Genomic DNA, 115,343 nt, shown 5'->3' on the forward strand with positions numbered 1-115,343 from the left:
GCGCCGGCTCACCCTCGTGCGGTCCGGCCGCAAGATCGGCGCCTGGACGGTGGCGGTGGGCGCCGCCAAGACGCCCACCCCGGCCGGACGCACGTTCCTGCTCGGCCTGCTCAAGCCGTCCGACCCCAAGCCCAGCCCGCTGATCATGCCGGTGGGAGCGCACTCGGAGACGCTCGACACCTTCGGCGGCGGGCCCGGCACGGTCGCCTTCCACGGCTGGGCCGACGAGTCCGTCTTCGGCAGGGCCGTCACCCACGGCTGCGTCCGGGTGCCCGACGACGCGCTGACCCGGCTGTCGAAGGTGCCGCTCGGCACCCCCGTCCTCATCACGGTCTAGCCCCCGTACCCCGAGCATTCTCGAAGGAGCGACATGCGTTCGATACATCTGACCAGATCCGCCGTGCTCGCCGGCGTCATTGCGGCGCCCCTGGCCGTCGCGGCGGCACCGGCCTCCCACGCCGCCGCCGGCCACGGCTCGGCCTACGCCGTGTCCGCCGCCGGACCGGTCGCCATCCCCGCCACCCCGGCGGTGACCTCCTCCGGCGCGCCGGCCCGCAGGAGCGTCGCCGAACTGTCCGGCAACCCGCTGGTGAGCGCCTCGGTGCTGACGGCGGCCGCGGCGGCCGGGCGGGGCCGGGCCTCCGTCGCCGACCTGAGGATCGCCAGGGCCGCGCTGACCGCCGAGGCGGTCACCGTCAGGTGCGAGAACGGCAGGGCCGTCGCCCACCTGGCCAACGCCGAGATCGCCGGCAGGCGGCTGCAGGCGAGCCCCGCGCCCAACAGCGGCGTCACGGTGTCGCTGGACCGGGTCGGCAAGGTCTCGCTGACCCTCAACAAGCAGGTCCGCAACGCCGACGGCGGCCTGACCGTCACCGCGATCGCGCTCGCCCTGCCCCCCGTGGCGGGCAGGTCCCAGACGATCAGCATCGCCTCCGTCACCTGCGGCCCGTCGGACGCGGCGCCGGCGCCCACCCACAGGCCCAGCACCCCGCCGGACGACGCCCCGCCGCACGACATCCCGCCGAGCACGATGCCCTCGCCCAACACACACCTCCCGCAGGCGCCCGCACCCACCCCCGTGGCCAAGGACCTGCCGGTGACCGGCTGACCCCCTTGTGACGAGGGCGAGGCCCCGTGCGCTCCGCGCACGGGGCCTCGCCCGTTTCTCCGCGAAAACGACCCCGGTACCAGGCACGAGCCGGAACGTGTCCGGCGGGGAGATCGCCGGTGCCGAGGTGTCACGGCCCGGACACAGCGCCTGGTCGGCCTCGGCGGACAACCGGTCCCGCGGTTCGGCGGGCCGTACGCGACGAGCCGCTGCGAGGTGAGATCCCGCCGCCTGGAGGGTTCGGCCAGGGTGGCACTCCCCGGTTTCCGTGTCTCGGCGCGACGACGGAATGAGGACCGGACCGAACCCTCCGGGCGGCGGAGCAAAGGTGGCGGGACAGGTGGATCGCAGCGGAGCGTCGGCGAAGCGGGGGCCGGATGACCCGCACTCCGGAGAGCTGGGAGTCGTCCTCCCGGAGGAGGGCTCAGGCGATCGCGGCGGAACGCCGGTGCAATGAGATCATCGGGATCTGCTTGGGGGCCGGGGGCCGCCCCAGACTCCACGGACGACCCGTGCTTCAGGGATCTGGGGCGCCCCCGGACCGGGGGATCAGGGTTCTACGGGTGACCAGCAGCCTTCGTCTGCGGCGCTGCGCTCGACCGCGTCGAGCACCCGCTGGACGCGGAGGCCGTCGGCGAACGAGGGCGTCGGGTCGGTGCCGGCGGCGATCGCCTCCAGGAAGTCCTTCACCTCGTGGGTGAACGTGTGCTCGTAGCCGAGACCGTGTCCCGGCGGCCACCAGGCCCCCGCGTACGGGTGGTCGGACTCGGTGACCAGGATGCGGCGGAAACCCGCCTCCTCGGCCGCGAGCGTGTGGTCGTGGAACCACAGTTCGTTCATCGCCTCGAAGTCGAACCAGAGGCTGCCCAGCGAGCCGTTCAGCTCGAAGCGCATGGCGTTCTTGCGCCCCGCGGCGAACCGGGTCGCCTCGAAGGAGGCCATCGCGCCGCCCTCCAGGCGGCCGATGAACAGGGCCGCGTCGTCGACCGTGACCTCGCCGACGCCGTCCTCCTCAGGCAGGGGACGTTCCTTGACGAAGGTCTCGGTCAGGCCGGACACGCCGGTCACCCGCTGCCCCGCGACGAACTGGACGATGTCGATGATGTGCGCACCGATGTCGCCGAGCGCACCCGACCCCGCCTTGTCCCGCTGCAGCCGCCAGACCAGCGGATGCTCGGGATCGACGATCCAGTCCTGCAGGTACTGGGCACGGGCGTGGCGGATCTCGCCGAGCCGTCCCGCCGCAACGAGGTCCCGGGCCAGAGCGACCGCGGGCACCCGCCGGTAGTTGAAGGCGACCATGCTGCGGACCCCGCGGGCCGCGGCGTCCCGGGCGGCCTCCGTCATGGCCTCCGCCTCGGCGACCGTGTTGGCCAGCGGCTTTTCGCACAGCACGTGCTTGCCGGCCTGGAGCGCCGCGATGGCGATCTCGGCGTGCGAGTCACCCGGCGTGCAGATGTCGATGATGTGCACGTCGTCGCGGCGCAGCAGCGCCTTCCAGTCCGTCTCGGCGTGCGCCCAGCCCATCTCGGCCGCGGCAGCGTCGACGCGCTGCCGCGACCGGCCGCAAAGGACCGTCATCTCAGGCCGCACCGGCAGGTCGAAGAACGCCCCCACGCTACGCCACGCCTGCGAGTGCACCCGGCCCATGAAGGCGTGGCCGACCATGCCGACCCCGAGTGTGGGCCTGTTGTCCTCCACAGATCTGCTCCCGTCAGGACTCAAAGCCGAGCGGCAGGTACTGGTCCACGTTGTCCTTGGTGATGGTCTCCGAGGCCAGGGTGATGGACTGCGGAACCTGCTTTTCCACCAGGTCGGCCATGCCCTTGCCCTGCGCGATCAACCGGGCCAGCTTGATGGCCGAGGAGGCCATGGACGGGCTGTAGGTGACGGTGGCCTCCAGCACCCCGCCGTTCTTGATCTCGCGCATGGCGTTGGCCGACCCGGCACCGCCGACCATGAAGAACTCGTTGCGGTTGGCCTGCTTGATCGCCGCCAGCACACCCACACCCTGGTCATCATCGTGGTTCCACAACGCGTCGATCTTCTTGTGCGCCTGCAGCAGGTTGCCCGCCACCTCGTTGCCCGACTCCACCGTGAACTGGGCGTCCTGCTGCGCGGTCACCTCGAAACCGTAGGTCTTCAGCGCGTCGGCGAAGCCCTTGCTGCGGTCCTGGGTCAACGGCAGCGTCGCGATCCCCTGGATCTCCAAGATCACCGGCTTGGCGACACCCTTGTCCTTGAGCTTCTTGCCGATGTAGTGCCCGGCGGCCACCCCCATGCCGTAGTTGTCGCCGCCCACCCACGTCCGGTACGACAGCTTGTCGGGGAACACCCGGTCCAGGTTGACCACCGGAATACCGGCATCCATCGCCTTACGCGCCACCTGGTTGAGCTGCTGACCATCATTGGGCAGGATCACCAACGCACCGACCTTCTGCGCGATCAGCGACTCCACCGCCGAGATCTGCTGGTTGATGTCATTGGTCGGCTCCACCGGCTTGAAATCCACATCCGAGTACTGCTTGGCCTGCGCCTCGGCATTCTTGGCGATCGCCGCGATCCAACCATGGTCGGCGGCCGGAGCCGAAAAACCAATGGTGACCTTCGTACCGGGCTTGTCATTGTCCCCACCGGTGGAGACGCTCTGCTGGTTGGTGTTGCCGGTCTCCTCGGAGTTGCTCGTGCAGGCCGTGGCGAGCACTCCCGCTCCCACGAGCGATCCGGTGAGCAGGAAGCGGCGGCGGCCGACGTTGCTGGTCATGATGTTCTCCCAGGGGGGTGGAATCAGGAGCTGCTTCGCAGGCTGCGGCGCTGCAGGAGCACCGCGGCCACGATGATGAGTCCCTTGGCGATGAGCTGGTCGCTGGTGTTGAGACCGTTGAGGATGAACAGGTTGGTGATCACGGTGAAGATCAGCAGACCGAGGATGGAGCCGATGATGGTGCCCCGCCCGCCGGTCAGCAGGGTGCCACCGATGATGACGGCGGCGATGGCGTCCAGTTCGTACAGGTTGCCGTGGGTGGAGGAACCTGTCGTGGTCCTGGCCATGATGAGGATCGCGGCGATGCCGCAGCACACTCCGGACAGCGTGTAGAGCAGCATCGTGTGCCGCCGTACGTCGATGCCGGCCAGCCGGGCGGCCTCGGGGTTGCCGCCGACCGCGAAGGTGCGGCGGCCGAACGTGGTGCGGTTGAGCAGCACCCAGCCGGCCGCCACGACCGCGGCGAAGATGTAGACGAGCAGGGGCAGGCCCAGCACCTTCGTGGTGGACAGCGCCATGATCGCGTCGTTCTCGGGGCGGACCAGCTGGGTGCGCCGGTCCGACATCCGCTGTGCCAGGCCGCCGGCCGCCACCATCATCGCCAGCGTGGCGATGAAGGGGACCATCCGGCCGTAGGAGATGAGGAAGCCGTTCAGCGCGCCCGCCCCGGCGCCGACCAGGATCGCGCACAGCGCCATCACCACCGGCCCATAGGACTGGGTGGCCACCGTGGTCGCCCACACCGAGGCCAGCGCCATGATCGCGCCCACCGACAGGTCGATGCCGCCACCGATGATCACAAAGGTCATGCCGACCGTGATCACCCCGATGGTGGCCGCCAGCGCCAGCACGCTGACCAGGTTGGACGAGGTGGCGAAGTTGTCGGGCTGGGTGACCAGCCCGACGATGGCCAGCAGCACCAGGGCCGCGACCAGCCCCAGGTGCCGCGCCCCGCCGAGGCCGCGGACCGACCGGGACGATGCCGGCGCCGGCGCCTTGCCCGCCGGCTCCGCCGACAACGTGCGCGTGTCGTTCACAGCGCGCTCCCCTCCATGATCATGTCAAGAACCCGGTGTTCGTCGAGGTCACGGGCATCGGACTGGTGGACGGCCCGGCCTTCGCGGATCACCAGCACCCGGTCGGCCAGGCCGAGCACCTCCGGCAGCTCGCTGGAGACCAGCAGCACGCCGATGCCCTCGTCGGCCAGCCGCCGGATCACCGCGTACAGGTCGGCCCGCGCCCCCACGTCCACACCGCGGGTCGGCTCGTCCAGCAGCAGCAACTTGCGCCGGTTGACCAGCCAGCGGGCCAGCACGGCCTTCTGCTGGTTGCCGCCGGACAGCGTCCTGATCGGCCGGCTCGGGTCGGCCGGCCGCAGGTCCAGCTCGTCGATCTGCGCCTTGGCGTCGGCCAGTTCGCGCTTGCGGTCCAGCCAGCCGAGCCTGGAGTAGAGGCCGAGGCCGCTCAGGGTGATGTTGCCGGCCACGCTCTGGTCCATCAGCAGCGCCTGGGCCTTGCGCTCCTCGGGCGCCAGCCCGATTCCCAGCCGTACGGCCGAGGAGATGCCCCGTACCGGGGCGCCGTTGAGCTCGATCCGGCCGGAGCAGCCGCGCGCCCCGTACACCGCCTCCAGGATCTCCGAGCGACCGGAGCCGACCAGCCCGGCCAGCCCGACGATCTCACCCTCGCGGACGCTGAAGGAGACGTCGGTGACCACGCCGGGGACGGTCAGGCCCTCGACGCGCAGTACCTCGGGCCGGCCGTCGTGGCTGCCGGGGGCCGGGCGCTCGGGGAAGACGTTCTCCATGTCGCGGCCCGTCATCAGCGAGATGATCTCGCGGGTCGGGGTCTCGCGGGCCGGCAGGCCGACGGCGACCGTCCGGCCGTCCTTGAGCACGGTGATCCGGTCGCCGATCTCGCGGATCTCCTCCAGCCGGTGCGAGATGTAGACGACCGCGACCCCGGCGGCGGTCAGCTCCCGCACGATCCGGAACAGGTTGTCCACCTCGTCGTGGGCCAGCGCCGCCGACGGCTCGTCCATCACGATCAGCCGGGTGTCGTGGGACAGCGCCCGGGCCATGCTGACCACCTGCTTGCCCGCGGGCGGCAGCGTGCCCACCTCGGTGGTCGGCGCGATCTCGCCGTGGCCGAGCCGGCCCAGCAGTTCGGCCGCCGCCCGGTTGGTGTCCCCGGTGCGGGTGAAGCCGAAGGCCGCCTTCTCGTGGCCGAGGAAGATGTTGTCGGCCACGCTCAGCCCGTCCACCAGGTCCAGCTCCTGGTAGATGGTGGAGATGCCGAGCTTGATGGCGGCGATCGGCCCGGTCAGCCGCACCTCCTGGCCGGCGAAGGTGATGGTGCCCTCGTCCGGCTGGTGCGCTCCGGCCAGCGTCTTGATGAGCGTGGACTTGCCCGCGCCGTTCTGGCCGAGCAGGCAGTGCACCTCACCCGCCCGTACCTCCAGGTCCACGCCGTCCAGCGCGCGGACGCCGGGGAACTGCTTGACGATGCCCCGCATGACAAGCAACGGATCCCTCATGTCCTGCATGTTTCGGGACGATAGGCGCGACTTATGATTCCTGTCAACGGAAGTCCGTCGATGATCAGAGTAAAGTGAGCTGCATGCCAAGTGAAGCCAACGGTCAGAGCATCGGCGCGGGAGCGCTGCTCGCGATCCTCCGAGACGGTCAGGCCCGCACCCGGGCGGAGCTGGCACAACTCACCGGACTGGCCCGATCCACGGTGTCGCAGCGGCTCGACGCCCTGATGAGCCACCGCTGGGTGGTGACCACCGAGGACGCGATCTCCTCCGGCGGCCGGCCCGCCGCCGCGTTCGCCTTCAACGAGAACGTACGGGTCGTGCTCGCGGCCGACCTGGGCGCCACGCACGCCCGGCTGGCCGTCATCGACCTCGGCATGAGCGTGCTCGCCGAGCGGGCCGAGGAACTGCCCATCGACCGGGGGCCCGAGGCCACGCTGGACTGGCTGGTCGCCGCCTTCCAGGAGATGCTGGCCGAGACCGGCCGCGACCAGACGCAGGTGTGCGGGGTCGGGGTCGGCCTGCCGGGGCCGGTCGAGCACGCCTCCGGCCGGCCGGTGAACCCGCCGATCATGCCCGGCTGGGACGACTTCCCGGTGCCCGAGTGGCTCGGGGAGCGCCTGGGCGCCCCCGTCCTGGTCGACAACGACGTCAACATCATGGCCCTCGGCGAGCACTGGGCCGCCGGGCCGGAGGTCGACCACCTGATCTTCATCAAGATCGGCACGGGCATCGGCTGCGGGATCATCTCCGACCGCAGGCTGCACCGCGGCGCGCAGGGCGCCGCCGGCGACGTCGGCCACATCCGGGTCCCCTCGTCGGACGCGCTGTGCCGGTGCGGCAACATCGGCTGCCTGGAGGCGGTCGCCAGCGGGGCGTCGATGGCGGCGGCGCTGCGCGCCGCGGGGGTCGAAGCCCAGGGCAGCCGCGACGTGGTGGCGCTGATGCGCGCCGGGGACACCCGGGCCGCACGGCTCATCCGGCAGGCGGGCCGCGAGGTCGGCGGCGTGATGGCCTCGATCGTGAACTTCTTCAACCCGTCGGTCATCGTGCTCGGCGGCGACATCGCCGAGGCCGGCGAGCAGGTGCTGGCGGGGGTGCGGGAGACCATCTACAGCCGGTCACTGCCGCTGGCCACCCAGCACCTGACCATCCGGGCCAGCGAGTTGGGCGACCGGGCGGGCGTCATCGGCGCCGCCGTCATGATCGTCGAGTACGTGCTCGCGCCGGAGACCATCGACCAGACGGTCACCGGTTGACCCCATTGACCCCATCACGCCCACGCAGTAACAATGTGGGCGTCTCAGGCTCAACGGCGGTGGCACGCCCGACGGGACTGGACCTCGAATCATTGTGACGCGGTCGGCGCACGCGTCCCACCAGAAGGGATACGTGCGTGAAGTTCCGTCATGCACAAGAAGAGCCGAACCCGCAGGACGAGGCACTGCGTCGTGGGCTGGGCCTGAGCCGTCGTCAGCTGCTGGCGGCCACCACCGGTATCGCCGCCGCCGCGGTGGCGGTCCCCGCGCTGCCCGGCCGGGCAGCAGCCACCGAGACCCCGCTGATCCGCGACAGCAAGCGCGGCATCATCCTCTACACGGTCCGGGACGCGATCTCGCGTGACCCGCGGACCACCAACCTGCCGTCGGGCTTCCGCCAGGTGTTCGAGGCGCTCAGCAAGATCGGCTTCGAGCGGGTCGAGTTCGCCGGCTACACCCAGCACGCCGCCTCCGAGGGCGGGGCCAACCTGGAGACCGTCGAGGGCGCCCGGCTGCTGCGCAGCTGGCTCGACGACAACGGGCTGCGGGCCGAGGGCAACCACGGCTTCATCCCCAGCTCCTGGCCGCTGTCGCAGAGCGACCTGGACCGTTTCAAGCGGACCCTGGAGATCGCCAACATCCTGGGCCTGGACCACATGGGCACCGGCAGCGACCCCACCAACAGCGCCTACAAGGCCGACTGGGACGTGGCGGCCGAGAAGTGGAACAAGCTCGGCGAGATCGCCCGGGCGGCCGGCTACACCAAGCTGTACACCCACAACCACGACGCGGCCTACAACTTCCTGCTCGACAGCGGACCGCTGGACGCGCAGGGCCGGCCGACCCGCTCCTCGGGCATCCGCCGGCTGGAGTACTTCCTCCAGATCACCGACCCCAAGTACGTCTACCTGGAGCTGGACATCTACTGGGCGCACGTGGCCCAGTACAAGTTCAAGACCTACACCGCGCCCGACGGCTCGGTGCAGACGAAGATCTTCGACCCGCTGGCGGTCGTCAAGCCGAACGAGCGGCGGTTCCCGCTGTTCCACGCCAAGGACGGCAAGCTGAACCCGGCCAACGGCAACGGCTACGACATGGTGCCGTTCGGCACCGGCGACATCGACTACGCCCGCTTCTTCGGGTCGCTGGAGAGCCAGCACCACTACCCGATGTACGAGCAGGACAACGCGCCGGGCGGCACCGCCAACCCGGCCCAGTCCCTGCAGTTCGCGGAGCTGAGCTACAAGAACCTGTCGGATCTGCGCGCTTAGGACACAAAACCGGGCCGTTACGCGGTCCTGCCGTGGCAGCGGCAGACGTAGCGGCCCGGGTTCCTGACACCCCCCTTATTAGGAGCATCATCCAATGCAGCGTACCCGAACGGTGCTGGGCGCTCTGGTGGGCGCCGCGGCGCTGACGCTGTCGGCGTTCAGCACGCCGGCACTCGCCCACCCCGGGCACGATCCGGCCACCGAGTGGTCGAGCTACGACAAGGTCACCCTCACCAAGAACGTCGGCGAGCCGATCGACATGGCGGTGCTGCCGGACCGGCGCGTCCTGCACACCGCCCGCAACGGCGACATCCGGCTGACCGACCCCTCCGCCGGCGTCACCAAGGTCATCAACACCATCCCGGTGTACGCCAACTCCGAGGACGGCCTGCAGACCATCGCCATCGACCCCAACTTCGAGCAGAACAAGTGGGTCTACGTCTTCTACGCCCCGCGGACCATGACGGGGCCCTACCCGGAGACGACCCCGACCGGCTCGGCGCCCAACTCGCTGCCCGCCGGCCAGGACGAGTCGTACTGGGACCGCTGGAAGGGCTACAACCAGCTCTCCCGCTTCAAGTGGGACGGCGGCAAGCTGGACCTGTCCACCGAGCAGGTCATCATCAAGGTCGAGGTCCAGCGCGGCCAGTGCTGTCACGTCGCCGGTGACCTGGACTGGGACGCCGACGGCAACCTCTACCTGGCCACCGGTGACAACACGCCCGCCGGCGCGCCGGGCGCCAGCGGCTACGCGCCCAACAACGACGCGCCCGGCATGAACCCCGGCTTCGACGCCCGGCGGGGCGCCGGCAACAGCAACGACCTGCGCGGCAAGATCCTGCGGATCAAGGTGCAGGAGGACGGCTCGTACACGATCCCCGAGGGCAACCTGTTCGCGCCGGGGACGCCGAAGACCCGTCCGGAGATCTTCGTGACCGGGGTGCGCAACCCGTTCCGGATCGACGTGGACGCCAAGACCAACACGCTGTCGTGGGGCGACTACGGGCCCGACGCCGGCACCAACAACGCCCAGCGGGGCCCCCTGGGCTACGTCGAGTGGAACATCACCCCCCTCAACAAGCCGATGAACAGCGGCTGGCCGTACTGCACCGGCAACAACTTCAACTACAACGACTGGAACTTCGCGACCTCACAGCCGCGTGAGTGGTTCGACTGCGCGGCCGGTCCGAAGAACACCTCGCGCTGGAACACCGGCATCGCGCAGCTCCCGCCGGCCACGCCCGCCGACCTGTACTACGGCGACAACCCCAGCCACCAGCCCGCGGAGTGGGCCGGTCTGGTCGACTTCGACCCGCAGGGCGGCCAGGGCCCGATGGGCGGTCCCGTCTACCACTACGACGAGAACAACCCCTCGCCCACCAAGTTCCCCAAGTACTGGGACGGCAAGGCGTTCTTCGCCGAGTTCTCCCAGGACTACCTGGCGGCGTTCACCTTCGAGGGCGCGGACGGTCCGGTCACCAAGCTGGAGCACTTCCTGCCCAACAGCGCGCTGAACACCGCGGCCATGCCGATCACCGACAGCCCGATGGACATCGAGTTCGGCCCGGACGGCTCGCTGTACGTGCTGGACTACGGCGACGGCTTCTTCCGCGCCAACCCCGACGCCGGTCTCTACCGGATCGACTACTCGCCGAACAACAAGCTGCCCCAGCCGCGGATCACCGTGGACAAGAACTCCAGCAGCGAGGCGCCGCTGACGGTGAAGTTCGACGCCTCCAAGTCCACCGACACCGAGGAGGGCCCGCTCACCTACGACTGGGACTTCGACGGTGACGGCACGTTCGACGCCTCCGGCGTGACGGCCACCCACACCTACACCGAGCTGGGGCTGTACTACGCACGGCTGCGGGTCACCGACTCCGGTGGCCGGGCGGCGCTGATCTCGACCGAGATCAGCGTGGGCAACACCGCCCCCGTGGTGACCATTGAGAAGGCTGTCCACGGCGGCTTCTTCGACTGGGGCCAGCCGCTGCCGTTCAAGGTCAACGTCACCGACGCCGAGGACGGCAACAACCCGGTGTGCAGCCGGGTGCAGTGGGGCTTCGGCCTCGGCCACGACGTGCACGCCCACCCGGAGACCTCGGGCACCGGCTGCAGCGGCGCCTGGCCGACCCCGGTGAACGCGCCCGAGCACGGTGAGACCGAGAACATCTACGGCGTGATCGTCGTCAGCTACCGCGACAACGGGGCCAACGGCGTTCCCCCGGCGCTCGGCGAGGCGACCCTGATCGTCAACCCCAAGCTGATGCAGGCCGAGCACGGTGACGTCAACAGCGGGCTGACCCGGGTCGCCGACGACACCGCCTCCGGCAAGTTCAAGATCACCGGCTTCGACCCCGGTGACTACATCGCCTACGACCCGGTCAACTTCACCGGCATCGAGTCGGTCGAGATGCGGGCCGCGGGCAAGGGCACGGTGTCGCTGCGCTGGAACTCCCCGACCGCCGAGCCGTTCGCCGACCTCACCATCTCCAGCGGCTCCGGCTGGCGGACGAAGAACGTCAAGCTGGACAACGCGCCCAGCGGCACCGGCCGGCTGTACGTCACCTCGACCGGTGGCCTGGACGTGGACTCCTTCATCTTCCAGGGCAAGGGCATAGCCGACTCGACCGCCCCGACCGCGGACCTGACGTTCAACCCGGCCCAGCCCAACGGCGCGCACGACTGGTACACCACCAACGTCACGGTCAACGTCACCGCGGCCGACGACGGTGTGGTCTCCAGCCGGCAGTACTCGCTGAACGGCGGCGCCACCTGGGTCAACATGCCCAACAACGGGCTGACCATCAGCACCGAGGGCGAGACCGAGATCCGCTACCGGGCCACCGACAGCGGCGGCAACCTGTCGGAGGTCGGCCGGGCCAAGGTCCGCATCGACAAGACCGCCCCGGCGGTCTCGCTGAGCGGGGTCGAGGCCAAGCAGTACGGCATCAACGAGTCCATCACCCCCGTCTTCTCCGCGACCGACGCCATCTCGGGCATCGACACCCTGAAGGCCGACCTCGACGGCAAGAAGATCACCTCTGGCGAGGCGATCCCGCTGCGGAGCCTGGGGGCCGGTGAGCACGAGCTCGTCGTGACCGCGGTCGACAGGGCCGGCCACGTCACCAAGAAGACCGTGAAGTTCGAGGTCACCCCCTGACCTCCTGACCCCATGTAGCACCAGTCCGTGTCCCCGGCGAGGCGGCCTCCGCCCCGTCGGGGACACGGCGTCATCGTCTCGCCCCGCGCGAGGCACCGTAGACCGGGGAGGGCTCCAGGCCCTCCCCCCTGCCGAAGGAGGCGGCCGAATGTCCCGTCCGATCACCCTCTTCACCGGTCAGTGGGCCGATCTGCCGTTCGAGGAGGTGTGCCGTCTGGCTGCCGAGTGGGGCTACGACGGTCTGGAGATCGCCTGCTGGGGTGACCACTTCGAGGTGGACCGGGCGCTGGCCGAGGACGACTACGTGCGGGGCCGCCTGGACATCCTCGACAAGTACGGGCTGAAGGTGTGGACGATCTCCAACCACCTGGTCGGTCAGGCGGTGTGCGACCACCCGATCGACGAGCGGCACCAGGACATCGTGCCCGCCCGCGTGTGGGGCGACGGGGAGCCCGAGGGGGTGCGGCAGCGGGCCGCCGAGGAGATCAAGAACACCGCCCGGGCCGCCGCCCGGCTCGGGGTGGACACCGTGGTGGGCTTCACCGGCTCGTCGATCTGGCACACCGTGGCGATGTTCCCGCCCGTCACGGAGGCGGCCATCGAGCGCGGGTACGCCGACTTCGCCGAGCGGTGGAACCCGATCCTGGACGTCTTCGACCAGGAGGGGGTGCGGTTCGCGCACGAGGTGCACCCCAGCGAGATCGCCTACGACCACTGGACCACCGTGCGCGCCCTGGAGGCCATCGGGCACCGGCCGGCCTTCGGGCTGAACTGGGACCCCAGCCACATGGTCTGGCAGGACATCGACCCGGTCGGGTTCATCCTGGACTTCGCCGACCGGATCTACCACGTCGACTGCAAGGACGCCCGCCGCCGCACCGGCAACGGCCGCAACGGCCGGATGGGCTCCCATCTGCCGTGGGGCAACCCGCGCCGCGGCTGGGACTTCGTGTCCACCGGTCACGGCGACGTGCCCTGGGAGGACTGCTTCCGCGCCCTGAACGCCATCGGCTACGACGGCCCCATCTCCATCGAGTGGGAGGACGCCGGGATGGACCGCCTCATCGGCGCCCCCGACGCCCTGAACTTCATCCGCGGCCTCACCCGGATCGAGCCCCCGGCCGCGTCGTTCGACTCCGCGTTCAGCCGCGGCTGACCGCACGCCCGGCACGCCCGGTGAAGGGCGGACGCGAGATCCTCGCGTCCGCCCTTCACCTTTTCCCGGGCGGCACCGTCCGGGAAGAACCAAGCGACGCGCCCCGCCCGGGTGATCCCGGTCCGCCGATGGCAACCGGAGCGTCCCGAAGTTCGAAAGAATGGGCGGAAGGCGGGCTTTGGGACGGATCGATGAACGAGGACGGCACACAGGAGGCGGGCTACGGCATCGGCGCCGTCGCCCGGAGACTCGGAGTGCCCGCCGCCACGCTGCGGACCTGGAACCTGCGCTACGGCATCGGCCCCAGCAGGCGCAGCCCCGGCGGGCACCGCCGCTACGGCACGGCCGACCTGCGCCGGCTGGAGACGATGAGCCGGCTGGTGCGGGAGGGCATGCCGCCGGCCGAGGCCGCCCGCAAGGCGCTCCGGCTGCCCGGCGGCCCGCCCGCCGCGCCGGACGGCGTTCCCTCGGCCCCGGCGCTGGTCGAGGCGGCGCTGGCCCTGGACAGCCGGGCCGTCGCGGACGGGCTGGCGGCGGCGCTGGCCGGGCACGGTGCCACCTGGACGTGGCAGCGGCTGGTGCGGCCGGTCTTCGCGGCGATCGTCGACAGGCAGGCCGAGACCGGCGGATGCGTCGACGTCGAGCATCTGTTCTCCGAGCGGCTGCTGGCCGCGCTGCTGCCACTGGGCGAGCCGCCCGGCAGCCCGGCCGGCCGGCTGCGTCCGGTCCTGCTGGCGTGCGCCGAGGACGAGCAGCACAGCCTGCCGGTGCACGTGCTGGCGGCCGTGCTGGCCGGCGAGCACGGGGTGGGGGTCCGGGTGCTGGGCGCCCGCACCCCCTATTCCGCGCTGGCCGCCTCGATGAGCGCGCTCGACCCGGCCGTCGTCTTCGTCTGGGCCCAGCGGTCCGTGACGGGTGATCCGGCTCCGCTGGCGGCGCTGCCCGGCCCACCGGAGCGGATCGTGGTCGGCGGCCCGGGGTGGACCGCCGCGCCGCCGGCCGGGATCGCCCAGGTGACCTCGCTGGACGAGGCCGTCTCCCGGGTGCTCGCCGCTTTCCGATGATCTCCTCCCGATTGGTTGTGCTCCTCCGGTCCGTCCCGTATGAATAAGTTTTGAATAAGTTTTCGGGGATGAGGGGAGAGTCCATGGAGCCGCTCGCCGACTGCTACCGGACCCATGCCCCGCTGGTGCGCGCCTACCTACGGCGCCTGGTGCCACCGCAGGACATCGACGACGTGGCGCAGGTGGTCTTCACCGAGGTCTGGCGCTTCCGGCACCGCTACGACCCGTCCCGGCGCCTGGAGCCCTGGCTGCTCGCCATCGCCCGCAGACGCGCCGTCGACCATCTGCGCGGGCGCACCCCGCCGACCGTTCCGCTGGAGGCGGCCGGCGATCCGCTCGGCCACGACGGCAGGGCCGACGGCGACGCGCTGGCCGACCGCGACCGGGTCCGCCGGGCGCTGGCCGCGCTGCCCGCACCACAGCGGCAGGCCATCGAGCTGGCCTACTACGGCGACCTCTCGCAGCGGGAGATCGCCGAGCGGCTGCACGTGCCGCTCGGCACCGTCAAGGCCCGCACCACGCGCGGGCTGCGGCACCTGTCCACCCTGCTGACCCCGGCATGACCGCATGGGGCGGGTGCGGGACGGCCCGGCGGGAACGGCCGAGGGCGTTCACCGTCGCGGGGGCTGGCTGCCTGGCCGCGATGGTGGCCGCGCAGGTGCTGTCGGGGTTGCAACCGCGGCCCGTCCGGCTGACCAGCGTGGTGGTCGTCCTGCTGGCGGCGAGCGCACTGGCGTTCGCGGCGGGCCGCCACGGCCCGCGCCGGGCGGTGGGGGCGCTGGCCGCGACGGTGGCCGCGGGCTACGCGGCCGAGTGGATCGGCGTCCGCACCGGCGTGCCGTTCGGGCGCTACTCCTACACCCCGGTGCTGCAGCCGCAGGTGGGCGGCGTGCCGCTGATCGTGGCGCTGGCATGGGGCGGCATGGGCCTGGCGGCGCACGCGGTCGCCACCGCGATCGTGCCCGGCGGCGGCCTCGCACGGATCGCCACGGGGGCCGCCGCGCTGACGGCGTGGGACCTCTTCCTCGACCCGCAGATGCTCCGCCTCGGCCTGTGGACCTGGGCGGACCCGGGCCCCTACCGGGGGGTGCCGATCAGCAACCTCCTCGGCTGGCTGCTGGTATCGGCGCTGGTCATGGCCTTGATCGATGCTCGGCTGGGACGGACGGACGCGGTGGCCGCCGGTTTGGCCGTCCTCTACGCCGTGATGGCGGCGATGGAGACGCTGGCCTTCGCCGCGGTGTTCGACCCGCCGGACCGGCTGGTGGCGGCGGCCGGCGGGATCGCCATGGGGACGTTCCTGGTGCTGGCCGGCAGGCGCCGATGGCCGAGGTGATCGTGTGGCCGAGGTGATCGTGGTCGGCGGCGGGGTCGGCGGGATGGTGACCGCGCTGCTGCTGGCGCGGGGCGGGCATCACGTCCGGCTGTACGAGCGGCTGGACCGGCTCGGCGGCAAGCTGGCCGAGCACCGGCGCGACGGCTTCACCTTCGCGCTGGGGCCCTCGCTGCTCACGCTGCCCGGTCTCTTCCGGAACCTGGGAGTCGGACGCGACCTGGTGGAACTGGACGAGCTGTGCCGGTACCGCTTCGCCGACGGGTCCACGCTGCGCGCGTTCCGCGACCCCGGCCGGATGGCCGCGCAGGTCGACCGGCTGGCCCCCGGCCAGGGTGCGGCCTGGCGGGCCTTCTACGGCTGGGCGCGGGACTGCCTGCGGGCGTCGCGCCGCACGTTCTTCGCCGGACCGCTGGGCCGTCCCGCCGAGCAGGCCCGGCTCGCCGACCTGCGCGCGGTCGCGCCGGGCCATACCCTCGACGGCCTGGCACGGCGCTTCTTCCGCGACCCCCGGCTGCGCCAGTACGTCGGCCGCTACGCCACCTACGCCGGGTCGAGCCCCTACCGGGCGCCGGCCGCGCTGGGCTGCGTCCCGGCGATCGAGCACGATGATGGCGGCTGGTACGTCCCGGGCGGGCTGGCCCGGCTCGCCGACGACCTCGCCGGGCTGCTCGCGGACGCCGGCGTGGAGGTCCGGACGGGCACCGAGGTGACCGAGGTGGTCGCCGGCCGCCGCGCGGTCTCGGGGGTGGCGCTGGCCTCCGGCGAGCGGGAGAAGGCCGACGCCGTGGTGGTCAACGCCGACGCCGCCGCGCTGTACAGCCGGCTGCTGCCCGACCGGCGGCGGCTACACGGGATCGCCGCCCTGGGCCCGTCGTCGTCGGCGTTCCTGCTGCTGGCCGGCGTGCGGGGCCGCACCGAGGGGCTGCCCCACCACTCCGTCGTCTTCTCGGCCGGCTACCGGCGGGAGTTCGCCGACATCTTCCGGCGGCGGCGGCCTCCGGAGGACCCGACCGTCTACATCGGCTGCTCGGCGGTGCACGACCCGTCCCAGGCTCCCGAGGGGATGGAGAACTGGGTCATGCTGGTCAACGTCCCCGCCGGGGATCCGGGGCAGTGGCCGGTGACCCCCGAGTCCTACCGGGACCTGGTGCTCGAACGGCTGGCGCACCGGGGCCACGACCTGTCGGGGCGGCTGTGCTTCGTGGACCTGTTCACCCCGGCCGACCTGCGCGACCGGTACGGCGCGTGGGACGGGGCGATCTACGGCACGGCCTACCGGGGCAGACTCGCGCCGTTCCGCAGGCCGGGCAACCGCGGTCCGCGGCGCGGGCTGTACCTGGTGGGCGGATCGGCGCACCCGGGCGGCGGCCTCCCGCTGGTCGCGATGGGCGGCCGCATCGTCGCCTCCCTGGTGGAGGAGGACTTCCCGGCCGCCGGAGGGGTGCGGTCGGGATGAGGCCGCTGACGCTCCCACAGGCGGCCGCCGCCGTGGTCGTGGCGGCACGGCTGGCGCGCGGCCGCGACCGGCTCGCGCCGCTGGCTCCGCCGCCCCCAGATGCCGTCCCGCAGCCGATCTCCGTGGTCATCCCGGCCCGCGACGAGGAGTCCCGCCTCGGCGCCTGCCTGGCGGCGGTGCTGACCGACCCGGCGGTGCGCGAAGTGATCGTCGTGGACGACGAGTCCCGCGACGGGACGGCCCGGCTCGCCGCCCGGCTCGGCGCCACCGTTGTCCCCGGCGCGCCGCTGCCGGACGGATGGGTCGGCAAGCAGTGGGCGCTGCGACAGGGCGTGTCGGCCGCCGCCGGACCCGTCATCGTCACCCTGGACGCCGACGCCCGTCCCCGGCCAGGTCTGTTCGGGGCGCTCGCCGCCCTGCTGGACGCCTACGACCTGGTCACGGTCGGGCCGCGGTTCGCCTGTGCCGGCGTGGCCGAGCAGGCGCTGCACGCCTCATTCCTGGCGACGCTGGTCTACCGCTTCGGCCCGGTCGGCCCGGCGCGCCCGCCCCCGCCGCACCGGCTGCTGGCCAACGGCCAGTGCACGGCCTTCCGGAAGGCGGCCATGGCCGAGGCCGACGGGTTCGGGCGGGTCCGCCGCCATCTGACCGACGACGTCGCGCTCGTGCGGGTGCTCGCCCGGGACGGCTGGCGGATCGGCTTCCTGGACGCCGGCTCCCTACTCGAAGTGGACATGCACGAGTCCGCCGCGCAGGTGTGGCGCGAGTGGGGACGCTCCCTCGCCCTGCGGGACGTGACCACCAGGAGCCGGCTGGCCGGGGACCTGGCCGTGATCTGGCTGACCGCCGCGCTGCCGCTGCTGCGGCTGGCGGCCGGGCGGCCGACCCGGCTCGACCTCGCCCTGCTGGGCCAGCGGCTGCTGCTGATGGCCGCCCTGCGCGGCGCCTACGTGCGGCCGGGACCGGGCCTGGCCCTGTCACCGCTGTTCGACGTGGCGGCGGCGGTGCGCCTCACGCAGGCCGCGCTGTGGCCGGCGCGCACCTGGCGCGGCCGCACGTACGGCCCCGAGGCGGTCAGTCACGCCGACCGGCCAGCGCCGCCTGACCGAAGCGCAGCCCGATGAGGCCCATCAGCGCGCCGGTCGCGGCCGCCTGCGCCGCCGGGGCGAACGCCAGTTGCAGCACCGGCAGAGAGAACACCCCGACCCGCGCGCCCAGGGAGAAGGAACGCCCCAGCAGGCCGGTCACGACCACCAGCCCGAGCCCGAGCCCGAACGCCGGCGGGCAGATCACGGCGAACCCGCCGGCGAAGGTGAGGATCGAGCGGCCGCCCCGCCCCCCGGCGAACACCGGCCAGGCGTGGCCTGCCATCGCCGCGGCCACCGCCGCGTACACCGGCACGACGCTCGCCCCCGCCACCACTCCCAGCGCGCCCGTCTCCGCCCCGCTCACCGCCAGGCCCAGCAGCCCGGCCGCGGTCCCCTTGAGCAGGTCGCCGAGGAAGACCGGGACGGCCGCCCGCCCGCCGAGCAGCTCACGGACGTTCCAGAAACCGGGATTGCGGTCGCCGGCCTCGCGGGGGTCGAGGCCGTGGCGACGGCAGACCAGCACCGCGACCGGAACCGAGCCGAGCAGGTAACCGCCGATGACCGCCGCGAGCACAGAACCCATCGCCTCGTTTCACCTCATCAGATACGCGGGAGTGGACGCCATGCGGCACATGGCCTTCGACCGGCCGGTGCTGCGCGGCACCGGCGGGCTGACCTTCTGGCGGCTGCTGGGCACGGGCCGGGGCCGTTCCATGAGCCTGGGCGCGGACCTGCGACGCTGGGCGCTGTTCGCGGTGTGGGACGGCGAGGCCGCGCTGGAGGACTTCCTGGGGTGCTCGCCGGTGGCGGCCCGGTGGCGCGCCCAAGCGGTGGAGTCCTGGCACGTGCGGCTGGCGCCGCGGGTCTGGCATGGCAGGTGGGGAGGGTCCGATCCGCTCGGCGGGACACGTTCCCGCTGGCGGGACGACGCGCCGGTGGCCGTGCTGACCAGAGCTTCGATCCGGCCGTCCCGGCTGATGGCGTTCTACCGTTCGGTACCGGAGGTGGACGGCGCGCTGGGCCGCCAGGACGGGTGCCTGGCGTCGGTCGGCATCGGCGAATGGCCGCTGGCCCGGCAGGCGACGTTCTCCCTGTGGCGTGATGATGCCGCCATCACCCGCTTCGCCTACCGCGGGGCGGCGCACCGCGGAGTCATCGCACGAGTGCACGCCGAGCGCTGGTACTCCGAGGAGCTCTTCGCCCGGTTCGTCCCCTACGGCAGCGAGGGCACCTGGGACGGGCGGGATCCGCTGCGGCCTCGCGGAGGAGCGTGAGCCGGTCACGGAACCGGCCCCACCGGCGGGCACGCGCCCGCAGGCCGTCCCGCGGCCAGGTCGCGCGCCACCACGCAGGCGCGTGCGATGGCCGTGGAACGGGACGAGCCGTGCGCGACGACGACCGTTCCGGCCAGCCCCAGCAAGGCGGCCCCTCCATGGGTCTCGGCGGCGTAGCGGCGGGCGACCTCGCGCAGCCGGTCGGGCGCCGCGACCCCCGCGTCCGCGACAAGGGCCAGCGTCGCGCGGACGCAGCCCTCGACGCTCTTCAGCACCACGTTGCCGGTGAAGCCGTCGGTCACGACCACGTCCACGGTGCCCGCCAGCACGTCGTGCCCCTCGATGTTGCCGTGGAAGCGGACGGGCAGGCGCGGCAGCAACCCGGCCGCCCGGCGGGCCAGTCGGTTGCCCTTGCCGGGCTCGGCGCCGACGGACAGCAGACCCACCAACGGGTCGGCCACCCCGAGGACGCGCCGAGCGTACCCGGCGCCCAGCAGCGCGAACCGCGCGACCATCTCCGGTGTCGGGTCGGTGGTGGCCCCGGCGTCGACCAGGACCGTGGCGCCGCCGGTCACCGACGGCACCGCAACCGCCAGCGCCGGGCGCAGGACGCCCAGCTCCCTGCCCAGGACGCGGACCGCGCACGTCACGACGGCGCCGGTGGACCCGGCCGACACGAACGCCGCCCCCGCTCCCCGCCGGACCAGCTCACAGCCGACCATCAGACTGGACTCCCGTCTGGCGGCGGCCCCGGAGCCCCGCTCGGCCATGCGGACCACGTCGGCGGCGTGCACCATCTCGATCTCACCGGCCGCGTCGTGCCGCAGCAGCTCACGGTGGACCTCGGGGGCCCGCCCGACGAGGAGCACCGGCACACCGTACTCACGCCGCGCCGTCACCGCGCCCCGCACCGTCTCGGCCGGCCCGTGGTCCCCGCCCATCGCGTCCAGCACGACCGGGCGCGCCCTCGCGTCCTCCTCGCGGCACTCCCCCAAGACCGCCCCGCCGCTCTCTTTATCGGAGAGCCCCGGCCATCTCGCGTTCTCCTCGCGGCGCTTTCCCGGGACCGTCCGGGCCTCGTCCGTCTTGGGGCGTCCCGGCTGTCCCGCCTCCTTCCGGCCCGTCAGCTCAGGGACCATGTCAGGGCACCTGGACCGTCACGCGCCGCTCGGCCCGGCCCGCGGCGGACGCCGCCAGCAGGTGCCGCGCGAAGATCGTGGCCCGCCGCCGGCGAGGTACCCGCGCCCGCCGGGACAGCACGTCGTACCCGGCGGCGGCGATCTCGGCGAGGATGCCGCCGTACAGCTCGTAGGCGGCGCGGACACAGGGCTGTGAGGACGGCGTCAGCAGCCGCACGCCGGCCAGGGCGCGGCGGTAGTGGGCGCGGGCGCGGCCGGACTCGAAGGCCACCAAGTCCCGCAGGGCCGCGGTGGCCGTGGGAAGGGCCAGGTCTTTCTCCGGCACGCCGAACTTCTGCAGATCGGCCTGCGGCAGGTAGACACGGCCGCGCGCCAGGTCCTCGGCCACGTCCCGCAGGAAGTTGGTCAGCTGGAACGCCAGGCCCAGCTCGCGGGCGGGCTCACGGGCGGCCCGCTCCGCCCCGGCCACGGTCTCCAGCACCGGCAGCATCATCGTGCCGATCACCGCGGCCGACCCCTCCATGTATCCCAGCAGGTCGACGTAGGTGTCGTACCGGGTGACCGTCAGATCGGCGCGCATCGACCGCAGGAACGCGTCGATGTCGGCGCGTTCGATGCCGAACGAGCGCACCGTGTGCGTGAACGCGGGCAGCACCGGGTCCTCGACCGGATCGCCCGCCAGACTCTTGCCCAGCCGGGCGGCCAGGTCGTCGAGGGCCTCGGCGCGGCCGTCCGGGGCGCCGAACGCGTCCACGATCTCGTCGGCGTACCGGGCGAACCCGTACAGCGCGTGCACGTGCCGCCGCTTCCACTCGGGCAGCAGCATGGTGGCCAGGTAGTAGGAGCGGCCGTGGCGGGCGTGCAGCCGGCGGCACCACTCGTAGCTGGCGGTCAGCGTCATCGGGCGCCCTCCAGGATCCGGGCGGCGGCCAGCCGTCCGGAGATCAGGACGGGGGGCACGCCCACGCCCGGCGCGGTGTACATCCCGGCGAAGTGCAGGCCGGGGACCCGGCGGGCCCGGCCCGAGGGCCGCAGCCACGCCGTCTGGCGGAGGCGGTGGTCCAGGGCGAACGGGGTGCCCGCCGAATGCCCCCGCCGTGCCCAGGCGGGCGGGTCGAGGACCATCCTGGGCGCCCCCGACAGGTCGCCGTATCCCAGGTCGGCCAGGCGGCTCAGCAGCCGCCTCTCCAGCCGTGGCGTGAGCGTCTCCCAGTCGGTCCCGCCCGTCAGGTTGGGGGCGGGCTCCAGCACGCTCAGCGTCGGGTGGCCGGGCGAGGCCGCCGTGCCGTCGGTCTGCGGGCAGGTGACCAGCAGGTTGGGGTCGGGCTGCGGGCGTCCGGCCGTCAGCGCGGAGAACGTGGCCCGCCACTCCCGGCCGAAGTGCAGAGTGTGGTGCGCCCGTTCCGCCGGGCGCCGGTCGAGGCCGAAGTGCACGAGCAGGCAGGACGGCGAGTAGCGGGGACGGCGCAGCCGCCAGTCGGCGGCGGCCTCGGGCAGCAGCCCGTCGTGGGCCCGTGGCAGGTCGCAGGCCACCACGACGTGGCCCGCGGCGAGCCGTTCGCCGGTGTCCAGCCGGACCGCCGCCACCCCGGAGGTGTTCGTCTCGACCTTCGTGGCGCGGACGCCGTACCGGACCGCGGCCCCAGCCTTCTCGGCGACGGCGGCCATGACCCGCGGGATGGCGTGCATGCCGCCGTCCCTGGGAAAGTAGACGCCCCCCACGGTGTCCATGTGGGCGATGACGGCGTAGATGCCGAGCGCCGCGTACGGGGGCAGCCCCACGTAAAGCGCCTGGAAGGTGTGCGCCCTGATGAGCCGCTCGTCGGTCAGGTGGGCGCCCACCAGCCGGTCCAGGCGCCGGAACCCGCCCGCCATGGCCAGTTTGAGCAGCGCGTACGGGCGGGCCACAGCGCGCAGCCGGGTCATGTCCGCGTCGATGAACGCCGGCCATTCCGCCGCGTACATCGCCCCGAGCCGTTCCCGGAACCGCAGGTACCGCGTGGCCTCGGCCGGGCCGCACAGCGCACGGACCTGCTCGGCCATCTCCTCGGCCCCGGCCACCACGTCCAGGTGCGTGCCGTCGTGGAAGGTCAGCCTGTAGAAGGGGTCCAGCCGCCGCAATGGCAGCACGTGGTGCAGTTCCTCGCCCGCCGCGCCGAAGACCTCGGCCAGCACGCCCGGCATGGTCAGCACCGAGGGCCCGGTGTCGAACCGGTAGGGGCCCAGGTGCGCGGTGCCGCAGCATCCTCCGGGCCCGTCACGGGCCTCGACGACCACCACCTCGCGCCCACGCGCCGCCAGGTGCACCGCCGCCGACAGGCCGCCCAGACCGGCACCGACCACCACGATCGGATCGCCGGCCCCCATCAGCGCCGTCCGCCCGGCGTCCGGTCCTTCCGGGAAGTCACCGTCTGCTCCACCGCGCCCCCTCGAATCCGCTACTGGGAACTTCGAGAGGCGGGGGCCGATCGGATGCATCACCGTGGCCTGGGGAGGGCGGCCGTTCCGTCAGGCCTCAGAGAAGAGTGCGCCGGTGCGCCGCCCAGGGAGGGTGCCCGGGCGGCGCACCGGCCGCGGGTCAGTCGTCAGTCGTCGTCGCCGTCGTTGTCACCGCCGTCATCGTCATCGTCGCCGTCGTCCTCCGCGGCACAGCCCGCCGTGACGGCGACGGTCGTGCCGACCGCCGCGACGACGGCGACGGCCGGAACGGAGGAGGGGGTCAGCGCCGCCACGAAGGCGAGCAGGCTCTTGACGAGGCCGAGTAGTGCTTTGGAAAGCACGGGCGTCTCCCGGATCGCTGGGCTGGAACGGTCGGGGCCGGGAACGGCGGGACATCCCCGGACATGAACTCCTTGATCGGTTTTGTACCAAACGTTCCGGCTCCCAAACCGCCTTGTCTCCCGGACGCGGCGCCCGGGGATCAGCCGGAGAGGGGCACCGCCGTCCCGGACACGCGGACCCGGGGATCGCCCTCGCGCAGCTCCACCGTCAGCACGGAGGGACGCCCCATGTCCTCGCCCTGGTGGAGGGTCAGCTCGGCCGCCGGGCCCACCTGGCCGAGCTCCCGCAGGTACGCGCCGAACGCCGCCGCGGCGGCCCCGGTCGCCGGGTCCTCGACCACACCGCCCACCGGGAAGGGGTCGCGCACATGGAAGGTGTCCGCCGACTCGCGCCACACCAGCTGAACGGTGACGAGGTCCCGAGCGGTCATGTACGCCGTCAGCCGCTCGAAGTCGTAGTCCAGGTCGGCCAGCCGCGCCCGGGTGGCGGCGGCCAGGACCAGGTGCCTGGCGCCGGCGTAGGCGATCCGCGGCGGCAGCGCGGGATCCAGCTCTTCCGCACGCCAGCCCAGCGCGGCGAGGGCCTCGGACACGTCCGCCTCCCCGGCCTCCTCGACGTACGGCTCGACGCTGGTCAGCGTTGCCCGCAGCGCTCCCTGCGGATCCTCGGCGACCTCGACGGGAACGGTCCCGGACCGGGTGGCGAACACCAGCGGCCCCGGTCCGATGCGTTCGGCGAGGGCCACGGCCGTGGCGATCGTCGCGTGCCCGCAGAACGGCACCTCGGCCTTGGGGCTGAAGTACCGCACCGTGAAGGCGCGGCCCTCCTCCCCCAGCCCGTCCGGCGGAGCGGTCAGGAAGGCCGTCTCCGAGTAACCCAGGTCGGCGGCGATGCCGAGCATCGCGGCGTCGTCGAGGCCGGCGGCGTCCAGCACCACCCCGGCCCGGTTGCCGCCGGCCGGATCGGTGGTGAACGCCGTGTAGCGGACGATCTGCACGCCGGAGGCGGAAGGAGGATTCGTCATGTTCCGTCGAACACCGCTCCGCGGTCCCCGCTTCCCGCCGTCGGTGCATCAGCGCATCAGCCAGGTGTCCTTGGAGCCGCCTCCCTGGGAGGAGTTGACGATCCTGCTGCTGGCGGGGGCCACCCGGGTCAGCGCCAGCGGGACAACGACCGGCTCGGGACCCTGCACCACGAACGCCCGCAGGTCGACCGCGCGGGGCTCCAGGCGGCCGTCCACGAACGTCGGGTGGGTGGACAGCTCCACGGTCTCCTGCGCGATCCACCGGGCCGGCTCGGCGAGGATCCGCTCGCGGGCCTCCGCCAGTTCGGCGGCGGAGGCCTCCGGGCCGATCAGCACATCGCTGCCGCCGTAGCCGTCGACCGGCTTGATCACGAGTTCCTTGAGCCGGTCCAGGGCCTCGGCGCGCTGGTCGGGGTCGCGGCACAGGTAGGTCGTCACGTTGTCCAGCAGCGGACGCTCGCCCAGGTAGTACTCGATGAGCCGGGGGACGTGGACGTACAGCGCCTTGTCGTCGCCGACGCCGTTGCCGGGCGCGTTGGCCAGCGTCACCGCGCCCCGCTCCATCGCCTCCAGCAGCCCCGGCCCGACCGCGTCGAACAGTTCGTCCTCGCCGACCCGCCGGTAGAGGACCTCCACGTGGGCGCCTTCGGGGCCGTCGATCCGCACGCCGTCGCCGGTGACCACGAGCCGGTCGGGGGTGACCAGCGGGACGCCCATTTCCCGGGCCAGCATCCGGTGCTCGTAGAAGGCCGAGTCCCGCTCCCCCGAGGTCACCACCGCGAGGGCGGGCGAGGCGCTGGTGAGGGCGGCGCGCAGGACGGCGACGGCGCGGGAGGGCGGCGGCATCCGGGAGGTGCGGACCAGCTCGGGCAGCACCCGGGTGGTCAGCCACCGGTTCGCCATGGCGTAGCCGATGCCCGAGGGCACGCGCAGGTTGTCCTCCAGCACCACCCAGCGGCCCGCGCCGTCCCGGACCAGGTCGAGCCCGGCGACCGCGCAGCGCACGGCCGAGCGGGGCACCCGCCGTCCCTCCGGCCGCAGCCCCGGCGAGTCGTCGATCGCCCAGGCGGGCAGCACGCCGTCCCGGACCGCGGCGCGCTCGCCGTAGGCGTCGTGCAGGAACGCCTCCAGAGCGCGTACCCGCTGCCGCAGCCCGGCCTGCAACGGCCGCCAGTCCTCGGCGGCGATCACCCGGGGCACCAGGTCGAACGGGAAGAGGCGTTCCTCCTCCTCGCCCGCCACCCGGAAGGTCATGCCCAGCCGCCGCTGCACCTCGTCGCGCTCACGCTCGCGCTCGCGCAGCCCGTCGGCGCCGAGCCGGTCCAGCACCGCCATGATCATCTCGTACGGCGCCCGCGCGCTGCCGTCGAAGACCACCGCCTCGTCGGACTCGGTCCGGTAGTCGGCGGTCATCCGGGTCACCGACCGGCGGGGCGGGCCCGGCGCCCATTCGGTGTTGGCGCGCGTCTCGGCCAGCAGCAGCTCCACCACGTCGTCCATGCCGCCGACGGCGAACGCCGCCCGCTGCCGGGCCGCCGAGTCGCCCCGGGTCAGCGCCCCCTCGGTCATCTCGGCGACCAGCTCCCAGTCGCCGGTCCGCTCCAGCATCGGGCGCAGGTCGTCCAGCAGCCCGCGCAGCAGCTCGCCGGCGGGCACCGGGACGCCGCTGCGCGGATCGACCAGCTCGCCGTCCAGCCCGGACCGGGCCGCCCGCCATGTCGCCGCCCGCACCAGCTCGGTGCGCACCGGCGCGGCCGGCTCACCCGCGGCGACCGCGTCCATCTCCCGGATCACCAGCGCGCGGAACAGCCCCGCCAGCAGCACCACGTCCTCCACCCGGGGGCAGGCGTCGCAGACCCGCAGCTCGACGGTGGGCAGGTGGGCGGAGGGCCGCACGTCGAAGTAGGCCATGCCCGGGTCGCTGATCACGCCCGAGCGCACCAGGTCGGCCAGCATCCGGTCGTACTCCTCGGCCGACGCGAAGGCGCCCAGCGGGCCGGTGGTCGGCCAGCGCTGCCACAGCAGCGTGCGGTAGCTGGCGTAGCCGGTGTCGGTGCCGAGCCAGTACGGCGAGCTGGCCGAGAGCGCCAGCAGCGGGGGCAGCCAGGGCCCGATCCGGTGCGCCACCGCCACCGCCATGTCGCGGTCGCCGGCGTCCACGTGCACCTGCGCCCCGCAGATGAGCTGCTCGCGGGTCAGCTGCTGGTACTCCTCCAGCATGTTCTCGTAGCGCTCGTCGGGTGTGACCTTGAGCGCGTCCAGGTCGACCAGCGGCACCGTCCCGGCGGCCACGATGCCCAGCCCGAGCGGCTCGGCGGCCTCCACCACCCGGCGGCGCAGGGCGGCGAGGTCCTCGGCCAGGTCGGCCAGCCGTACGAACGGGCGGCTGTTGGTCTCCACCACCGACCGCTGCAGCTCGGCCACGAACCGGTCGGGATGCAACTGCTCCAGCAGGCCGTCGGCTCTGGGGCGCAGGCGGTGGGTCTCCAGGTCGACGGTGTGGAACTCCTCCTCCACCCCCACGGCCACCAGTTCGGGACGCTCAACCGCCATGCGGCACCCCGCCCTCGCCGTCACGCGGATGTATGCGTTGTGTGTTCAGCGTCCCTCCCACCCGAGTCGGGTCATGGCGGGCTGTGGATTCCCCCTGATTGTCCGTCTATGCGCCCCGCCGCCCGCCCGTCCTGGCGGCCCCGCGTACCGCTTCCGCCACCTGGGGACGGGCGGGCCGTGGTTCGGCGACGAGGGCGCCGGCAGGATCGACGCCCGGGGCGGCGTCATCGCCCTCCGGGTCTCTTGGGCATTCGCGGTCGTGCCCGCCCTGACCTGCGCATACCGTCCTGCTCACCGATCAGGGCGTTGTTGTAGAAGAGGTTGGCCCGGCGCTTGCCCGGTTCGCCGGAGGCCATGCCGAAGAAGAGCCGGACCTCGCCTTCCACCGTCCGGTGGATCGCCATGCCCTCCGGTTCGCGGAAGGTCAGCGCGCTGCCCGCCGTGGTGAGCGTGGGGCCCTCGACCCGCCTGCCGGTTTCGAGGTCGATGGTGGACAGCCGGGCGTTGCCCGGAGGGGGGTTACCGGGGCCGTAGGGGTTTCCGGAGTAGGTGTACAGGTACTTGCCGTACAGCGCGTATCCCTGGAAGGTCTCACCGCCCAGGGACGGCTGGGCGATGTCGAAGACCGGGTCGTCGTAGTGGTGCGCCTTCAGGTCCGCCAGGTCGTACACCGCGATCCGCCAACCGTCCTCCTTGTAGCGCATGGCCAGCCGTCCGTTGACCGGGTCGATGGTGGCGGTGACGCCGCTGACGTCCGGGACGGGCTGGTACTTGGTCAGCTCGGGCGACTCGTTGGTCAGCGTGACGCCGTCGACGAACTTGAACCGGGCGAGCTGCGTGCCGCGTGCACTGAAGCCCGTGGGGTCCACCTCGACCCACAGGTACGACGCGTCGCCGGACGACTCGACCCCGATCGCGGTCCCGTGCCCGAACCCCTCCAGGTGCATGTGACCCAGGAGGTTTCCGGCCAGATCCAGGCGGCTGATCGTCAGGTCGCCGTTCTCGTCGGACCACGGGCCGCTCTTGAGCTGCGCCGTGAACAGCCGCCCGTTGGCGATGTCGAAACCGAAGCTCTGCATGACGGTCCCGTCCTTGAGCCTCCTGTCCTGGAACAGGGCGTGGGACGGCGCGGTCAAGGCGAACCGCCGAGAGTCGGACGGGTGCACGGCGCCGGTCGCCGCGGCGGCGACGCCCACCCCGCCGGCCGGGCCTGCGCCGACCACCAAGGCCATGGCGAACAGCGGCGCCGCCCCCACCATGGCCGCCCTCGTTCCGGCACGCTTTCGGCGACTGAACGCCGTTTTCCCCATGACCCCCGCCCTCGCCTCGACCGGCCGAAAAAATCCGGACGGCACGATACCGGCGCGGGTGCATTCCGTACGGCCGAATCACCGCGACCGGCGCGGTCGGCGGAAATCGCCGGGAGGAGAATCGGTGGCGATCCGGCGGAAAATCGGTGAAATCACTCGGGCGGCAAGGCCTCCGTCACGGGTCGCCCGCCGCCGGGAGCGCCGGGGCCGGTCACCCGAGGCCGCACCCCGGAGAGGGGGCGTCCTGCGCCAGCGGGCTGCCCGCCGGGTTCACATACAGAGCCTCCAGGACGACCGCGGTGGAGCCGAGGTTGCGCCCGATATGGACGTTGCCGGGTCCGCTCTGTTCGACGACCACGCTGCCGCGGGGGTGGGTCACCGTCGCACAGTCGGCCAGGGTCCTGGTGAGCGTGCCCTGCTTGACCAGCGCGTACAGCGTGCCGTCATGGTAGTGCCAGCCGGTGCTCCCGCCCGGCCAGATGGTGATCTCCCGCAGGACATAGTCGCGGCCGTCCACCGTCGTCTGGGCGATGGTCCGGCTCGTCACGCCCGAACCGGGGGTGGCGGCGGCGATCGCGGGGACCGCGGGGACCATGGTCAGCGGGACGGCCGTCACGGCCACCGCCAGCAGCAGGGGCATTCGGCGGATTCCGTCCATCAGAAGATATCCGGCACCGTGCACACGGAAAGGGTAGCGAGGACGACCGCTTCGGTCAGGGACTTCAACTCATCCGGTCACCAACATGACGGATCCGGTAGGGGAACCCTGATTCAGGACGCCCGGAACAAGGCCGACTTAATTTACTGAAATCCGTTTTCGGATCTCCGGGCCGGCCCGGTGGCCGATCGCCGTCCCGTCGTCACGAGGGGCGGGCGGCCAGCGCCCGGGCCAGCTCGCCGAGTTGTTCGTCGGCGACGGCCACCTTCGCCTGGTCGAGCGTGATGCCGATGACGAACCGGTCGCCGGAGGCGCGCAGATAGAACAGCGCCCCGGCCTCGACGTCGAGCACGGTCCTGCCCAGCACGCCGCCCAGCAGCGGGAGCAGCGTACGGTCGAGCCGGTTGGTGACGAGGTACAGCAGCTTGCCGATCCGCTGGTAGTGCCGGCGGCGGTCCCGGCTGTCGGTGCCGAAGGTCAGCGCCGCCAGCCCCGGGTGGGCCAGCAGGTCCACCGAGCAGATCGGCTCGGCGCCCTGGAAGCAGGCGACGTAGTGCACCGCCTCCGGGTCCAGCACCGCCCGGCACAGGTCCAGCATGTCGGACGGCGCCCCGCCGGGGTTGGCCGTGTCGACGTAGACGTCCTCGTCGTCGACGATGTCGCCCCGGCGGACGTTCACCTCGTAGCGGCTGTGCTCGCCTGCGTAGTTCGGGGTGCCGCCGAACCCCCGGGCCAGCCGGATCTCCTCGCTCAGCCAGACCATCGACGCGTCGGCCCCGGAGATCCGCTCGTCGTGCAGGGTGGCGCCCACCAGGTACTCCCCGGGAGACGGGGAGAAGTACAGCAGCGCCCCCGCCCCCACATCGAACACGCAGCGGATCAGCCGGCCTCGTTGGACCGGGGTGAAGGCCTGGTCCAGCCGCGCGACGACGAAGTGCAGTTGCTGGCCGCCGGTCAGGAGGCTGTCGCGCTCCCGCTTGATCTGCTCCGGCGACAGGTCGCTGAACGGGTCACGGGGGTCGAAGACGTCCAGCCACACCTGCCAGTTGCCGCGGATGTAGTAGGCGACGTACTGGAGCGCTCCCTGCTGGAGCGCCTGCCGGCACAGGTCCACGATGGTGTCGAACTCCGAGCCCACATGGTCGGCCCGGTGCTCGGAGATGTGCTCGGGAAGGGGGCCGAAGGAACCCTTCGTCGGTTCTGACGTCATCAGGCATCCTGTCGTCGGTCGGTCGTCAGGTCGACGGGATGTCGATGTCGACGTCCCGGCGCGCGCCGCGCTGCGCGCCGGCTCCGGTGCCCGCCATCGACTCCTCGGTGGCCTGCAGGTTCGTGTAGGCGATCTGGGTGTGGGGGTGACCGTCGCCGAGCCGCTCCCGGAACGACCCGTGGGCGTGGCGCTCCCGCTCGGCCGCCTCGTCGAACCGGTCCGCCGCGGCCAGCGCGTTGGCGAAGGCGAGCTCCGCGCTGAGCGTGAAGGGATGGTCGGGGCCGACGTCCGGGTCCTCGGCCAGCGTGCGCCAGGCCTGCTCGCCGTGCCGCAGGGCCTGGTCGGCCCGCCCGCCGAGCCGGGCGTAGATGGCCAGGTTGGCCTGGCAGGCGCGGGTGAAGGGATGGTCCTCGCCGAACAGCTCGCGGTAGAGGTCGAGGTTGAGCGTGGCGTCGTCCAGCGCCTCATCGTGCCTGCCGTGGGCGGCCAGGCTCGCCGCCAGACTCACCTGGCAGGCCAGCGTGGCCGGATGCCGCGGACCGTGGAACGCCCTGGTGTCCCGCAGCGCCTCCTGGATCCGATCGAGCGCCTCCGCACGCTCACCGGCGTGGCGCAGCGTCACCGCCAGCTCCTTGGCGGCACGCAGGGTCGCCGGCGCGGCCCCGCCGGCGACCGCGCGCAGCATCCCCAGCGCGCTCTCCAGTTGCTTACGCGAGTTGGCATGGTCGCCGAGCTCGCGGTAGTGGATGCCGAGCCTGGTCACCGAGTGCCAGGTGAAGACGTGCCGGTCGCCGAGCACCCGCATCCTGATCTGGTAGGTCTGGCGGTCCTGGCGCATGGCCTCGTCCACCGCACCGATCAGCAGCAGCGACAGCGCCAGGTTGTTGGCCGCGCTCAGGGTCTGCGGATGCTCCTCGCCGAGGCGCTCCTGGAACAGCTCCAGGGTCTGCTGGTCCATCTTCACGGCCTCCCGGAAGCGGCCGCGGGCCCGCAGGTCGGCTCCGAGACTGCGCCTGATCATCAGGTTGAGCAGCTGGTTGGCCGGCTGGGCGGCGCGTCGGCGCCGGTGCGCCTCCTGGTCCCACTTGTGGGCCTCGGCGTGGTGGCCGAGCTCCCGGAGCGCGTTGGCGAGCTGGACCAGCAGCCGCAGTCGCAGCCGGTCGTCGAGGCCGAACTCGGCGCTCCAGCGCACCCGCAGCTGGTGCGCGATCTCCACAGCGAGCCGCCAGTTGTTGGTGAGGTACAGGTAGCGGACCTGGTTGACCGCCCAGCGCCGTACGGAGTCGTCGGCGTTGGCGGTGCTCAGCAGCTCGCAGGGCTGCACGTGCCGCTGCAACTCCAGGTAGCGCAGGGTGTGCGAGGGGTCGTCGGCCTCCTGCTCGCTGGGCGCGTAGGCGCCCAGCGCGAGCTGCGCCGCCGACCTGGCCCGCACCCGCTCCTCCTCGGTCATCCGCTCCCGGATCACCTGCAGGCTCCGCTGGTGGACGTGCAGCCGGTCGAACTGCTGGTCCAGCCTGGCCAGCGAGTACCGCTTCAGCAGCTGGACGATCTCGTCGATGCTCACGTCCTTGTCACGGACCGCCGGATCGTGCACGGCGAGCCGCTCCAGCATCCCCGCGGACCTGACCAGGTGCATGGACACGCCCTCCCCGGACAGGAAGGCGCAGATCCGCAGCAGCCACAGCGCGCCCGGCCGCTCCTCCTCCAGCCGGGCCAGGGAGGCCGTGACCGTGCGCACCGCGGCCTCGCCCTGCTCGGCCCCGGTCTCCTCGACGGGCCGTCCCAGCTCGGCGAGCAGGTCGTCGACCAGCCGGTCCTCGACGTCCCCGGTGGCGAGCCGCCCCTGCGCGGGCCTGATCTTCAGCCAGTGGGCCTTCATCCAGCCCGCCGCCTGGTCGATGGCCAGCGGCTGGTCGGCCAGCCAGCCGGCGATCCGGTCGGCGGCCTGGTCCGACACCCCGCTCACGCCGCTGCGCCGCCGGAGCAGGTCGATGCTCTCCGGCCGCTGGAAGCGGCCGACCTCGATCATGGCGCCGGCGGACGGCCAGTCGTCGCGCTGGGAGGTCACCAGGACGTGACCGGTCCCGTCGGCGGGCATCAGGCCGGCCAGCGCCTCGGGGTCGGCCGCGTTGTCGTAGACCAGCAACCAGCGGCGCTGGAGCGCGCCCAGCGTCTCCAGCACCTGCGGGACGGCGTCGTAGGAGTCGGCGGAGGCCCGCGGGTCGGCGCCCGTCAGGGACCGCAGCCGCGGCAGCAGCTCGGCCAGGGTGACCCGGACCTCGTGCTGCGTACCTGCGGGGATCCACCAGACGATGTCGTAGTCGTAGCCGAACTGCAGGGCGTACTCCATGGCGATGTGGCTCTTGCCCATCGCCGCCGGCCCGTGCAGCACGGCCGGGCGGCCCGCGGCGCCGCCGTCGCGCAGCACCCGGCGCAGCCGCAGCAGCAGCTCGCCGCGGCCGACGAAGTCCTTGTCGGCCAGCGGGACGTTCCACAGCTCGGGCATGCGCCTGGGGAACCGCGGCATGGCGGACGGGTCGGCGTCCTCGCGGACCGTGACGCCGCCCGGGACGAACTGCGCCACCAGCCTGTCGCGGGCCTGTGCCTCATCCCCGCACGCCACCAGGTCCAGGCCGACAATGGAGGCCAGCACGTCCCCCAGCACGCCCTCCCGGACCCGGATGCCGACCAGGCGGCCGGTGTCGCGGCCGCGCGCCGAGCTCTCCTGGTCGATGATGAGCTCCTGCGCCTGCAGGTACTGGGGCGACTCCGGCGACTCGGCCAGCCGGGGGGACAGCAGGACGATGGTGGTCTCCGCCGGCTGCGCGGAGTCGGCGGGACGGACCCGGATGTCGTACCCGTCCAGCACCGCGCCGATCCACTCCGCCCAGGGCTGGTCCGCGGGGGCGTGCACGATCGCGACGTCGAAGGCGGCGCTGGGCGGGTCGAACAGCTTGCGCAACGCCCGGCGGCGGTCCTCGTCCATGGGGGCGAGCCTGAGGTCCCGGTCGCCGGTGATCGCGGCCGCCAGCGCCTCGTAGGACTTCAGGATGGTGCGCTGCCCGTGCGGGTTCTCGGCGAAGACCGCGAGCATGTTGCGAACGTTGTAGAAGGGCTTGTAGGGAACGGTGACGCTCCCCCAGTACCGCCTGCGCTCGGTGCCCTGCAGGTGCTGCGGGAACCCCGCGAAGCGCCGCTCGGCGAACTCCTTGGCGAACCCGAGCGCGTCGTGCTCGCCGCCGTCGTCGTCCATCATCGGCACCGGCAGCACCCGAATGCCGCCGGCCGACCTGGCCCGGGTGCGTTCGAGGAGGTCCCGGGTGGCCGCGGCGCTGTGCGTGATGTCCTCGACGTTGATGTTGAAACAGCTGACCAGCACGTCCGCGAGGTGGACGGTGGGCGCCCAGGCCAGGTCCGAGCGTCCGGGACGGCTGTCGAGCAGCACGTAGTCGTACTTGCTCTCGGCGAGTTCGGCGCGCATCCGCGCCATGAAGTACACCCCGTGCTCGGACCGCAGGAAGGCGCCCCAGTCCAGCCGGGTCGCGTGCGGGCTGCGGCCCCGGTCGGCGCGGCGGCCGGGGCCGAGGTAGCCGATCTCACCGCTCAGCTCGAAGTCCACGTGGCGGTCCCCCCAGCCGACGTGGATGACGTCGTCGGCCCAGCGGACGTGCCGCGGCCACAGCTCGGCCGGATCGGCGTCGGGCTCCTCGCGCCCGGCCCGGCGGTAGCCCTGGACGTAGTCCAGGATCCCGGCCTGTTCCAGGACCGTCTCGTCGCTGGGAAAGAGCCTGGTGAAATACCTGTCCAGCGGTCTGCCGTCGGTTTCCAGCGCCCAGTCGACCACCAGCACCTTCCGGCCGGCGCTGGCCATGATCCAGGCCGTGTTGGCCAGGGCCATCGAGCAGCCTATTCGGGGCTGCCCGCCGTAGAACGCGATGATCTTTTCTGGGAGCCCCGTCCCGCCCGTTCCGTGTTGTTGGACGCTCACCGCCACCCCCAGCCTGGAAAACCGGCGCCGCGCACAACGAAAGAATACTGGGGGCGGCCGCGATTTGTTCGATTCGCCAAGCTCCCCGCCGCCCGGCCGGACCCTCCCTGCCACGGTAACGAGTTTTGGACGACCCGAAATCAAGTGATTTCAATCCACAAATCCGACTTCGGGCTCCTGGCCCGATCCGGTCGATCAAGAATATCGCCTAGTGACGGGCGTCCGGCCGGAGGGGACATGCTGACCTGGGCGATGGCTTTTACTTCTCGTGACCCGGCGTACCCGACCTAACCTTTAGGATAGCCGCGACGCCAGGCCGCTCCCGGGGCCCGCCACCCCGGTCGGCGCTCGGGTGCCATGAGGACTCCGGGGGTCCCTATGCCGCCATGCGAGGTGACGTGAAGACCTACTTCTTCACCAGCTACGCCCCGGGCGAGGACCGGCCCTGGGTCCGCCGCTTTCACTCCGATCTCGAACGGGAACTGCGGATACGGCAGGGACCGTACGCCGGGGGCGCGATGGCCGCGCCGCCGGCCGATCCGGTCCGGGTCGCCGCGACGGCCCCCGCCATGGTCGCCCTGATCTCCGACCGCTATCTGCGCGATCTCGGCTGCGGCCGGCAATGGGCGATCTTCGCGGAGCGGTCGCGGCCGGACGCGGGGGCGCGCGACCACTGCCTCATTCCCATCCGCTGGCGCCCGCTGCGCGGCCCGCTGCCCGATGCGGTGCGTCCCATGCCCGACTTCTGGGCCTCCGTCACACCGGAGCCCTACCGGACGTCGGGCCTGTACGAGCTGATGCGCACCCACCAACTGCGCGACGAGGGCGGTTACTACGGGATGGTGCGCAGGATCGCCGAACAGGTCTTCGCGGCCGAGCGGGTCCGGCTACGGCAACTGGACCCGGCCGCCGCCGCGGCCGTGCGCCCGGCCTTCGGCTCCCAGGAGCCCGGCGACGACCGCCGCGCGGGAGCGGCGGCGCCGGCCGAACGGCCGCGCACCGTCGCGATCAGTTATGTCGGCGCCGACCAGCCCTGGGCGGAGTGGATCGGCAACCTGCTGCGCGACAACGACTACGAGGTGGAGCTGATCCGCTGGAACGCGGGCCGCTCCGAACGGCTCACCGAGGCGGTCGACCGGGCCCGGCGCACCGGGGACCGGGTCATCGCCGTGCTGTCGCACAACTACGTCGCCCCCCACCGGGCCCCGATCCGCGAGGAGGACCCGGACTGGCAGTCGGTGCTGGCCCCGGACGAGGACGAGCACGAGGAGCTGATTCGGGTCCAGATCGACCGCGAACCGCTGCCCGGCGGCCTCGGCGAACGCGTCATCAGGCTCTACGGGCTGGAGGCCGGCGTGATCAGGGAGTTGCTCAACGCGGTACGAAGACGTAGCGCCTAGCCCGCCCACCACGATGGCCCCGATCCCCCCGAGACCGCCGGGCCCGCCCCGGGGTCCCACGTCACCGCCCCCCGCCTGCAACCGAGGCCCGCGCAACCGGCACTTCGTCGGCCGCGACGACGAACTGCAGCAGGTCAGCGAGCTGCTCCGGCGACGGCCCGTGCTGCTGTGCGACGCCGAGGGGCTGCCCCGCTCCGGCAAGACCGCGTTCGCGCTGGAGTACTGTCACCGCTTCGGCCAGCGTTACAACCTGATCTGGTGGTTCGACTGCCGTCCGGGCCGGGACCTGGACGCCCAGTACGACGTGTTCGCCAGGACCGCGCGGGCCGGCGGCGGGCCGGTCCCGGCCCGCGACGGCCGCGGCGGGCTCGTCCTGGACCCGTGGTCGCTGCTGGTCTTCGACGGCGCCGAGGAACCCGGCTCCCTGCCGTCCTGGCTGCCCTCCGGTCCCGGGCACGTGCTGATCACCGGCCGCAACGGCGCCGCGGAGGCCGAGCCGGTCCGGCTGGCACGGCTGTCCCGCCGCGAGTCGATCATTCTGCTGACGGCGATGGCATCCCGGGGCGACGGGACCGGCGACCCGTCCCGGCCCGAGCGGATCGAGCAGATCGCGCGGATCGAGCAGATCGCGCGGCTGCTCGACGACCGGCCCGCCCTGCTCAGCGAGGTCGGCCGGCACCTCCACGACCGGCGGGAGCTGTCGATCGAGCTGTGCCTGCGCCTGCTCGGCCTCGCCGAGCAGGCGCATCCCCGGGCGGACGCGCCGGCGTCCCCGGTCGTTCCACCCGTTCGCCAGGACCCCGGACCGCCACGGGTCTCCGTGGTCCAGCGGGCCCCGGCATCGGAGGACGGTGTGACCGGACCCCCCGTCACCTTCTTCACCAGCTACGCCCGTGACGTCGACCGCGAACTCGTGGTGGGCTTCCACGAGGACGTCGAGGAGGGCGTCAAGGCCCTGGTGGGCCCCGGCCGGGAGGTGCGCGGCTTCATCGACCATCACGGGCTGCTCGTCGGGGACCTGTGGGAGGAGGTCCTCATCGACAAGGTCCGCACCACGCGCGTCATGCTCGCCCTGCTGTCCAACAAGTACCTGGGCAGCCGCTGGTGCGGGCGCGAGTGGGCCGTCTTCGACGAGCGGATCGGCCGCGCGGTCCGCGATGGCGGGCCGCGCCCGCGCTGCCTGCTGCCGCTGCGCTGGTCGAAGACCAACAGGTCGCTGCCGCCCGCCATCGCACGGCTGCAGAACACCCAGGGGGGATTCGGGGACGTCCCTCTGCTCGACCTCTACCGGGAGAGCGGCAAGGCCTATTTCGACCTCCGCGCGCAGGTGGCCAAGGCCGTCATCGCGGCCGCGGATCTCGACCTCCCCCCGCTGGACCACGGGATGGCGGTGGCGGTGCCGCCCGCCTTCCCCTCCCCCGCCGCGCCGTCCACGCCCCGCTCCTCCGTCTCCTCCGTCCCCGCCCTCGACGTGGAGACGCCCGAGCAGGACCGCGGCGGTGCGGCGGGCACCGTCCGCCAGCAGATGGTCCCGGTGCTGGCCCAGGTGGAGGCGATCCGGGAGGAGGCCACGTTCCGGGCGTGGATCCGGGGCATCGAGGACGTGCACGGGCCGCTCGGCCTGCCGTACTCGGACTTCCTGTCGACCAGGCTGTCCAATCTGGTCAGCCGGTGCCTGCGGCACCGCACCCCGGAACTGCTGCTGACCATGGTGGCCGAGCTGACCATCCTGGCCCCCAACGATCCGGTGCTGCCGGAGATCCTCCGGATTGCTCAGCGGGCCGCCGGCTCCTGGGGCGGCGGTCCGGCGGCCCAGGGGTAGCTCAGGGACGGCTCAAGGGTAATCGTCGTCGATGAGGGACTGGAAAGCGACCGCCGCCTCCGCCGACTTTGTGTCAAGTGACACAATTATCCGGGACAGCGCGTGCGCCAACGCCGATTCGCCCAGTTCATCGAGCGCACGCAACGGGATGCCGCCGACATCGGGCAACCGGTCAGGAGAATCCGATCCGGCTTCGCACATGAGCACCCCCTCAGGACCGCAGGCCCGCTTCGCCCGCCTGCCGGCGATTTTTGCAGAAAACCTTTCACCGCGCGACGGCGTGCTACAGCCGATCACATTCCGATAAGCGCTTTCTGCGGTCCCTGGGTTACCATGGGGCCGACGGTGACCGGCATTGATCCGGGCGGTCGAAATGATCTCGTATACCGGTTCGGACGGTTCGGACGGTTCCGGCGCAGCCGCGCCGTGGCCCGCCGGCCTCGACGTCGGGGCACTGCTCGCCGGCGGCTGGCGGCCCACCGCCTTCCGGGAGTTCGTGCTCAAGGTCCACGGCCGCTGCGATCTGGCCTGCGACCACTGCTACGTCTACGAGATGGCCGACCAGAGCTGGCGGGACCGGCCGACGCGGATGTCCCCCTCCGTCGTCGCGCAGACCGCTCGCCGCATCGCCGAGCACGTCCGCGACCACGATCTGCCCTCGGTGAAGCTCATCCTGCACGGCGGCGAGCCGCTGCTGGCGGGCGCCGAGACGCTGGGCCGCACGGTGCGCGACATACGCGCGGCGGTGCGCGCCACCGCGGGCCCGTCCCCGCACGGCGGGGAGCGGGTCGTGGCGCGTGTCCAGACCAACGCCCTGCGCCTCGGCGAGCGGGAGCTGCAGGTCTTCGACCGGCAGCTGATCCGGGTCGGGGTGAGCCTGGACGGCACCGCCGAGGGCCATGACCGCCACCGCCGGCACGCCGACGGCCGGGGCAGCCACGCGCAGGTGCGCACCGCCCTCCAGCGGCTGACCGCGGACCGGTACCGGCACCTCTTCACGGGGCTGCTGTGCACCGTCGACGTCCGCAACGACCCGGTCGCCACCTACGAGGCGCTGCTGGAGTTCGCGCCCCCGGCCGTCGACTTCCTGCTGCCGCACGGCAACTGGTCGGCTCCTCCGCCGGGGCGCACGGCGGGATCTCCCGCGACCCCGTACGGCGACTGGCTGGCCGCCGTTTTCGACCGCTGGTACGGGGCGCCGAGGCGGGAGACCAAGGTCAGGATCTTCCAGGACGTCATGCATCTGCTGCTGGGCGGGCCCTCCTCCAGCGAGGCGGTGGGGCTGTCCCCGGTGGGCGTCGTGGTCGTCGAGACCGACGGCTCCATCGAGCAGTCCGACATTCTCAAGTCCGCATATCCGGGAGCGCCGGCCACCGGTATGAACGTCGCCCGGGATCCGTTCGACTCGGTGCTGCGTTCACCGTTCGTCGCGGCCCGGCAGATCGGCGCCCGGGCGTTGTGCGCCACCTGCGCCCGGTGTCCCGAAAAAGAGATCTGTGGTGGCGGGCATTACGCGCACCGATACCACCTCCGGAACGGTTTCCGGAATCCTTCGGTCTACTGCCCGGACATGCTCCGGCTGATCAGGCACATCAGATCCAGGCTGGCCCGTGACATCTCCCGGCTGGCGGACCGAGGGGGCGGGTGTGCGCGTTCGTTATCACCGGGTTCCGGAGGAGACGCTGGCGGAACTCGCCGCCGGGCGCGGCGGCGGGGCTGGGCAGCGGCTACTGCGCGGCATCTGGTTGAGCCGGCACACGCTACTCGTCCGGGGGGTGCTGGAGGCCGCGCGGACCGCCGGCGATCCCGACACGGCGGCCTGGGTGCACGCCGGGTACGAGGCACTGGCCGGTCTCCAGGAACGTCATCCGGCCGCCGTCCGGGCGGTGATCTGCCACCCCTCGGTCGGGGCGTGGGCCGGGCTCGCGGTCAGGGCGCTGCTCCGGGGGATCCCTCCCCCGGCCGGGGCGGCCGGTCCTGAGCAGATGGGCGCGCTGGCCGCCGCGGCGGCCGTCCGGGCGGGCGCGGACTGCTCGGTACGGGTGCCGGTCAGCGGGGGCCGCCTGATGCTGCCCTCCCTGGGCTTGGCGCTGCCGGGCGGCGGGCGGTCGTCGGCCATGGTGCGCGTCACGGCGGAGGGCGCGCGGATCACGTCCGGCGGCGCCCGGATCACTGTCCCGGCCGACCCGCACCGGGACGCGCCGGGCTGGCGCGGGCTGCGCCGGGTGTCGGCGGTCTGCGACGGTCTGCGGCTGGATCTGCTGATCGACGACCTGGACCCGTACCGGATGCCCGCGCTCGGGGTCCGGGACCGGCTGACCGCGGCCGAGACCCAGGACTGGGAGAGCGACCTGCGGGCCGCCTGGCGGCTGCTGGTACGGCGGCATCCCGGCACCGCCGCGGAGATCCGCGGGCTGATCCGGGTGATCACCCCGCTGGCCGGGCCGGCCCGTGGCCGCAGCAGCGCCAGTTCCCGCGAGGTGCACGGCACCATCGCCCTGTCGGCGGCCGGTGAGCCCCGCGCGCTGGCGCTCACCCTGGCGCACGAGGTCCAGCACGTGAAGCTGGCGATGCTGCTCGACGCCGTCGCGCTGATCAGGCCCGGACACCAGCGGCGCTACTACGCACCCTGGCGTGACGACCCCCGTCCGATCTACGGGCTGTTGCAGGGCGCCTACGCGCATCTGGGAGTCGCGGACTTCTGGCGCCGCGAACGCCGCCACCAGCCGCACGACGTGGAACCGCACGCGGAGTTCGAGCGGTGGCGGTCGGCGACACTACTGGCCTGCACGGAGCTGCTGCGGGGGGACGGACTGACCGCGACCGGCACGGCATTCGTCAACGAGATGGCGCGTACCCTGCGCGACTGGGGGAACGAGCCGATCCCCCCGCACGCGGTCCGGCTGGCCCGGCTCAGGGCCGAGCGGCACCGCACGCTGTGGAGCAGGCACAACGGCGCCCCTGCCAGGTGACGCCCGCCGTACGCCGGAGGTCTCCCCGGCCGCCTGACCATGGCCGCCAAAAGACCACTCCCACCAGGAATTGCCGGAATTGCGGCTTATGACATTTTTGGTGAGCGCCCCGTGGCCCGTGGGATGCCGGGTGATGGGCCGCGAGCCTGCGGGCGGACGGTGCAGTTCGGCGGGAAACCCGCATTCGGGCGAGCATACGGCGATATTGCGGATGGCCTTAATAGAGTCATCGGTGGGCATGGATGCGCGCCCATGGTGCCCGGAAGCGCATCGGTGAAACCAGAGAACCCCGCCGGCGGCCGGGGAAACTGGTGAACGATCTTTCGCCGGATTACACTGAGATCGCCCTGCAGGAACGCTCGACATGGAGATGTCAGGGCCTGGCGGCGCCCTGTGTCCTCGACATGGAACGGGGAATGCCGCGTGAACGTGCAGAAATACCTGGGGAGCGGTTCGGCGGGGGGCAGGCTCGCCGTCGCGGCCGTGGTGACCTCCGTCGGCGTCGCCCTGGGCCGTGCCGCCGGTCCCGGCCCGGTCATGGACCTGGTGACCGGTGAGCCCTACTTCCTCCTCGTCACCGCGCTGCTGGCGATCGGCCTCTACAGCAGCACGCACGGGATCGAGCTGCGGCATCTGCGGGCCGACCTGCGCACGGTCGTGCTCGCGGTGACGGTGGGGGTGCTGGTCAAGGCCGTGCTCATCACCGCCGTCATGGTGGTGCTGTTCCCGGGCCCCGAGGCGCTGGTGCTCGGGGTGGCGGTGGCGCAGATCGACCCGCTGTCGGTGTCGGCCCTCCAGCACTCGTCCCGGATGTCCGAACGGGGCAAGGCGCTGCTGCTGTCGTGGGCGTCGTTCGACGACCCGGTGACCACACTGCTGACCATCTACGCCGCGACGCTGTCGGTGACCCTGCACCATCTGGACGGGTCGGCCGAGTTCACCGCCTTCACCGCCGGCGGCGCGGGGGGCGTGCTCCTCGGGCTGGCCGCCAACCTGGCCCTCGCGGCGGTCTTCACCGGGACGTGGTTCTTCGTCCGAGGGCGGATCCGGGCCCGGCGCGGATCCGGTGCCGACCTGTCCTTCGCCGTGGCCTGCGGGCTGCTGCTGGCCGCCGCGGCGGTGGCCGTCAGCCAGTTCTGGATGCTCGGCATCGCGCTGCTGGGGCTGTTCGTCCGTCCCGTCGTGCGCGGTGCGCCCGAGGCGTTCGCACGCGTGCTCGACGGACTCACCCAGACGGCCTTCCTGCTGGCCGTCCTGGGGGTGGGCGTCATCTTGTCGGTGCGGGTCGACCTCGCGGCCGGGCTGGTGCTGGGCGTCACCGCCTTCGCGGCCCAGGCGGTGGTGAGCGTGTTCCTGACCCGGGCGCAGGAGCCGGGCGACCGGATCCCGCTGGCCATCGCCCAGCAGAACGGGATCACCGCCATCATCCTGGCGCTGCTGCTGCAGCCGATGTTCCCCGCGGTCGTGGGGATCGTGGCCCCGGCGGTCCTGGTCGTCAACGTCCTGCACCTGGTGGCGAACGCGCTGTACGCGCGGTACGACAGGGGCGACATCGCGGTGCCGCTCCCGGGCGCGCGATGGTGGGCCGGGCGGTCGGCACGGCGGCGCCCCGATCCCGCCTCCGGCCGAGGACCCGGCGCGTCCGCCGCCCTGGCCCGCGGCATCGGAGCATCCGGCGACCGCACCGCGCCCGAGGACGATCACGGAGCCGAGGACGACCGCTTGCCCGAGGGCGGTCTACCGGCCGAGAGCGGCTCCACCGCGCACTCCCCCGCCCTGGTGCACGGCACCGGGACCGGGGGCGGCCCGGTCCGGCCCGGACACGTTTCCTTCGGCGACCGGCCGTCCGCCGGGACGGCGGACCCGCTCGCCCCGCCCTTCGGCCGATATCCCGCGCCGCCCCCGGCCGGAGGCAGGCTCGTCGCCCTGATCGGCAGGTTCGGCCGATGGCCCGCATGAACTCGGCGGTCGGCACGGGGACGGCACGATGACGGGAAGGTCCCCGGAGGATTCCGCGCCCTCCCCGCCGCGGCCCCGGCCGGACGATGACGGGATCGCGACGGCCGCCCGGGTGTGGCGGCGGCAGAGCCAGTGGTCGCAGGCCGCCGGCCGGCTGAAGGCCGGGATCGGGCGGGCGCGTCTGGCCGGTCTGCTGCTCGGGACCGCCGCCGCCGTCCTGGGCACCGCCGCCGCCCAGCTGATGGGCTGGAACGCCCCGCTGGGCAAGGGACTGGCCTTCGGATCCGCCGCCGCGGCGGCGCTGGTGCCGATCGTCGTGCGCGGTGCCAGGCCGGAGACGGTCCGGGACTGGACGAGGCTGCGCTCGATCTCCGAGGCGCTGAAGTCGGAGGTCTATGTCTTCCTGGCCGGAGCGGGCCCCTACCGCGGGCCGGACCGGGCGGTGCTGCTGCTGGAGCGCACGGACCGCGTCCAGGCCGACGGCTCGGATCTGACGCGCCACCTCACGGGACTCGAACCGGTCCGGCGCGAACTGCCGGACATCACCGGCATCGGCGGTTACGTCACCCGGCGGGTGGAGGCGCAGCTCGACGGGTACTACCGGCCCGGCGCGCGGAGGATGCGGCGCCGGGTCACGGCCGTCCGCCGGATCGAGATCGCCCTCGGCGCCCTGGGCGCCGTCCTCGGCGCCTTGGCCGGCGCGTTCGCCGTGGCGCAGGCCGCCGCCTGGGTCGCCGTGGCCACCACGGTGGCGGTCGCCGTGGCGACGCACTCGGCCGCGTCCAGGTACGAGTACCAGGAACTGGAGTTCTCCCGTACCGCCGACCAGTTGGAGAGGCTGCTGGCGCGCCGGACGGCCATGGGCGGCGGCGACCCTGAAGCCGACGACGAGTTCGTCGCCGAATGCGAACTGGTGATCTCCGCGCAGAACGAGGCGTGGATGGCCAAGGTCTCGGGCGACGAGTGACCCACCGGGTCCTGAGCACAGGTCGTCCGGCCCCACCGGAGATCGGACACTCCCCGGTGCGCGGCGCCTCGAACGGCCGAGGTGCGCGGACGGCGTCTCCCGGACCCGGCGGGGCCACCGCGGCGGGTCCTCGGCCGCCCGGTGCCGTCGGGTGCCGTCAGGTGCCTCAGGTGAGGCAGGTGGCGGCGGTGACGATCTCGGCGCGCATGTTGCGCTCCATCATCTGCAGGGCGGCCTCGCCCAGGTGCGGGTCGATGTGCGCGACGGCGTCCCGGGGCACCTTGATCTTCAGATGGCGGACGTAGGCGTCCAGGGCGCTGTAGAGGATGCACTGCTCGGTGACCTGGCCGACCAGGACGACATCCCCGATCTGCTCACGAAGCAGCAGGTACTCCAGCGAGGTGCCGTAGAACGCGCTGTGCCTGACCTTGGGCAGGAACGCGCAGTCGGGCGTGGGGGCGATGGGCTCCACCAGGTCGGGCCGCTGCCCCTTCAGGGCGCTCTCGACCAGATCGTCCCGGGTGGTCGAGAAGTCTCCGTAGTTGTCGTTGACGTACAGCAGGCGGACGTCGTCCCGCTCGCGGGCCCGCTCGATCAGACCTCGCAGCGGCTCGACGATCTTCTCGACGCTGTCCGCGAGGGCGTCGGCGTCCTCGTGCTCGTACGGGTTCAGCATGTCGATGACGATCAGCGCGGTGGTACTCACCCCCCGCATCTGCCCAGGAGGACCCGGCCTACTCGTCTCACGGCGGCCCGCCCCGCCGGTGGCGGGGCGGGCCGCCGGCGGGGCAGAACGGGGTTCTCAGGAGTCCAGGAACAGCGCGGACAGGCGGGGAAGGCGGCGGCGGCACTCGTCCTCGTCCTCGGGGTCCCAGCTCTCGCCCGCCGCGCGTGCCGGCCGGTCCATCCCGCGCAGGGCGGCCTCCATGGCCGCGTCGAACGACTCCCGCTCGCCCCGCAGGCGCTCGTAGGCGTTCACCGCCACGTAGTTCATGCCCTCGCAGCCGATCCAGCCGCCCTCGTCGCGGCCCATCCGGGCCACGACGGGCAGACCGGCCAGCGAGTCGGGATCGGCGACGGCCTGGGTGAAGACGGCGCGGCCCTGGAGCACCAGCCCGGCGCGGAAGTCCATGAAGCCGTCGTCGCCGCAGCCGCCCTCGATGAGGTAGGCGGCGTTCCAGAGCGGGTACCGGTAGGCGGTGTCCATGACCTCGACCAGGATCCGGTCGAAGTCGATGATCTGGGCGGCCCCCAGCTCGTACAACAGTCCGGTGAGGATGTCCGGCAGGGGGTCGTCGGGGAGGTCGCGGTCGTCGGCCCGGTCGCCGGCCGCCCGCCGCGCCCGTTCGACGAGGCCCCACCAGATGTCGATGTCCACGACGATCAACCTAGTGGAGCCCCGTCGGGCCGGGTCCGCTACGCGGTGGACGGCGCCGCGGCGGGGCGGTGCGGACGCAGGAACAGGTACATCACCGGGACCGCGTACAGGCACCACATGACCAGTTGCAGCCAGGTGATGGTGGGGGTGACGTTGAGGATGCCGTGCAGGAGGGTCTGCAGCCACTCGCCGACCCGGCCGAGCCCGGCGAAGAAGGAGGCCGGTTCCAGGGCCACCGCGTTGAGACCGGGCAGCACGTCCGCCTCCTGCAGATCGTGGAAGCCGTAGCCGAAGACCCCGGCGGCGACGAGGATCAGACCGGCGCCCGTCCAGGTGAAGAAGGTGCGCAGGTTCAGCTTGAGGCCGCCCCGGTACAGCAGGTAGCCGATGACGACGGCGGTGGCCAGGCCAAGCACCGCGCCGATGATGGGCTGGGCGCCGGACTGGGAGTTCTGCGTGTTGGTCCACAGGAACAGCGCGGTCTCCAGGCCCTCCCGGCCGACCGCCAGGAAGCCGACCGTGGCCAGGGCCAGCGGGCCGACGTCCAGGGCGCCCTCCAGCCGGCCCTCCAACTCGCCCTTGAGGGAACGGGCGGCGGTACGCATCCAGAAGATCATCCAGGTGACCAGCCCGACCGCCACCAGCGACAGGATGCCGCCGGCCAGCTCCTGGATCCGGAAGTGCTGTTCCCGGGAGATCAGCAGGTTGAGCACCAGCGCGAAGCAGACGCTCAGCGCGATGGCGGACCCGACCCCGGTCCACACGGGCAGCAGCGCCTCCCGGCGGTCCCGTCTGACGAGGTAGGCGACGAGGATGCTGACGACCAGCGCGGCCTCCAGGCCCTCTCGCAGGCCGATCAGGTAGTTGCCCAGCAGCACCGGTTGCTCCTTTCGATGGCGTGGGGCGCGGGTCAGCGGAACAGGGTGTCGCCCCAGTAACCGCCGCGCCGGACGCCGGGCGGGCAGGCCCACAGCCCCGACCCGACGTGCTGGAGGTATTCGTTGAGCGAGTCGCCGGCCAGGTTGCGCTGGATGCGGATGAATCCCGTCCGCGGGTCGCGCTGGTAGGCGAGGAAGAACAGGCCGGCGTCCAGGCGGCCGAGGCCGTCGCTGCCGTCGGTGAACGAGTAGCCGCGCCGCAGGATGCGGGCGCCGCCGTTGCTGTCGGGGTGGGCCAGCCGGACGTGCGCGTCCGCCGCCAGACGGCGCAGGTCGACCGGGTCGTGCTCGCGGCGGGCGCCGAGCGGGGCGCCCTCCTTCTTGTCGCGACCGATGATCTGCTCCTGCTCGGCCAGCGAGGCGCGGTCCCAGGTCTCGATGTGCATCCGGATGCGCCGGGCCACCAGGTAGGAGCCCCCGGCCATCCAGTCGGCCCCGTCCGCGGCCGCCGCCCAGACGTGTTTGGCGAGCAGGTCGTCGTCGGTGCCGGGGATGTTGGCGGTGCCGTCCTTGAAGCCCATCAGGTTGCGCGGGGTCTGCGCGTCCGGGGTGGTGGAGGAGGTCTTGCCGAAGCCGAGCTGGGACCAGCGCACCGACACCACGCCGAAGCCGATGCGGGCCAGGTTGCGCACGGCGTGCACCGCGACCTGCGGGTCGTCCGCGCACGCCTGGACGGCGATGTCGCCGTCGCTGCGCTGGGGGTCGAGCTTGTCGCCGGGAAAGTGCGGCAGGTCGACCAGGGCGGGCGGGCGGCGGTCCTGGAGGCCGAAGCGGTCCTTGGCGAACAGCGAGGCGCCGAACCCGATGGTCAGGGTGAGCCGGGAGGGCGGCAGCCCCAGGGCCTCCCCGGTGTCGTCGGGCGGGGCTTCGGCCACCCCGCCGACCGCGCCCCGTCCCACCGGGCGGCCCGCCGTCATGGCGGCGGCGGCCGCGGTCCACTCCTTCAGCAGCCGGACGAGCCGGTCGCGGTCCTCGGTGACGACGTCGAACGCGGCGAAGTGCAGCCGGTCCTGGACGGGGGTGGCGATGCCCGCCTGGTGGGCGCCGTGGAAGGGCACGGCCCCGCCGGGGGTCTCGTGGTGGTCGGCCAGTGCCCGGTCCACTCCGGCGCCGGCCGCCGCGCCCACCAGCAGCCCGGCCCCGGACAGGCCCAGCATCCGGCGGCGGGAGACCCGCCCGCCGCCCGCCGTGTCCGGCCCGGCGGTCATCGCGAGATCACTCCCGCGATCCTGGAGACCGGCTCGTGCAGCCCGTTGACCGCGTCCGACAGCTTCTTGCGCTCGTCCTGGCCGACGGTGTCGTAGGAGACGTAGCCGTCGCCCTTCTCGTACCGGGCCAGCAGCGAGTGCACCTTGCCGAACTCCTCGTCCAGCGTGACGGCCAGCGCCGGGTCCTTGGCCTGCACGACCGGCTTGAGCAGCTCGTGGACCTTCTGCGCGCCGTCCAGGTTGGCCTTGAAGTCGGCCAGGTCGGTGTGCGAGAACGCCTCCTCCTCACCGGTGATCTTGCCGGTGGAGATCTCGTCCAGCAGTTCCTTGGCGCCGTTGGCCATGTTGACCGGCTTGAACTCCAGGGCCGGGATCCGCGATCGCAGCTCCTCCAGGTCCTTGACGAGCCGGTCGGCGGTGGCCTCCTCGCCCTTGACCGAGCCGGTCTTCCACAGCGCCTTCTCCAGCTTGTGCCAGCCGGTCCACTCCTGGCCCTCCTCCAGGTCGGCCTCCCGGGCGTCGATGCGCGGGTCGAGGTCGCCGAACGACTCGGCGACCGGCTCGACGCTCTCCCAGCCGAGGCGGGACGGGGCGTACAGCCGCTTGGCCTGCGCGACGTCGCCGTCCTTGACCGCCTTGACGAACTCGCGGGTCCTGGCGAGGGTGTCGTCCACCTGGGCGGTGACGTAGACCTTGTAGTCGGCGGCGGCCTTGGCCAGCTGGGGGTCGCCTGCGGCGGCGCGCCCGGTGACGGTGATGTCCTTGCGGATGCCGTCGCCGACCATGCCGGGCTTGCAGGCGATCTGGTACTTGCCCGCGTCGAGCTGGACGGTGAAGTCCACCGAGGTGCCGGGACCGATGTTCTCCCGCTCGGTCATGATCTTGTCGCCGGGGCCGTAGACGTAGACCTCGGTGACCTTGCTGCCCTTGTTGGTGACCTTGAAGTCGATGGTCCCGGCCGGGAACTCGGTACGGCCGACCTCGCAGGCGGTGTCGGTGGCGTCGATCGCCGTGGCGGCCGCCGCCCCGCCGCCCGCGTCGTCGGTTCCGCCGCAGGCGGCCAGCAGAGGGATCATGAGCGCGGCAAGACCGGCGAGACGAACGGATGGCATGCGGACTCCCAGAGGGGACAGGTAAGGCTGGCCTAAGGTACTCCTCCTCGCCCGACGTTCCAACGGGCAGGCCCCCTTTTTCGGCCAGCCCCTAAGTCGCAATCTGCCCACTTCAGGGGCAGGTTCATGTCACCGGGCCGTACCCGGCGGCGTGAGGGCGCGTTTGAGGATCTTGCCGGTGGGTCCGGTGGGCAGTTCGTCGACGCACGAGACGTGGCGGGGGTACTTGTAGGCGGCGACCCGTTCCCGGACGAACTCGCGCAGTTCCTCCGGCTCGACCGGGGCGCGCAACGCCACCACCGCCGCGACCTCCTCGCCGAGCTCGGGATGCGGGACGCCGACGACGGCGGCCTGGCGCACGGCGGGGTGCTCGTGCAGCACCTCCTCGACCTCGCCGGGGTACACCGTGCGGCCACCGCGGATGATCACGTCGCGGCGGCGGCCGACCAGGAAGAAGAACCCGTCGCCGTCCGTACGGCCGAGGTCGCCGGTGTGGAACCAGCCGTCGCGGATCGCCTCGGCGGTCGCGGCCGGGTCCCGCCAGTAGCCCTTCATGACGTTGGGGCCGCGCACGACGATCTCGCCGATCTCGCCGGGCGACAGCTCTCGCCCATCGTCACCGACCACCCGCATCTCCACGCCCGGCACGGGACGGCCGACGGAGCCGGGCCTGCGCCGGTGGCCACCCCGGTTGGCGGCGGCCACCGCCGAGGTCTCGCTCAGCCCGTAGCCCTCGACGATCCGGCAGCCGAACCGGGTCTCGTAGGCCCGCAGCACGGCCGGCGGCAGGGCCGCGCCGCCACTGACGCACACGCGCAGCAGCGACATGTCCGAGGCGCCGGGCTGGTCCAGCAGCGCGATGTACATGGCGGGCACGCCCTGGAAGACGGTCACCCCGTCGCGCCGGATGAGCTCCAGGGCCCGGCCCGGGTCGAAGCGCGGCATCAGGGTCAGCCGCCCGCCCGCGTGGACGGTGGCGTTGAGCGCGCAGGTCTGCCCGAACGCGTGGTAGAGCGGCAGCGCCCCGAGCACCACGTCGTCCACGCCGAGGGCGTGCATGCGGGCGACGGTCGCGGCGTTGCCCGCGAGGTTGCCGTGGGTCAGCTCGATGCCCTTGGGCCGGCCGGTCGTCCCGGCGGTGTAGAGCAGGACGGCGATGTCGTCGGGCGAGGTCGCGGCGACCTCGCCGACGGGCACCGCCCCGCGCAGCAGTCGGCGGAACTCCTCGGGCACCACGAACAGGCAGTCGGCGCCGGTGCCGGCGGTCCCGGCCTCGGCCGCCTCGGCACAGGCGTGCCAGGCGACCAGCAGCCGGGCCCCGCAATCGCCGACGTAGGCGGCGATCTCCCGCCGCTTCAGCAGCGGGTCGAGCGGGACGACCACGGCGCCGGCCCGCAGCGCTCCGTAGTAGACGACGGCGAACTCCGGGACGTTCGGCAGCATGACCGCGACCCGGTCGCCGGGCCCGACGCCGCGCCCGCGCAGCAGCCCGGCGACCCGGGCGCTCAGCGCCTCCAGCGCGTGGTAGCTGAGCCCCGCGCCGTCGAGGGTGAGAACCGTCCTGCCGCCGAGCCGTCCGGCGGCGGCGGGCAGCCGGTCCGCGAGGTTCATGCCCCAGAAGGTACGTCCGCGCTCCGGCCGTCCTCATTGGTCGCGGAGACCAGTCTTTTCCGCCCCGGATTGGTGGCCCGCGGCCGGGAGTCCTGCAGCGCGATGGCCACCAACAACTCGACCAGGTCGGTGATGTGGCGCAGGTTGCGGCCGGTCCGCTCCTGGATGCGGCGCAGCCGGTACTGGGCGGTGTTGTGGTGGATCTGCAGCCGCTCGGCGGAGGCGCGCAGGTTGAGGTCGGCGGCGGCGAACGCGCGGATCGTGGCGGTCAGCACGCCGCCGCGCTCCCGGTCCTCGGCCAGCAGCGCGGCGATGCGCGGGTCGACCAGGTGCCGGGCCGTGTCGTCGGCCCGCATCGCCAGGTACTGGAACGGGGTGAGCCGGGGCAGCGCCGCCACGCCCCCGTCCTCGGGCAGGAACTCCAGCGCCGCGCGGGCCTCCCGGTAGGCCTGCGGGACCTGGCCGATGCCGCAGGCCACGGTGCTGATGCCCATCGCCAGCGCGATGCCCTCGCCGAGCAGTCCCTCGCGTACCGCCTGCAGCCGGTCGCACAGTCGCCCGGCGTCGCCGCCGGGGCCGAGCGCGGGAACGGCCACGATCTCCGAGCGGCGGACGACCGACAGCGTCCGCAGGCCGTTCACCCCCGTCCGGGCGATCGCCGCGCAGGCCGCGTGCCGGGCGTCGGCGCCCTGGTCGGGCCCCGTGGCCACCGCCGTCCGGTCGGCCGGACCGACCAGAACGGCGACGACCACCACCAGGGGCGTGCGGGTGCCGGGGGTCAGGCCGTGCGCGCCGGCGGCGGCCAGTTGCGGGCCCCGCGTGGGCGCCTCCCCGTCCAGCAGGGTCTCCAGCAGGTCCCGGCTCTCGCGGACCGCCTCGGCGGCGGCGTACTGCTGGAATTCCATGTACGCGTTGGCGGCCTGGGTGCTGGCGAAGTCGCAGTAGCGCATCAGCGGGGCGGCCAGCGTGAGGGCGGCCTCGTGACCGGCGAACGTGCGCCCGGCGCGCTCGACCACCGCCTCCCAGAAGACCTGCTGGCCGACCCGGAAGGCGTTGATGTAGTCGGCCAGGGCCAGCCCGGCCCGGGCCCGCCGCATCGCCGCGCGGCGGGTGAAGGCGATGTCGTCGAGGGTCACCGTGCGCTCCTCCAGCAGCACGGCGAGCTTGGTGCGGTAGTGCCGGGCGATCTGGTCGCGGGCGTCGGCGAGGAAGCCGGCATCCCTGTCCCGGTAGGCGGGGATCTCCGCGCGCATCGCCGCCAGCGCCGTCGCGGCCAGGTCGTCCACGTGGTGCAGGAGGTCGGACAGGATGCGCGAGCGTTCAGCGCGGACGGTGTCCGCACCGGTGAGCGTTTCCGTGCTGAAACCACCGGACATGCCCGGATGATCCTTGCCGGTCCGGGGCGCGTCAACGCCCCGTGACCCCTCCGAGACAGAGCCTGTGTGCGGTGGACAAGTCCCGCCCGCCATCTTGGGTGATCGTGCCCAATGCGGCCCTGACCGGCGGATCTTACGCTGACGCCCTACTCCGCAAGGCCGCCCGCCGCCCACCCCCAGGAGGCCGGATGCTGGAGGTACGCGATCTCACCGTCCGCTTCGGCGGCATCACGGCCCTGGACGGGGTCGGCTTCGAGGTGCGGCACGGCGAGACGGTCGGGCTGATCGGCCCGAACGGAGCCGGCAAGACGACCCTGTTCAACTGCCTGACCCGCCGGTACCGGGCCGACGCGGGCACGGTCCGCTACCAGGGCGCCGACCTGCTGGCGGTGCCGCCGCACGCGGTCGCGGCGCTGGGCATCGCCCGAACCTTCCAGAACCTGGGCCTGTTCCCGCGCCTGTCGGTGCGCGACAACGTGCTGGTCGGCGCGCACCACCACGGGCGGGCCGGCTTCCTGTCGGCCGGGATGCGGCTGCCCGGGGTGCGCCGCGAGGAGGAGCGGCTGCGCGCGGAGGCCGACGGGCTACTGCGGCGGCTGGACCTGGCCCACGTGGCCGGCCATCCGGCGGCCGGGCTGCCGTTCGGCACCCTCAAACGGGTCGAGTTGGCCCGCGCGCTGGCCGCCCGTCCCCGGCTGCTGCTGCTGGACGAGCCGGTGAACGGGCTGAACTCGGCGGAGGTCGCCGAGTTCGCCGGCACCCTGCGGGCCGTCCGCGACGACTTCGAGGTGACCGTGGTCGTGGTCGAGCACCACATGGGCTTCGTGATGGGCACCTGCGACCGGGTGGTGTGCCTGGACTTCGGCCGCAAGATCGCCGAGGGCTCGCCCGCGGAGGTCCAGCAGAACCCGGCCGTCGTCGAGGCCTACCTGGGGACCCCCGCATGAGCACGCCGGACGACGACTTCCTGGTGGTGGAGGACCTGCACGCCGGATACGGCGGCGCGCGGGTGCTGCACGGGGTGAGCCTGACGGTGGGCCGGGGCGAGGTCTGCGCGATCCTCGGCCCCAACGGCGCGGGCAAGACGACGCTGCTGCGGGCGCTGTGCGGCATGGTCAAGGGCCGCGGCGCCGTCCGGCTCGGCGGCACCGGCCTGCTGGGACGGCCGCCGGACGCGGTGGCCCGGCTGGGGGTCGCCCACGTGCCCGAGGGGCGCGGCACGTTCCTGCCGCTGACCGTCGAGGAGAACCTGCGGCTGGGCGCCTTCACCCGGCGGGACCGCGCCGCCGTGCAGGCCGACCTGGAACGGGTCCACGGCTACTTCCCGGTGCTGCGGAAACGGCTGAAGCAGCAGGCGGGCAGCCTCAGCGGCGGCGAGCAGCAGATGCTCGCGCTCGGGCGGGCGCTGATGCTGCGGCCCCGGCTGCTGCTGCTGGACGAGCCGTCCCTCGGCCTGGCCCCGATGGTCACCCGGGAGTTGTTCGGCATCGTGCGGTCCATCAACGAGGAGGAGCGGACCACCGTGGTCGTCGTCGAGCAGAACGCCCACCTGGCGCTGGGCATCGCCCGGCAGGCGCACGTCCTGGAGACCGGCCGGATCGTGCTGTCGGGACCGGCCGAGCGGATCCGGGCCGACGAGCAGGTCGCCCGGTCCTACCTGGGATACCGGGTCTGACATGGCCGGGTTCGCGCAGCAGGTCGTGGAGGGCATGGGCGCGGGGGCGATCTACGCCGGCCTGGCCCTGGCCCTGGTGCTGATCCACCGGTTCACCGGCATCGTGAATTTCGCGCAGGGCGAGCTGGCCATGTTCTCCACCTATGTGGCCTGGCAGTTCATGGACGCGGGGCTGCCGTTCTGGGCGGCCTTGGCGATCACGCTGACGGTGTCGTTCACCGGCGGAATGCTGATCGAGCGGGTGGTGATCCGTCCGGTGGAGGGCGCTCCCGAGCTGACCATGGTGATCGTCACTGTGGGGCTGTTCATCTTCGTCAACGCCGCCGCCGGCTGGATCTGGTCGTTCCTGATCAAGGACTTTCCCAACCCGTTCCCCGACGGCGCGCTGCGGGCCGGCGGGGTCGCCGTCGGCTACCCGACGCTGGGGATCCTGGCCGTGGTGGGGCTGGTGATGGGGCTGTTGTACCTGCTGTTCCGGCACACCGGGATCGGGCTGGGGATGCGCGCGGTGGCCGCCGACCCCGACTCGGCGCGGCTGGTGGGCATCCGGGTGGGCCGGACGCTGGCGCTCGGCTGGGGCCTGGCCGCCACCGTGGGGGCGGTGTCGGGGGTGCTGGTGGCCCCGCTGCTGTTCCTGGAGCCCAACATGATGGGCGGCGTCCTGATCTACGCGTTCGCGGCGGCGACCCTCGGCGGCTTCGACAGCCCGGCCGGCGCGGTGGTCGGCGGGCTGGTCGTCGGCGTCGCCGAGACCCTGGCCGGGGCGTACGTGGACGTCGTCGGCTCGGACCTGAAGATCGGGGTGCCGCTGGTCATCATCCTGGTCGTCCTGCTGCTGCGGCCCCAGGGCCTGTTCGGGCGGGCGACGGTGGAGCGGGCATGAGCGAGACGGCGAACACGGCAAACACGGCGAGCACGGCGAACGAGGCCGCGGCGGAGCCCGCCGAGGTCCAGGCCCCCGGGCGGGACGCGTCCGGGGAGCCCGGCTCGTGGGGCGCGCGGCTGCGGGACGCGGCGGTGGAGCGGTGGCGGCCGATCGCGCTGGCGGCACTGCTCCTGGCGGCCTGCTATGCGCCGTTCCAACTGGTGCCGTTCCGGGTCTTCCAGTTGACGATGGTGCTGGTCTACGCGGTGGCGCTGCTGGGGCTGAACCTGCTGGTCGGCCATGCCGGGCAGATCTCGCTGGGGCACGGGGCGTTCTTCGCGGTGGGGGCGTACGCGGCGGCCCTCATGCTCGACCGCTGGGACGTGCCCTACCTGCTGACCCTGCCCGTCGCCGCGGCGGTGGCGTTCGTGCTCGGCCTGGGGCTGGGGGTGCCGGCGGTCCGGCTGCACGGCCTGTACCTGGCGCTGGTGACGCTGTCCATCGCGGTTTTCCTGGTCCCACTGCTCAAGCGGTTCGAGTCGGTGACCGGCGGCTCCATGGGGCTGACGCTGACGAAGCCGGCGCCGCCCGCGTGGACCGGACTGGCCGAGGACCAGTGGCTGTACTTCCTGGCGCTCGCGGTCGCGGTCGCCGCCTTCCTGCTCGCCCGCAACCTGCTGCGCTCGCGGGTCGGCCGGGCCCTGCACGCCGTCCGCGACAACGAGGCGGCGGCCGAGGTCATGGGCGTGCGGCTGCCGTTCTACAAGACGCTCGCCTTCGCCTGGAGCGCGATGTTCGCCGGGGCGGCGGGCTGCGTCTACACGTGGGTGATCGGGTTCGTCTCCCCGGACTCGTTCCCGGTCACCCTCTCGATCACCCTGCTCGCGGGGATCGTCGTCGGCGGTCTGGGCTCGCTGTCCGGGCCGCTGCTCGGGGGGCTGTTCGTGATGTTCGTGCCGTCCTGGTCCCAGGACATCAACAAGGCCGCGCCCGGCGTGATCTTCGGCCTGCTGATCATCGCGGTGATGTACGTCGCCCCGACCGGGCTGGCCGGGCTGGCCGGACGGGCGGCGGGCCGGATTCGCAGGACCCTCCGGAGGGAGTGACAGATGGGTGCATCGACGATCCGCCGGACGGCGGCGGTGGCGGCCGTACTGCTGGCGGCGACCGCCTGCGGCGGGCGGGGGGACGACGGCGGGGGTACCGCGGCCTCGGGCGCGTGCAAGGGGCAGCAGACCACCGGCATCACCGACAAGAGCATCAAACTGGGCGGCATCTACCCGCTGTCGGGGCCCGCCTCCGCCTACGGCGACATACCCAAGGGCATCAAGGCGTACTTCGACTACGTCAACGCCGAGCAGAACGGGATCGGCGGGCGCAAGGTGGAGTTCCTGGTCCGCGACGACGGCTACCAGCCGCCCAAGGCGGTCGAGGAGGCCCGCCGGCTGGTCGAGCAGGAGCAGGTCTTCGCCCTGTTCCAGACACTGGGCACCCCGTCCACGGCGGCGACCTGGGACTACACCAACCAGCGCAAGGTGCCGCAGGTGTTCGTGGCCACCGGCGCCTCCCTGTGGGGCACCGACACCAGGCACCCGTGGACCATCGGCTGGCAGCCCAACTACGTCTCCGAGGCCCGCGTCTACGCCCGGTACCTCAAGACCGACCGGCCCGCCGCCAAGGTGGCGGTGCTCTACCAGAACGACGACTTCGGCAAGGACCTGCTCGGCGGGTTCAAGAAGGCCATCGCGGGCAGCGGCGTCAAGGTCGTCGCCGAGCAGAGCTACGAGGTCTCCGACCCCAGCATCGACCCGCAGATGCGCAACCTCGCCGGTTCCAAGGCCGACGTGTTCCTGAACGTCACCACGCCCAAGTTCGGCTCGCAGGCGCTGGCCGCCGACGCCAGGAACACCGACTGGAACCCGCTGCACATCGTCAACAACGTGGCCGCCTCGCGGACCGTCCTGCAGCCGGTCGGCTTCAAGAACGTGCAGGGCGTCGTCTCGGCCACCTACTACAAGGACCCCACCGACCCGCAGTGGAACGACGACGCGGAGATGCGGCTGTACCGGGCGAAGATGAAGCAGTACGCGCCCGGCGCCGACCCGAACATCCCCTACCACGCCTTCGGCTGGGCGGTGGCCAGCAGCTTCCACAAGGCGATGCAGGCCGCCAAGTGCCCGACCCGCGAGGGGCTGCGCGACTCCGTCCGCAACCTGAACAACGTCCAGGTCGACATGCTGCTGCCGGGCGTGACGCTGCAGACCGGACCCGACGACGGCTTCCCGATCGAGTCGATGCAGCTCATGCGCTTCAAGGGCGAGCGCTGGGAGCTGTTCGGCAATGTCATCGACACCCGCAAGGAGTTCGGCCCGCTGACCGACTAGCCCGGCCCCCGGCTCCCGGCCTCCGGCCCGGCGCGGACCTCTCCCGCGCCGGGCCGCTGGTCCGTGTCCGCCGCACGGCCGGGTGCCCTCACCACGGGCTTGGCGGCGGGATTTCGTTCCGGACGCTCCGGCCCGGTGGCCGCCGTCTCGGGGTGGCTACTCCCCCTCAGCGGTGGTGCGGATCCAGGAGACGGTGAGGGACTCGCGGGTGCCGAACCTCTCCAGGTGGCGGCCGACCACGTCCTCGACGCGGGCCAGGCCCTCGGCGTCGGGGGCGGTGGCGGTCATCACCAGGACGCCGTCCTCGGCCCGCAGGTCGCAGGCGCCCGCGCCTTCGGGGAGTGCGACGTGGCCGGTGTCGCCCTCGACGGTGGTGGTGACCCTGCGGCCGAGGTGGTCGCACAGTTGCTTGATGTAGCGGGCGGGCCGGTCGGTGGTCACCCGGGCGGTCGACTCGATCATTACGGCGCTCCTCAGGCGGCATACGCACATATCACGACGTACCTGAATACGGTTCGACAATAACCGCCACCAGAGCCATCCGAATCTGGTGGGCGGCCCGGAGTCCGGGCCGCCACGAGGATCAGCGGGCGCGCAGGAAGCGGGCGGCCAGGGGGGCGGCGACCTCGGGGCCCGAGCCGCCGCCGGCGACGAAGGCGGCGAAGGCCAGGTCGTCCCGGTAGCCGACGAACCAGGCGTGGGGTTCCCCGCCGCCGACCTCGGCGGTGCCGGTCTTGCCGGCGGTGCCGGACGGAAGGCCGGCACGTTCGGCGGTGCCGTCGGTGACGACCGCGCGCATCATGGTGCGCAGCGCGGCGGCGTTCGGGACGTCGTGGGACGGCTGGGGGCGGTCGCCGGTCCCGCGGATCAGCTTGGCGTCGACCAGCCGGGGCGAGCGCCAGGTTCCGTCGGCGACCGCCGCGGCGACCATGGCCATCACCAGGGGGCTGGCCTGGACGCGGCCCTGCCCGATCGCCGCCTCGGCCAGTTCCGCGCCGTTGCCCGGCTCGGGGAAGGAGCCCCGGACGGCCGCGATGCCGGGGGCTATGGGTCCGCCGAAGCCGAACGTTCCGGCGGCCTCGGCGAGCTTGGCGGCGCGCAGCCGTTCGACCGCCAGCCGAGCGAAGGTGGTGTTGCAGGAGTGGGCGAAGGCCTCTCGCAGCGAGGTGCCGCCGAGGGCCAGGCCCTCAGAGTTGCGGATGGTGCGCTGGGCGGTGACGACCGACCCGGGGCAGTCGACGCCGCCGGAGGAGGACATGCCGTCCGACAGCAGGGCGGCGGCGGTGACGACCTTGAAGGTGGAGCCGGGCGGGTAGTTCCCCAGGAAGGCGTTGCGTCCGCCGAGCCGGTCGGCGACGGCCAGGATCTCGCCGGTGGACGGGCGGACGGCCACGATCGCGGCGGTCTTACCGGAGACGGCCTTCTCGGCGGCGGACTGCAACGTGCGGTCCAGGGTGGTGCGAATCCTCTCGGGGGACTCGGCACCGAGCACGGCCAGCCGCCGGGGACCGGCGCCGGGCTGGATCAACTCGACGGCCCAGCCCCGGGTGTCGTCACCGGAGTCGCCGGAGTCGCCGGAGTCGCCGAAGCGTTCGGCCAGGGCGGCGATATAGGGCTGGAGGGTTCCGTCTCCTGGCAGCGGCCGCTTGTCCCGGGCCAGGAACGTGGCCGGGGCCGACTCGGTCTCGGCCAGCTTCCAGGTGGCGGGGCCGCGCAGGTCGGGGTGCAGGGTGGCGGGCGACCACAGGACCTTCCATCGCCGGTCCACCAGGCCCATGCGCAGGGTCGACCGGTAGGTCCAGGTGACGCGGCCGGCGAGGTTCCGCGTGACCTCGAACTCCTGGTACGCGCTCTCACCCCCGGGATCCCGGACGAGGGGCCCCGGTTCGAGCTCGACCGAGTAGACCTTCAGCCCGTTGGACAGGGCGCGGTGCTGAACGGCGAAGTCGCCGGGAGGGTCGGCGACCAGCCGCGACATCCGTTCCAGCCCGCCGTCCCGCCAGGCGGCGAAGTAGTCGCGGGAGGCCTGCTCGGGGCTGCCCCGCACTTTGCGCGACATCGAGAACGCGGTGACCGCGCCGGCGGCCAGGACGACCGCCAGCATCCCGGCCAGGACGAGCACCCCACGAGACCGCACGGCCGACTCCCTTCGACGTTCCCCGGCATTGTGTTCACCTGAAGGTGCCGGAGGCCGCGAACGGCCGGTTCCGGCCGGAATCCACCGCGAGACGGACTCCTCCGGAATCGTCCACTGGGACGAACGGCGCGGAACCGACGGGCGATCCGTGACACATGGACTCCGGCCGGAATCCACCGCCGCCGTCCGCAGCACCGGAAGACGCACGGAACCGACGGGCGATCCCGCGGCGCGCGGGCTCCGGCCGGATCCCGGCGGTCGGTCCGGTCGGATCCCGGCGGCGGCGCCGCGGCGGGTCAGGCTCCTGCGGGCGAGCGCCGGCGGTCTCGGAGCCCTTGTGGCGGCCCGGTCAGGCGCCCTCCCCCTCGGCGGCCTCCTTGGCGGCCGGGCGGTAGGTGGCGATGATGACCCCGTTGGTGAAGACCTTGGTCTCGGCCGCCTCGAAGGAGGCGCCGAAACCCTCCCGGGTGAGCAGTTCCTCGGGGTCGCCGGTGCCGACGATCACCGGGTGGATCCACAGCCGCAGCTCGTCCAGCAGGCCGTGCTCGATCAGCAGCCGGGTGACCGGGCCGTAGCCGTACTGCAGGATGTCCTGGCCCGGCCGCTCCTTGAGCTCGGCGATCTCCTTCACCACGTTGTCGGAGATGACGGCGGTGTTCTTCCACTCCGGGTCCTTCAGGGTGGTGGATACCACGTACTTGGACATGGTGTTCATCCGGACGCCGAAGTCCCCGGTCTCCTCCTCCATGTGGGGCCAGCTCGCGGCGAAGCCCTCGTAGCTCTTGCGGCCCATCAGCAGGGCGTCGCAGGAGAACAGCTGGTCGTAGGCGAACTTCTGGGCCTCCTCGTTGAAGTACTCGAAAGTCCACTCGTTCGGCCGGGCGATGACGCCGTCGAGGGAGACGTAGGTCGAGTTGATGATCTTGCGCATGGTTTTCTCCGGTCTCATGAGGGGTTGGTCAGGTCGTGTAGGGCCGCCGGACCCGGGCCTCCCGGAGGGCGAGCGCCCACCAGGTCAGCTGGTCCAGCGTGGTCTTGACGGCGGTGTTGCAGTCGGCGCCGGCCTTGGGCCAGGAGCCGTCGGCGGCGAACTGCTCCCAGTAGCAGGGCAGGCTGATCCCGTCCCTGATGGTGACCGCGTGCAGCTCTCCGAACACCTGGCGGAGCTGGGCGGCGGCGTTGCGGCCGCCGGACTCCCTGCCGTAGGTGATCAGCGCGACCGGCTTGGCCTTCCACTCGTCGTAGTACCAGTCGATCGCGGTCTTGAGCGGGGCCGGGTAGCCGTGGTTGTACTCGGGCGTCACCACCGCGAAGGCGTCGGCGGCGGCCAGCCGGGGCGCCAGCGCCCGCACCGGCTCCGGCAGGTCGCCGTCGTGGTCGGGCAGCGTCTGCGGCAACCGGGCCTCGGCCAGGTCGATCAGGTCGACCTCCAGGTCGGCGCGGCGGCGGGCGCGGGAGGCCAGCCAGCCGGCCACGGTCGGGCCGAAACGGCCGTCACGGGTGCTGCCGATGATGATCGCCAGTCGGAGCCGATCCGTTCCGCTCATCTGCCGCTCCCTTCGCCGCGGTGTTCCGTCCGACACGTCCCACTGTGCGGGGACCCCCTTACGGGATCTTTACGGCCGGTTTTCCGCCCCCGCGCCGGCGTCCGCGGCACCGCTCGTCCGTTTATGGCCCCGCCCGCCCGCCAGGGGCGGTTATCGTGCGGCTCATGCGTTTCGGGGTGCTGGGTCCGCTGTCTGTGTGGACCGACGACGGCCGGCTCGTCACAGTGCCCGGCCTCAAGGTGCGGGCGCTGCTGGCCGACCTGCTGGTGTACGAGGGGCGTCCGGTCCCGGCCGACCGGCTGATCGACGACCTGTGGGGCCAGGATCCGCCCAGTAACCCGCCCGCCGCGCTGTCGGTCAAGGTCTCCCAGTTGCGGCGGGTGCTGGAGGACGCCGAGCCCGGCGCACGGTCGCTGGTGGTGTCCCGCCCGGCGGGCTACCTGCTTCAGGCCGATGACGAGCGGGTGGACGCGCGGCGCTTTCGCGCCCTCACCGCCCGGGCGCGCGAGACCGCCGAGCCTGCGGCGCGGGCGGGGGCGCTCGCGGAGGCGCTGGCGCTGTGGCGGGGCCCGGCGTTCGCCGACTTCGCCGACGAGCCGTTCGTCCAGCCGGTGATCGCCCGGCTGGAGGAGCTGCGGCTGGCCGCGCTGGAGGACCACGCCGAGGTGCGGCTGGCGCTGGGCGAGCACGGGGTGCTGGCGGCCGAGCTGGGCGACCTGCTGGCGGCGCACCCGCTGCGGGAACGGCTGCGGGCCGCGCACATGCGGGCCCTGTATCGGGCGGGCCGGCAGAGCGAGGCACTGGACAGTTACGAGCGGCTGCGGGCCGAACTGGCCGACGAGCTGGGCCTGGATCCCGGCCCGGAGCTGGTCGCCCTGCACCGGGCGATCCTGACGCAGGACCCCGCGCTGGACGCGCCGCCCGCGCCGGCCGCACCGCTGGCGGCGGACGCTTCCCGGCCCCGCACCAACCTGCACGCCCCCGCCACCGGCCTGGTCGGCAGGGACGAGGCCGTCGCCGAGATCAGCGCTCGGCTGGAGAGCGACCGGCTGGTGACGCTGACCGGGCCCGGCGGGGTGGGCAAGACCCGGCTGGCGACCGAGACGGCCGGGCGGCTGCTCGGCGCGTTCCCCGACGGGGTGTGGATGGTCGAACTGGCCGCCTTCGAACACCCGTCCGCCGCCGAGTTGGCCGACGCGGTACTGCGGGTGCTGGACATCCGGGACTCCCCCGGTCAGAGCGCGGCGGCCCCGGTTGGCCGGCTGGCCGAGGCGCTGGCGGCCCGGCGGCTGCTGCTGGTGCTGGACAACTGCGAGCACGTCGTCGAGCAGGTCGCGGACCTGGCCGAGCCGCTGCTGCGGGCCGTGCCGCGATTGCGGGTGCTGGCCACCAGCCGCGAACCGCTGGGGCTGCCCGGCGAGGTGGTCTGGAACGTCCCGCCGCTGACGGTGCCCGGGCGCGACGCCGAGCCCGACCCGCAGACGCTGGCGGAGTCGGGCGCGGTGCGGCTGTTCGTGGAGCGGGCGTCGGCCGCCGCGCGCGGGTTCCGTCTCGACGCCGAGAACGCGGCGGCCGTCGCGGTGCTGTGCCGGCGGCTGGACGGGATCCCGCTGGCGCTGGAGCTGGCCGCCACCCGGGTGCGGGCGCTGGGCGTGCACGGGCTGGTGGCCCGGCTGGACGACCGGTTCCGGCTGCTGGCGACCGGACAGCGGGGCGCCCCGCACCGGCAGCGCACCCTGACGGCGATGATCGACTGGAGCTGGGACCTGCTGGCCGAGCCGGAGCGGGCGGTGCTGCGCCGGCTGGCCGTACACGCCGACGGGTGCTCACTGGAGGCCGCCGAGGCCGTCTGCGCCGGGGACGACCTGCCCGCACAGGAGGTACTCGACCTGCTGGTCCGGCTGGTGGACCGCTCCCTGGTGGTGATGGACGAGCGCAGCGACGAAGGGCCCCGCTACCGGCTGCTGGAGTCGGTGGCCGCCTACTGCGCCGACCGCATGGACGAGGCGGGCGAGCACGAGCGGGTACGACTGCGCCACCGCCGCTACTACATCGAGGTGGCCGAACGCGCCGAACCCGAGCTGTACGGGCATGGCCAGGGGCGATGGCTGCGGCTGCTGGACGGCGAGGCCGCCAACCTGCGCTCGGCGTTCGACGGCGCCGTCGCCTCCGGGGACGCCGAGGACGCGCTGCGGCTGGTGAACGCGCTGTCCTGGTATTGGTTCCTGCGCGGCAGGCTGGCCGAGGCCCGGCGGTCCTTGGCGGCGGCGCTGGCATTGCGGGCTGCGGAAAGCAGCCCGGTCGCGTCCCGGGCCAGGGCCATGGCGTGGCACGCGGGCTTCGCGGCGCTCCAGGGCGACACCGCCGACTGGGCCGGCCGGTGTGACGCGGCGCTGCGGCTGCTGGAGGAGGCCGGCGATCCGGTGGCGCTGGCCCGGGCCCAGTGGTTCCTGGCGTTCACCGGCAGCGAGAGCGCCGACTTCACCGACAACAAGCACCTGCTGGACCGTGCCATGGAGGGGTTCCGGGCGTCCGGCGACCGGTGGGGGGAGGCGGCCACCCTGATCCAGCGCGCCCTGCACGCGCACTCGCGGGGCAAGACGGCGGTGCTGCGGCGGGAGGCCGAACGGGCGGCGCGGCTGTTCGGCGAGGCCGGCGACCGGTGGGGGCAGCTCCAGGCGGCCGCGTGGCTGGGCGCCCACGCCGAGCTGACCGGCGACCATGTCCGGGCGGAACGGTTGCAGCATGAGGGCCTGCGGCGGGCCGAGGAACTGCGGCTGTGGCCGGACGTCGCCATGCTGCTGGGTTGGATAGGTTGGATCACGATGCTGCGCGGCGACCACACGGCGGCGCGCGGGCACTGCGAGCGGGCCCGACGGCTGGCCCTTGAGCACGGGCACCGCCACGCCTTCAACCTCGCCGAGATCGGACTGAGCATGGCCGCCATCCGGCAGGGCGAGTTGGACGTCGCCGAGGAGCACCTGCAGGGCCTGCTGAAGGACATCCCCCAGGACGGCGACGCCGATCCGCCGATGCATCTAACGCTGGTCCAGATCGGGCTGGGCCTGGTGGCCGAGCGCCGTGGCGACGCGGCCTCGGCCCTGGCGCTCCACCGCGACGCGCTGGCCGTCGCGATCCGCTACGGCGCGCCCCGCGACACGGCGGGCGCCCTGGAGGGCGCGGCCGGTGCGCTCAGCCTGGCGGGCCGCCACGCCGAGGCCGCCCGCATGCTGGGACAGGCGGCGGCGGTGCGCGACTCCTACGGGCTGACCGCGGGCCTGGTCGAGCGCGAGGACATCGCCCGCGTCACCGGGCGGATCCGCGCCGCCCTGCCGCAGGACGCCCTCGACGCCGAGTTCGAGCGCGGGGCCGCGCTCTCCCCGGCCGACTGCCTGCGGGAGGCCGAGGCCGTCCGGCTCACCGGACCCGGGTGAGGGGGATGCTGCCGCCGCGCTCCACGGGGATCATCCGGTCGCTCAGCCCGCGCCGCCGCAGTTCCGCCTCGAAGTCCGACAGCGGCGACTTCATCACCGAGTAGTCGTCGTAGTGGACCGGCATGACCCTGTCGGGCTGCACCGTCTCCACCCAGTCGGCGCCCTGCCGCCCGTCCATGGTCACCGTGACCAGGTTCAGCGGCCGGGTGCCGCCCAGATGGACGATGCCCAGGTCGATGTCGGGGTAGCGGTGCCGGACCTCGGCGATCTGGTCGTACATCACCGTGTCCCCGCTCTGGTACAGGCGCAGGTCGGTCGAGCCGCCGGTGCCGAACTCCAGCAGCGTGCCGATCACCGGCGGGAGCAGGAGGTGCACCGGGTCGGGGCCGTGCCGGCCGGGCAGCGCGGTGATGCGGACCCACCGGTCCCCCTTGGTCAGGGTGCGGTGCCGCCAGATCTCCAGCCCGTCCGCCTCGCCGAAGCCCCGCCTGCGCAGGGCGCGGGCGGCCGCCTGGGTGGTCACGATCGGCAGCGACCGGTCGAGGTGACGTTCGGCCACGCCGTCCCAGTGGTCGCCGTGCAGGTGGGACAGCACCACCGCGTCGAGTTCGGGCAGGTCCTCCACGGCCAGGGCCGGATCCTTCAGCCGGGTGGTCACGATGCCGTAGCCGAGGTGGACCCGGTGGCCGCGCGGCACGAAGTTGGGATCGGTCAGCAGCGTGAAGGCGCCATAGTGAATGATCACGGTGGCGTTCCCGACGAACGTCACCGCGTCGCGGGTGATGGCCGGGCCTGAGCCGCCCGGAACCGGGACATCGGCCATGACGCGTCCTTTCGTCCGAGCACCCGCCGCGGACGCGTGTCACGTACGCGGGCGCGTGCGCGTGCCGTGAGCGCAGCCCCCTTACCCAGGACCCGGACGACCCATGCGACCGCTCGTTCCCGGGGACTTTACGAACCGGCCCGGCGGACGGCCGCGGCCCGTCCACGGCGGCCGCGCCCGCCGGCGACCGCCCGTCCGGCCGCTTCGCGGGTCCACGGCCGGCGGCGCCCGTCCGAGGCTCCGCGCCGGTACCGCCGTCATCTCGGCGCGGGCCGGAGCCGCCATGGAACGTCGTGTATCGCACCTGGAATCGGTCAATTAAGGCCGCGGGCCTTTTACCTCGCACAGCCCTCCGCGCACCCGGCGCCGGCCGGAAATCACCCGGCGCCGAGAGCGGTGAAGAGTCCTCATCGATTTCCGCCGGACCGTCCGCGCAGCCCACGGCCACCCGACCCCCTTCACAACCCAGCGTGACCATCGACGTCAACACAGAGTGAACAACTCTCCCTTTCTTCACACAAGAGCCTCTGTTTCGTGATACGTCCGAGGGTCGCCAACCAAAAGGGATATGAGTAGCTTCGCCTGGTCGGGCTGAGAACCTGACGTTCCTTACCCCTGGACAGGAGGTGTGACAGTGCGGCGAGTCGTCCTCGCAGTAACCGGCGCCGTCACCGCGACGATGCTGGCGCTCCCCGCCTATGCGGGACCGACCAAACCGCAGGCCGAGGAACGGGCCACCGAGTACGTGGTCCTCTACAAGGAAGGGGTCTCCCTGGACAAGGCCCGCGCGGCCGTCAAGGCCGCCGGGGGCACGGTCCTCAAGGAGAACGCCTCCGTCGGGGTCGCCACGATCCGCACCTCCAACGCCCGGTTCGCCGCCGACGCCGGGCGGCAGGCGGCGATCGAGGGCGCGGCCGCCAACCGGACCATCGGGCACGCCCCCAAGGCGGCGCGCAGCCTGCACAAGCGCACGTCCGTCGAGAAGGAGGGCCGCGACGCCCACCGGCGGCAGGCCCCCAAGGGCGGCGCGAAGGGCTCCGAGCCCCTGGCGGACCTGCAGTGGGACATGAAGCAGATCGGCGCCACCGACTCCGGCTCCTACCGGGTGGAGCCGGGTGACCGGCGGGTGCTGGTCGGCATCATCGACACCGGCGTCGACGGGTCACACCCCGACATCGCGCCCAACTTCAACCGCAGGCTGAGCCGCAACTTCACCACCGACATCCCGGTGGACGCCAACGGCGACGAGGTCGACGGGCCGTGCGAGGTCGCCAGTTGTGTCGACCCGGCGGACGTGGACGACAACGACCACGGCACGCACGTGGCCTCCACCATCGGCTCGCCGCGCAACGGCCTGGGCATCGCCGGTGTCGCCCCGAAGGTGTCCCTGGTCAACCTGCGCGCCGGGCAGGACTCGGGGTACTTCTTCCTGCAGCCGTCCATCGACGCGCTGACCTACGCCGGCGACCACGGCATCGACGTGGTCAACATGTCGTATTACATCGACCCCTGGCTGTTCAACTGCACGGCCAACCCGGCGGACTCCCCCGCCGACCAGGCCGAGCAGCGGGTCATCATCAAGGCCACCCAGCGGGCGCTGGACTACGCCCGCAAGCGGGGCGTGACGCTGGTCGCCGCCGCCGGCAACGAGGCGGCCGACTACACCAAGCCCTTCCTCGACAGCAGCAGCCCGGACTACGCCTCCGAGCCCGGCGAGGCCCCCCGCGACCGGGAGATCCCGCCGAGCTGCATCTCGATGCCGTCGGAGGGCAAGGGCGTCATCCCGGTGTCCTCGACCGGCATCAGCAAGCGCAAGGCGTACTACTCCAGCTTCGGCAAGGGCTACGTCGCGGTGGCGGCGCCCGGCGGCGACAAGTACGACACCGCCGACGGCAAGATCGACCACAACCGGGGCATCTGGGCCGCCTACCCCGAGCGGCTGGCCCGCGAGCGGGGCGAACTGAACGCCGACGGCACGCCCAACGTCCCGTACGTGATCCGCAGTTGCAAGGGCGGCGAGTGCGCCTACTACCAGTCGCTGCAGGGCACCTCGATGGCCTCGCCGCACGCGGCGGGCGTGGCCGCGCTGATCGTCAGCAAGTACGGCAGGCGCGACCGCGGCGGCCTGACGCTCGACCCGCGCGTCACCGAGTCGATCCTGCGCTCCACCGCCACCGAGACGGCCTGCCCGGCGGGTGGCTCGTACACCTACACCCGGTACGTGCTGCAGGGGGACGGCGGCTACACCAAGGTGGTCACCACCCACACCTGTGAGGGCTCCAAGAGCAACAACGGGTTCTACGGGAGCGGCATCGTCAACGCCCTGACCGCGGTCAAGCGCTGACGTCCCCTCCTCTGGCGGCCCCGCACCGGCTCCGGTGCGGGGCCGCTTCATGTGCTCCTTTTCCGTCCTCCTGACCTGCACGAACGGGCGCCGTTCCGGACCGTGCCGCACCGTGCGCGGCCGCCCAAGCCCAAGAACTCCATACCCGAACGGGCGTTTTCGTGACTCCGCAGCGGAAAGTGAAAGTCACAGCTAGTGATCGCGGAGCGGGAGGACCGTTGGCCGTCCGGGAGCCCACGTGGAGCGTGCGGGAGCACCGCCGTACGCTCGACGAACTGGTCCGCCGGGAGAACTTTCCGGTCGCGACACGGCTGCTGCCGCCCCGGTACCGGGCCCGCCTGCTGGCGGTGTACGGATTCGCGCGGCTGGTCGACGACATCGGTGACGAAGCGCCGCCGGACGAGCGCGGCACACTGCTCGACCTGGTGGAACGCGACCTCGACGTGCTGTACGCGGGCGGGCGGCCACAGCTGCCGCAGCTGCGCGAGCTGGCCGGCACCGTGGCCGCCTGCCGGATCCCGGCCGAGCCGTTCCACCGGCTGATCCGGGCCAACCGGCAGGACCAGGTGGTCCACCGCTACGACACCTTCGAGCGGCTCCGGGAGTACTGCGTGCTGTCGGCCAATCCGGTCGGGCACATCGTGCTGCACGTCTTCGGCGCCGCCACTGCCCACCGCATGGCCTTCGCCGACCGGATCTGCACCGCGCTGCAGCTCGTCGAGCACTGCCAGGACGTCGGCGAGGACTACCGGCGCGGGCGCGTCTACCTGCCGGCCGAGGACCTGCGCAGGTTCGGCTGCACCGAGGCGGACCTGGGACGGCCGGTGACGCCCACCCGGCTGCGCGGCCTGCTGGCGTTCCAGGTGGACCGCGCCCGGCGGCTGCTGAACGAGGGGGCCCCGCTGATCGGGACGCTGTCCGGCTGGGCCCGGATCGCGGTGGCGGGCTATGTGGCCGGCGGGCGCGCCACCCTGGCCGCCTTCGAACGCGGTGGTTACGACGTGCTCGGCGGGCGGCTGCGGGCCGGCCGGGCGAGGCTGCCGGCCGAGTGGTCGCGCGCCCTCGGAAGGAGTCGACCTTGACGGTGCCGAGCGCCTACCAGCACTGCGAGCAGATCGTGCGCGGCCAGGCCCGCAACTTCTGCTACGGCATCATGCTGATGCCACCGCCCAAGCGGCGGGCGTTATCGGCGGTCTACGCCTTCGCCCGGCGGATCGACGACATCGGCGACGGCGACGAGCCCGCCGAGCGGCGGCTGGTGCTGCTGGCGCAGGCGCGCTGGCAGTTGGAGGCCGTGCGCAACGTCAGCCACGGCTGCGCGGGCACGGGCGACCTGGACGGTGATCCGGTGCTGGTGGCGCTGGCCGACGCGGCGACCCGCCACCCGATCCCGCTGAGCGCCTTCGCCGAGCTGATCGACGGCTGCGAGAGCGACGTGCGGGGCGCCGAGTACGCCACCTTCGAGGACCTGCTGCAGTACTGCCGCCGGGTGGCGGGCTCGGTGGGACGGCTGTCACTGGGCGTGTTCGGCGCCGCCCGGCCGCGGGAGGCCGCCCCGCTCGCCGACGCCCTCGGCGTCGCACTGCAGCTCACCAACATCCTGCGGGACCTGCGCGAGGACCGTGCCGGCGGCCGCGTCTACCTACCCGCCGAGGACCTGGCCAGGTTCGGCTGCACCCTGGACCTGGACGGGGCCGGCCGGTTCACCGACCCGCCGGACCGGCTGCGCGAGCTGGTGCGGTTCGAGGCGACCCGGGCACGGGCCTGGTACGAGACCGGGCTGCGGCTGCTGCCGATGCTCGACCGGCGCAGCGCCGCCTGCACCGGCGCCATGGCGGGCATCTACCGCCGGCTGCTGGAGCGGATCGCCGACCGTCCCGAGACCGCGCTGCACGCACGCATGTCCCTGCCCACCTGGCAGAAGGCGATGGTCGCGACCCGGGCGCTGACGGGGGTGAAGCGGTGAGCGTGGTCATCGTCGGCGGCGGCCTGGCCGGGATCAGCGCCGCGCTGGCCCTGCAGGAGGTGGGAGTGCCGGTCACCCTCGTCGAGGCGCGGCCCCGGCTGGGCGGCGCTACCCACTCGTTCCACCGGCGCGGCCTGGCCGTCGACAACGGCCAGCACGTCTTCCTGCGGTGCTGCACGGCGTACCGGGGGCTGCTGGAACGGCTCGGCACGCACCACCACGTGCACGTCCAGGACCGCTTCGACGTCACCGTCCTGCGGCCCGGCGGGGTCGCCGGCCGGCTGCGTCGGTCCCGGCTTCCCGGGCCGCTGCACATGCTCCCGGCGCTGGCCCGGTACTCGGCGCTGCCCGTGGCCGACCGGCTGCGGACCGTCCGCGCGGCGCTCGCCCTGCGGCGCCTGGACCCCGGCGCCCCAGAGCTGGACGAGATCAGCGCGGGGCGGTGGCTGGCCGCGCACGGGCAGCGGGAACGGGCACGGCGGGAACTGTGGGAGCCACTTCTCATGGCGGCGCTCAACGCCGGGCTCGACGAGGCGGCGATGGGAGCGGCGGGCATGGTGTGCCGCACAGCGCTGCTCGGCCGCCGCGACGCCGCCGACATCGGTGTCCCCGCCCTGCCGCTCGGCGACCTGCACGGCGCCGCCGCCCTGCGGCGGATCGAGGAGGGCGGCGGCAACGTCCTGCTGCGGGCCAGGGCGGAGGCGGTGACGGCCGACCCCAAGGTGGTCGTGAACGGTACGCCGCTCGGCGCGGACGCGGTGATCCTGGCCGTCCCGCACGAGGCGGCGGCCCGGCTGGCCGGCGAGGAGACCTGCCCCGACCGGGACCGCTGGCCCGCGCTGGGCGCCGCCCCCATCGTCAACGTGCACGTCATCTACGACCGGCCGGTGCTGGACCTGCCGTTCGCCGCCGCCGTCGGCTCACCGGTGCAGTGGGTCTTCGACCGGACGGCGCCCAGCGGCCTGGCCGAGGGCCAGTACCTGGCGGTGTCACTGTCGGCCGCCGACCGCTGGATCGAGCTGTCCACCGCCGAACTGCGGGCGGTGTTCGTGCCCGAGCTGGCCCGGCTGCTGCCCGCCGCACGGCACGCCCGGGTGCTGGACCTGTTCGTCACCCGGGAACGGCGGGCGACGTTCCGCCAGGCCCCGGGCAGCACGGCGGGGCGCCCCGGTGCGGCGACCCGTACGCCAGGGATCTTCCTCGCCGGCGCGTGGACCGCCACGGGCTGGCCCGACACCATGGAGGGCGCCGTGCGCAGTGGCCTCACCGCCGCCCGGCTGGTCCGCCGCCACCTGCGGGAGGTGCGGCAGCGATGACCACCGTGCCGATCTCGATGCTGGACGTGCGGGCGCAGATCGACGGCGCGATGCGCGCCGCGGTCGGCCGGCTCGATCCCCGCACCCACCGGGTGGCGGCCTACCACCTCGGCTGGGCCGACGCCGCAGGCCGCCCGGCCGACGCCGGCGGCAAGTCGCTGCGGCCCGCGCTGGCATTGCTGTCGGCCCGCGCCGCCGGGGCCGATCCCGAGGTCGGGGTGCCCGGCGCGGTCGCGGTCGAGCTGACACACGCGTTCTCGCTGCTGCACGACGACATCATGGACGGCGACCGGACGCGCCGGCACCGCCCCGCCGCCTGGACGGTGTTCGGCGAGCCGGCCGCCATCCTCACCGGGGACGCGCTGGCGGCGCTGGCCGGTGAGCTGCTGCTGGAGGTCCCCGGCCCGGGCGGCCCCCGGGCGGCGCGCTCACTGGCCGCCGCCACCCGCCGGCTCATCGCGGGTCAGGCGCTCGACCTCGGCTTCGAGGAGCGCGACCAGGTCGGCCTGCGCGAATGCCTGACCATGTCCGCCGACAAGACGGCGTCCCTGCTGGCGTGCTCGTGCTCGATCGGGGCGGTGCTGGCCGGGGCGCCCGAGCCGCTGGTCGCCGGGCTCGCCGCGTTCGGCGCCGAGCTGGGCCTGGCCTTCCAGCTGGTGGACGACCTGCTCGGGGTGTGGGGCGAGCCCGCCGTCACCGGCAAGCCCGCGCTGTCGGACCTGCGCTCCCGCAAGAAGACCCTTCCCGTGGTGGCCGCGCTCACCGCGGGGACGGCCGAGTCCGCCCGGCTGGCCGAACTGTACGCGCGGCCGTCACCGCTGTCGGACGCCGAACTGCGCGAGGCCGCCCGGCTGGTCGAGGCGGCCGGGGGACGCGGCTGGGCCGAGGCGGAGGCCGGGCGCCGCGTCGAGCGGGCCGCCGCCCACCTGGCCGACGCGGACCTGCCCGACCTGGTCCGTACCGAGTTCCTCGACATCGCCGCCTTCGTGACCCGCAGGGACCACTGATCGACCACGAGCCGCGCGCTTTCACCGCCGGGGTGAGTCCCGTCCGAAGGCGGAGGTCTCCACGTCCAAGGAGTTCCATGTCCACGACCGTTCCCAGTGTTCCGGCCACGACCGGGCCGGGCCCGACCACCACACCGACCACGGTCGCCGCCCCGGAGGTGGCGTCCGCCACCGCGTTGCGGGCCGCCACCGCACTGCGGGCCGCCCGCGACCACCTGCTCTCGCTGCAGTCTCCCGAGGGCTGGTGGAAGGGCGAGCTGCGGACCAACGTCACCATGGACGCCGAGGACCTGCTGCTGCGGGAGTTCCTCGGCGTCCGCTCCGAGGCCGACACCCGGGGGGCCGCCGACTGGATCCGCTCCCAGCAGGCTCCCGACGGGACCTGGGCCAACTTCCACGGCGGCCCGCCGGACCTGTCCACCACCGTGGAGGCGTACACGGCGCTGCGGCTGGCCGGGGATCCCGTCGACGCCGCGCACATGCGCCGGGCCGCCGAGTACGTCCGGCGGGAGGGCGGCATCGAGGGCACCCGGGTGTTCACCCGGATCTGGCTGGCCCTGTTCGGGCAGTGGTCCTGGGACGACCTGCCGGTGATGCCGCCGGAGCTGATGTTCCTGCCGCCCTGGTGCCCGCTGAACGTCTACGACTGGGCGTGCTGGGCCCGTCAGACGATCGTGCCGCTCACGGTCGTCGGATCGGTGCGTCCGGTGCGCCCGCTCCCGTTCGGCCTGACCGAGCTGCACGCCGGGCGACGGCCGTCCGGGCGGTCCGGGCGGCCGTCCCTGCCCGGCTGGCGGGAGGTCTTCGCCGGCCTGGACCGCGCCCTGCACGTGTACGAGCGGCGTCCGCTGCGCGGCCTGCGGACGGCCGCGCTGCGCCGGGCCGGCGAGTGGATCCTGGCCCGCCAGGAGGCGGACGGCTCGTGGGGCGGCATCCAGCCGCCCTGGGTGTACTCGCTGATCGCACTGAACCTGCTCGGGTACCAGGTGGACCATCCGGTGATGCGGCGCGGCCTGGCCGGCCTCGACCGGTTCACCATCCGGGACGGTCAGGGACGGCGGCTGGAGGCGTGCCAGTCGCCGGTGTGGGACACCGTGCTGGCCGTGAACGCGCTGGCCGACGCGGGCCTGCCCGCCGACCATCCGGCACTGCTGCGCGCCGCCGACTGGGTGCTCGGCGAGGAGGTGCGGGGGCCCGGCGACTGGGCGGTGCGGCGCCCGGAGGTGCCGCCGGGCGGGTGGGCGTTCGAGTTCGACAACGACTGCTACCCCGACACCGACGACACCGCCGAGGTGATCCTGGCGCTGAGCCGGGTGGCCCATCCGCAGTCGGACCCGGCGGTCGAGCGGGCCGTGCGCTGGCTGGTCGGGATGGCCTCGCGGGACGGCGGGTTCGCCGCCTTCGACGCCGACAACACCCGCACGCTGTGCACCAGGCTGCCGTTCTGCGACTTCGGCGCGGTGATCGACCCGCCGTCCGCGGACGTCACCGCGCACGTCATCGAGGCGCTGTGCCGGCAGGGCCTGGCGGACTCGCCGGTGGTGCGGCGGGCGGGCGTGTGGCTGCTGAAGGCGCAGGAGCCGGACGGGTCCTGGTTCGGCCGGTGGGGCGCCAACCACGTGTACGGCCTTGGGTGTGTCGTCCCGGCCCTGGTCGCCGCGGGTGTGCGGCCGGACGCGCCGCAGATCCGCCGCGCCGTCGCCTGGCTGGAGCGGCACCAGAACACCGACGGAGGCTGGGGCGAGGACATGCGCTCCTACCGCGACCCGGCATGGATCGGCCGGGGCGAGTCGACCCCCTCGCAGACCGCCTGGGCGCTGCTGGCGCTGCTGGCCGCCGGTGAACGCTCCACCGCCGTCCACCACGGCGTCACCTGGCTGGTCGAGCATCAGCGGGAGGACGGCGGCTGGGACGAAGACCACTACACCGGCACCGGCTTCCCCGGCGACTTCTACATCAACTACGAGATCTACCGGCTGGTGTTCCCCCTGAGCGCGCTCGGGCGCTACCTGAAGGGGACCTCATGACCGCCCGCCTGGCCGTCTGCGCCGCCCTCGGCATCGAGGCACGGGCCCTGGCGCGCGGCGGCCTGCACGTCACGCGGACCGGGATGGGCCCGCGCCGGACGCTGGCCGCCGCGGCCCGGCTGCCGACGTTCGACGCGCTGGCGATGGCGGGTTTCGCGGGCGCGCTGGACGACCGGCTGCGGCCGGGCGATCTGCTGGTCGCAACCGAGGTGCGGGTGGGCGACCGGACGCTGCGGTGCCGCTCGGCCGAGCTGCTGGCCAGCCGGCTGGCCCGGGGCGGGGGCAGGGTGCGGCTGGGCCCGCTGGTCAGCACCGACCACCTCGTCAGCGGCGCCGAACGCCGTGCCCTGGCCGCCACCGGGGCACTGGCGGTGGACATGGAGTCCGGTTTCCTCGCGGCGGTCTCCGGGACCCGGCCCTGGGCGGTGGTCCGCGCCATCGTCGACACCTCGGACCGCCCCCTGCTGCACCCTTCGACCATCGGGGGCGCCCTGGCCGCGCGGCGGCGGCTGCGGGAGGTCGGCCCCGCCCTGACCGACTGGGCCGCGGCGCTGGGTCCCCGCCGGGTGCTGCTGCCCTCGCCCCGGTCCTTCTGCGCCGGGGTCGAGCGGGCCATCGAGGTGGTGGAACGGGCGCTGGACCGGTACGGCGCGCCGGTGTACGTCCGCAAGCAGATCGTCCACAACACCCACGTGGTCGACGGCCTGCGGCGGCGCGGCGCGGTGTTCGTGGAGGAACTGGACGAGGTGCCGCCCGGCGCGGTCGTGGTGTTCTCCGCGCACGGGGTGGCGCCGGCGGTGCGGGAGCAGGCCGGCCGCGCCGGGCTGCGGGTGATCGACGCGACCTGTCCGCTGGTGGCCAAGGTGCACGCGGAGGCCCGGCGGCTGGCCGCCCGCGGGGACCTGGTGGCACTGATCGGGCACGCGGGTCATGAGGAGACCGAGGGCACGCTGGGCGAGGCCCCTGACTCGACGGTGCTGGTGGAGACCGTCGAGGACGTGGCGAACCTGCCCGCCGGGCGCCGGGTCTCCTACCTGATGCAGACCACGCTGGCCGCCGACGAGGCGGGGCGGGTCGCCGACGCGATCAGGCGCCGGTTCCCGGACGCGCAGGGGCCGCGCTCGGCCGACATCTGTTACGCCACCACCAACCGGCAGCGGGCCGTGTGCGAGGTCACCGGCGAGGCCGACCTGGTGCTGGTGGTCGGCTCGGCCAACTCCTCCAACTCCCGCCGGCTGGTCGAGGTCGCCGAGCGGGAGGGCACGCCCGCGCTGCTGGTCGACGGCCCGGCCGACATCCCGCTGGACCGGCTGGCCGGAGTCGGCACGGTCGGGCTGACCGCCGGGGCGTCCGCGCCGCCGGCGCTGGTGGACGCGGTCGTCGAGGCGCTGCGCGGCCTCGGCCCGGTCAGGGTGGAGGAACGGTCCGTCGTGACGGAAACGGTGGAGTTCGGCCTGCCCAAGGAGGTGCGTCCCTGATGGGGATGCCACTGCGTCAGGCGCTGCGCGTCGGCGGCCACATCCTGGCCAACAGGCTGCGTGGCCGCGAGAAGTTCCCGCTGCTGGTGGAGCTGGAGCCGCTGTTCGCCTGCAATCTGGCCTGTGCGGGCTGCGGCAAGATCCAGCACCCGGCCGCCGTGCTGAAGCAGCGGATGCCGGTGGAGCAGGCGGTCGCCGCGATCCGCGAGTGCGGGGCGCCCATGGTCTCCATCGCGGGCGGCGAGCCGCTCATGCACCCGCAGATCGGGGAGCTGGTCGCCGAGCTGGTCCGGATGCGGCGGTACGTGTTCCTGTGCACCAACGCGCTGTTGCTCCCCAGGAAGATCGACCTGTTCAAGCCGTCCCGCTACTTCGCCTGGACGGTGCACGTCGACGGGCTGCGCGACCGGCACGACGCGTCGGTCTGCCGGGAGGGGGTGTTCGACGAGGCGGTCGAGGCGATCCGGCTGTGCCGCGAGCGCGGGTTCCGGGTGACCACCAACACCACCTTCTTCAACACCGACACTCCGCGGACCGTCATCGACGTGCTGAACCACCTCAACGACGACCTGGGCGTGGACCAGATGATGATCTCCCCGGCCTACGCCTACGAGAAGGCGCCCGACCAGGAGCACTTCCCGGCCGTGGAGGAGACCCGGGCGCTGTTCCGCGCGGCGTTCGCGGGAGGCAACCGGCGGCGCTGGCGGCTCAACCACTCCCCGCTGTTCCTGGACTTCTTGGAGGGCAGGGTCGACTTCCCCTGCACCGCGTGGGCGATCCCGTCGTACTCGGTCTTCGGCTGGCAGCGGCCGTGCTACCTGATGAGCGACGGTTACGCGCAGACCTACCAGGAGCTCGTCGAGACCACCGACTGGGACTCCTACGGCCGGGGCCGCGACGAACGGTGCGCCAACTGCATGGCCCACTGCGGCTACGAGCCCACCGCCGTGTTCGCCACGCTGGGCTCGCTCCGCCAGTCGCTGCGGGCGCTGGGCGGCGGTTGATCAGCGGGGGTCCGCCGGGGTCACGCGTTCGCCGAACCGGCCGGCCAGCGTGCGGTAGACGGCGGGCGCCAGGCCGCGCACCGCGACCGGCAGCCGCAGCCATCCGGGCACGTAGATCTCGGGGGAGCCCGCCGCGATCCCGCGTACCAGCGCGCCGGCGACCCGGTCGGGCGGCAGCGGCCTGGGCCGCCCGCGGGTGTACGGCGCTCCCCGGCGGACGAAGAACGGGGTGTCGACCACGCCGGGGACCAACACCCCCACCGTCACACCGCTGCCTCGCAGTTCCTGCCGGAGGCTTTCGGCGAAGGCGTCCAGGCCCGCCTTGGTCGCCGCGTACACCGCCTCCCCCGCCACGCCGAGCCGCCCGGCGATGGAGGTGACGTACACCAGGCGGCCGCCGCCACGGCGGCGCATCTGCGGCAGCAGCAGGCGGGTGAGGCCGATGGGCGCGGCCAGGTTCACCGCCACGAGTCGGTCGCCGTCGGCGGCGGGCATCGCCTCGAACGGGCCCGCCCAGCCCGCCCCGGCGTTGCAGACCAGCACGTCGATCCGGGCGGCGACGTCCAGCGCCGCCGCGGCCACCCGTTCCACCTCGGCGGGGACGGCCAGGTCGCCCGGCACGGCCACGCCGCCCACCGCCCCGGCCACCTCCGCCAGCCGGGCGGCGTCCCGGCCGTGCACGATCACCTGGGCGCCGGCCTCGGCCAGCGCGGCGGCGGTGGCCCTGCCGAGCCCCGAGGACGCCCCGGTGACCAGCGCGACCCGGCCGCGCAGCCCGTCCCCCGTCATCTGCGCCGCTCCTCATGTACGGTCACGGCACCCCCGTTCGCATCGCCCCGGTGGCGGGGCGGCGGACAGACCGCCCGCTCGGACATCACTACCCACTGTGATCACGCCGATCACGTCACCGGCCTTCCGGCCGTGTGGCGGCCTCGCCATGACCGGGCCGCCTCCGGGCGTGAGGTGACGACACGGCGGACGGGTTGCTGTCAACGTCTGATCGTTCGCGCGAGGTGCGCAGGTCCCTAAGATGCGCGGCGAGTCGTCTTCCTTCAGGAGCCCCCCATGACGCAGCACCCACGCCCACGCCGCCTCGCGGCGGTCACGGCCATCGCCGCGCTGGCCGTGGCCGGGCCACTGGCCACCCCCGGATCGGCCGCGCCGGCCGCCGGGCACGGCGGGCCCGCGTTCACGCTGACGATCCTGCACAACAACGACGGCGAGTCCAAGCTGCTCAGCGCGCCGGGCCAGCCGGACTACGGCGGCGTCGCCCGCTTCGCCACCCTGGTCGGCAAGCTCCGCGCGCAGGCCACCACCGGCCGGCCGGGCCGCGGCCAGGCCGCCCGGCGCGGGGCGATCACGCTGTCGTCGGGCGACAACTTCCTGGCCGGCCCGGAGTTCTCCGCCAGCCTGCGCAAGGGGGTGCCCTTCTACGACGCGCTCGCGCTCAAGGCCGTCGGCTACGACGCGATGGCGATCGGCAACCACGAGTTCGACTTCGGCCCGGACATCCTGGCCGACTTCATCGGCAGCTTCGGCGCCGCGCCGCCCCCGTTCGTGTCGGCCAACCTCGACATGAGCGACGAGGCGCGGCTGAACGCGCTGGTGAAGAAGGGCACCATCGTCTCGTCGGTCACGGTGCGCGAACGCGGCGAGCGGATCGGCGTCGTCGGTGCCACCACGCCCGCACTGGCGGCCCTGTCCAGCCCCCGCCGGGTCAAGGTGCTGCAGGACGTGGCGGGACTGGTGCAGGCCCAGGTCGACCGGCTGTCCCGGCGCGGCGTCGACAAGATCGTCCTGATCAGCCATCTGCAGGGGCTGACCGAGGACCGGGCGCTGGTGCCGATGCTGCGGAACGTGGACGTGGTCATCGCGGGCGGCGGCGACGAACTGATGGCCTCCGACACCACCCCGCTGGTCCCCGGCGATGTGATCACCACTGATCCGGCCACCGGCGAGCGGCTGCGCTACCCGATGTACGCCCGGGACCGGGCGGGGGTGGACGTCCCGGTGGTGACCACCGCGGGCGACTACAAGTACGTCGGCCGCCTGGTGGTGAACTTCGACCGCCGCGGCAAGGTGGTCGGGGTCGACCGCGGCAGCGGCCCGGTGCGGGTCTCCGGGGTGGCGCCCGACGCCGTCGCCCCCGACCGCCGGGTGCAGCGCACGGTGGTCGAGCCGGTCTCGCAGTTCGTGGACGACATGGCGGCCAACGTCCTCGGCGAGTCGGCCGTTCCCCTGGAGGGCCGCCGGGATCCGGGCGTGCGCACCAAGGAGACCAACCTCGGCAACCTGATGGCCGACTCCCTGCTGGCCGCCGGGCGCAAGAACGCCGCCGCCTACGGCGTCACGCCGCCGCAGGTCGCCCTGCAGAACGGCGGCGGCATCCGCAACAACAGCCTGATCCCCGCCGGGCCGGTCACCGAGCTCAACACCTTCCAGATCGCCGCGTTCAGCAACTTCGTCTCGGTGGTGCCGGACGTGCCGCGCGCCCAGTTCAAGGAGATCCTGGAGAACGCCGTCTCCCGGATGCCCGTCGCCGACGGCCGGTTCGCGCAGGTGGCGGGCTTCCGCTTCACCTACGACCCGGCCGGCACCGCGCAGGTGGTGGACGACGCGGGCACCGTGCTGACCCCCGGCACGCGGGTGCGCTCGGTCACGCTGGACGACGGCACCGTCATCGTCGCCAACGGCCAGGTGGTGCCGGGCGCGGGCCTGTCGGTGGCCACCAACGACTTCAGCGCACGCGGCGGCGACCAGTGGCCGTTCCGCGGCCTGCCGTTCACCACGGTCGGGCTGACCTACCAGCAGGCGCTGGCCGACTACATCACCGGCGACCTCGGTGGCCGGATCACAGCGGCGGCCTACCCGGAGGCGGGCTCCGGCCGCATCACCACGCCGTAACCCCGGCGACCGGCCGACCGCGCCCCGCCGCCCGATGCACGGCCGGCGGGGCGCGGCGCCCGGCGAATCTCGACAACCTGTCCTTAATAGGACAGAGCACCCACTCCTTGCGGCATCACCGTTAGCCTTCCACCCAGACGAGCATGGCGTGTGGCCGCCCACAAGTCCGTACGCAACGGGAGGTTGCGGTGCACGACGACGAGCCGGCGTTCTCGTGGACCGAGGCGCACAAGGACCTCATGGCCGGGATCGACGCCTCCGTCCCGCACTCGGCGCGGATCTGGAACTACTGGCTGGGCGGCAAGGACCACTACCCCGTCGACCAGGAGGCCGGGGACGCCTACGTCAGGGTCTTCCCCGGCATCCTGGACATCGCCCGGGGCCAGCGGTACTTCCTGGCCAGGGCCGTGCGGTACCTGGCCGGTGAGGCGGGCATCGACCAGTTCCTCGACATCGGCACCGGCCTGCCCACCGTCGACAACACCCACGAGGTCGCCCAGCGGGTGAACCCCGCCTGCCGCATCGTCTACGTCGACAACGACCCCCTGGTGCTGGTGCACGCCCGCGCCCTGCTGGGCGGGACCTCGCAGGGCGTCACCCAGTACATCGACGCCGACGCCCGTGACCCCGAGGCCGTCCTGCGGCAGGCGGCCGAGACGCTGGACCTCACCCGGCCCGTCGGGCTGATGATGCTGGGCATCCTGGGCCATGTCACCGACGACGAGGAGGCGCGGTCGATCGTGCGCCGGCTGCTGGAGAGCCTGCCGTCCGGCAGCCATCTGGTGCTCGCCGACGGCACCGACACCGACCCGGCGTTCGTCGAGGCGCAGCGGTACTACAACGACGGCGGCGCGGCCCCCTACGAACTGCGCAGCCCCGAACGCATCGCCCGGTTCTTCGACGGCCTGGAGATGGTGGAGCCCGGCGTGGTCACGCTGCCGCACTGGCGCCCCGACATGCCCCCGCTCGATGACGGGAACGCCCACGTCGCCGAGGTCTGCGGCGTCGGCCGCAAACCCTAGCCGGACGTGGCCTGCGAGCCCTGCGCCCACCACCCCGAAGACGCGGGACGACGCCCGCCGGATGTCGCGCGCACCTCGACGATGACCGACTCGTTCCCCCCGGGCCCGCGACGATGCCCTGGTCACGAATTGCCGCATTGCTCCGGGAATGTCCCCGTGCGGCGTCCGGCTGGTCTAGCCTGACCAGCACATTGGCCGGACCCGAACGGGTATTCGCCGCGGCGCGGTGCCGCGCCTCCCCTCCCGAGGGCGGGAGCCTGCACACTAAGGAGTTCTGGTGAACAGAACGGAGCTGATCGAGGCGGTGGCGGCGCGGGCCGGCAGCGACCCGGCGGTGGCTCGACGCCATGTGGACGCCGTGTTCGAGACGATCATGGATCGGGTGGCGGACGGCGAGCGGGTCCTGGTGACCGGTTTCGGAACCTTCGACCGGGTCTCCCGTCCGGCCCGCACCGCCCGCAACCCCCGCACCGGCCTGCCGGTGGAGGTGGCGGCCACCGAGGCGCCGCGGTTCCGGGTCGGCCAGACCTTCCGGGACCGGGTGGCCGGCAGCGTGGCCGTCCTGGAGGCCGTGGCCGAGCCCGAGCCGGAGGTCCGGCCCGGGCCCGTCGCGGTGGTGCGGGACGGCAAGGTCGGCACCGAGCCGCCGCGCAAGGGCAAGAAGTCCAAGAAGGACGTCAAGCCCGCCGCCGAGGCGCCCAAGAAGGCGAAGAAGAAGCCCGGCAAGCCTGGTAAGCCCGGCAAGGACGTCCAGGAGAGCAGGGCCAAGGACGCCAAGGGCGGCAAGCCCAAGGGCAAGAAGGCCGTCAAGTCCCGCTGAGGCGGCGCGGGTCCCGGGTCACAGCGCCCAGCGCGGCGGGCGCTTCTCGAAGAAGGCGCGCCGGCCCTCCTCCCCCTCGGGACTGGCGAAGAACTCCATCGAGACCCGTTCGGCCAGGGTGAACGCCTCGTCGCGGGCCATCCCGTCCAGTTCGACCAGCAGCCGCTTGGTCCGCGCCACCGCCTTCGGCTCGGTGGCGCGGAAGGCGGTCAGCAGCCCGCCGACCGTCTCGTCCAGTTCCTCCCGCGGGCAGGCGGCGGTGAGCAGCCCGGACTCCACGGCTTGGGCGGCGGTGAAGGTCTCGCCGGTCAGGAAGTAGCGCGACAGCGCGCGGGAGTCCATCCGCGTCCGGCACACCACCGCGATCATGGCGGGCACCACCCCGATCCTGACCTCGGTGAAGGCGAAGGTGACGTCGTCGGGCGCCACCGCCAGGTCGCAGGCCGCCACGATGCCCAGCCCGCCGGCCCGGGCCGGCCCGTTGAGCCTGGCCACCACGGGCTTGGGCAGGTCCATGACGGCCGCCAGCAGTTCGGGCACCGACGGCCCCCGCTCCGCTCCGCCCGAGGCGATCTCCTTGAGGTCGGCGCCCGCGCAGAACACCGTGCCCGCGCCGGTCAGCACCACGGCCCGTACGTCGTCGTCGGCCCCGGCCTCGGCGAGCCGCGCGGCCAGCCCGGTGCGCAGCGCCTGCGACAGGGCGTTGCGGTTGGCCGGGGAGTTGAGCGTGATCGTGGCGATCCCGCGGTCAACCTCCAGCAGGACCGGCTGCTCCTCGGTCGTGGTCATCGACCCTCCTCACCTGCGGCCGTCCCCGGCCGCCTCCCTCGTCGATCACTGCTTTATATCGCCACTGCCCAGGCGGGCCGCCGCCCGGCGGGTGCCGGGATGACGGCCCCTGGGCCGGGCGCGCGGTCGTACGGCGCCGACCGGCTCGTTCCGCAATTCGGGAAAACGACCGTTCCGGCAACGGCGATGCGCGGCATACCGCATTTACGCGGCCGGCCGTTTCGCCGCCGCGGGCGGAAAGCGGCCGGCCGGTCCGAAGCCCCGGCCGGCACTGCGGGCGTGACCGACAGGCGGGCCGGGCGTCAGGTGATCCGTGTCCGCGGCGGGGTTTAGGGCGGTACCCGCGGGAACGGCAATGCCAGGTCCCGAACGGAACCGGGGTGGCCGCAGGACGAGGTGAGCGCGACGATGTACCGGGCGTTTTCTGTGATCTTCAGCATGCTGGGCGGCATGCTGGCCGGGATGCTCTTCAAACGGGTCTGGAAACTGGCCGCCGGGGAGAAGGACACACCCCACGCCGAGGATTTGGAGCGGGACCTGGTCGAGGTGATGGCCGCGGCGGCGTTGCAGGGGGCGATCGCCGGGATGATCAGGGGGGCCACCAAGCGGGCGGGCGCCAGGGGAAGGCTCCGCACCGCCCAGCGCAAGGCCGCCAGGGAACTGGCGGGCATCGCGTCATGAACTGGCGCATCAGAACGCACGCGCGAGAAGAGCAGGCGCGAGAAGAGCAGGCGCGGACGCACGACGAGCAGGACCGGATGCGGAACGAGCAGGCACAGGCACTGGACGAGCGGGAGCCGGGACTGCCCGACCGGGAAGGGACCCGGGACGAGCGGGCGCGGCCAGGGAACGGGCAGACGCCGGCACGGCACGCCGGGGACGAGCGGAGGGCGGCGGACGGGGCGGCCCCGGCCGCCGGGCAGGAGGAGGACTCGCCGACCTCGCTGTCGAAGAAGTCCTGGGTGCAGGCCGTCAAGCGGACGTTCCGCGAGTTCAAGACCGACAACCTGACCGACTGGGCGGCCGCCCTCACCTACTACGGGGTGCTGTCGATCTTTCCGGCGATGCTGGTGATCGTCTCGCTGGTCGGGCTGGGCGGCACCTCGCTGTCCCAGTCCATCGTCCAGAACGTCGGCGATCTGGCGCCCGGGGCGGTACGGGACGTGCTGGCCAACGCGCTGGCCGAATTGCAGCGGGGACGGGGCGGCGCGGGACTGTTCGCGATCATCGGTCTGCTGGCGGCGGTGTGGTCGGCGTCCGGGTACGTCGCGGCGTTCATGCGGGCCTCGAACGCGATCTACGACATCCCGGAGGGGCGGCCGATCTGGAAGACCATGCCGCTGCGGATCGGGGTGACGCTGGCGGCGCTGGTGCTGCTGTCGGCCTCGGCGATCGCGGTGGTGCTGTCCGGGCCGCTGGCCCAGAAGGTCGGGAACCTGCTGGGGATGGGTGCGGCCGCGGTGACCGCCTGGAACATCGCCAAGTGGCCGGTGATGCTGGTGGCCATCAGCTTCCTGTTCTCGCTGCTGTACTGGGCCTCGCCCAATGTCAAGCAGGGCTTCAGGTGGGTGACGCCCGGCGGGATCCTCGCCCTGGTGGTGTGGCTGCTGGCCTCGGCGGGCTTCGCGTTCTACGTCGCCAACTTCGGCTCCTACAACAAGACCTACGGCAGCCTGGCCGCGCTGATCATCTTTCTGGTCTGGCTGTGGATCAGCAATATCGCGCTGCTGCTGGGGGTCGAGCTCAACGCCGAGCTCCAGCGGGGACACGCCATCGCCGAGGGGCATCCGCAGGACGAGGAGCCCTATGTGGAGCCCCGTGACACCCGCAAGTTCCCCGACGACCTGCGCACCGAGGACCGGGACCGGCCTAGCAGGGACCTGACCTAGCACCGGCCGGGGCCGCTCACCGGATGGGACCGCTCCGCCCGGTGAGCGGCCCTTCGGCCCGACGGGCCTGACAAGGCCGACGATCAGCCCGACGAGGCCGCCGACCTCACCGAGTGTCGGCGGCCTCGTCTCTCGCAGACGCCTTCGGTCCGGCGCCAGGTACTCGGCGCGTTCAGGCCCGGCCGCCGAACGACGGCTGCCCCTCGTCCTCGGGCGGCTCCTCGCCCCGGTCGCCGGACGGCGTTCCCGTCTCCTCCTCGTCGGCCGGCCGGGCCGTCTCGCCGGGACGGGCCCGCACACCCGCGAGGATGTCGTCCTCCCCCGTCTGGTAGCCCTCGGCGGCGCTGGCGGTACCGGGCACCACCCGTTCCTGCACCTGCCTCTCGTGGCCGGAGTGGGCCCCCGGGCCGCGGTCCTGCTGCGGCCTGCTCTCCCGCCGGTCGTCGTCCTCGGGGCTGGTCATCACTGCCTCCGCTGCTGTCCTCGGCATCGTCGTCAAGTCGCCGGGCTGCCCCGGCCCCGGTACGGCTACCCGCCTGCCACCTGTGCTAACGCCCCGGCACAGGGTTGCCCGCCCGATCACCGGGCGGAGGACCGGACCACCTGACGGACCGGACCACCCGACGGACCGAGGCATCCGGCCGGCCGGGTCACCCGGCGGTCGGCCTCCTCGGCCGACCGCTCCAGGGAGCGTTCGGGCATCCGCTGCGTCACGTACCGGGCCCGGCGGGACCCGAGAGCCGGAACCGGACCTGGGGGCACGGTCCACCCGATACCGGACGTACTGTTGCCGAGGTGCCGGACCGTGGCCTTAGATCGTTGATCGTGGATTCGAGAACACGACACGGTGTGGCCCTGGTCAGCGGAGCATCCCGGGGGCTGGGCGCGGCCATCGCGCGGCGGCTGGGCGCCGACGGATGGGCGGTGGCGGTCAACTACCGGTCCGACGCCGCGGGCGCCGGGCGGGTGGTGCAGGACATCCGCGCGGCGGGCGGGACCGCCGAGGCGTTCGGCGCGGACGTCACCGACGAGGACGGCGTCGCCGACCTGGTGGCCCGGGTCACCGAGAGCCTCGGCGGGATCGGGGTGCTGGTCGCCAACGCCACCGGGCCGCAGCCGCAGGTCCCGTTCGAGGAGCTGACCTGGCAGGACCACCTGGACCAGCTGGTGTTCTTCGTCAAGAGCCCCACCCTGCTGGCACAGGCGGTGGTGCCCGGCATGAAGGAACAGGGCGGCGGGCGCATCATCCAGATCGGCTCGGACGTGTTCGAGCGCGCCCTGCCCCGTATGTCCGCCTACACCGCCGCCAAGGGGGCCCAGATCGGGCTCGCCCGGTCGTGGGCGCGGGAGCTGGGCCCGTTCGGCATCACCGTCAACGTGGTCGCGCCCGGCTGGATCCCGGTGGAGCGGCACGCCGGCGCCTCGGCCGAGGACTTGGGCTCCTACACCGCCGACGTGCCGCTGGGAAAGATCGGCAAGCCCGAGGACGTCGCCGCCGCCGTGGCGTTCCTGGCCTCCGACGGAGGCGGCTACGTCACCGGGGAGCGGATCATCGTCAACGGCGGTCACACCATCGGCTGACCCTCCGCCGGGACGGGGCGACCGCACCGGAACCCGGTGCGGCGCGGATCGTCCGCTCCCCTCGCCTACCAGGCCTGGCCCGACGTTACGTGAGGGACGGCCGGAAAGTCCGCGCCGGGCAGGGACACGGCCGCCCCACCGGCGGGCGGGGCGGCCGTGCCGAGGTTCAGCGGATCTCGACGTCCAGCGAGATGCCGCCGCCCACGATCCGGTCGAGCAGCCTGCGGTCGCGCACCGTCGCCCTGGCCTTGCCGGAGCCGAGGACGAGGCTGCCGACCAGGTGGTCGTTGCGCGGCGTCGCCTTCAGCTTGGCCAGCAGGTCGGGGAAGCTCTTGGCCCGGACGTCGTCGGCACAGGCGCCGGGCTCGCCGATCAGGCATTCGAGGCTCGCCTTGGACTCGTCCAGCCCGCCGGCGATGGACAGCGTGCCCGAGGTGCCGCTGCGCTTCTTGGGCACGGTGAACCTGACGTCCACCGTCCGGGCGGGCGCCCGGAAGGCGGTCAGCCGCACGCGGACCACGACCTTCTTGCCCGCGGTGACGGGCAGGACCTTGTTGGGGTTGAGCGCGACCCACGTGCCGTTCCGCTTCACCAGCAGCCCGGCGACGGTGTACTTGCCGTACGTGCTGTTACCGGCGGCATTGAGCCGCAGGTCGGTGAACTTGACGGCGGTGTACGGGTTGTCGGCCAGCGCATCGAGCCGGCCGGCGATGTCCATGCCGGCGTCGTAGGTGGCGTCCCCGCGGTCGGAGTACCGGTTGCCCAGGGTGATCTCCCAGGGCTTGCCGGCCGCGGTGCCGCGCACCGTCCAGGTGGCGGTGGTGGTGCCTCCGGTGACCTGGTCGCGGGCCTGGTCGACGGCCGCCCACAGGTGCAATGTGGCGGTGGACGGCACGTCTTCGGGGCTGCTGACGTATGTGGTGTCGTTACGGGTCGTCCCGTCGGCGGCGGCCCGCGAGACGATCGGCGTCACCGCCGGGCCGGCGCCCAGCCGGGAGACCACGCCGGTGTGCCGGTCCTGGGTGAGGGTGCCCGCGACGCCGCTGAAGTTGGCCAGCTTGAACGCCCCGAAGGTGGAGTCGGGGACGATCGAGAGCGCCTCACCGGCGACCGCGGTCAGCCGGACCGGCCCACCGGGGTAAAGGAAGTAGGGATGCCCGAAGGCCAGCGCCCGGCCGTCGCAGACGGCAGTGGTGGTGCCGATGGCGCCCTGGGTCACCGTCCCGTACGACTGGAGCACGCCGAAGTTGCCGCCGGGCACGACCGTGCCCGGCTGGGCCTTGGCCCCGGAGGCGGACCCGGTGCGGTAGAGCCGGACCTCGCTGCCCTTGCGGGCCAGTGCGGCGTTCAGCGCGTTGACCCGCTTCTGGCTGAGCCCGGAGACGCCGACCGGCAGCGGCAGCCGCGACAGCCCCGCGGCGGCGGCCTTCGCGCCGACCAGTCCGCGGGAGGTGAGTTCACGCTGCATCGAGGCGGGCAGCGTCACACGTCCGGCGGCCTTTGCCGCGGCGACCTGCTCGGGCTTGCTCAGCAGCCCGTACATGGCCTTGGCGGGGGTGATGCCGGCGAGCTTGGAGGTGCCGCTGAAGCCGTAGCCCACCGCGCCGAGCAGCCGCCCGTCCTTGCTGTAGACCGGAGAGCCCGACATGCCGGCCCAGATGGATCCGGCCGCGTCGAGGGCGGGCGAGTCCGCCTCGGCCAGGATCATGTCGACGCCCGGGGCGATGCCGTCCTTGAGCACGCCCTGGACCTTCACCGTGAAGCGCTCGGGCGTGGTCCCCTTGCTGACCGTCAGCCCCCAGCCGGTCATCCCTTTGCCGACCTCGGCGACGGGGTACGGTGCCGGGCAGCCCGCGGGCGCGGTCCGCGCGTGCGCCGTGACCGGCGTCGACACTGCGAGCGGGGCGGCCACCGCGAGCGCGATGGCCAGTCCCGCCGCGTGCCTTGACGAGTTGTGCAATGGAGCCCCTTTCACCGTGCGGCGACCTGGAGGTCGCCTGACGTCTATGAGACGAGCCCTATGGGGAGAATGTTGTTCATATGGCGGAATGCGGCCAATGGGGAGACTGCGCCCGATGTGTCTGGAAGAATTCCCCGCCGCTCGCCGCAGGGCCGTCGGCGGCTCATCGATGACCACGGAAAGGAAAGCGGCGAATGCGGATCGACATGCACAGCCACAGCACCGCCTCGGACGGGACCGAGCCGCCCGGGACGGTGATGCGGCGGGCCCACCAGGCAGGACTGGACGTGGTGGCGCTGACCGACCATGACACCGTGGCCGGTCTGCCGGACGCCGCCGCCGCGCTGCCCGCCGGGTTGACGCTGGTGCCCGGCATGGAGTTGTCGTGCCTGCGGGAGGGGACGAGCGTCCATCTGCTGGCGTATCTCTTCGACCCCGCCGACCCCGCACTGACCGCCGAATGCGCGCGCATCCGGGAGTCGCGGGAAACCCGCGGCCGCAGAATGGTTGAAAAATTGATCGAACTGGGCGTTCCCGTCACCTGGGAACAGGTGCGGTCCCTGGCCGGAGACGCCCCGGTGGGACGTCCGCACATCGCGCGGGCCATGGTCGCCGCCGGGACGATCGACGACCCGGCGCAGGCGTTCACCGACGCGTGGATCGCCCCCGGCGGGCGCGCCCACGCGCAGCGGTACGCCCCGGACCCGCCCGCGGCGATCCGCATGGTGCGGGCCGCGGGCGGCGTCCCGGTGCTGGCCCACCCCAGGGCGGGCAGGCGGGGCCAGGGGATGAGCGACGCCCAGATCGCCGAGCTGGCCGCGGCTGGGCTGTTCGGGCTGGAGGTCGACCATCCCGACCACGGTCCCGCCGACCGCGAGCACCTGCGCGGGCTGGCCGCCGACCTGAGGCTGGCCGTGACCGGCTCCAGCGACGACCACGGCGAGCTGAGCGGCCATCGGCTGGGCCGTGAGACCACCGCCCCACAGGTGTACGAACGGTTGCTGGCCGAGGCGACCGGCGCCCGCCCGATCACCGCGCCGCCCCACCGGCCCGCACATCCCCCGGCCGGCCCCGGCCCGTCCGGGCGAGACATGCCCGGAGTCCACTGAGGCGGCCGTGCACTCCGGTTTAAGGCGGGGTCGGTGGGCAGATCGACTCCTGAGGGAAGGAGTCAGATGACCGCCGTCCAACGCCCCGTCGTCACCTCCGCACGGCCGTCCCGGGTGAACCAGGCGTCCGTGGCCGACACGCTGCGCATCGGCGCCACCGTGCTCGTTCCCACCGTGGCCCGGGGCGTCCTGGCCCGCCGGCCGCGGATCGTTCGGCTGGCCGAGGCCATCGACGCCGACCGCCGTGCCGGTGACCTGCTGCAGCGGATGCGGTCCCGGTACGGGCCGGGGCCCCTGCTGCTGCGCCTTCCCGGCCGGCGGCTGGCCCTGGTGCTCTCCCCCGGCGACGTGGAACGGGTGCTGACCGGCTCGCCCGAGCCCTTCTCTCCGGCCAACCTGGAGAAGCGCAGCGCGCTGTCGCAGTTCCAGCCGCACGGCGTGCTGATCTCCGACGCTGCCAAGCGGCCGGACCGGCGCCGGTTCAACGAGGCCGTGCTGGACACCTCCGCCCCCGTCCACCGCTACGGGGAGGCCATCACCGCCAAGGTGCGCGAGGAGGCCGAGCTGCTGCGCGAGGAGATCGGCCGTACCGGCGAGCTGGACTGGGACACCTTCCGGGTGGCGTGGTGGCGGGTGATCCGCCGGGTGGTGCTCGGTGACGCGGCCCGCGACGACTCCGAGATCAGCGACCTGCTCACCCGGCTGCGGATGAGCGCCAACTGGGCGTACGCGATGCCCCGGCGCAGGATCCTGCGCCACCGCTTCCAGCACCGGCTGCGGCACTACCTGGATCTGGCCGAGCCGGGCAGCCTGGCCGAGCTGGTCGCCCGCGCTCCCAGCACCTCCGGCACCGAGCCCGCCGACCAGGTGCCGCAGTGGCTGTTCGCCTTCGAACCCGCCGGGATGGCCGCCTACCGGGCGCTGGCGCTGCTGGCGACGCATCCCGACCAGGCCCGCAAGGCCCGCGAGGAGGTGGACGGGCGCGACCTCGAACAGCCCCAGGACCTGCCCTACCTGCGTGCCTGCGTCCAGGAGTCGGTCCGGCTGTGGCCCACCACGCTGGCGCTGCTGCGCGAGACCACCGCCGAGACGGCCTGGGACGGCACCCGGATGCCCGCCGGCACCGCGCTGCTCGTGCACACCCCGTTCCTGCAGCGCGACGACCGGACGCTGCCGTACGCCGACACGTTCGCGCCGTGGATCTGGCTGGACGGCACCGCCCGGCGGAGTTGGTCGGACATCCCGTTCAGCGGCGGACCCGTCGAGTGCCCCGGCCGCAACCTGGTGCTGCTGACCACCGGCCTGTTCCTGGCCATGCTGATCCAGCGGCACGAGTACCGGCTGGCCTCCGGGCAGCCCCTCACCTACGCCCAGCCGCTGCCGCGCACCCTCGGCCCGTTCGGGCTGCGCTTCCAGGTACGGCCCCGCTCGACGGCGTAGCTCCGCCAGGGGCGGGCATCGGGGAAATCATCGGCGCCCCTAGCCCGATCACGAAACCGCCGGACATTTCCCGTTCGACCGTGCCGGATACGCAAATCATGAAATCGGCTGCCGGTGCCCGGGATCGGCATCATCCGGCGCACCGGCCACGGCGCGTTATGTGGACGCCGACCAGGCCCGTCAGGGTGTGATGGGAATCATGGTCGGCCGGGTGGACGAGGAATGACGAACCCGTGTGCGGGTCGCGATTCCGCTGCTCCACCCGCCACTACTGGGGAGAGGTGATTTCATGATCCCGCTGGATCGTTTCTCCGGGCCGGTGCTCTCGCTGTTTCGCATCGTGACCGGGTTATTGTTCGGGTGCCACGGAACGGCCTCGATGTTCGGCGTGTTCGGCGGCGTCCGCGGCACCGGCCAGGCGGTCGACCTCCTCGCCTGGCCGGGCTGGTGGGCGGCGCTCATCCAGCTCGTCTGCGGCGGGCTGGTGCTGGCCGGGCTGTTCACCCGCGTCAACGCCGTCCTCGCGTCCGGTTCCATGGCGTACGCGTACTTCGTGGTGCACCAGCCCGACGCGCTGCTGCCGCTGCAAAACGACGGGGAGCCGGCGGCGATCTACTGCTGGGCCTTCCTGCTGATCGCGGTGCTCGGCCCCGGCCCCTGGTCGCTGGACGCGCTCCTGAACCGCCGCGCCCGGCACACCGGCCGCGGCGCCGTGGACAAGGCACCCGCCCTGTCCCGCATCGGCTCCGCCACCTGACGGCCCGCCGACCGGCCCGAGGGTCCCCCAGGGCCCTCGGGCCACCGTCACGAGGACCGGACCACCGGCGCCCAGTACACCCGCGGCACCGTCGCTATGGCCGGCGCCGAGGAGGACAACGGCCAAGGTGACGGCCGCCCCAGGAAGCTCCTCACCATTCGCCGGTTCCGCACCGCCCAGAGCCGACGAGCCGGGCGCAGGAGGTCAGGCGGGCTGTTTGCGGGCCAGGACCCGGTAGGTGTTGCTGGAGCCTCTCAGGAACGGGAGGGTGAGCAGGTCCAGGGTCAGGCCGACGGCCAGCAGGGGCAGGGCCAGGAGCTGGGCGGAGAGGGCGCGGGCGTACTGGCGGGGACCCGGGGGGCGGGGATGGCGCCAGGGGAACTCGACGTCCACGCCGATCAGGTTGACCAGGGCGGCGGCCGCAGGGGCGATGTCCTGGCCGCGGCGAGCCTCGCGGCGCTGTTCGACGAGCACCTCCAGGCCCCGTTCCTCCAGGGCCTTCCTGAGGTTGCCCAAAGGGATCAGGTGCAGGTGCTGCGGGGGCAGGTAGGGCAGCCACAGGGTGCGCAGCACGGCGGCGAAGCGGGACTCGGGGTCGGGCATCTCCACCAGCAGGAGGCCGCCGGTGTCGAGGATCTTGGCGACCAGGTCCAGCTCGGCCAGCGGGTCGGTGGTGTGCTCCAGGTAGTGGTTCATGCTGACCACGTCGTAGCGGCCGATCATGTCCGTGCCGACGTCCAGGAACTGCGCGCGGTAGGCGTGGCGTATCCAGCCCCGGTGAGCGGCCTCCTCGACGCCGTCGCCCATGTCGAGGCCGTCGAACTCAGTGCCGGGCAGGACTGTGCCGGCGGCGCGGCAAAAGTGCCCCTTGCCGGTGCCGATGTCCAGCCAGGTGCGCGGGGTGGTGAACCGCCGGACCAGGCGAGCGCGGGCCAGGTAGTCGCCGGTGGTGGAGCTGAGGATGATCTCGGCCGACTGGTCGCCGAGGCCGTCGTAGGCGTCGCGGTAGTAAAAGTCCAGGCCCTCGGGGGTCACCTGGGGGTTCTGGAAGACGTGCCCGCAGCCCCGGCAGCGCTCCAGCGGGAACCGGCCGGGCTTGGCCTGGATGACGTCGCGGGTGACCAGGTGGGGGGCCAGGTCGCGGGAGCCGCACCAGGGGCAGTCGGTGCGGCGCTCGCCGAGGTAGCGTTCGACGCCCGCCTCGATCTCGGCGCGGTAGCGGGCGCGCGCCTCCTCCCGGCGGGCCAGCAGCCGCCGCTCCCACCGGGTGCGGGGGGCGCGCAGCGTCCGCCAGATCGTCAGCGGGACGCGGGCGATCCGCAGCCAGGCGGCCCGGTGCAGGTCGGCCGGGGACAGCGCGGTCCCGGCGAAGACCAGGTACGGGGCCAGGCTGTACAGCAGCACCAGGCCCAGGCCCGGCCACAGGTCGATCAGCGGGCCGGACAGGACCAGCAGATAGCCCGCGCCCGCCAGGTAGGTGGTCTGCGGCAGCGCCACGGACGGTGGCAGCGTCAGCGCCTGCGAGCGCAGCCACGCCCGCCGCTGCGCGGTCCGGTCCGTCGCGTGGAACGGGGCGACCACCATGTCCGCCGAGCCCACGTAGAACCGGATCCGGGTGGTCGCCTCCCCCATCTCGCCGGCGTCCAGGCCGCCGTGCGGCTCCGTCCGCGAGCGTTCCAGGGCGTCGCTGTCGACGAGCACCGCGTAACCGGCGCCCCTGCCCAGGCCGAACCGGTCCTTGCGGTAGGCCCGCGGATCGACGTGACGCACCAGGTCGAGCGCCTGGTCCACCGGCAGGTCGGCCGGGACCAGGTCGAGCATGCCCAGCCCGTCCTGCCGAGCGTGGTCGGCGGCCGCGCGCAGCACGTGGTCGGGGACCGCCGCGTCCTCGGCGGTCAGCGTCGTGTACCCGTCCAGGACGTGCACCGTGCGCCCCGGCGGCAGCCTGCGCAGCCCGGTGACCCTGTGGCGCAGCCGCAGGGCGTTGCCGAGGACGCCGGCCGCCACCAGCCAGATCATCCAGTTCACGCGTGCGTCTCCTCACCCTCGGCTCCCGAACGCGCCGGGAATCCGGGTCGTGATCGATCGCCGTGGGCAGGGATCCTGTCAAGAAAGCCCGCAAGCGGACACTAACCCCCCGGACAACGGGAGGCGGTCCGATGTCACTCAGCTGACAAGACCACCCGCCGTTGTCAGGCGACTGACAAAAAACCCGCCCGCGCCGGTGCGCCCGTCGGCAAGAAATCCGGCGGCCGGCGCGGCAGACTGCCCCGCTATGGCGATCACTCGCGAACCGCCCGGGCTGCTGGGCGAGCGTCGGCTGGGCCCCAGGCTGTACGAACTGGCGGTCCGGTCGGCGGCGGTCGGCCGTACCGTGAAGATGCATTTGCTGGTCCCGCACGGTTGGTCGCGCGAGGCAGATCGAACCTGGCCACTGCTTTACCTCTTCCATGGCGGCGACGACGACTACCGGTCGTGGGTCCGCGAGACGGATGTGGACGGCCTCAGCGCCGGCTCCGACGTGCTGGTGGTCATCCCGGACGGCGGACGGGCGGGCGGCTACACCAACTGGTGGAACTTCGACCGCCCCGGCGCGCCGCAGTGGGAGACGTTCCATCTGGAAGAGGTGGGGCGGCTGATGCGCGAGACCTACCGCGCCGGTGACGCCCAGGCCCTGGCGGGGGTGTCCGGCGGCGGTTACGGGGCGCTGATCTACTCGGCCCGCCATCCCGGCGCCTACCGCTACGCCGCCGCGTTCAGCTCGCCCTGCTCGATCCGCTCACCGCTGGTGGCCACCAGCCTGCTGCTGGCCACCGCCTCGGTCGGCCGTACGAACCCGCTGGCCATGTGGGGGCTGCCAGTCGTGCACGACCGGATCTGGCGCTCGTTCGACCCGGTCCGCATGGCGCACGGGCTGCGCGGCACCGGCCTGTACCTGTCGGCGGGCACCGGGCGGCGGGGCCCGCTGGACCCGCCGGACGCCCGCCGCGACATGGCCGCCCTCGCCGAGCCCATCGTCCGCTCCACGATCGGCCCGTTCCTGCGGCGGCTGCGCGAGCTGAACATCCCCATCACCACCCACCTGTACGACCGTGGCACCCACAGCTGGCCGTACTGGCGGCGGGAGCTGCACTACGCCTGGCCGCTGATCATGCGGTCGCTGGGCAGCGGCTGACCGGGCCGAAGTCCGACGCCGGCGGGTGGCCGACGCCATGTCCCCGAGCGTGGCCGTCCGTCTCGATGCCGCAAAGTGTTCGGTACCGCGAAACTTGCCCGTTGTCGGGGTGCGCATTCCGGCCTAGCGTCCGAATCAGCCGCGCGGCTCCGGCACCCGGCGGGACCCCCACCGGCGGGTCTGCCCGGACGCTCGCGGTCGGCAGCAGCGCGGGCGGGCGCGGGTCCGGTCGCGTCCATCCGCTGGCCGAGGAGGGCACATGGCGGAACAGCGCACCCCCGTTCCGGGGACGGTCGGCGAGATGGCCGCCGAGTTCGCCGGGACGATGATCCTCATCCTGTTCGGAGTGGGCGTGGTCGCCCAGGTCGTGGCCGGGGGCCTCGGCGACCACGACAGCATCGCCTGGGCGTGGGGCCTGGGCGTCACGCTCGGCGTCTACGTCTCGGCCCGGGTCAGCGGCGCCCATCTCAACCCGGCCGTCACCTTCACCCTGGCGGTGTTCCGGGACTTTCCCTGGCGCAAGGTGCTGCCCTACACGCTGGCGCAGACCGCCGGCGCCTTCGTGGCGGCCCTGATCGTCCGCTGGAACTACGCCGAGGTGCTGGCCAAGGTCGATCCGGACCACACCCTCAAGACCCAGGGCGTGTTCTCCACCCTGCCCGGCAACGGCACCCTGCCGGTGCACACCATGGGCGCCCTGCGCGACCAGATCATCGGCACGGCCATCCTGCTGTTCCTGATCCTGGCGCTGACCGATCCGCGCAACTCCGGCCCGGCCGCCAACCTGGGCCCGGTGGTGATCGGGCTGGTGGTGGTGGCCATCGGGTTCGCCTGGGGCACCGACGCCGGCTACGCCATCAACCCGGCCCGCGACTTCGGGCCCCGGCTGGCCTCGTTCCTGACCGGCTACCAGGGTGCCTGGCGGGACCAGTACGGCGAGCTGTACTTCTGGGTCCCGATCGTCGGGCCGCTGGTCGGCGGGGTGCTCGGCGCGGGACTCTACAAGGGGCTGGTCGGGCGGTTCCTGCCCACCGGGGACGGCACTCCCCCGGTGGACGTTCCGAGCAGATCCCACTACGAGGCGGCCTGAGCCGCCCGGACCCGAGGAGGGATGTCAGATGGCCGACTTCGTCGGAGCCGTTGACCAGGGCACCACCAGCACCCGATTCATGATCTTCGACCACGGCGGCAACGAGGTGGCCCGGCACCAGCTGGAGCACGAGCAGATCCTGCCGCAGGCCGGCTGGGTCGAGCATGACCCCACCGAGATCTGGGAACGCACCCGGGCGGTCGTGCAGAGCGGGCTGAACAAGGCCGGCCTGGGCGCGGGCGACCTGGCCGCGCTCGGCATCACCAACCAGCGGGAGACGGCCGTGGTGTGGGACCGGCGTACCGGCCGCCCGTACCACAACGCGATCGTCTGGCAGGACACCCGCACCGACCGCATCGCCTCGGCGCTGGAGCGCGACGGCCGCGGCGACGTCATCCGCCGCAAGGCCGGGCTGCCGCCGGCGACCTACTTCTCCGGCGGCAAGGTGCAGTGGCTGCTGGAGAACGTCGATGGGCTGCGCGCGGCCGCCGAGTCCGGCGACGCGCTGTTCGGCACCATCGACAGCTGGCTGATCTGGAACCTCACCGGCGGCACGGACGGCGGCGTGCACGTCACCGACGTCACCAACGCCAGCCGCACCATGCTGATGGACCTGGAGACCCTCGACTGGGACGACGAGTTGCTGTCGTTCTTCGGCATCCCGCGCCGGATGCTGCCGGCGATCAGGCCGTCCTGCGACCCGGCCGGCTACGGGACGACCCGGGCGGACGGTCCGCTGGGCGGGGAGGTGACGCTGTCAGGGGCGCTGGGCGACCAGCAGGCGGCCACGGTCGGCCAGGTCTGCTTCGAGCCCGGCCAGGCCAAGAACACCTACGGCACCGGCAACTTCCTGCTGATGAACACCGGCACCGAGCCGGTCCGCTCCGAGCACGGCCTGCTCACCACCGTCTGCTACCAGGTCGGCGGCGCCAAGCCGGTGTACGCCCTGGAGGGCTCCATCGCGGTCACCGGCTCGGCGGTGCAGTGGCTGCGCGACCAGCTCGGCATCATCTCCGGCGCCGCGCAGAGCGAGAACCTGGCCCGCCAGGTCCCCGACAACGGCGGCGTGTACTTCGTGCCGGCGTTCTCCGGGCTGTTCGCCCCGTACTGGCGCTCAGACGCGCGCGGCGCCATCGTCGGGCTGTCGCGCTACAACAACAACGCCCACATCGCCCGCGCCACGCTGGAGGCGATCTGCTATCAGACGCGCGACGTGGTCGAGGCGATGCAGCAGGACTCCGGCGTGGTGCTGGACGTGCTGCGGGTGGACGGCGGCGTCACCGCCAACGAGTTGTGCATGCAGATCCAGGCCGACATCCTCGGCGTCCCGGTCTCCCGGCCGGTCGTGGCCGAGACCACCGCGCTGGGCGCCGCCTACGCCGCCGGGATGGCGGTCGGTTTCTGGAAGTCCACCGAGGAACTGGTCCGCAACTGGAACGAGGACCGGCGCTGGCTGCCGCAGTGGAGCCGGGAACAGCGCGAGGAGGGCTACGCAGGCTGGAAGAAGGCCGTCGCACGGACGCTGGACTGGGTCGACGTCGACTGAGGCCGGCTGATCACGCGCCGCCGTCGAAGCGGCGGCCGCGAGCCGCCATCCGCACGGCCGGATCGGCGGCGGCCAGCGCGGCCAGCTCTTCGGCGATCATCACGGCGGCCCGCGCGCAGAACTCCTGCGGCTCCTCGGCGGCATCGGGACACTCGGGAAGGAGCCGGTCGGCGATGCCGGCGGCGAGCAGGTCGGCGGAACGGACGCCCTGCGCCCGCGCCATCTCGGCGGCCCGCTCGGTGGTGCGGTGGACGATCGCGGACGCGCCCTCGGGCGGCAGCGGCGACAGCCAGCCGTGCCGGGCGCACAGCACCCGGTCGGCGGGCAGCAGGGCCAGCGCCGCGCCGCCGGTGCCCTCGCCCAGCAGCACGCACAGCGTCGGCACCGCGAGCGTGGTCAGCTCGGCCAGGCAGCGGGCGATCTCACCGGCCAGGCCCCGTTCCTCGGCCTCGGCCGACAGGACGGCGCCGGGGGTGTCCACCACGGTGAGCAGGGGCAGGCCGAGTTCGCGGGACAGGCGCATCCCGCGTCGGGCCACGCGCAGCCCGGCCGGGCCCAGCGGGTGGCCGGTGCGCTGGCTGAGCCGGTCCTGGCCGACGACCACGCAGGCCGCCTCGCCGAACCGGGCCAGGGCCAGCAGCAGGCCGGGTTCGGCCTCCCCCTCCCCGGTGCCCGACAGCACCGTGACGTCGCGGGCGCCGTACCGCAGCAGGTCCCGCACGCCGGGACGATCGGGGCGGCGGGACCGCTCGATCGACTCCCAGGCGGAGACCTCGCCCGGAACGTCGCCGGACGGCTCGGGCGCGGGCGGGACGGCGGGCGGATCCCCGGCGCACAGCACCGCCAGGGCCCGGGCGGCGACCTCCGGCAGGTCGTCGATGCCCACGACAGCGTCCACCAGGCCCTTGGCCGCCAGGTTCTCGGCGACCTGGACGCCCGGCGGGAACGGCTCCCCGTGCAGAGCCTCGTAGACGCGCGGACCCAGGAAGCCGATCAGCGCCCCGGGCTCGGCGGCCGTGACGTGTCCCAGCGACCCCCACGAGGCCAGCACCCCGCCCGTCGTCGGATGCCGCAGGTAGACCGTGTAGGGCAGCCCGGCGGCGCGGTGCCGCATCACGGCGGCGGTGATCCGCGCCATCTGGACGAACGCGGCGGTGCCCTCCTGCATCCGGGTGCCGCCGGAGGAAGGGGCCGCCAGCAGCGGGAGGCCCTCGGCGGTGGCCCGCTCGACCGCCGCGACGATCCGGTCGGCGGTGGCCCGGCCGATGGAGCCCGCCAGGAAGCCGAACTCCGAGACGACGAAGGCCACCCGGCGGCCCCGCAGCAGCCCCTCCCCGGTGATGACGGCCTCGTCGCAGCCGGAGCGTTCCCGCGCCGCCGCCAGCTCCGCCGCGTACGCCGAGCCGGGGGCCGCGACCGGGCGGGGCGGAGCGTCCCAGGACGTCCGGCTGCCGGCATCGAGGATCCGGTCGATCAGCTCCCGCGCCCCGATCCGCGTCACGGCGAGGCCGTCCGGTCCGCGCCGGCCGCCCGGTCCGCCTCGTCCAGCCAGGCCAGGATCGCGTCGGTGTGCTGGCCCAGCAGCGGGGGCGCGGAGTGCTCGCGGGGCTCGGCGCCGTCGAAGCGCAGCGGCGGGCCGGGCAGCTCGATGGTGCCGAGCCGTGGATGGTCGACCTCGATCACCAGCCCCTGGGAGCGGGTCTGTTCCCACTGGTAGACCTCGTCGATCGAGCGGATGGACCCGGCCGGGACGCCGGCCTCGGCGAGCCGCTCCAGCCAGGTCTGCCGGGGCGCGGTGGCCAGCGCCTTCTCGATATCGGCGGTCAGCCCGGCGCGGCGGGCGGAGCGGTCCGGGATCGTGGCGTAGCGCTCGTCGTCGGGGTCGATGCCCACGAGGGGGGCGAACCTGCGCCACAGGTTCTGGTTGGCGACGCCGATCTGGATCTCCCCGTCGGCGCAGCGGAACGTCCCGTAGGGGGCGATGGAGGGATGGTCGTTGCCGATCGAGACGGGCACGTCGTGGGCGACCGTCCAGCGGGTGCCCTGGTAGGTGTGGGCGCCGACCGTGGAGGCCAGCAGGGAGGTGCGCACGACCCTGCCCCGGCCGGTGCGGGTGCGCTCGTACAGGGCGGCGACCACCCCGTAGGCCCCGTTCATCCCGGCGAGCACGTCGCAGATCGACAGGCCGAGCTTGGAGGGCTGGCCGGGCGGGCCGGTGACGCTCATGATCCCGGCCTCGCCCTGCATGATGGCGTCGTAGCCGGGGCGCCCGCCCTCGGGGCCGTCGTGCCCGAAGCCGGTGATGGACAGCACCACCAGGCCGGGATTGAGCTCGTGCAGGTGCTCGACGGGGAAGCCCAGACGGTCCAGCACGCCGGTGCGGAAGTTCTCCACCAGCACGTCGGCGTGCCGCACCAGGCGGGTCAGCACCTGCCTGCCCTCGGCGGACTTCAGGTCGAGGGCGATCGACTCCTTGTTGCGGTTGCAGGACAGGTAGTAGGTGCTCACCTGGTCCTCGCCGACGAAGGGCGGGCCCCACTGCCGGGTCTCGTCCCCGGTCTCGGCCTCCACCTTGATGACGCGGGCCCCGAGATCGGCCAGCATCATCGTGGCGTGCGGCCCGGCCAGCACCCGGCTCAGATCGACGACGAGGACACCTTCCAGCGGTCCGGACAACGCGTTCCTCCTGGTCAGGCGGGACTGGTCGCGGGGGCGCGGCAGGGCGTCGATGATCACCCGCCCCGTCCCGGCGCCGTCGGCCGCCCCTGCCGGTGCCGGCGGCGCGGTCCAGGACATACCCACCCGGCACGACTTTTGATCTTGCCTGGGCGGGGCATGACGCCCGTCCGGAAAGCCGACGCAGGCGAGGTGGGCCATGCCGCAGCGGCCGGACGTCAGCGTCGTCGTCATCGCCTACGACGACGCCGCCCGGCTGCCGCGGGCCGTGGGGTCGGTGCTGGCCCAGTCGCTGGGCGGGGTCGAGACGATCGTCGTCGACGACGGCAGCACGGACGGCACCGGGCGGGTCGCCGACCGGCTCGCCGCCGCCCACCCCGGCCGGGTCCGCGCGGTGCACCTACCGGAGAACTCCGGAGGCTGCGGCCGGCCCCGCAACGAGGGCGCGCGGCGGGCACGCGGCGCGTACGTGATGTTCCTGGACAGCGATGACGTCCTGGACCGGCACGCCTGCCTCAACCTGTTCGCGGCGGCCGAGGAGACCGGCGCCGACCTGGTGTCGGGACGGTGCGTGCGGGTCCGTCCGGACGACCCCGGCGACCGGGGCCGGGCCTGGTACCCGCGGCTGTACGAGCGGCGCACGGTCCTCGACTCGATCCGGCAGCGGCCGGACCTGCTGTACGACACCCTGGCGACCAACAAGTGCTACCGCCGTGACTTCCTGACCGGCAACGGCCTGGCCTTCGTCGAGGATCTGCACTACGAAGACCTGCTGTTCAGCGCGCAGGCGTACCTGGCCGCCCGGCGGATCGCGCTCATCCCGCACCGGGTCTACACCTGGCACTGGCAGCAGGAGGCCGGGCGGGGCTCCATCTCCAGCCGCCGCGACGAGCTGCGCAACTTCGCCGACCGGCTGGAGATCCACCGCAGGATCGACGCCGCGCTGCGCGCGTACGACGCCGCCGACCTCAAGCTGCACAAGGACGCCAAGTTCGTCAACCACGACCTGCTGCTGTACCTGCGCGAGCTGCGCAGGCGCGGTCCGCGGTACCGGCGCCGCTTCCTGGAGCTGGCCGCCGCCTACATGGCCGAGCTGGACCCCCGGGTACTGGAGATCGCCAACCCGATGCCCGCCATCGCCGCGTTCCTGCTGGGCCGCTCCGATCTGGAGGGCGCGCTGGCCGCCGCCGAGTACGGGCGCTCGAAGGTCCCGGAGCTGCGCGCCGAGCTGACCGAGCGGGACGGCCGGGTGTACTGGGGCCGTCTCGACGGGCGGCCGGGCCACCCGGTGCTCGACGTCACCGGGCTGGGCGTCCACACCGCCCCGCTGGACCGGGTCCGGCCCGACAACACGCTGACCCGGCTGGAGCGGCACGGCCCGCTGGTGCGGATGGCGGGCCGGGTGCGCAACCCGCTGGGCCGGATTCCGCCGGACGCGCAGATGGCCGCGCAGGTGGAGTTCGTCGACCGGCGGCACGGGCGCCGGGTGTTCCGGACGCCCGCCGAGACCGCGCATGCCGGGGACCGCATCGAGTGGTGGGCGGAGTTCGCGCCGGCCCGGCTGGTGCGCCCGCTGGGGTTCACCGATCCGATCTGGGACGTGCGGTTGCGGCTGACGGTGGGCCGTGAGCGGGCGCTGACCAGGCCGCGTCCCGGTGACGGCGCCCTGCCCGAGGTGACGCTGCCGGTGCGCCCGAGGCTGACCCGGCTCGCCGGCGACCGGCTCACCCCGTACGTCACCGAGGGCGACTATGTGGCGTTCCGTCTCACCGGCGGCCGACGATGGCAACGCGCCGCCCACAGGATCGTCCGGTACGCCGCCTCCACACCCGTGGGCGGCCGGTTGTGGAGGCGCGTCCGCGAGGCCGAACGGCGGATGCGGCGCCGGCTGAACAGCCGTAGGACCAAGCTGGCCGTCTACAACCGGCTGCTGGTGCGGCTGCCGGTCCGTAAGGGCACCGCCGTCTTCGAGAGCGGGCTGGGAGCGCACTACTCGGGTAACCCCCGCTACATCTACGAGGAGCTGCGCAGGTCGTCCCGGCCCGTACGGGTGTTCTGGTCGTACGCGAAGACCCCGCACGGCTTCCCCGAGGACGCCGACCTCGTCCGCCGGGACTCGTGGGGCTACTACCTGGCTCTGGCACGGGCCGAGTTCTGGGTGGACGACCAGGGGTTCCCCAGCGGGCTGCGCAAGCGGCCGGGCACCACCTACCTCCAGACCTGGCACGGCTCGGCGTTCAAGCGGATGGGGTTCGACCATCCCGAGCTCAAGCTCGCCGGGCCCGGCGAGCAGCAGCGGTTCCGGCGCATGGTCGAGCGTTTCGACTGTTTCCTGGTGCGGTCGCGGCATGATGTCCGCACGCTCGCCCGGGGCCTGGGGGTCGCCCCGGCCACGCTGCTGCCGGTGGGGTACCCCCGCAACGACCCGCTGATCAACGGGGGCGACCCGGCCGCACTGGCGGCGCTGCGCCGGTCGCTGGACCTGGACGGACGCCGGGTCGTGCTGTACGCGCCGACGTTCCGCGCCGAAGGCGACGGGGGCGCGGCCGGGCGCCTGGAGCTGCCGTTCGACCCGATGCGGTTCGCGCGGGAGCTGGGCGACACCCATGTCCTGCTGGTCCGGCCGCACTACCTGTCGGCGGTCGGCCTGCCGCCCGGGGCCCGGCACGCGGTGCGCGACGTCGGCCGGCTGCCCGACGTCACCCCGCTGCTGCTGCTCGCGGACGCGCTGGTGACCGACTATTCCTCGATCATGTTCGACTACGCCCTGCTCGACCGTCCGATGATCTTCTACACGCCGGACCTGGCCGAGTACGCGGGCCGGGCCCGTGGCTGCTACTTCGACCTGGCCGAGCACGCCCCCGGGCCCGTCCTGGACGACGAGGACGCCCTGCTGGCGGCGTTGGCGGACCTGGACGGGCAGCGCGTCGCCCACGCCGCCCGCCGTCGCGCGTTCGCGGCCCGGTTCGGCGAGTACGACCGGGGCATCGCGGCGCGGGCGGTGGTCGAGCGGTTCTTCGACGGCGGGGGGCGGCGGTGACCGGCCGGGACGTCTTCCTCGTCTGCAACAACGTGGACGAGCCGGGCGGCGTCCAGCGGTGGGCGCACCACCTGGCGGGGCTGCTGGCCGGCCGCGGGCACCGGGTCACCCTGGTCGGCGTCACCCGTGCCGGCGAGCCGCACGGCCGTCCCCGGGACGTCCCGTACGCGGTGACGGTACTGCACGAGCGGTGGCGGCCGCCGGCGCTGGGATGGCGGCCCGGCCCCGGGTGGTCCCGGCTGGACGTGCGCGCCCGGCTGCGCGACCGGTGGCGGACGGCCGCGATGCGGCAGGGCGCCGGCCGGCTGTCGGAGCTGCTGCGCGCCGCCCGGCCCGGCGGCGTCGTCATCGCCGCGCAGGTGTGGGCGATGGAGTGGGTCCGGCTGGCCGACACCACCGGCCTGAAGGTCATCGGGATGAGTCACGAGTCGTACCAGGCCTCCCGGCGCTCCTCGCGCCACCGCCGGGTGCGGGAGTTCTACGCCGACGCCGACCGCATGCTCGCGCTCACCGCCGAGGACGCCGACGCCTGGGCGCGGACCGGCATGACCAACGCCGACCACATGCCCAACCCGCTGCCCCTCTCCCCCGCCCCCCGCGCCGACCTGGACGCCCGGGTCGTGGCCTGCCTGGGACGGCTGTCCCATGAGAAGGGCGTGGACATGGCGCTGGAGGCGTGGGCGGAGGTGAGTGCGGCCCATCCCGGGTGGCGGCTGCACGTCCACGGGTCCGGGCCTCAGGAGGACGCGCTGCGCGAGCAGGCCCGCTCGTTCGGGATCGCCGGGACGGTGGAGTTTCGCGGGCCGGCGGCCGACGCCGTGGCCGCCCTGTCCCGGGCGTCGGTGTTCCTGCTGCCCTCGCGGCAGGAGGGTCTGCCGATGTCGCTGATGGAGGCGATGGCCTGCGGGCTGCCGTCGGTGGCCTTCGACTGCGCGCCGGGCGTGCGCGAGTTGGTGACCGACGAGGTGGACGGGCTGCTGGTGCCGCCGGGCCACACCCCGGCGCTGGCGGCGGCGCTGGAACGGCTGATCCGGGACGGCGACCTGCGCCGCGAGTTCGGCGCCGGCGCCGCCGCCGCCGTGCTGCGCTTCCGGCCCGAGCCGGTGCTGGAGCGCTGGGAGCGGCTGTTCGCACTGCTGCACCGTGATCAATTCGTTACATAGTGTAATCTCGACGCTACAAGCAGTGACTCACCTGAGGAGGAGAGCCATGCCGTTCGTCAGGCATGCCGCATTAGCCGCCGCCCTGGCCGGTGCCGTCGCCGTACCCGCGGTGCCCGCGCTGGCCGAGCAGGCTCCCCGCGTCATCACCGCCACCGGGCCGACCTACGTCTATGACCGCGCCTACCAGAGCGTCCGGACGACGGTCCAGGCCGGGGAGACCGGCAACGGCAGCTGGGTGGTCCTGGAGGCCACCGGGTTCCCCAGCACCGCCGTGGGCAAGACGTTCGGCGCCCACGTCCACACCAACAAGTGCGGAGCCCGGCCCGAGGACGCGGGACCGCACTACCAGGACCCGCGCACGCCCAGGAACGCGTCGCTGTCGACGCGGGAGGTCTGGCTGGACTTCACGGTCGGCCCGGACCGCGTCGGGCGGGCGGCGGCGGTGCGTGGCTGGAAGATCCCCAAGGGGGCGGCCAACTCGATCGTCATCCACGCCCACAGCACCAACCCGTGGACCGGCGACGCCGGCGGCCGCCTGATGTGCCAGACGGTGCCGTTCGGCGACTCCCGCCGCTGAGCGGTCGCACCACCGGAGCACCCGGACGACCCGGGCCTGCCGCTCGACCGGCGCAGGACCCCGGGTCGTCCCATGCCCGTCGCAGGCAACGCGCCGCTCAGGCGGTCTTACGGCTGCGGCTCTTGGCCGGTGTCTTCCTGCGGGGCGGCGCCTTCTTCTCCGCCTTCTCCGCCTTCTCCGCCTTCTCCGCGGCCTCGCCAGTAGCCGCCGCACCCTCCGGCGCCCTGGCCTCGGCCGGCCCGCCGACGGAGGCAGCACGGCCCTTCCTGGCCGACTCCACGCTGGCGCGCAGCGCGCTGAGCAGGTCGGTGGCGGCCGGCTCCTCCTCGGGCTCCGCCGCCCGGACGATCTCCTCGCCCTCCACCTTGCTCTCGATCAGCGCCAGCAGCGCCTCCCGGTAGGAGTCGGTGTACTCCGACGGGTCGAAGGGGCCCGACATCGTCTCGATCAGCGACCCGGCCATGGCCAGTTCCTGGGGCCGCACCTGGACGCCGTCCTCCAGGAACTCGAACTCGGGGGTGCGGATCTCGTCCGGCCACAGCATCGTCTCCAGCACGAACACCCCGTCGCGCACCCGCAGCGTGGCCAGCGACTCGCGCTGCCGCAGCGCCACCTTGACCACCGCCACCTGGCCGGACTGCTCCAGCGCGTCGCGCAGCAGCACGTACGGCTTGGCGCCGTCGCCGTCCGGCTCCAGGTAGTAGGACCTGGCGAAGTAGATGGGGTCCACCTGATCGGCCGGGGTGAACTGGAGCACCTCGATCCGGCGACTGGTGGGCAGCGGCAGCTCGGCGAAGTCCTCGTCGGTGAGCACCACCATGTCGCCGCCGGGCAGTTCGTAGCCCTTGGCGACGTCGGAGTACGGCACCTCTTCACCGTCCACCGTGCACACCCGCCGGTACCTGATGCGTCCGCCGTCCTCACGATGGACCTGGTGGAACGACACGTCCCGCTCCTCGGTCGCCGCATAGGCCTTGACCGGAATGGTGACCAGGCCGAAGGAGACGGCGCCCTTCCAGATGCTGCGCATGAGGGCTCCTTACCCACGGGCCGTTTCCCTAGCCTCGCAATATCGCCGGGTTTGCGCTACATGTCCTGTGAGATCCTTTTCCCTCTCCTGGGTTGCGGGGTAGAACCCAGCTATGACCATGCCGTGGCCGGTGGAGCCGATGATGGCCGCCACCGGCGACCTGCCGGAGGACGCCGACCACTGGGGCCTGGAGCTCAAGTGGGACGGCGTACGCGTGATCTCCTCCGTCACCGCCGCGGGCGTCCGGGCGACCGGGCGCCGGGGCGCGGACGTCACCGGCCGGTACCCGGAGCTGTCCGGGCTGGCCGATCTCGTCCAGGGCCACGACGTCGTCCTCGACGGCGAGGTGGTGGCGTTCCGGAACGGGCGGCCCAGCTTCGAGTGGCTGCAGCGCCGTATGCACGTCTCCCGCCCCGACCCCATGCTCGTCCGCCGGGTGCCCGTCCGCTACGTGGTGTTCGACCTGCTCCACCTCGACGGCCGGGCGCTCTACGACGTGCCCTACACCCGGCGTCGGGAGCTGCTGGACGCCCTGGACCTGGCCGCCGCCGGCCCCGTCGAGGCCCCGCCCTACCTGCACGCCGCCGATACCGACCAGGTCAAGGAGCTGATCGAGTACACCTGGGAGCAGCGGCTGGAGGGCATGGTGGCCAAGCGACTGGACTCCCCCTACCGGCCCGGCCGGCGGGTGGACTTCTGGCGCAAGGTCAAGAACTTCCAGACCCAGGAGGTCGTCATCTGCGGCTGGAAGCCCGGCCAAGGCCGCCGCGAGGGCGGCGTCGGGTCGCTGCTGCTGGGCGTCCACGACGACAAGGGCGCGCTGTGCTTCGCCGGCCATGTCGGCACCGGCTTCACCGACCACGCGCTGGACGACATCTACGAACGGCTGTGGCCGCTGCGCCGCCCCACCAGCCCGTACGACGACGTGGTCCCCCGCGAGCACGCCCGCGACGCCCAGTGGGTCGAGCCGGTGCTGGTCGGGGAGGTCTCCCACAGCGCGTGGACGCGGGAGGGCCGCCTGCGCACCCCCTCCTGGCGCGGCCTGCGCGACGACAAGGACCCCCGAGAGGTGACCTATGACCCGCCCTGAACCAAGCCACGCCCATGAACGCGCGAGTGGGCCTGCCCGGCCTGGATCGAGGAGCGGGGAAGGTCGGGCGGCGGAAGGCCTGCTCGCCGCCGCCCCGGAGGCGCGGCCATGAGCAAGGGCGAGCGGGTACGGGTACAGGTCGACGGCCGGGTGCTCAGCCTGTCGAACCTCGACAAGGTGCTCTACCCCAAGGACGGGTTCACCAAGGGCGAGATGATCGACTACTACACGCGGATCACACCCGTCCTGCTGCCGCACCTGCGGGACCGGCCGGTGACCCGCAAGCGCTATCCCGACGGCATGCCCGGCCAGTCCTTCATCGAGAAGAACGCGCCTGCGGGCACCCCGGACTGGGTGCGCACCGTGAACCTGCCGACCCCTGGCAGCGCCAAGGGACGCGCGTCGGCCGACTACGTGATGGTCGACGGCCTGCCCACGGTGGTGTGGCTGGCCAACCTCGCCGCGGTGGAGTTGCACGTCCCGCAGTGGCGGGTCGGCCCGCGCGGCGGCGTGCACCGCCCGGACCTGATGGTGTTCGACCTGGACCCGGGTCCGCCCGCCACCATCGTGGACGCCTGCCAGGTGGCCTGCGCGCTGCGTGAGCTGCTGGACTCCGACGGGCTGACCGCCTACCCCAAGACCAGCGGCAAGAAGGGCCTGCACCTGTACGTGCCGGTGCGGGAGAGCGGACGGACCCGCGACTACGCCGAGAAGGCGGCGCTGCGGTTGGAGGAGTCCGACCCCCGCCACGTCACCACCCGGATGGACAAGCGGCTGCGCAGGCGCAAGGTCTTCATCGACTGGACCCAGAACGACCCGGGCAAGACCACCGTCGCCCCGTACTCGATGCGCGGCTCCGACCGTCCCGCGGTGTCGGCCCCGGTCACCTGGGACGAGGTCGAGGCGTGCCGGGAGCCGGCCGACCTGGCGTTCGTCACCGACCAGGTGCTCGCTCGCGTCGAGGAGCACGGCGACCTGATGGCGCCGCTGCTGGAGGAGGGACCGCCGCTGCCCTGACCGCCCGCGCGGAAGGCGATCGGGCCTGTGCGGCGGGAGCCGGGCGGCCCGCGCCGTGCCGGAGTTCCGCCGCGGCGCGCCCCACCTTGATCGGCGCGTTATGTGTTCGAATGGGCACGCAGCGGCGCCGCGATTCCGCCACCATTGCCCCACGGGGGTCAACGAGGTGAAGGTGGAGGGAAAGCGGTGGCGGCGACCAGGAAACCGCACTACGACGTCGTGGTGCTGGGCGGGGGAACGGCGGGCGAGCTGGCCGCCCGCGCGCTCGCGGAGGCGGGACGTCATGTCGCGTTGGTGGAGAACCGGCTGGTCGGCGGGGAGTCGCCCTACTTCGCGTCCATCCCGTCCAAGTCGCTGCTGCACTCGGCCCGCCGGGGCGAGACCTGGGAGACGGCCATCGTCCGGCGTGACGAGCTGACCGGGGAGCTGGACGACGCGCCGGCGGTGGCGCGGCTGGCGCAGGCAGGGGTCACGGTGCTGCGCGGCTACGGGCAGGTCGCCGAGCCAGGGACGGTCGAGGTGGACGGCGCCGCCTACGGCTACGGCGACTTGGTCGTGTGCACCGGGGGCGAGCCGGTGGTGCCGGGCGTCGAGGGGTTGGCCGACGCCCCGATCTGGACCAGCGACGAGGCGCTGGCCGTGCCCGACCTGCCGCGCCGGCTGGTGGTGCTGGGCGGCGGCCGGGTGGGCTGCGAGCTGGCCCAGATCTACGCCGCGTTCGGCTCCCAGGTCGCCGTGGTCGAGACCGCCCCGGGGCTGCTGGCCGACGAGGCCGCCTTCACCGGGGAGGTCCTGGCCGGCGCGCTCCGCCGGATGGGCGTGGACCTGCGCCTGGGCACCGAGCCGGCCAAGGTGGAGCGCACCCGTACGGGGCTGCGGCTGTGGCTGTCGGACGGCGGCACCCTCGACACCGACCGGGTCCTGGTCGCCACCGGGCGACGCCCGCGCACCGAGGATCTGGGCCTGGAGGCGCTGGGCGTCACGGTGGCGCCAGGCGAGCCGCTGCCGGTGAACGAGACCTGCCGGGTGCCGGACGCCGAGGGCCTGTGGGCGGCCGGCGAGGTGACCGGCGTCAGCACCGCGCACGCCGCCGCCTACCAGGCCCGGGTGGTGGTCGACAACGTCCTCGGCAAGCGCCGGGAGGCCGACTACCGGGCGATCCCCCGGGTGCTGTTCACCACCCCATCGGTGTACGCGATCGGGGTCTCTCCGCGGCATGCCGAGAAAGCGGGACTGGACCTGCTGTCGGCCGGGTACGATCTCGCAGCCACCGCCCGGGGCAGGGTGGAGGACAGCGGCCTGGGCGGACTGGGCGGCCGAATCGACAGCCGGATGGAGGGCCGGGTGGAACTGTACGCCGACCGGGCCACCGGTCTGCTGACCGGTGCCGCCGCCGTCGGCCCGTACGCTGAGGAATGGATGGGCGAGATCGCGTTGGCGATCCGGGCGCAGGTGCCGCTGCGCGTGCTCGCCGACGTCGTGCACGCCTTCCCGACGTACGGCGAGGCCGTCGAGGTGCCGCTGCGCGAACTCGCCGAGCGGTTGTGAAAGCGGGGGATGGGGGTCTCATGAGCGAGATGGACGACATGGACGTACAGGACGTCGAGGCGCCGGAGGCCGACGCCACCGAGCAACACCTTTCGGCGGGCGCTGGGGATGCCCGCCCGGTCTGGCCGACCGAGGTGCCGCTGGACGCCAACGAGGCCGACGCCACCGAGCAGAGCCTTCCAGCCGGCGCCGCCAGGGACGTTCCGACCTGGCCACGGGAGGTGCCGCTGGACGCCAACGAGGCTGACGTCACCGAGCAGGAACAGGTCGTGGAGCTCGATGAGGACGACTACCGTTGACGGGCTGGCTGATCACGGCCACGGATCCTGGGTGACCGGCAAGGTTACCGGCGCGTAGGATGATGCAATCGACCCACCAGGCGGCGCCCGTGCGCCGCCCGACGAAGCGATCGGAGAATGTGGTGACCGCGAGCCCGGACGCCCGCCCGCGTGGCACGAGGTTGCCTCGGATGGCCCGCCGGCGGCAGCTGCTCGGCGCGGCCCAGGAGGTCTTCGTCGCCCAGGGCTACCACGCCGCCGCGATGGACGAGATCGCCGAACGCGCCGGCGTCAGCAAGCCCGTGCTTTACCAGCACTTCCCCGGCAAGCTGGAGCTGTACCTGGCGCTGCTGGACGAGCACGCCGAGGCGCTGGTGAAGATCGTGCGCGAGGCACTGGAGTCCACCACCGACAACAAGCGCCGCGTGCAGGCCAGCATGCAGGCGTTCTACGACTTCGTGGCCGGGGACGGCGAGGCCTACCGGCTGGTCTTCGAGTCCGACCTGCGCAACGTGGCGCCGGTGCGGGCCCGGGTGGAGCGGGCCAACCACCAGTGCGCCGAGATGATCGCCAGAGTGATCGCCGAGGACACCCAGGCGCCCTCCGACGAGGCGTTCCTGCTGGGCATGGGCCTGGTGGGGATGGCCGAGGTCAGCGCCCGCTACTGGCTGTCGCAGCACCGCTCCATCCCCAAGGACACCGCCGAGAAGCTGATCGCCCGGCTGGCCTGGCGGGGCATCTCCGGCTTCCCGGTGGCCGGCTGAGGCGCTTCCTGGTGGCCCGCTGAGGTCACGGGCCCCGCCGTACGCTCCCGGCGTATCGCCGGCCGGGCCCGCGCGGGTCCGCGCGTGCGACCATCGGAAACGGAACAGTCCGCCGAAGGGAGCATGGTGCAGGTACGTATCGGGGTGCAGTATGTGCCCAAGGAGCTGGTCGTGGAGACGTCGCTGTCGGCCGACGAGGTCGAGCGGGCCCTGACCGACGCGCTGGCCGCCGAGCACGGCGTCCTGGTGCTGCGGGACCAGCGCGGCGGCCGGGTGGCGATCCCGGCGGCCCGGGTCGGCTACCTGGAGATCGGCGAGGAGGAGAACCGCACGGTCGGCTTCGGCACCCTCTAGCCGGCGCTCCCGCCGGCTCAGGACCTCTTCGGGACGGGCGTCCCGCCGGACAGCATCGCGGCGAACTGCGGCCTCATCAGGTCGCGCACCCTGTCGTACGGGACGGTGAACGTCTCGAACTGGCAGAACTGGCCGCCGGTGGTGGGCACCGAGAACGTCATCCCGGCGTTCGCGAGGCCGAGGTCCACGGGGGCGTCGCCCACGCCCTGCGCGGCGGGGCGCAGGTCGGCGGGCCTGAGCCGGGCGGGCGGGCGGCACTCCTCGCCGAGCGGATCGGGCGTGGGCGCCGGCTTGGGGACGCGTGACCACAGCCCGTTCAGCCCCGCCTGGGTGAGGGCGGCCGGGGTGAGCATGTCGGTCGGGCCCAGCGCCTTGCCGGTGTCGAGCGCGACGGTGACGGTGATCGCCCAGTCGGTGATGAAGTCGCTGTTGCAGACCCAGCCGGCCCGCAGCTCGTAGCGGACGGACACCAGCCGGGAGTTGCGCAGGCCGGGGAACGCCTTGGACGACAGGCTCGCGCCGGGGCAGCCCGGCCCCGGGCGGCCCATCTGCGGGTCCCGCCGCACGCTCTGCTGAGCGGCCTGGACCGCCGCGTCCAGGGGGCGCCGCAGCGCCGCGTTGATCTGCCGCTGGACCGCCGGGTCGGAGTGCCCGGACACCTGCACGTACCGAGCGTCCCGCACCAGGAACCGCCGCCCTCCCGGGATCGTCAGCGTCCGGTCGGCCAGGGCGGGAGTGCTCAGGCTGACGTTCTGCACGACGGGTGCGGCGGGCTCGTCGTCGTCACCGCCCGCCACCACGGCCGCCGTCGTGCCCGCGCCGACCGCCAGCGCGGTGCCCACCACGGCCATCGTGACCTTGGCTCCCGCCGTGGCGAGCAGGCCGGTCCCGGCGGAGGCGGCGACGGCCGAGCCCCCGGCGGCCGAGGTCGCGCTCGCCGCACCGGCGCCCACCGCTCCGGCCGCTCCGGCCACGGCCGGGGCGAGGGCCGCCGCGCCCAGCGGGAACAGCGCCGCCAGCGCCACCGCTCCGGCGGCCAGCGTGCGGATGCCCCGGTGCTCCCAATCCGCGCCGTACGCCGCGGACGCCACCGCCTCCAGTTCCGCCACGAACGCCGCCGCGCCGGACGGACGCCGGACGCCCTCCTTGGCCATGCCGCGTTCCACCAGGGGCCGCAGCGGCTCGGGGACGGCCTCCACCGGGACGGGGGCGGTCAGGTGCTGGTGCCTCAGCGCCACCACGGTGTCTGCGGTGAACGGTCTGGCACCGGTCACGCATTCGAAGAACACGCAGGTCGCCGCGTACACGTCGGTGGCGGGAGCGGCGGGCCGCCCCTCCCACTGCTCGGGCGCCATGTAGGCGGGGCTGCCCGACCGGGAGCCGGCGCCCACCACGGCCGCGACGCCGAAGTCGATCAGCTTGCTGAGCCCGTCCGCCTGCACCATCACGTTGGCGGGCTTGTAGTCCCGGTGCACCACGCCCACCGCGTGCGCGGCGGCCAGCCCCAGCAGCGAGCCCTTGAGGACCACCAGCGCGGCCTCGGCGGGCATCGCCCCGTGGCGCGCCAGCAGTTCCTTCAACGAGACCCCGGGGACGGCCTCCATCACCAGCGCGGCGCCCCGCTCCCCCGCCACGAACTCGTAGAGCCGCGCCACATGGGGGTCGGGCACCCGGGCCAGCATGACCGCCTCCTGCCGCAGCCGGTCGACGGCCTCCTCGTCGCCTTCACTGCGGGCCAGGTACTTGATCGCCACATGGGCTCCCGACCCCAGGCGCCGCGCCAGCACCACCCGGCCCTGCGCGCCCGCCCCCAGCTCGCGGATCTCCTCGTACCCGTCGAGCCGCCACTGGTCCGTCATGGCCACGATCTTTCCAGGGCCATCGCCGGCCCGGGCCGCAACAGATCGCGCCCGCCTTTTCGGATGTTCTCGGGATATCGCGCACCGCACGATCACGTCCCTCGAAGCTTTCGGACCGTCCGGCGAGGACGCCGTGCGGGGCCCGGGACGCGGCGGGCGCGGAATAACCCGCGACACGCGAGCGTTAGCACAGCCGAACGGCTATTGGTGTCAGGAACCGAAGACCGGTACTATGCGTCGCAAAGTGTGACCGCGTGCAGTCACGAACAGTGATTGTGCTTACCCCTGACAGCGGTCGCCGAGGTACTGATTGACGGTTGGTCCCTCCCGCGCGTCGGCGCGGCCACTGGACGCGATCGGCAGGAACGCACAGGTCCTGCCGCGACCGATGGTGAGATCCGCGGCCCTGCGGCAAAGGCGAGGAGGTTCGCGCCGACGAGGCGCGGACCCGAGCGCGGACCCGGGAGTGAGGACCCCGCACGACGGAGGCTGAACGCCCTGACTACTTTCCGTGAACTCGGAGTACGCTCCGAGATAGCCGATGCCCTGGAGTCCGAGGGCATCGTCGACGCGTTTCCCATCCAGGCCCTGGCCCTGCCCATCGGGCTCGGCGGGCACGACATCATCGGCCAGGCCCGTACCGGCACCGGCAAGACCCTCGCGTTCGGGATCCCGCTGCTGCAGCGCATCGAGCACGGCGGCAAGACCCCGCGCGGGCTGGTGCTGGCCCCGACCCGTGAGCTGGCCTCGCAGGTCACCGACGACCTGCTGGTGGCCGGCGGCAAGCTGGGCACCCGGGTGCTGGCGGTGTACGGCGGCCGGGCCTACGAGCCGCAGATCCAGGCCCTGCGCGACGGCGTGGACGTCGTCGTCGGCACCCCGGGCCGGCTGCTGGACCTGGTGCGCCAGCGGCACCTGGACCTGTCGCAGGTCGAGATGCTGGTGCTGGACGAGGCCGACCGCATGCTCGACCTGGGCTTCCTGCCCGACATCGAGCGGATCATCGAGCAGGTCCCGGACCAACGGCAGACCATGCTGTTCTCGGCCACCATGCCGGGCGAGATCGTGGCGCTGTCGCGGCGCTACCTGACCCGGCCCACCAACGTGCGGGCCGAGTCGCACGCCGAGTCGGAGGCCACCCCGCAGGTCGTCCAGCACGTCTTCCAGGCCCACCAGATGGACAAGCCGGAGATGCTGGCCCGGCTGCTGCAGGCCGAGGGCCGCGGGCTGACCATGGTGTTCTGCCAGACCAAGCGGGCCTGTGACCGGGTCGCCGCCGACCTGTCCAAGCGCGGGTTCGCCGCCGCCGCCGTGCACGGCGACCTGGGGCAGGGCCAGCGCGAGCGGGCGCTGCGCGCGTTCCGTTCCGGCAAGATCGACGTGCTGGTGGCCACCGACGTCGCCGCCCGCGGGCTGGACGTGGACGACGTCACCCACGTCGTCAACTACGAGTGCCCGGACTCGGCGGAGACCTACGTGCACCGCATCGGCCGTACCGGCCGCGCGGGCAAGGAGGGCATCGCGGTCACCCTGGTGGACTGGAGCGACCTGCCGCGCTGGAAGCTGATCAACAGCGCGCTGGACCTGCCGTTCGCCGAGCCGCAGGAGACCTACTCCACCTCCGACCACCTCCACGAGGCGCTGGCCATCCCGGCGGGCATCACCGGCACGCTGCCCAAGGAGCGGCGCGAGCGCGCCGGGCTGGCCGCCGAGGAGTTGGAGGACATCGGCGAGACCGGCAAGACCCGCTCTCGCGACCGGGACCGGGACCGGGACCGGGACCGGGACCGCGAGCAGGACCGGGAGCGGCCGCGCGCCCGCAAGCGCAACCGCAAGCGGGTGCGCACCCGCAGCGGCAGGCCGGTCGAGTCGACCGCCGACCAGGACGCCGAGCAGGGCGCCGAACCGGCCGCCGCCGAGCAGCCGGCCGCACAGCCCGCCGCACAGCCGGACGAGCGGGCCGCTGAGCGGCCTGCCGACGCCGCGCCGGACCAGGCCTCCGAGGCCCCTGAGGTCCCGGCCGTCCCCGTGGCCCCGGCGCCCGAGCCGATCGTGCCGCCGACCGACGCGGTCACCGGTGTCCCCCTGGTCACCTTCCAGCCGCCGCCGGGCGGCGGGACCGACCACGACCCGATCGCCGAGGCTCAGGCTCCGCAGCGGCAGCGCGGCCGTTCCCGGCGGCGCACCCGGGGCGGCCGGCCCACCGGCGACCGGACCGGCTGACTCCCGGACTCGACGTGATCATGTGGCCGGGCTCCGGCCACAGGGTCACGGCGTCCCCGACCGCAGGGCCAGGGCCCGTTCGGGGCGGTCGGTGATCAGTACGGCCACCCGGTGGTCGGTCAGGAAGCGGCGCATCAGCGGCTCGGCGTTGACCGTCCACACCATGGCCGGGAATCCGGCGCGGGCGCACTGCCGCAGCACGCCGATCCTGGCCAGCCGGTGGTTGAGCGCCACCATGTCCGCCCCGCACCCGCGGACCAGTGACAGCGGGGACAGGTCGCGGACCGCTCCCCGCTCCCACAGCGCGCGTCCCAGCGACAGCGCCGTGCGCACCTCGGGGAAGTCGCGCTTGATCAGCCGGATGGACTGGGTGTACCGGGTGGTCACCACGAACCGGCCCGGGCCCAGCCGCTGCAGTGCCAGCTCCACCGCCTCGTGCTCGCAGCCGGGTTCCTTGAGGTCCAGATGGCCCATCGCACGGCCCGCGATGGCCGCCAGGGCGTCCCGGAGCAGCGGCACCCGCCCCGTCCCGGCCGCCAGGATCCGCTGGTAGGTGCAGCGCCCCAGCGGCAGCCCGCCGATGATGCGGTCGTGGTGGACGACGAGTTCCCCGTCGCCGGTCCGGCGTACGTCCATCTCCACGTACTCCACGCCGAGGCCGGCCGCCCGTTCGAAGGCGCCGTCATGGGCACGGCGATGGGCGGAGATCGCGGGGGGTCCAAGGGCTCGCACCGTCCCCAGGGTACGGACGCCCGGCCCGCGGCATCAGGACCACGCAGGTCACAGGCGGGCGAACCCCAGGTAAAACGGCTGCCGGGCCCTTGCCCGGGGCTGGGTATGCTGGCGGCCTGTGAGTACGCCCCGGTTCCTGACCCTGCCCCCTGATGTGCGCCGGACGGGCATCGCGACCTCCCGCGGGACGTTCGCCGCGCTGGAGGCCCTTCCCGGCTCCGGTGTACCCGAACGCTGTCCCGCCCTGCTGGTGCCCGGCCTCACCGGCAGCAAGGAGGACTTCATCGCCGTGCTGCCGACCCTTGCGCGGACCGGCCGGCGGGTGGTGGCCATCGACATGCGCGGCCAGTACGAGACCGAGGGGCCCGACGACCCGGCCGCCTACACCTGTGCCGCGCTGGGCGCCGACATCGCGGCGCTGCTGGAGGCCCTCGGCCCCGAGCCGGCCCATCTGGTGGGGCACTCCTTCGGCGGGCTGGTGACCCGTGAGGCGATCCTGACCGCCGGCGCCCGCCCCCTGACGTACACGCTGATGAGCTCGGGTCCGGGCGCCATCTCCGGGCCCCGCGCCGCCGACGCCGGCGCGCTGCTGGCCACCCTGCCGCGGATCGGGATCGACCAGATGTGGACACTGCACCTGGAGCCGGACGCGGTGGCCAGGCAGGTGCCGGAGGAGATCCTCGTCTTCCTGCGCAGGCGGATGCTGAGCAACTCCGTGCACGGCCTGCTGGGCATGGCCCAGGAGATCCTGGTCTGCCCGGACCGGGTGGACGAGTTGGCCAAGACGGCCGTCGAGACCGGCCTGCCGGTGCTGGTGCTGTACGGCGAGGACGACAACGCCTGGGATCCGCAGGCCCAGGCGGAGATGGCCGAGCGGCTGGGTGCGTCCAAGGTGGTGATCCCGAGCGCGGCGCACTCCCCGGCCGTGGAGGCCCCGGAGACCACCGCCAGCGCCCTGGCGGACTTCTGGCGCCGGGCCGAGTGCCGGCCGGCCGCCGGCCGCTGACCTCCCGGCGGTCCCACCGCCCCCGAGCCCGCGAGCGGAACCTCTGCTCGCGGGCTCTCCCGTCTCCGGTACGGCTCCGGCAGAGCTGGGCTTCCGTGCGGCTCCGACGAGCTGCACGTCTTCTGTGTGGCTCCGACGAGCTTTATGCCTTCGCTATGAGGCCTGTCACATGAGACGGGATTTGTCGCATGTAACGATACACTTACTGCGCTTCGTCTCACGGTCCCGAACACCGGAGGTCTCCATGGCGGTGACGGTCCAGCCCCCCGAGAGTGTCACCTGGCGGATCCAGATCGACCGTTCCATGTGGGTCGGCGGAGTGCGCGGCCTCATGCTGCAGGCCCTGCACCCCAAGGCGATGTGGGGGGTGTGGCAGAACTCCAACTTCCAGGAGGACCCGTTCGGCCGCCTCCAGCGCACGGCCGACTTCGTGGGCGTCGCCACGTTCGGCACTCCGGAGGAGATCGCGGAGCTCGGCGCCAAGGTGCGCGGAATCCACCGCCGGCTGCGCATCCTCGACCACGACACCGGCCGGGTCGAGCGGCTGGACCAGCCCGAACTGCTGCTGTGGGTGCACTGCGCCGAGGTCTGCTCCTACCTGGAGGTCGCCCGGCGGGCCGGGCTCCCCCTGACCGACGCGATGGCCGACCGGTACCTGGCCGAGCAGCGCAGGACCGCCACCTACGTCGGGTTGCACGAGGAGGACGTGCCGGGCAGCGTCGCGGAGATGGAGGCGTACTTCGAGGAGATGCGGCCCCAGTTGCGCGCCACCGACGAAGCCCTGGAGACGGTGAAGTTCCTGCTGTGGCCCAAGCTGCCGGAGAGGCTGAAGTTCCTCTCGGCGGGCAGGCCGGCCTACTTCCCGTTCGGCGCGCTGTGCTACTACACGCTGCCGGCGTGGGCGCGGCGGATGTACGGGCTGCTGCCGGAGGTCCCGCAGGCCGCCGTGACCACCGCGCTGCGGTCGTTCCGGCTGGCGATGAACTCCGTGCCCGAGAGCCTGCACGACTACTCGT

At 73.1% G+C, this 115,343-nt stretch carries 94 protein-coding genes (1 of these 94 running past the window's edge); 56 read left to right on the forward strand and 38 right to left on the reverse strand.

All coding sequences use genetic code 11. The features are described 5' to 3' along the window. Together C4U03_RS13045 and C4U03_RS13050 are read left to right on the forward strand one after the other, a co-directional pair. The coding region (locus C4U03_RS13045) for a L,D-transpeptidase (protein WP_146087359.1) at positions 1 to 337 on the forward strand (337 nt) is incomplete at its 5' end. A gap of 33 nt (positions 338 to 370) precedes the next feature. After that, positions 371 to 1,108: a choice-of-anchor P family protein gene (locus C4U03_RS13050; RefSeq protein WP_103938022.1), complete on the forward strand. Its 738-nt coding sequence runs from the start codon at positions 371 to 373 to the stop codon at positions 1,106 to 1,108. A 549-nt stretch (positions 1,109 to 1,657) separates the two neighbouring features. Here C4U03_RS13050 and C4U03_RS13055 read toward each other — a convergent pair. From C4U03_RS13055 to C4U03_RS13070, 4 genes are read right to left on the reverse strand one after another with little or no spacing between them, the layout of a single operon-like run. Beyond that, positions 1,658 to 2,809 carry a Gfo/Idh/MocA family protein gene (locus C4U03_RS13055; protein WP_235017828.1) on the reverse strand — a complete coding sequence of 384 codons (1,152 nt, stop codon included), beginning with the start codon at positions 2,807 to 2,809 and terminating at the stop codon, positions 1,658 to 1,660. A 13-nt stretch (positions 2,810 to 2,822) separates the two neighbouring features. Further along, positions 2,823 to 3,872, reverse strand: coding sequence for an ABC transporter substrate-binding protein (locus C4U03_RS13060; RefSeq protein ID WP_103938023.1), 1,050 nt, complete (start codon positions 3,870 to 3,872; stop codon positions 2,823 to 2,825). Between the two features lie 23 nt (positions 3,873 to 3,895). After that, complete coding sequence (locus C4U03_RS13065; protein WP_235017829.1) at positions 3,896 to 4,909, reverse strand: ABC transporter permease; 1,014 nt, start codon at positions 4,907 to 4,909, stop codon at positions 3,896 to 3,898. Then, positions 4,906 to 6,417, reverse strand: coding sequence for a sugar ABC transporter ATP-binding protein (locus tag C4U03_RS13070; protein WP_200827223.1), 1,512 nt, complete (start codon positions 6,415 to 6,417; stop codon positions 4,906 to 4,908). Before C4U03_RS13070 ends, C4U03_RS13065 begins: the two co-directional genes overlap by 4 nt. A 74-nt stretch (positions 6,418 to 6,491) precedes the next feature. Here C4U03_RS13070 and C4U03_RS13075 point away from each other — a divergent pair, with 74 nt between their 5' ends. The 9 genes from C4U03_RS13075 to C4U03_RS13115 all read left to right on the forward strand — a co-directional run bounded on the left by C4U03_RS13075 (position 6,492) and on the right by C4U03_RS13115 (position 18,237). Next, entirely contained in the window at positions 6,492 to 7,667 is a 1,176-nt protein-coding gene (locus tag C4U03_RS13075; RefSeq protein ID WP_103938025.1) for an ROK family transcriptional regulator, read from the forward strand. A 137-nt stretch (positions 7,668 to 7,804) separates the two neighbouring features. After that, positions 7,805 to 8,938 carry a sugar phosphate isomerase/epimerase family protein gene (locus C4U03_RS13080; RefSeq protein WP_103938026.1) on the forward strand — a complete coding sequence of 378 codons (1,134 nt, stop codon included), beginning with the start codon at positions 7,805 to 7,807 and terminating at the stop codon, positions 8,936 to 8,938. Positions 8,939 to 9,032: 94 nt separating this feature from the next. Next, entirely contained in the window at positions 9,033 to 12,101 is a 3,069-nt protein-coding gene (locus C4U03_RS13085) for a PQQ-dependent sugar dehydrogenase (protein ID WP_103938027.1), read from the forward strand. A 148-nt stretch (positions 12,102 to 12,249) separates the two neighbouring features. Then, a complete protein-coding gene (locus C4U03_RS13090; protein ID WP_103938028.1) occupies positions 12,250 to 13,257 on the forward strand; it encodes a sugar phosphate isomerase/epimerase family protein in 1,008 nt (335 codons plus the stop codon). Between the two features lie 191 nt (positions 13,258 to 13,448). Beyond that, on the forward strand, positions 13,449 to 14,321 hold the full coding sequence (locus tag C4U03_RS13095) for a MerR family transcriptional regulator (protein WP_103938029.1): 873 nt from the start codon (positions 13,449 to 13,451) through the stop codon (positions 14,319 to 14,321). A 68-nt stretch (positions 14,322 to 14,389) separates the two neighbouring features. Next, positions 14,390 to 14,884, forward strand: a complete 495-nt coding sequence (locus C4U03_RS13100; protein ID WP_103938030.1) for an RNA polymerase sigma factor — start codon at positions 14,390 to 14,392, stop codon at positions 14,882 to 14,884. Then, complete coding sequence (locus C4U03_RS13105) at positions 14,881 to 15,657, forward strand: carotenoid biosynthesis protein (protein ID WP_103938031.1); 777 nt, start codon at positions 14,881 to 14,883, stop codon at positions 15,655 to 15,657. Before C4U03_RS13100 ends, C4U03_RS13105 begins: the two co-directional genes overlap by 4 nt. Before the next feature lie 4 nt (positions 15,658 to 15,661). After that, positions 15,662 to 17,113 (forward strand): phytoene desaturase family protein, encoded by a 1,452-nt coding sequence (locus C4U03_RS13110; protein WP_235017830.1) that lies wholly within the window; start codon positions 15,662 to 15,664, stop codon positions 17,111 to 17,113. Beyond that, positions 17,110 to 18,237, forward strand: coding sequence for a glycosyltransferase (locus C4U03_RS13115; RefSeq protein WP_103938032.1), 1,128 nt, complete (start codon positions 17,110 to 17,112; stop codon positions 18,235 to 18,237). Before C4U03_RS13110 ends, C4U03_RS13115 begins: the two co-directional genes overlap by 4 nt. Here C4U03_RS13115 and C4U03_RS13120 read toward each other — a convergent pair. After that, the gene (locus C4U03_RS13120; protein WP_103938033.1) at positions 18,188 to 18,784 is read right to left on the reverse strand and encodes a glycerol-3-phosphate acyltransferase; all 597 of its coding nucleotides are present in this window, start codon (positions 18,782 to 18,784) and stop codon (positions 18,188 to 18,190) included. The genes C4U03_RS13115 and C4U03_RS13120 overlap by 50 nt on opposite strands. 40 nt (positions 18,785 to 18,824) lie before the next feature. Here C4U03_RS13120 and C4U03_RS13125 point away from each other — a divergent pair, with 40 nt between their 5' ends. Continuing rightward, the gene (locus C4U03_RS13125) at positions 18,825 to 19,475 is read left to right on the forward strand and encodes a spheroidene monooxygenase (RefSeq protein ID WP_235017831.1); all 651 of its coding nucleotides are present in this window, start codon (positions 18,825 to 18,827) and stop codon (positions 19,473 to 19,475) included. Between the two features lie 5 nt (positions 19,476 to 19,480). Here the strand turns inward: C4U03_RS13125 and plsX are convergent, their stop codons facing one another. The 10 genes from plsX to fxsT form a co-directional block, all read right to left on the reverse strand. After that, the gene (plsX, locus tag C4U03_RS13130; RefSeq protein WP_235017832.1) at positions 19,481 to 20,614 is read right to left on the reverse strand and encodes a phosphate acyltransferase PlsX; all 1,134 of its coding nucleotides are present in this window, start codon (positions 20,612 to 20,614) and stop codon (positions 19,481 to 19,483) included. A 1-nt stretch (position 20,615) separates the two neighbouring features. Next, on the reverse strand, positions 20,616 to 21,515 hold the full coding sequence (locus tag C4U03_RS13135; protein ID WP_103938034.1) for a phytoene/squalene synthase family protein: 900 nt from the start codon (positions 21,513 to 21,515) through the stop codon (positions 20,616 to 20,618). Then, the gene (locus tag C4U03_RS13140) at positions 21,512 to 22,981 is read right to left on the reverse strand and encodes a phytoene desaturase family protein (RefSeq protein ID WP_103938035.1); all 1,470 of its coding nucleotides are present in this window, start codon (positions 22,979 to 22,981) and stop codon (positions 21,512 to 21,514) included. The genes C4U03_RS13135 and C4U03_RS13140 overlap by 4 nt, the downstream gene beginning before the upstream one ends. A 218-nt stretch (positions 22,982 to 23,199) precedes the next feature. Next, on the reverse strand, positions 23,200 to 23,394 hold the full coding sequence (locus tag C4U03_RS13145; RefSeq protein WP_103938036.1) for a hypothetical protein: 195 nt from the start codon (positions 23,392 to 23,394) through the stop codon (positions 23,200 to 23,202). Positions 23,395 to 23,534: 140 nt separating this feature from the next. After that, the gene (locus C4U03_RS13150; RefSeq protein WP_103938037.1) at positions 23,535 to 24,419 is read right to left on the reverse strand and encodes a PhzF family phenazine biosynthesis protein; all 885 of its coding nucleotides are present in this window, start codon (positions 24,417 to 24,419) and stop codon (positions 23,535 to 23,537) included. Between the two features lie 48 nt (positions 24,420 to 24,467). Next, positions 24,468 to 26,972: a carboxylate--amine ligase/circularly permuted type 2 ATP-grasp protein gene (locus tag C4U03_RS13155; protein WP_103938038.1), complete on the reverse strand. Its 2,505-nt coding sequence runs from the start codon at positions 26,970 to 26,972 to the stop codon at positions 24,468 to 24,470. A 224-nt stretch (positions 26,973 to 27,196) separates the two neighbouring features. Further along, the gene (locus tag C4U03_RS13160; protein ID WP_103938039.1) at positions 27,197 to 28,231 is read right to left on the reverse strand and encodes a phage baseplate protein; all 1,035 of its coding nucleotides are present in this window, start codon (positions 28,229 to 28,231) and stop codon (positions 27,197 to 27,199) included. 262 nt (positions 28,232 to 28,493) lie between these two features. Continuing rightward, complete coding sequence (locus C4U03_RS13165) at positions 28,494 to 28,922, reverse strand: cupin domain-containing protein (RefSeq protein WP_103938040.1); 429 nt, start codon at positions 28,920 to 28,922, stop codon at positions 28,494 to 28,496. 220 nt (positions 28,923 to 29,142) lie between these two features. Next, complete coding sequence (locus C4U03_RS13170; RefSeq protein ID WP_103938041.1) at positions 29,143 to 30,150, reverse strand: hypothetical protein; 1,008 nt, start codon at positions 30,148 to 30,150, stop codon at positions 29,143 to 29,145. Positions 30,151 to 30,175: 25 nt separating this feature from the next. After that, positions 30,176 to 34,138, reverse strand: a complete 3,963-nt coding sequence (gene fxsT, locus C4U03_RS13175) for an FxSxx-COOH system tetratricopeptide repeat protein (protein ID WP_146087360.1) — start codon at positions 34,136 to 34,138, stop codon at positions 30,176 to 30,178. Positions 34,139 to 34,524: 386 nt separating this feature from the next. On the opposite strand from fxsT, the gene C4U03_RS13180 reads away from it, so the two are divergent. Both C4U03_RS13180 and C4U03_RS13185 read left to right on the forward strand, forming a co-directional pair. Beyond that, positions 34,525 to 35,538, forward strand: coding sequence for a toll/interleukin-1 receptor domain-containing protein (locus C4U03_RS13180; RefSeq protein ID WP_103938043.1), 1,014 nt, complete (start codon positions 34,525 to 34,527; stop codon positions 35,536 to 35,538). A gap of 13 nt (positions 35,539 to 35,551) precedes the next feature. Beyond that, positions 35,552 to 37,360 (forward strand): toll/interleukin-1 receptor domain-containing protein, encoded by a 1,809-nt coding sequence (locus C4U03_RS13185; RefSeq protein WP_103938044.1) that lies wholly within the window; start codon positions 35,552 to 35,554, stop codon positions 37,358 to 37,360. Positions 37,361 to 37,372: 12 nt separating this feature from the next. Here the strand turns inward: C4U03_RS13185 and fxsA are convergent, their stop codons facing one another. Further along, positions 37,373 to 37,561 (reverse strand): FxSxx-COOH cyclophane-containing RiPP peptide, encoded by a 189-nt coding sequence (fxsA, locus tag C4U03_RS13190; protein ID WP_146087361.1) that lies wholly within the window; start codon positions 37,559 to 37,561, stop codon positions 37,373 to 37,375. 172 nt (positions 37,562 to 37,733) lie between these two features. Between fxsA and C4U03_RS13195 the strand changes: the two genes are divergently transcribed. The 4 genes from C4U03_RS13195 to C4U03_RS13210 all read left to right on the forward strand — a co-directional run bounded on the left by C4U03_RS13195 (position 37,734) and on the right by C4U03_RS13210 (position 43,258). Next, a complete protein-coding gene (locus tag C4U03_RS13195; RefSeq protein WP_235017833.1) occupies positions 37,734 to 39,341 on the forward strand; it encodes an FxsB family cyclophane-forming radical SAM/SPASM peptide maturase in 1,608 nt (535 codons plus the stop codon). A gap of 4 nt (positions 39,342 to 39,345) precedes the next feature. After that, complete coding sequence (locus C4U03_RS13200) at positions 39,346 to 40,332, forward strand: aKG-HExxH-type peptide beta-hydroxylase (RefSeq protein ID WP_235017834.1); 987 nt, start codon at positions 39,346 to 39,348, stop codon at positions 40,330 to 40,332. Positions 40,333 to 40,755: 423 nt separating this feature from the next. Beyond that, positions 40,756 to 42,291: a cation:proton antiporter gene (locus C4U03_RS13205; RefSeq protein ID WP_103938047.1), complete on the forward strand. Its 1,536-nt coding sequence runs from the start codon at positions 40,756 to 40,758 to the stop codon at positions 42,289 to 42,291. A gap of 28 nt (positions 42,292 to 42,319) precedes the next feature. Then, entirely contained in the window at positions 42,320 to 43,258 is a 939-nt protein-coding gene (locus C4U03_RS13210; RefSeq protein WP_103938048.1) for a DUF4231 domain-containing protein, read from the forward strand. A 166-nt stretch (positions 43,259 to 43,424) separates the two neighbouring features. Here C4U03_RS13210 and C4U03_RS13215 read toward each other — a convergent pair whose 3' ends face one another. From C4U03_RS13215 to C4U03_RS13245, 7 genes are all read right to left on the reverse strand, one after another. Next, on the reverse strand, positions 43,425 to 43,973 hold the full coding sequence (locus C4U03_RS13215) for a cysteine hydrolase family protein (protein WP_235017835.1): 549 nt from the start codon (positions 43,971 to 43,973) through the stop codon (positions 43,425 to 43,427). A gap of 87 nt (positions 43,974 to 44,060) precedes the next feature. Beyond that, positions 44,061 to 44,636, reverse strand: a complete 576-nt coding sequence (locus C4U03_RS13220) for a DUF4240 domain-containing protein (RefSeq protein WP_103938491.1) — start codon at positions 44,634 to 44,636, stop codon at positions 44,061 to 44,063. Positions 44,637 to 44,674: 38 nt separating this feature from the next. Further along, positions 44,675 to 45,514: an iron uptake transporter permease EfeU gene (efeU, locus tag C4U03_RS13225; RefSeq protein WP_235017836.1), complete on the reverse strand. Its 840-nt coding sequence runs from the start codon at positions 45,512 to 45,514 to the stop codon at positions 44,675 to 44,677. Between the two features lie 32 nt (positions 45,515 to 45,546). Beyond that, positions 45,547 to 46,782, reverse strand: a complete 1,236-nt coding sequence (gene efeB, locus C4U03_RS13230; protein ID WP_103938049.1) for an iron uptake transporter deferrochelatase/peroxidase subunit — start codon at positions 46,780 to 46,782, stop codon at positions 45,547 to 45,549. Further along, on the reverse strand, positions 46,779 to 47,894 hold the full coding sequence (efeO, locus tag C4U03_RS13235) for an iron uptake system protein EfeO (RefSeq protein WP_103938050.1): 1,116 nt from the start codon (positions 47,892 to 47,894) through the stop codon (positions 46,779 to 46,781). Before efeO ends, efeB begins: the two co-directional genes overlap by 4 nt. 129 nt (positions 47,895 to 48,023) lie before the next feature. Beyond that, complete coding sequence (locus tag C4U03_RS13240; protein WP_103938051.1) at positions 48,024 to 49,505, reverse strand: long-chain-fatty-acid--CoA ligase; 1,482 nt, start codon at positions 49,503 to 49,505, stop codon at positions 48,024 to 48,026. After that, positions 49,502 to 50,881: a PucR family transcriptional regulator gene (locus C4U03_RS13245; protein ID WP_103938052.1), complete on the reverse strand. Its 1,380-nt coding sequence runs from the start codon at positions 50,879 to 50,881 to the stop codon at positions 49,502 to 49,504. The genes C4U03_RS13240 and C4U03_RS13245 overlap by 4 nt, the downstream gene beginning before the upstream one ends. Positions 50,882 to 51,069: 188 nt before the next feature. On the opposite strand from C4U03_RS13245, the gene C4U03_RS13250 reads away from it, so the two are divergent. Genes C4U03_RS13250 through C4U03_RS13270 form a run of 5 tightly spaced genes read left to right on the forward strand, consistent with a single transcriptional unit; the run spans position 51,070 to position 55,805 of the window. Beyond that, positions 51,070 to 51,828, forward strand: coding sequence for an ABC transporter ATP-binding protein (locus tag C4U03_RS13250; protein ID WP_103938053.1), 759 nt, complete (start codon positions 51,070 to 51,072; stop codon positions 51,826 to 51,828). Further along, positions 51,825 to 52,556: an ABC transporter ATP-binding protein gene (locus C4U03_RS13255; protein WP_103938054.1), complete on the forward strand. Its 732-nt coding sequence runs from the start codon at positions 51,825 to 51,827 to the stop codon at positions 52,554 to 52,556. The genes C4U03_RS13250 and C4U03_RS13255 overlap by 4 nt, the downstream gene beginning before the upstream one ends. Before the next feature lies 1 nt (position 52,557). Then, positions 52,558 to 53,439: a branched-chain amino acid ABC transporter permease gene (locus tag C4U03_RS13260; RefSeq protein ID WP_103938055.1), complete on the forward strand. Its 882-nt coding sequence runs from the start codon at positions 52,558 to 52,560 to the stop codon at positions 53,437 to 53,439. Continuing rightward, on the forward strand, positions 53,436 to 54,527 hold the full coding sequence (locus C4U03_RS13265; RefSeq protein ID WP_103938056.1) for a branched-chain amino acid ABC transporter permease: 1,092 nt from the start codon (positions 53,436 to 53,438) through the stop codon (positions 54,525 to 54,527). Before C4U03_RS13260 ends, C4U03_RS13265 begins: the two co-directional genes overlap by 4 nt. A gap of 3 nt (positions 54,528 to 54,530) precedes the next feature. Further along, positions 54,531 to 55,805 (forward strand): ABC transporter substrate-binding protein, encoded by a 1,275-nt coding sequence (locus C4U03_RS13270; RefSeq protein WP_103938057.1) that lies wholly within the window; start codon positions 54,531 to 54,533, stop codon positions 55,803 to 55,805. A 156-nt stretch (positions 55,806 to 55,961) separates the two neighbouring features. Here C4U03_RS13270 and C4U03_RS13275 read toward each other — a convergent pair whose 3' ends face one another. The 4 genes from C4U03_RS13275 to C4U03_RS13290 all read right to left on the reverse strand — a co-directional run bounded on the left by C4U03_RS13275 (position 55,962) and on the right by C4U03_RS13290 (position 59,489). Then, positions 55,962 to 56,267, reverse strand: a complete 306-nt coding sequence (locus tag C4U03_RS13275) for a DUF2218 domain-containing protein (RefSeq protein ID WP_103938058.1) — start codon at positions 56,265 to 56,267, stop codon at positions 55,962 to 55,964. 121 nt (positions 56,268 to 56,388) lie between these two features. Further along, positions 56,389 to 57,942 carry a penicillin-binding transpeptidase domain-containing protein gene (locus tag C4U03_RS13280; protein ID WP_146087362.1) on the reverse strand — a complete coding sequence of 518 codons (1,554 nt, stop codon included), beginning with the start codon at positions 57,940 to 57,942 and terminating at the stop codon, positions 56,389 to 56,391. Between the two features lie 349 nt (positions 57,943 to 58,291). Then, positions 58,292 to 58,873, reverse strand: a complete 582-nt coding sequence (locus tag C4U03_RS13285) for a dihydrofolate reductase family protein (RefSeq protein WP_103938060.1) — start codon at positions 58,871 to 58,873, stop codon at positions 58,292 to 58,294. 28 nt (positions 58,874 to 58,901) lie between these two features. Next, the gene (locus C4U03_RS13290; protein ID WP_103938061.1) at positions 58,902 to 59,489 is read right to left on the reverse strand and encodes an NADPH-dependent FMN reductase; all 588 of its coding nucleotides are present in this window, start codon (positions 59,487 to 59,489) and stop codon (positions 58,902 to 58,904) included. A 164-nt stretch (positions 59,490 to 59,653) separates the two neighbouring features. Here C4U03_RS13290 and C4U03_RS13295 point away from each other — a divergent pair, with 164 nt between their 5' ends. Beyond that, complete coding sequence (locus C4U03_RS13295; protein WP_103938062.1) at positions 59,654 to 62,923, forward strand: BTAD domain-containing putative transcriptional regulator; 3,270 nt, start codon at positions 59,654 to 59,656, stop codon at positions 62,921 to 62,923. Here C4U03_RS13295 and C4U03_RS13300 read toward each other — a convergent pair. After that, positions 62,907 to 63,746, reverse strand: coding sequence for an MBL fold metallo-hydrolase (locus C4U03_RS13300; protein WP_103938063.1), 840 nt, complete (start codon positions 63,744 to 63,746; stop codon positions 62,907 to 62,909). The genes C4U03_RS13295 and C4U03_RS13300 overlap by 17 nt on opposite strands. Before the next feature lie 634 nt (positions 63,747 to 64,380). Here C4U03_RS13300 and C4U03_RS13305 point away from each other — a divergent pair. The 8 genes from C4U03_RS13305 (at position 64,381) to hpnH (ending at position 74,888) form a co-directional block, all read left to right on the forward strand. Continuing rightward, positions 64,381 to 66,090, forward strand: a complete 1,710-nt coding sequence (locus tag C4U03_RS13305; RefSeq protein WP_103938064.1) for a S8 family peptidase — start codon at positions 64,381 to 64,383, stop codon at positions 66,088 to 66,090. Between the two features lie 218 nt (positions 66,091 to 66,308). After that, a complete protein-coding gene (gene hpnC, locus C4U03_RS13310) occupies positions 66,309 to 67,172 on the forward strand; it encodes a squalene synthase HpnC (RefSeq protein ID WP_103938065.1) in 864 nt (287 codons plus the stop codon). Positions 67,173 to 67,174: 2 nt separating this feature from the next. Next, positions 67,175 to 68,056: a presqualene diphosphate synthase HpnD gene (hpnD, locus tag C4U03_RS13315; protein WP_235017887.1), complete on the forward strand. Its 882-nt coding sequence runs from the start codon at positions 67,175 to 67,177 to the stop codon at positions 68,054 to 68,056. Beyond that, positions 68,053 to 69,372 carry a hydroxysqualene dehydroxylase HpnE gene (gene hpnE, locus C4U03_RS13320; RefSeq protein WP_235017837.1) on the forward strand — a complete coding sequence of 440 codons (1,320 nt, stop codon included), beginning with the start codon at positions 68,053 to 68,055 and terminating at the stop codon, positions 69,370 to 69,372. Before hpnD ends, hpnE begins: the two co-directional genes overlap by 4 nt. Beyond that, a complete protein-coding gene (locus C4U03_RS13325; RefSeq protein ID WP_103938066.1) occupies positions 69,369 to 70,379 on the forward strand; it encodes a polyprenyl synthetase family protein in 1,011 nt (336 codons plus the stop codon). Before hpnE ends, C4U03_RS13325 begins: the two co-directional genes overlap by 4 nt. 77 nt (positions 70,380 to 70,456) lie before the next feature. Continuing rightward, on the forward strand, positions 70,457 to 72,406 hold the full coding sequence (shc, locus tag C4U03_RS13330; RefSeq protein ID WP_103938067.1) for a squalene--hopene cyclase: 1,950 nt from the start codon (positions 70,457 to 70,459) through the stop codon (positions 72,404 to 72,406). After that, positions 72,403 to 73,884 carry a 4-hydroxy-3-methylbut-2-enyl diphosphate reductase gene (ispH, locus tag C4U03_RS13335; RefSeq protein ID WP_103938068.1) on the forward strand — a complete coding sequence of 494 codons (1,482 nt, stop codon included), beginning with the start codon at positions 72,403 to 72,405 and terminating at the stop codon, positions 73,882 to 73,884. Before shc ends, ispH begins: the two co-directional genes overlap by 4 nt. After that, entirely contained in the window at positions 73,884 to 74,888 is a 1,005-nt protein-coding gene (hpnH, locus tag C4U03_RS13340) for an adenosyl-hopene transferase HpnH (RefSeq protein WP_103938069.1), read from the forward strand. The genes ispH and hpnH overlap by 1 nt, the downstream gene beginning before the upstream one ends. Here the strand turns inward: hpnH and C4U03_RS13345 are convergent, their stop codons facing one another. Next, the gene (locus C4U03_RS13345; protein WP_103938070.1) at positions 74,889 to 75,677 is read right to left on the reverse strand and encodes an SDR family NAD(P)-dependent oxidoreductase; all 789 of its coding nucleotides are present in this window, start codon (positions 75,675 to 75,677) and stop codon (positions 74,889 to 74,891) included. It lies immediately after the preceding gene. A gap of 276 nt (positions 75,678 to 75,953) precedes the next feature. Between C4U03_RS13345 and C4U03_RS13350 the strand changes: the two genes are divergently transcribed. The 3 genes from C4U03_RS13350 (at position 75,954) to C4U03_RS41795 (ending at position 79,634) form a co-directional block, all read left to right on the forward strand. Next, positions 75,954 to 77,792, forward strand: a complete 1,839-nt coding sequence (locus tag C4U03_RS13350; protein ID WP_103938071.1) for a bifunctional metallophosphatase/5'-nucleotidase — start codon at positions 75,954 to 75,956, stop codon at positions 77,790 to 77,792. Positions 77,793 to 78,031: 239 nt separating this feature from the next. Then, positions 78,032 to 78,814, forward strand: a complete 783-nt coding sequence (locus C4U03_RS13355) for an SAM-dependent methyltransferase (RefSeq protein WP_103938495.1) — start codon at positions 78,032 to 78,034, stop codon at positions 78,812 to 78,814. 277 nt (positions 78,815 to 79,091) lie between these two features. Continuing rightward, a complete protein-coding gene (locus C4U03_RS41795) occupies positions 79,092 to 79,634 on the forward strand; it encodes an HU family DNA-binding protein (RefSeq protein ID WP_160146977.1) in 543 nt (180 codons plus the stop codon). A gap of 18 nt (positions 79,635 to 79,652) precedes the next feature. Here C4U03_RS41795 and C4U03_RS13365 read toward each other — a convergent pair whose 3' ends face one another. Beyond that, positions 79,653 to 80,423 carry an enoyl-CoA hydratase-related protein gene (locus C4U03_RS13365; protein ID WP_103938073.1) on the reverse strand — a complete coding sequence of 257 codons (771 nt, stop codon included), beginning with the start codon at positions 80,421 to 80,423 and terminating at the stop codon, positions 79,653 to 79,655. Between the two features lie 396 nt (positions 80,424 to 80,819). On the opposite strand from C4U03_RS13365, the gene C4U03_RS13370 reads away from it, so the two are divergent. Next, the gene (locus C4U03_RS13370) at positions 80,820 to 81,104 is read left to right on the forward strand and encodes a DUF4235 domain-containing protein (protein ID WP_235017838.1); all 285 of its coding nucleotides are present in this window, start codon (positions 80,820 to 80,822) and stop codon (positions 81,102 to 81,104) included. Then, the gene (locus tag C4U03_RS13375; protein WP_235017839.1) at positions 81,101 to 82,312 is read left to right on the forward strand and encodes a YihY/virulence factor BrkB family protein; all 1,212 of its coding nucleotides are present in this window, start codon (positions 81,101 to 81,103) and stop codon (positions 82,310 to 82,312) included. The genes C4U03_RS13370 and C4U03_RS13375 overlap by 4 nt, the downstream gene beginning before the upstream one ends. 172 nt (positions 82,313 to 82,484) lie before the next feature. On the opposite strand, the gene C4U03_RS13380 is transcribed toward C4U03_RS13375, so the two are convergent. Further along, positions 82,485 to 82,775, reverse strand: coding sequence for a hypothetical protein (locus C4U03_RS13380; RefSeq protein WP_200827226.1), 291 nt, complete (start codon positions 82,773 to 82,775; stop codon positions 82,485 to 82,487). A gap of 362 nt (positions 82,776 to 83,137) precedes the next feature. Here C4U03_RS13380 and C4U03_RS13385 point away from each other — a divergent pair, with 362 nt between their 5' ends. After that, a complete protein-coding gene (locus C4U03_RS13385) occupies positions 83,138 to 83,893 on the forward strand; it encodes an SDR family NAD(P)-dependent oxidoreductase (RefSeq protein ID WP_235017840.1) in 756 nt (251 codons plus the stop codon). Between the two features lie 166 nt (positions 83,894 to 84,059). Here C4U03_RS13385 and C4U03_RS13390 read toward each other — a convergent pair whose 3' ends face one another. Beyond that, positions 84,060 to 85,853, reverse strand: coding sequence for a SpoIVB peptidase S55 domain-containing protein (locus tag C4U03_RS13390; RefSeq protein WP_103938076.1), 1,794 nt, complete (start codon positions 85,851 to 85,853; stop codon positions 84,060 to 84,062). Positions 85,854 to 86,047: 194 nt separating this feature from the next. On the opposite strand from C4U03_RS13390, the gene C4U03_RS13395 reads away from it, so the two are divergent. The 3 genes from C4U03_RS13395 to C4U03_RS13405 all read left to right on the forward strand — a co-directional run bounded on the left by C4U03_RS13395 (position 86,048) and on the right by C4U03_RS13405 (position 89,159). Then, complete coding sequence (locus C4U03_RS13395) at positions 86,048 to 86,962, forward strand: PHP domain-containing protein (RefSeq protein WP_103938077.1); 915 nt, start codon at positions 86,048 to 86,050, stop codon at positions 86,960 to 86,962. 66 nt (positions 86,963 to 87,028) lie between these two features. Then, positions 87,029 to 88,402: a cytochrome P450 gene (locus C4U03_RS13400; RefSeq protein WP_103938078.1), complete on the forward strand. Its 1,374-nt coding sequence runs from the start codon at positions 87,029 to 87,031 to the stop codon at positions 88,400 to 88,402. A gap of 289 nt (positions 88,403 to 88,691) precedes the next feature. After that, positions 88,692 to 89,159: a DoxX family protein gene (locus C4U03_RS13405; protein ID WP_103938079.1), complete on the forward strand. Its 468-nt coding sequence runs from the start codon at positions 88,692 to 88,694 to the stop codon at positions 89,157 to 89,159. A gap of 204 nt (positions 89,160 to 89,363) precedes the next feature. Here the strand turns inward: C4U03_RS13405 and C4U03_RS13410 are convergent, their stop codons facing one another. Continuing rightward, on the reverse strand, positions 89,364 to 91,178 hold the full coding sequence (locus C4U03_RS13410) for a class I SAM-dependent methyltransferase (protein ID WP_235017888.1): 1,815 nt from the start codon (positions 91,176 to 91,178) through the stop codon (positions 89,364 to 89,366). 256 nt (positions 91,179 to 91,434) lie between these two features. Here C4U03_RS13410 and C4U03_RS13415 point away from each other — a divergent pair, with 256 nt between their 5' ends. The 3 genes from C4U03_RS13415 to glpK all read left to right on the forward strand — a co-directional run bounded on the left by C4U03_RS13415 (position 91,435) and on the right by glpK (position 94,970). Continuing rightward, a complete protein-coding gene (locus tag C4U03_RS13415) occupies positions 91,435 to 92,334 on the forward strand; it encodes an alpha/beta hydrolase (protein ID WP_103938081.1) in 900 nt (299 codons plus the stop codon). Positions 92,335 to 92,593: 259 nt separating this feature from the next. Further along, positions 92,594 to 93,424, forward strand: coding sequence for an MIP/aquaporin family protein (locus C4U03_RS13420; RefSeq protein ID WP_103938082.1), 831 nt, complete (start codon positions 92,594 to 92,596; stop codon positions 93,422 to 93,424). Between the two features lie 28 nt (positions 93,425 to 93,452). Further along, positions 93,453 to 94,970, forward strand: a complete 1,518-nt coding sequence (glpK, locus tag C4U03_RS13425) for a glycerol kinase GlpK (RefSeq protein ID WP_103938083.1) — start codon at positions 93,453 to 93,455, stop codon at positions 94,968 to 94,970. A gap of 10 nt (positions 94,971 to 94,980) precedes the next feature. Here the strand turns inward: glpK and C4U03_RS13430 are convergent, their stop codons facing one another. Then, entirely contained in the window at positions 94,981 to 96,471 is a 1,491-nt protein-coding gene (locus C4U03_RS13430; RefSeq protein WP_103938084.1) for a carboxyl transferase domain-containing protein, read from the reverse strand. After that, on the reverse strand, positions 96,468 to 97,646 hold the full coding sequence (locus tag C4U03_RS13435; RefSeq protein ID WP_235017889.1) for a CaiB/BaiF CoA transferase family protein: 1,179 nt from the start codon (positions 97,644 to 97,646) through the stop codon (positions 96,468 to 96,470). Before C4U03_RS13435 ends, C4U03_RS13430 begins: the two co-directional genes overlap by 4 nt. A gap of 199 nt (positions 97,647 to 97,845) precedes the next feature. Here C4U03_RS13435 and C4U03_RS13440 point away from each other — a divergent pair, with 199 nt between their 5' ends. Genes C4U03_RS13440 through C4U03_RS13450 form a run of 3 tightly spaced genes read left to right on the forward strand, consistent with a single transcriptional unit; the run spans position 97,846 to position 102,426 of the window. Then, on the forward strand, positions 97,846 to 100,686 hold the full coding sequence (locus tag C4U03_RS13440; RefSeq protein ID WP_103938086.1) for a bifunctional glycosyltransferase/CDP-glycerol:glycerophosphate glycerophosphotransferase: 2,841 nt from the start codon (positions 97,846 to 97,848) through the stop codon (positions 100,684 to 100,686). Beyond that, positions 100,683 to 101,849 carry a glycosyltransferase gene (locus C4U03_RS13445; protein ID WP_103938087.1) on the forward strand — a complete coding sequence of 389 codons (1,167 nt, stop codon included), beginning with the start codon at positions 100,683 to 100,685 and terminating at the stop codon, positions 101,847 to 101,849. The genes C4U03_RS13440 and C4U03_RS13445 overlap by 4 nt, the downstream gene beginning before the upstream one ends. 46 nt (positions 101,850 to 101,895) lie before the next feature. Then, positions 101,896 to 102,426 (forward strand): hypothetical protein, encoded by a 531-nt coding sequence (locus C4U03_RS13450; RefSeq protein ID WP_103938088.1) that lies wholly within the window; start codon positions 101,896 to 101,898, stop codon positions 102,424 to 102,426. A gap of 97 nt (positions 102,427 to 102,523) precedes the next feature. Here C4U03_RS13450 and ku read toward each other — a convergent pair whose 3' ends face one another. Next, positions 102,524 to 103,456: a non-homologous end joining protein Ku gene (gene ku / locus C4U03_RS13455; RefSeq protein WP_103938089.1), complete on the reverse strand. Its 933-nt coding sequence runs from the start codon at positions 103,454 to 103,456 to the stop codon at positions 102,524 to 102,526. 112 nt (positions 103,457 to 103,568) lie between these two features. On the opposite strand from ku, the gene ligD (C4U03_RS13460) reads away from it, so the two are divergent. The 6 genes from ligD (C4U03_RS13460) (at position 103,569) to C4U03_RS13485 (ending at position 108,507) form a co-directional block, all read left to right on the forward strand. Continuing rightward, positions 103,569 to 104,546 (forward strand): non-homologous end-joining DNA ligase, encoded by a 978-nt coding sequence (gene ligD / locus C4U03_RS13460; RefSeq protein ID WP_200827227.1) that lies wholly within the window; start codon positions 103,569 to 103,571, stop codon positions 104,544 to 104,546. A gap of 108 nt (positions 104,547 to 104,654) precedes the next feature. Next, a complete protein-coding gene (gene ligD, locus C4U03_RS13465) occupies positions 104,655 to 105,563 on the forward strand; it encodes a non-homologous end-joining DNA ligase (RefSeq protein ID WP_103938090.1) in 909 nt (302 codons plus the stop codon). A gap of 186 nt (positions 105,564 to 105,749) precedes the next feature. Continuing rightward, on the forward strand, positions 105,750 to 107,111 hold the full coding sequence (locus C4U03_RS13470) for a dihydrolipoyl dehydrogenase family protein (RefSeq protein ID WP_103938091.1): 1,362 nt from the start codon (positions 105,750 to 105,752) through the stop codon (positions 107,109 to 107,111). 20 nt (positions 107,112 to 107,131) lie between these two features. Continuing rightward, positions 107,132 to 107,410 carry a hypothetical protein gene (locus C4U03_RS13475; protein WP_103938092.1) on the forward strand — a complete coding sequence of 93 codons (279 nt, stop codon included), beginning with the start codon at positions 107,132 to 107,134 and terminating at the stop codon, positions 107,408 to 107,410. Between the two features lie 122 nt (positions 107,411 to 107,532). Then, positions 107,533 to 108,153 carry a TetR/AcrR family transcriptional regulator gene (locus C4U03_RS13480; RefSeq protein ID WP_103938498.1) on the forward strand — a complete coding sequence of 207 codons (621 nt, stop codon included), beginning with the start codon at positions 107,533 to 107,535 and terminating at the stop codon, positions 108,151 to 108,153. Positions 108,154 to 108,276: 123 nt separating this feature from the next. Further along, positions 108,277 to 108,507 (forward strand): DUF3107 domain-containing protein, encoded by a 231-nt coding sequence (locus C4U03_RS13485; RefSeq protein WP_103938093.1) that lies wholly within the window; start codon positions 108,277 to 108,279, stop codon positions 108,505 to 108,507. A 17-nt stretch (positions 108,508 to 108,524) separates the two neighbouring features. Here C4U03_RS13485 and C4U03_RS41115 read toward each other — a convergent pair whose 3' ends face one another. Continuing rightward, a complete protein-coding gene (locus tag C4U03_RS41115) occupies positions 108,525 to 110,366 on the reverse strand; it encodes a serine/threonine-protein kinase (RefSeq protein WP_200827228.1) in 1,842 nt (613 codons plus the stop codon). 534 nt (positions 110,367 to 110,900) lie between these two features. Between C4U03_RS41115 and C4U03_RS13495 the strand changes: the two genes are divergently transcribed. Further along, positions 110,901 to 112,589, forward strand: coding sequence for a DEAD/DEAH box helicase (locus tag C4U03_RS13495; protein WP_407701431.1), 1,689 nt, complete (start codon positions 110,901 to 110,903; stop codon positions 112,587 to 112,589). 45 nt (positions 112,590 to 112,634) lie between these two features. On the opposite strand, the gene C4U03_RS13500 is transcribed toward C4U03_RS13495, so the two are convergent. After that, on the reverse strand, positions 112,635 to 113,321 hold the full coding sequence (locus C4U03_RS13500) for a glycerophosphodiester phosphodiesterase (RefSeq protein ID WP_235017841.1): 687 nt from the start codon (positions 113,319 to 113,321) through the stop codon (positions 112,635 to 112,637). Between the two features lie 118 nt (positions 113,322 to 113,439). Here C4U03_RS13500 and C4U03_RS13505 point away from each other — a divergent pair, with 118 nt between their 5' ends. Further along, on the forward strand, positions 113,440 to 114,327 hold the full coding sequence (locus C4U03_RS13505) for an alpha/beta fold hydrolase (RefSeq protein ID WP_103938094.1): 888 nt from the start codon (positions 113,440 to 113,442) through the stop codon (positions 114,325 to 114,327). A gap of 244 nt (positions 114,328 to 114,571) precedes the next feature. Continuing rightward, on the forward strand, positions 114,572 to 115,343 hold the 5' portion of the coding sequence (locus C4U03_RS13510; RefSeq protein ID WP_103938095.1) for an oxygenase MpaB family protein. It continues 140 nt past the right edge of the window; the window shows 772 of its 912 coding nt (coding positions 1-772); the start codon lies at positions 114,572 to 114,574; its stop codon lies beyond the right edge, outside the window.

Source organism: Thermomonospora echinospora (assembly GCF_900108175.1).
In the GTDB taxonomy this organism is placed as follows: domain Bacteria; phylum Actinomycetota; class Actinomycetes; order Streptosporangiales; family Streptosporangiaceae; genus Thermomonospora; species Thermomonospora echinospora.

Bases quoted from the DNA above. Each gene is read 5' to 3' on its own strand.
- C4U03_RS13050 (WP_103938022.1), top strand. From the start codon at position 371: ATGCGTTCGATACATCTGACCAGATCCGCCGTGCTCGCCGGCGTCATT.
- C4U03_RS13060 (WP_103938023.1), bottom strand. From the start codon at position 3,872: ATGACCAGCAACGTCGGCCGCCGCCGCTTCCTGCTCACCGGATCGCTC.
- C4U03_RS13070 (WP_200827223.1), bottom strand. From the start codon at position 6,417: ATGCAGGACATGAGGGATCCGTTGCTTGTCATGCGGGGCATCGTCAAG.
- C4U03_RS13075 (WP_103938025.1), top strand. From the start codon at position 6,492: ATGCCAAGTGAAGCCAACGGTCAGAGCATCGGCGCGGGAGCGCTGCTC.
- C4U03_RS13085 (WP_103938027.1), top strand. From the start codon at position 9,033: ATGCAGCGTACCCGAACGGTGCTGGGCGCTCTGGTGGGCGCCGCGGCG.
- C4U03_RS13090 (WP_103938028.1), top strand. From the start codon at position 12,250: ATGTCCCGTCCGATCACCCTCTTCACCGGTCAGTGGGCCGATCTGCCG.
- C4U03_RS13095 (WP_103938029.1), top strand. From the start codon at position 13,449: ATGAACGAGGACGGCACACAGGAGGCGGGCTACGGCATCGGCGCCGTC.
- C4U03_RS13100 (WP_103938030.1), top strand. From the start codon at position 14,390: ATGAGGGGAGAGTCCATGGAGCCGCTCGCCGACTGCTACCGGACCCAT.
- C4U03_RS13105 (WP_103938031.1), top strand. From the start codon at position 14,881: ATGACCGCATGGGGCGGGTGCGGGACGGCCCGGCGGGAACGGCCGAGG.
- C4U03_RS13115 (WP_103938032.1), top strand. From the start codon at position 17,110: ATGAGGCCGCTGACGCTCCCACAGGCGGCCGCCGCCGTGGTCGTGGCG.
- C4U03_RS13120 (WP_103938033.1), bottom strand. From the start codon at position 18,784: ATGGGTTCTGTGCTCGCGGCGGTCATCGGCGGTTACCTGCTCGGCTCG.
- C4U03_RS13125 (WP_235017831.1), top strand. From the start codon at position 18,825: ATGCGGCACATGGCCTTCGACCGGCCGGTGCTGCGCGGCACCGGCGGG.
- plsX (WP_235017832.1), bottom strand. From the start codon at position 20,614: ATGGTCCCTGAGCTGACGGGCCGGAAGGAGGCGGGACAGCCGGGACGC.
- C4U03_RS13135 (WP_103938034.1), bottom strand. From the start codon at position 21,515: ATGACGCTGACCGCCAGCTACGAGTGGTGCCGCCGGCTGCACGCCCGC.
- C4U03_RS13140 (WP_103938035.1), bottom strand. From the start codon at position 22,981: ATGGGGGCCGGCGATCCGATCGTGGTGGTCGGTGCCGGTCTGGGCGGC.
- C4U03_RS13150 (WP_103938037.1), bottom strand. From the start codon at position 24,419: ATGACGAATCCTCCTTCCGCCTCCGGCGTGCAGATCGTCCGCTACACG.
- C4U03_RS13155 (WP_103938038.1), bottom strand. From the start codon at position 26,972: ATGGCGGTTGAGCGTCCCGAACTGGTGGCCGTGGGGGTGGAGGAGGAG.
- C4U03_RS13160 (WP_103938039.1), bottom strand. From the start codon at position 28,231: ATGGTGGGGGCGGCGCCGCTGTTCGCCATGGCCTTGGTGGTCGGCGCA.
- C4U03_RS13165 (WP_103938040.1), bottom strand. From the start codon at position 28,922: ATGCCCCTGCTGCTGGCGGTGGCCGTGACGGCCGTCCCGCTGACCATG.
- C4U03_RS13170 (WP_103938041.1), bottom strand. From the start codon at position 30,150: ATGACGTCAGAACCGACGAAGGGTTCCTTCGGCCCCCTTCCCGAGCAC.
- C4U03_RS13180 (WP_103938043.1), top strand. From the start codon at position 34,525: ATGCGAGGTGACGTGAAGACCTACTTCTTCACCAGCTACGCCCCGGGC.
- C4U03_RS13185 (WP_103938044.1), top strand. From the start codon at position 35,552: ATGGCCCCGATCCCCCCGAGACCGCCGGGCCCGCCCCGGGGTCCCACG.
- fxsA (WP_146087361.1), bottom strand. From the start codon at position 37,561: ATGTGCGAAGCCGGATCGGATTCTCCTGACCGGTTGCCCGATGTCGGC.
- C4U03_RS13195 (WP_235017833.1), top strand. From the start codon at position 37,734: ATGATCTCGTATACCGGTTCGGACGGTTCGGACGGTTCCGGCGCAGCC.
- C4U03_RS13200 (WP_235017834.1), top strand. From the start codon at position 39,346: ATGGGCGCGCTGGCCGCCGCGGCGGCCGTCCGGGCGGGCGCGGACTGC.
- C4U03_RS13210 (WP_103938048.1), top strand. From the start codon at position 42,320: ATGACGGGAAGGTCCCCGGAGGATTCCGCGCCCTCCCCGCCGCGGCCC.
- C4U03_RS13215 (WP_235017835.1), bottom strand. From the start codon at position 43,973: ATGCGGGGGGTGAGTACCACCGCGCTGATCGTCATCGACATGCTGAAC.
- efeB (WP_103938049.1), bottom strand. From the start codon at position 46,782: ATGACCGCCGGGCCGGACACGGCGGGCGGCGGGCGGGTCTCCCGCCGC.
- efeO (WP_103938050.1), bottom strand. From the start codon at position 47,894: ATGCCATCCGTTCGTCTCGCCGGTCTTGCCGCGCTCATGATCCCTCTG.
- C4U03_RS13240 (WP_103938051.1), bottom strand. From the start codon at position 49,505: ATGAACCTCGCGGACCGGCTGCCCGCCGCCGCCGGACGGCTCGGCGGC.
- C4U03_RS13245 (WP_103938052.1), bottom strand. From the start codon at position 50,881: ATGTCCGGTGGTTTCAGCACGGAAACGCTCACCGGTGCGGACACCGTC.
- C4U03_RS13250 (WP_103938053.1), top strand. From the start codon at position 51,070: ATGCTGGAGGTACGCGATCTCACCGTCCGCTTCGGCGGCATCACGGCC.
- C4U03_RS13255 (WP_103938054.1), top strand. From the start codon at position 51,825: ATGAGCACGCCGGACGACGACTTCCTGGTGGTGGAGGACCTGCACGCC.
- C4U03_RS13260 (WP_103938055.1), top strand. From the start codon at position 52,558: ATGGCCGGGTTCGCGCAGCAGGTCGTGGAGGGCATGGGCGCGGGGGCG.
- C4U03_RS13265 (WP_103938056.1), top strand. From the start codon at position 53,436: ATGAGCGAGACGGCGAACACGGCAAACACGGCGAGCACGGCGAACGAG.
- C4U03_RS13270 (WP_103938057.1), top strand. From the start codon at position 54,531: ATGGGTGCATCGACGATCCGCCGGACGGCGGCGGTGGCGGCCGTACTG.
- C4U03_RS13275 (WP_103938058.1), bottom strand. From the start codon at position 56,267: ATGATCGAGTCGACCGCCCGGGTGACCACCGACCGGCCCGCCCGCTAC.
- C4U03_RS13285 (WP_103938060.1), bottom strand. From the start codon at position 58,873: ATGCGCAAGATCATCAACTCGACCTACGTCTCCCTCGACGGCGTCATC.
- C4U03_RS13290 (WP_103938061.1), bottom strand. From the start codon at position 59,489: ATGAGCGGAACGGATCGGCTCCGACTGGCGATCATCATCGGCAGCACC.
- C4U03_RS13295 (WP_103938062.1), top strand. From the start codon at position 59,654: ATGCGTTTCGGGGTGCTGGGTCCGCTGTCTGTGTGGACCGACGACGGC.
- C4U03_RS13300 (WP_103938063.1), bottom strand. From the start codon at position 63,746: ATGGCCGATGTCCCGGTTCCGGGCGGCTCAGGCCCGGCCATCACCCGC.
- C4U03_RS13325 (WP_103938066.1), top strand. From the start codon at position 69,369: ATGACCACCGTGCCGATCTCGATGCTGGACGTGCGGGCGCAGATCGAC.
- shc (WP_103938067.1), top strand. From the start codon at position 70,457: ATGTCCACGACCGTTCCCAGTGTTCCGGCCACGACCGGGCCGGGCCCG.
- ispH (WP_103938068.1), top strand. From the start codon at position 72,403: ATGACCGCCCGCCTGGCCGTCTGCGCCGCCCTCGGCATCGAGGCACGG.
- hpnH (WP_103938069.1), top strand. From the start codon at position 73,884: ATGGGGATGCCACTGCGTCAGGCGCTGCGCGTCGGCGGCCACATCCTG.
- C4U03_RS13345 (WP_103938070.1), bottom strand. From the start codon at position 75,677: ATGACGGGGGACGGGCTGCGCGGCCGGGTCGCGCTGGTCACCGGGGCG.
- C4U03_RS13350 (WP_103938071.1), top strand. From the start codon at position 75,954: ATGACGCAGCACCCACGCCCACGCCGCCTCGCGGCGGTCACGGCCATC.
- C4U03_RS13355 (WP_103938495.1), top strand. From the start codon at position 78,032: ATGGCCGGGATCGACGCCTCCGTCCCGCACTCGGCGCGGATCTGGAAC.
- C4U03_RS13365 (WP_103938073.1), bottom strand. From the start codon at position 80,423: ATGACCACGACCGAGGAGCAGCCGGTCCTGCTGGAGGTTGACCGCGGG.
- C4U03_RS13375 (WP_235017839.1), top strand. From the start codon at position 81,101: ATGAACTGGCGCATCAGAACGCACGCGCGAGAAGAGCAGGCGCGAGAA.
- C4U03_RS13380 (WP_200827226.1), bottom strand. From the start codon at position 82,775: ATGACCAGCCCCGAGGACGACGACCGGCGGGAGAGCAGGCCGCAGCAG.
- C4U03_RS13395 (WP_103938077.1), top strand. From the start codon at position 86,048: ATGCGGATCGACATGCACAGCCACAGCACCGCCTCGGACGGGACCGAG.
- C4U03_RS13400 (WP_103938078.1), top strand. From the start codon at position 87,029: ATGACCGCCGTCCAACGCCCCGTCGTCACCTCCGCACGGCCGTCCCGG.
- C4U03_RS13405 (WP_103938079.1), top strand. From the start codon at position 88,692: ATGATCCCGCTGGATCGTTTCTCCGGGCCGGTGCTCTCGCTGTTTCGC.
- C4U03_RS13410 (WP_235017888.1), bottom strand. From the start codon at position 91,178: ATGATCTGGCTGGTGGCGGCCGGCGTCCTCGGCAACGCCCTGCGGCTG.
- C4U03_RS13415 (WP_103938081.1), top strand. From the start codon at position 91,435: ATGGCGATCACTCGCGAACCGCCCGGGCTGCTGGGCGAGCGTCGGCTG.
- C4U03_RS13420 (WP_103938082.1), top strand. From the start codon at position 92,594: ATGGCGGAACAGCGCACCCCCGTTCCGGGGACGGTCGGCGAGATGGCC.
- glpK (WP_103938083.1), top strand. From the start codon at position 93,453: ATGGCCGACTTCGTCGGAGCCGTTGACCAGGGCACCACCAGCACCCGA.
- C4U03_RS13440 (WP_103938086.1), top strand. From the start codon at position 97,846: ATGCCGCAGCGGCCGGACGTCAGCGTCGTCGTCATCGCCTACGACGAC.
- C4U03_RS13450 (WP_103938088.1), top strand. From the start codon at position 101,896: ATGCCGTTCGTCAGGCATGCCGCATTAGCCGCCGCCCTGGCCGGTGCC.
- ku (WP_103938089.1), bottom strand. From the start codon at position 103,456: ATGCGCAGCATCTGGAAGGGCGCCGTCTCCTTCGGCCTGGTCACCATT.
- ligD (WP_200827227.1), top strand. From the start codon at position 103,569: ATGACCATGCCGTGGCCGGTGGAGCCGATGATGGCCGCCACCGGCGAC.
- ligD (WP_103938090.1), top strand. From the start codon at position 104,655: ATGAGCAAGGGCGAGCGGGTACGGGTACAGGTCGACGGCCGGGTGCTC.
- C4U03_RS13475 (WP_103938092.1), top strand. From the start codon at position 107,132: ATGAGCGAGATGGACGACATGGACGTACAGGACGTCGAGGCGCCGGAG.
- C4U03_RS13485 (WP_103938093.1), top strand. From the start codon at position 108,277: ATGGTGCAGGTACGTATCGGGGTGCAGTATGTGCCCAAGGAGCTGGTC.
- C4U03_RS41115 (WP_200827228.1), bottom strand. From the start codon at position 110,366: ATGACGGACCAGTGGCGGCTCGACGGGTACGAGGAGATCCGCGAGCTG.